Origin of the sequence: Vibrio sp. 03-59-1 (assembly GCF_013114135.1) — a bacterium.
Lineage (GTDB): Bacteria > Pseudomonadota > Gammaproteobacteria > Enterobacterales > Vibrionaceae > Vibrio > Vibrio cortegadensis.
Genome location: NZ_VTYA01000006.1, coordinates 173014 through 271786 on the forward strand (window position 1 = coordinate 173014; position 98773 = coordinate 271786).

Below are 98773 nucleotides of genomic sequence, written 5' to 3' on the forward strand. Positions count from 1 at the left end.
ACTTATGAGTCGATAATCACCCTGCAATATAAAATCCAGAAACATAAAACCAAGCCAATATTCTCAATAGTTTTATCATTGTAGAGAGCTATTCTTACTTGTAACCATACACAAGGTTTCGAGGTTAGCTTTCACTTTCTTGGGGCGGCAATATTTGTGAGTTGGTAAACGCTTCAATCCGTTTATTTACGACAAGTCATTCAGAGTCACTACTTGATTGAGTTTATATTGGGTAAATGATGAGGGCTTGGTAAATGAGCAGAAAAAATCCGATAAACAGAGTCTATCGGATTTTTACACATTGATGGGAGCGTTCAATTTCTCTACCGATTAATATCTAAACTGCTCGGCACTAGAGCTCAATGCCCCCTTATTATGCGATTAATCTAACTTAGACTCCGGCTAACGGAATGAAGTAAACTAATGCTGACCAAATCGATACCCATCCGATAATGACGGCAGTATCTAACCAATCTTTATACCACATATTGTCCCCTTGCCTCTTCTGCGATCCACACATACAAAACGCAAATAAAACTGATATGGATAAAGCAAGGTTTGTGCCATAAGAAATGTCGTGAATATCACCTATTGAGGTGATTCACCCCTGCCGATTGCAATTGATTTGAACTACTTCTGGCAAGAGACCCCTTTTTCATTGAGTTTATCTGGGTAATCCGTCAGCATTTGTTGAAAACAGTCTGCCATTGATAGGTTGGTAATCATACCTTCTTCTTTCATGTCCAGAACCGCCTCATAACCTTCTTTCCCTTTCATGGTATAAGCGGAAGACGTTCCTCGATATAACTTCTTGGAATCAACGGGTTGCCAGCCATATTTAGCGCTGTATATTTTCAGGCTTTCAATACGCTGACCTACCCTCTTATCCGCACAGTAATTAAATGCAAGGTTGTGAGTATAAGGGTAACTGCCTGACCCGGTTCCTTCTACTCCGTTGTTCGTGGCATTATTAATCGCCCCTTCTAACATCAGTTCAATGGTCTTCCCGGATACATCATAAACACCAATTGGTACGGCAAAAGGCAGCAATTTTCCGGCAATGTCGGCAATCGATACATCACCTGCATTAAGAGAGTTTCTAACCCCCCCTGCATTATGTATCGCAAATTCAGCATTCATTCCCCTCTTATTCATGGCATGAACAAAAGATTCAGCAACTAACGGGGCCAGCTCACTTGCCCCCTGCTCATCGGGAATTCGTACATGTCGCAATTTCCTTGGGGTGTAGCTGATGATCTGCTGCTGAAGTTGTCGTACTTTTGGGATGTACTTATCACGCAGAATACTCTGTAACTGCTCGTCTTTTTTACATACCACAACATTAGGGTGATTCCCTAAATAGTCACAAGCAGCAACATGAGCTTCATCAGTTCCCATTTCATTGAGACTTGGATCTAGAAATAGCCGCCTTCCTAATAAAATATCATTCTGGCCGACAAAACGAGTCACATGACCATTCGCATCAAAATCAATCTCACAATGCCCTAAACTTAGCGCATGAAAGCCTGCCTGAACGATGTAAGTATTATCAACTTTAACGCCATATTCATCATCTTTTGCGAGACCGATCCCAGAGAAGTCTCCTTGCAATCTATGGCTATGTCCACCAACAATAATGCTAATGCCTTGAACCTGAGAAGCAAGTTCAAGATCGGCCTCATAACCTAAATGGCTCAGTAAAATAATTTTATTGATACCTTGAGAGTGGATCTGCTCTACGGTATTTCGCGCGGTTAGAATCGCATTAGCAAAGGGGGTATCAGAATCCGGATTCGCAATGTCGGCCATTTTATCTAAAGACAATCCAAAAATAGCGACGACTTCATCATCAAAGGTTTTAGTGATGTATTGGGCAGATTGCGTAGCAGGAATATACGAACAAACTCGTTGATTTTGGGCTAATGTAAAGGCTTTATCTTGGTTTTCATTGGATAGATCCCAGTTCCCTGCAAGCAAGGGAAAATTAATACACTGGGCGAATTGAGCAACAGGTTCATTGCCCATATCCAATTCATGATTACCTAACGTCATGGCATCAATCTGAAGTCCATTCAATAAATCAGCGTTTGCTTCCCCTTTAAATAGGGAGAAATACAACGTTCCTTGAAAACAATCACCTGCATGCAAAAAGAGGAAACCTTTTTTCTGCCTATGAGCTTCACTTTTGAGTTGCTGAGCTCTTGTGGAGATTCGAGCAAAACCACCAGCACTCACATACGGCTCTAATACACTACCAGCAATAGGAAGGGTTAACTGTAATGACGTAGGTTCAAAATAAGAATGGGTGTCATTGATATGCGCCAGCGTTATTTTTACTGGTTTGTTCTCTTTTATCATCATCTGTTCTTTCTCAATTATTCCACCCAATACTAAGGGCTGAATCATGACAGAATCGTGAATTTTATGAAACTGGTATGCAAAGAAATTTATCTTCCATATTTGTGGTCTATTTAGAGAAGCGTTCTCATTCGGTTCAAAAGTAGAGAAACAAAGGCTTGGTTTGATGTAATCAAATACGAAATGTGACACAAAAGCCTACATGCTCTGAATTTATCGATTATGCTAATCATGTGCGATTTATATTCTAAACCTGTTTACATTCATATAATTACCGGGAATAGATTATGGCTTTTCCCGGTATTGATTAGGTTTAATATCAATAAATATTGAAACCGTCTGCAGGTTCTCGCGTTTTTAAGGAGTGATTCTATGCAATTAGACAGAATCGAAATTTCTGGATTCCGTGGTATTAAGCGCTTGTCGTTAAAATTCGATGAACTCACGACCCTCATTGGGGAAAATACGTGGGGTAAATCTTCTCTCCTCGATGCTCTTTCCGTTGCACTACCAGCAAATGGCGTACTTTATCAATTTGAAATGCAAGACTTTCATGTTGACTATTCGATCTCCCACCCACAAACCCAACATTTACAGATCGTGTTAAGTTTAAAGGCGAATGATAAAAGCGAACTTAAAGCAGGTCGCTATAGAAAACTAAAACCAATCTGGATTGAAGATGAAGATGGTGACTACCGCATCTTCTATCGTATTAGTGCGACTCTCGATCAATACGCCATTGAGACACACTATATGTTTTTGGATATCGAAGGTAAGCCGCTTAAGCTTCATCACTCCGAGAAGTTAGCTCAAGAGTTAATGACTCTGCACCCTGTGATTCGTCTACGTGATTCACGTCATTTTGAGCGTCCATTCAATCACACCAATGGCAAGAACGGACGCGTCGAAAAACGTATCGACAACACGTGTCGTCGTTTAATGGCGATCCCAGGGCATGTCAATAAAGGAGAAATGCGCAGCAGCTTAAACTCAATGGAAACCCTGGTTGATCACTACTTTTCTTTTAAAAATCAATCGCGGAAAAATCCAAGAAAACCTCGTGACGGCCTGTTTTTCACAAGCAATACCAATGAGCAGAATGTCACTCAATTCGTTGAAGAGACCAAAAACAAGCAGACTCGCTTGTTGTTTATGGGCTTACTAAATGCCTATTTACAAGCTAAAGGGCCTAACGAACTTCGCCGATGCGCCCGCCCACTATTAATTATCGAAGATCCAGAAGGTCGATTGCACCCCACCCATCTCTCTAGAGCTTGGGGATTATTGCAACTACTCCCAATGCAAAAAATTCTTACGACTAACAGTGGCGACTTGCTCGGTTCTGTCCCTCTGCAATCAATTCGCCGTTTAGTCCGGCAGTCCGATAAAACCATCGCGACCAGTTTAATGACCAATAAACTTAGCAAGGATGAGCTGCGTAGAATTGGCTTTCACATTCGCTTCCATCGTACTGGCGCTCTGTTTGCTCGGTGCTGGTTATTGGTTGAAGGTGAAACAGAGGTTTGGTTATTTAACGAACTGGCGAATCAATGTGGCTATAACCTTGCGGCTGAAGGAGTACAAATCATTGAGTTCGCACAGTCTGGTTTAAAATCGTTGATCAAAGTGGCAAAAGCATTTGGTATCGATTGGCATGTGGTGACGGACGGTGATGCTGCAGGTAAAAAATATGCCGCAACGGTACATTCACAATTAGGGAACGATCAAGAGAGGCATAGGCTTACCGAATTGCCGGAAAAAGACATTGAACACTATCTTTACAATAATGGCTTCGAGCTGTTTTTCAAAGATATGATAAAAATCCCACACGATCACCCGATACCTGCCAAAAAGGTAGTGGCCCGGGTGCTTAAAAAACATGCCAAGCCGGATCTCGCTCTGGCAATCGTTTCTCATTGTGAAGACAAAGGAGTTGAATGTATCCCACTATTACTACGTTGGACACTTAAACGCGTTATCACCATGGCAAACGGTAATACGTAAACAGCTTTGTTACCTCTAATTGATATTGTGAATATCGAAAATAAAACCAGTATTAATTGCTGCTATCCAACTATAAAAAATGGCACACCACTACGGTGTGCCATGTATCAAATCATTTGATATACAGATACAAATTAATCGGGGGATTATCAAACTCTATCTACTTAGTTAAACACCCATTGAAATCATGACTGAGTTTCAACAGTTTGTTTGGTAAGAGAAGTCGATTGACTTGATTTTTGATGAAGCCAAAGGCCAGATGCTTTCATTAGGTAACCAAATACGCCACCTAAGATTAAAGATGGGATCACCAGTTGCCAATCTCCACCTGCTGCAAATGTTGCACATGAGCCAATGAATGTCCCTGGAATATATGCCAGCCAAGCTTGTTTCGCTTGAATGCACATAAAGAAAGCAACAATTGCTGTAACGACATAACCTAAGATTTCTAGACCAGCAAAGGTTGAACCATGGATAATCACCATCGCCCAAAACACACCACTCATATTCGTTAATAAGCTTTCTATTAAACCTTTTACACCACCCGTTGGGGAAGCGAAATAGCTCGTACAGCCAAGGAAACCCGCCCAAGATAGAAGCCCTAGTGAAATCGCAATCCAACCCCAAAGGCCAGATAGAATTCCGGTAGTTAACGATATAGCAAATAGTGTACTCATATAGCCCTCATTCAAATCATGCGTTACAAAGCTTGTAACCGTCTGGATTTGGCATCAGTAAAATCAGAGTAAATAATATCTGATGCCAACCCCAAGACGAGTGATCAAAGTCACAAATGACATGTTGAGACATACATGTTTTTCATTAAAAGTTTGACGCAACCGATAAAACAACAGAATTACGACATAATAAAATCAAACCGTATTCATAGAATGTATGGTTTTCCTTTCATCATTCTCAATCCTTCACGTTTAATGCATTCCACTAATGGGTTCTCTGCCATGTCTACACGCCAAATAAATGAGAGTGTTCTGTCCATTTTCAATTCAGGTACATTTAATGCGACAAGCTCACCATTATCAATGAAGCGTTCTACATCAAGATAAGGTAAACAAGTTAAGTATTGACCATTGGCAACTAAGCTACGCAGAACTGGCACATGCTCATACTCTCGCCATACATCAAGATCACCAATTAGATGATGAATAGAGCTATCAAAAATATTGCGAGTACCCGATCCATGTTCTCTCAATACCCATTTTGCTTGCTCTAACTGAGCTAAGCTTACTGTTTCACGTTTAGCAAATGGATGATGTGCCGCGGCGACTACGATTAAGTGATCTCGGCACCAGATCTCTTGATGGATTCGATTGTCATCACAACGCCCTTCAATGATTCCCAAGTCATATTTATAATCCAGAACATCTTCGATAACACCCTTGGTACTTTGGACCCCTAGCGTGATCCGCATCTCAGGAAAGTCGTTATCAATAATACTGATAAGGTCTGGCACCAAGTGCTCTGCAGGTGTTTGGCTTGCGCCTAGATTAATTTCGCCACTCAATAAGTGCTGTTCGAAAAAACCCATTTCGATTTGTTGTGCATCCTGAAGAAGACGCTTCGCTTTGGGCCTTAACCATATTCCCCAATGTGTAAGCGCCATTTGCTTCCCTTGCCTTTCAAACAAAGGTCTCCCAAGCATTTTCTCCAATTGAGCGAGTGACATACTGGTTGCAGACTGAGTTAATGCAAGCTTATCGGCGGCCTGGCTAACACTGCCAGAGTCAGATACTGCGTCAAATACCGCGAGTTGCTTTAATGAATAGCGCAAAGTTAGGTCCTTTTACATCTAAACGAGTGGAAATATGCGTTTTTATTACTTCAAACACCCTATCGATAAAACCGATGTCTGAGCAACTAATTGCATTTTACGCATACTTTTATCTATATCAATAAATTTGATACGAATTGTCAGAATTATCAATTTTACCTGTTGACCACTTCCTCATAATCTAAGTGGGAAGCGCAGCAATGGCTACGCTGATTTTAGATTCATCTCTTCAAATATGCAGAAACACTTATTAAGGAGCATTCAATGTTCAACTGTTCAAGGAGCCAATATGTCTACTGCTAGTTCTGAAAACCATCAGCTATTTTCGCCTTATGAAATGATGGCAGAAGCAGAAAAATTTGCGCTTAGTAAAGCCAAGAAAACCAGTGGTATGACTTTGAGCCTGGCTGTCATGGCAGGTGCATTTATCGGACTTGCTTTTCTTTTCTATATCACGGTTACAACGGGCAGTGCAGACGCAGGATGGGGCTTAAGCCGATTCGCTGGCGGGCTTGCTTTTAGTATGGGCTTAATTTTGATTGTTATCTGTGGTGGTGAGCTTTTTACCAGTTCAGTACTTTCCAGTATTTCTTGGGCAAATAAACAGATCAGTTTTGGCAAGATGCTATCGATATGGGGAAAGGTTTATGTCGGTAACTTCATCGGCGCAATGTTTCTTCTTTTATTAGTCACCGCCGCAGGTCTGTACCAAATGGATCATGGGCAATGGGGATTAAACGCTTTAAACATTGCACAACACAAACTTCACCATAGCGTAGTGCAAGCTTTTGCTCTGGGTATTTTATGTAACTTATTAGTTTGTTTAGCTATCTGGTTAACGTTTAGCTCTGCAAACGCAATGACAAAAGCCGCCATGACGATTCTACCCGTTGCGATGTTTGTCAGCAGTGGCTTTGAGCACTGTGTCGCGAATATGTTCATGGTACCGCTTGGTATTGTTATTCAAAACTTCGCTCCTGAATCATTTTGGTCACAAGTTGGTGTTAGTGCGAGTCAATATGCTGATTTAAACATTACTCAATTTGTCACTGCGAATCTTATTCCTGTAACCCTTGGCAATATTGTCGGTGGAGCCGTTCTTGTCGGCCTCGCAAACTGGAGTATCTACCGTCGCCCACAACTAAAAGCTGCAAACCTAGCAACAATAACTCAACCAACAACAATTACGTCAGTTAAGGATATTACTATGAACAACAACCTACTTGTAAAAGACATCATGGCAAGCAACTCAATTTCTCTAAGTGCTGAAATGCCAACATCTGTCGCAATTGATACACTGCTTGATCACAACTTAAATGGCGCACCAGTTTGCGACGTTGAAGGTCGTCTAGTCGGATTCTTCTCTGTTCATGATGTAATGGTTGACCTTTGGTGCCAAGATTACATTCCAGCTAAAGATCAAAAAGTTGTCGATTTAATGAACCGTGATGTAGTGGCGATGGACTCATCTGATCGCTTGGTTGATGTTGCTGAATTCCTTTGCATTGATAAAGACCAGCTTTTCCCAACATCAGGCATGGGCATTGCGACTCAACTAACGTCACTCTCTTTAGAAGAACGCGCAAAGAGCATGCAAGTTAGCAAACCTCATGCACTTCCTGTTCTAGAGAATGGCCAGATGGTTGGTGTGATTTCAAGAATGGATGTATTGAAAGCATTACGCCCAGTATACGGTGAAAGACTGAACATTGTTGAGCGTGAACTAGAAACCGCTTAATAGGTACAACTTCGTATCCATTAACAATAAACATGGTTTTTGAATCGCAGACATATTGAGTTCATAAGAACATACAAGGAAATAAGTCGCTTTGAGTTCATGTAATATTCACTATTAGCATTCCAAACCATCAAGCCCTCGGCAGTTCATCACTACCGAGGGCTTTTCTATTTAGAGTGCATTTCTATTTAAAATGCATTTATATTTAGCGCACTTTCACGTTGAAAGGCATCACGTCAATCTATCTCTCAAATGGACTCGAATGTGAAGACGCTATTTTTTAACACCTTCTACATGTAACTCCATATCAACGTAACTTGAGCTTCCCATAACCGCAATGCCAAAATCAGCTAATTCAAGACGAGTGGTACCATTAAATCCAGCACGCTCTCCACCCCATGGGTCGCTGCCTGCACCAATAAATTCTGCATTAATCGTTATAGGCTGAGTTTTCCCGTGCAATGTAAGATTCCCCATAACATCAAGCTTACCATTACCTTTATCGACAACTTTTGAACTACTAAAGGTCGCTTCACCAAATTTACTTGCATCAATAAAATCAGCACTTCGGATATGCTTATCGCGCTCTGCATGGTTTGAGTCTAAACTTGCGGTGTTAACCGTCACGTTCACTTTCGATGCTTCGATGTTATTACCATCATAAGAAAACTCACCACCAAAATCATTAAAGCGACCTTTGATGAAGCTATACCCTAGATGGCTAATTTTAAAATTTATCGATGCGTGTGCACCCTTAGTATCAATCATGTAATCGGCTGCGCTTGCACTAAAAGGTGCCGCCATAACAAGTGCTAATCCAGTAGCAAGTAGTGTTTTTTTCATTTTGAAGCTCCTATCATTTTGCGTAGCGTATTGTCTTTATCAATTATGTGATGTTTTAAAGCAGCAAGTGCATGAACAGATGCAAGTCCAACTAAAATACAAGCGGTGTAATAATGTATGTTGCCAGCAATATCTGATTGATTAGCAAAGAGTTCACCGAGGCTTGGTACGGTAAACCAAGTGAAAACATCAATACCTCTTCCGTCGGAAGTTGAAATCAGATAACCAGATACAAAAAGAACGAATAATAAAACGTACATAAGTAGATGCACTATTTTTGCAGTAATCACTTCGTATGCTTTACCTTCTACCTTTGGTGACGCCGTAACATGCTTCCAAAGCATCCTACCTAACGTAACAATGGCAAGAATAATTCCGACTGAACGGTGCCAGTCTGGAGCCGTTTTATACCACTCACTGTAGTAAGTGAGATCAACCATCCACAGACCTATGCCAAACATGCCAAAAATCGTAATCGCCGAAACCCAATGAAGGAGACGAGATACCACATTGTAATTTTTCACTGTATTATTCATATTACTGCCCAAGAATTGTACTCACTGCATGTTGCTAAAATTCGACACCAAACCAAAAAGTAACATCAAGGTAACATTCCGCATTTGGATGACACACATTATTTACCAATCTTTACACAATCAAGAGAGCTTGAAATTAAACAACTTGTTCGAAAAATTCGAATGAACTTTTCTGATTTAAGCTCTCGCTAGACTTCTACTATTTTTTCGATTTCATATAGCTCATCACTAATGTCCATTATCTTTCTTTCCATCACCTTTTGAGCATCAGCGATACCTTGGTTATAATAAACGGGTCCTAATTTTTTGCTCAGAAAGTCTAATAGAAATTCTCCATCAAATTGCCCAAGCTCACTATCTAGCTCTTCTTCAAAGTAGCGTTGTAAGGCGGCTACCATGCTCTGTTTTGTTTTAGGTTCAAGTACAATTTCAGTCATTATTTCTCCTTAAAGAGATATTACTTATCTCTAAAATAGCTTATGCCATCAGGCTATTACTATTATTTATAGGATGGCTCACGAACTCAGAGCATAATTATAGTTCTCATAGAAAACAATGTGATAGTCTTTATCAGTTTCCAGATCTTGCCCCGCATAGGACTTCCATTTGTTATTAGACTTAGTAATACGAAGTATCAACGAATTTCAAGTTGACTGTTTAAAGCTGTGCGAGCGACACTACCCTACGGTTCATAACCAAGGAATGAGTGAGCATCACTTAAGCCTTGCTTACACACGCAGAATGCAGAACACGTTGAATAATTTCGGTCATGAGTCTGTCGTACAAGCTTTAGAGACGATTGGAAGCCCAGATCCTGCCCACCACTACCGAATATCTTCACCTGAAGGAACGGTTTGGGTATTAACGCATCATATGATCAGTGCCGGAAAAACTTGCAGAGAAAATCTCCTAGCAGATATAACAGAGTGGCAAGCTGAATATGGTTACGCCATTCAACCTAATGATCTGCTGCTTCTGATTAGTGATCACTGGATAAGTCGAAGTAAAAAGAGTCGTGAATTGTTGCATTGGTGGATGGGAGAGCTGCCAGATCAGATAGATGAATACAGCGAGCAAGGGATAACGTTGTATGAAAGTGATTCACAGCTCACTCAATGCCTTGATCACCGCTTTAATATAAGCCCGTGTTATATTAAGTTTGGTCACCCACTCCAAAGAAGCCAGAATAAACAATTAGTTCGAAAGTACATTCAACTATACGCCGTATTACAGTGGTAATAACTGCACTTAAAGCTATATCAATGCTATTTGCCACATAATTTTGATGATTTCGATTCATCTCGATTACATGGCTTTTATATCAAAAGCCGATAAATTCAATAGCCGATAAAACATCCTAAGTGCTAAGTCGTTTCAATCCACATTTTAAAACTATTTCTACCATTCTGCTTTGCTTCATAAAGCGCTTGATCAGCTTTCTGATAAATGTCACTCGGCTTTTCTTTTCCTGTTGGAATTAGCGTAACAATCCCTTGCGAGACAGTTACATAATCAGCAGTTGGTGAATAAGCATGTGGATAGGCAAGCTCAACAATTTTCGACTTGATTCGAAGCGCTTCTTTTTCTGCTTTCTTATCACCGACACCACTTAATAATACCGCAAATTCTTCTCCACCATAACGGCCAACAAATTCACCTGAGCGTGTAAAGAGTTCATTAAGTGTGTTAGATATAGACTGAAGGCATTTGTCACCTTCTATATGACCGTAATTATCATTGAATGGTTTAAAATGGTCAACATCAAGCAGAATCAAACAAAATGGGATTTTATGGCGACCATGCCAACCAATAGCATCTTCTAGTTGCGTATCCATATATCGGCGGTTATATAACTTAGTGAGCCCATCTTCATTCGCTTGTTGTTGCAACATAGCATTGAGCTCTTCAAGTTTTGCAGACGCCGTTTTAAGCTCTCGTCGCATCATAGCTATCCGCTGCATCGCGATTAGCTTCGAGTTTAATACAAGGCGATCAACGGGTTTAATAAGGTAATCATCCCCCCCAGCCTCAATCGCTCGTGCAATCATTTCTGGCTCTTCATGGCTACTCAAAAAGATAATGGGAACCCAATCAGGAAACTGACTACGAATTTTTTGAGAGACTTCAAAACCATCCATGTCGGGCATTGATATATCGAGTAAAACTAAATCCGGGTCAAAGCTTGAATAGACAGCCAAGGCCTCTTTTCCGCTTCCTGCCGCTTCCACTTGATGTCCTAACTGCTTGAGCCTAATAGCAAGCTGCATACGGTCTAACTTCACGTCATCGACGAGTAGAATTCGCATTGAAGAACCCGCAACACTCATAAATAGCCTTATTAATTATTAGCTAACATACAAGTAGATATACCATATGAAACAGGCTCATTCACGATTTTTTGCTATATTTCGTTGACTTTTGGCTGAAACTTTTTAGCATTGCTTTCTTTTATACGAGAATTTGTCATGTCAGACGCAACTAACACAGAGCAACCTAAAGTTGATCTAGAAACTATTTCACCAGAACTACGCAAAGTCATGGAGTTTGATCAAGTCCCTGAAGCGATGTATTTCATGGTTACGTCGATTCATGAAGTATCTGAAGATGCAGTACGTGATGCTTGGGATACACTTCCAGCAAGTGCACAAAATGTGCTAGACAGTTTTGAACAATTCCACGCATTAATTTCTGTAAGTCAGGGTTTTGCTGGTATTAACGTAATGGAAGAGTTCCCTACGTTGAAATTACCAGAAGATATGACTGACGAAGCGAAAGAAGAATATCGTGCAGAGCTTCTTGACCAAGTCCTTCACAACTGTGTGAAAGATATGGTTAAGCAAATAAAGAAAGCACGTCGCGACCCAATTTTGAAGCGTGATTTCAAAGAAGTGTTCGTAAAATAATATAACTCTTTATCGGTTACATTATTAAAACGCACAAAAAAAGCATGGCATCGGCGAGTATTAACTCGTGGGTGGCATGCTTTTTTGTTCCAGCAGGTTCTATCTAGTCACTGAGTAAAATGGCTCATTAAATCCAATACGGATTAGCGCATGAAGACTATTCATGTGTAAATGCGATATCGCGTTGAGTGACACTCACACCTTTGATTTGAACATAGACATCCATCCCTATATTGAGATCCAACTCATCTAATGCCCAAGGGGTTATTGTCGCCCAAAGTTGCCTATTTGTTCCCAAATCAAGTTGAACACCAACACTCTGCTTATCATTCGCAATGTTCTTCGACTCTATGAGGCTTACACGGGCTTTTAAGATGTTCCTGATGGATGTTCGCTCCGGTTTATCTAAAGCAATTGAAACATCGTTAGCTCGTACCTGAAGCCTAATGGATGAACCTAGCTTCCCATCAATCCCTTGAACCCATAGAAAAACATTCTCTGCTAATTGAACTTTGGTCAGTGCATATTGGCGATGATGTTCAGCGATGGTGGCTTCAAACAAACTACTTTGCTCAGAGAAAGACTGCCACGGGCGCATGGAGTTTGAACCCCAAACTTCTTCAATTGAACCTGAAATTTCTACCTTACCATCATTCACAATCACCAGATGACTTGCTAATCGCAAAATTTCATTCAAGCTGTGTGTCACATACAGGATTGGCGTTTTTACCTCGTCAGCTAACTTCTCTAGAAATGGCATGACTTCACGCTTACGGGGCAAATCCAACGATGCTAAAGGTTCATCCATGAGCAATATGTCTGGTTTACTCAATAATGCTCGGCCAATCGCCACACGCTGCTTCTCTCCTCCAGAAAGATCCGCAGGATAGCGATCGAGCATATTAGTCAGAGACAACAGTGTAACGACCTTAGAAAAATAAGTGTCATCCGCTTGCTTCACACCATAGGTTAAATTGCCTTTGACACTATAATGAGGAAAAAGGCGTGCGTCTTGGAATACGTAGCCAACGTTTCTTTTCTCTACGGCGACATCGATTGAATGGTTATCATCGAACAAAATACGGTCATTAACTTTTATCAAGCCAGAATCGGGCTTGATTAGCCCACTGATAACATTAATTAATGATGTTTTTCCTGCACCAGAACGCCCAAAAATAGCGGTAATCCCTGTCGCCGGAATATTAAGATCAACATCAAATTGCGTTTCACCAAGCTGCTTTTGAAATTGCAGTGAAATTAAACTCATGACTGACTTCCCAAGCGTTTATTGGCTTTTTTGGACAACCAATCAGAAAAAAGTAAAGATGCCAGTGCGATCGCAATTGAAATCCCACACAGTCTCGCCGCTTCGAATTCCATCCCAGGGGTTTCGATAAAATTGAACATCGCCAATGGAATGGTCTGGGTCTCTCCTGGAATGTTAGAAACAAAGCTGATGGTTGCACCAAACTCCCCTAGACTTCGGGCAAAAGAGAGCATAGTACCGGTAATAATCCCCGGAATGATCATAGGCAGTGTAATCGTGATAAATACTTTAAAAGGAGAAGCTCCCAATGTTTTTGCCGCTTGTTCTAATTTAGGGTCAACACTCTCTAAACTCAGCCGAATTGCACGAACCATTAGAGGTAAAGCCACAACGACGCACGCTAATACGGCCCCTTTCCAACTGAAACTGAAAACAACGTTGAAATTATCCGCTAACCATCGGCCGATAATACCTTGCTTTCCCATGACTACGAGCAATAGATACCCAATGACAACAGGAGGAAGAACAAGGGGAAGATGTAAAATACTATCTACGATCCCTTTTCCAATAAACTGTTTTCTTGCTAACAGCCATGCGAACCCAACCCCAATAGGAATTAGCCATAAAATGCTGATCGATGCGACTTTCAAACTTAAATAAAGTGCATCGCGTTCAAAGTCTGACAACATGTCGATTCTCTTATTGAGCTAAAGAGTTGAACCCAAATTGAATCAAGATCTCTTGAGCCTTTTCAGATTGTAAAAATGCCGCTAACTCTAACGATTCCGGCGAAGTATTAACGATAGCAAGAGGGTAACGAATAGGATCATGACTTGTACTAGCAAACTCAGTGATCAATTGGACATTCTTACTTTGTAATGCATCCGTTTTATAGACAATACCGAGTGGAGCTTCACCCCTTTCAACCAACGCTAAGGTCATGCGTACATTACTCGTTGGCGCAGTTAATGACTTCACAGCATTCCAAACATTTAACGATTGAAGGGTTTGTCTTGCATAAATACCAGCAGGCACGGCTTGTGGATTTCCGATTGCCAGTCGCCCTTTACCAATATTAGTTTGCCAGTCGCGAATATCCTCAATGGCAAACGGTTCAAGTGTCGATGTTTTAGGGGCTATAAGAACCAATTGGTTTTGAGTAAACGGGAACACATTCTCTTGCAAAACAGAACCACGTTTCACTAAATGCTGCATCCAACTTTCGTTAGCAGAGATAAACAGGTCCGCAGGTGCCCCACGTTCAATTTGCCTTGCTAATGAGGAAGAACCCCCATAGATTGGTAATACATCAGTATCACTAGTCGTTTTAAACTCTGCCAATAAGGCATTCATAACATTGGTTAATGATGATGCAGAATATATTTTCACGTTAGCTTGCGCATTCAGTGAAATACAGAGCATGCTTATAACACTTGTTGTAATAACTTTTTTAAGCATTTGAATTGTCTCTGCCCCAGTGGTTTTTCAGTTCTGGCCATAATTGTTCTAAATTCATATACTCTTCAATCGCATCAGCTATCGTATTGATCGCATTATCTTTAATAGATTCAAAATCAACACTTTCAACCGTGGATTGGTTTGCCCATTCGCAAATCAAGCTCGTCACTTGTGGTGATTCAAACAAACCATGGAGATACGTTCCCATGATTTGATTACAGTTGCTCACTGCCCCGTCTGCTTGCCCGTTACTCAACAAAACAGGCTGAGATTCATTTACCTGACTCACACCAGCATGAATTTCATACCCTGAGACTGGAACAGATTTGTTATTCAAAGTGAGCGTTCCAGTTACGTTGGTAAGATTCTTTTCAGATTTAAGTTCGGTTTGAATATCGAATAACTCTAAACCCGCGCTACTTCCGGCTGGCCCTTCAATACCTTGAGGGTCTTCAATCAATTGCCCAAGCATTTGATAACCACCACAAATACCAATCACCTTTCCGCCTAAACGAATATGACGTTTGATATCCGCATCCCACCCCTGAGATCGAGCGTAATCAAGATCCGCTCTTACCGATTTCGTACCGGGGAGAATGATCAAATCAGCTCTATCTAATTTTTCACCTTTACCCACATAACGGAAATCTATATCAGGGTTCAGCCGTAAACTATCAAAATCGGTGTGATTACTGATTCTTGTAAACACAGGAACCACAATTTTTATTTTCGCATCATCATTTGAGACCTGTTCCGATATGATGGCATCTTCTGCTTCTAAATTTAGCCCGTGGATAAAAGGTAGAACACCAAGCACGGGCTTGTTTGTTTTCTCTTCTAACCAGTCTAAACCGGATTGCAATAACGCGATATCGCCTCGGAATCGGTTGATAACAAAACCAATAACACGATCTTGCTCTGATTGAGAGAGTAGCTCTAGCGTGCCATAGAGATGAGCGAACACCCCACCACGATCAATATCGGCAACGATAATAACCGGAACGTCTGCTTTCTCCGCAAACCCCATATTCGCAATATCATTCGCTCTTAAATTAATTTCAGCAGGGCTGCCCGCGCCTTCGATCATGACGCTCTCAAACTCTGCATGAAGCTTTTCAAACGAGTCCATGACGGTTGCCATCGCCACTTTCTTATAATCATGGTAACTCGTCGCCTCCATATTACTAATAGCACGCCCCTGAAGAATGACTTGCGCGCCAGTATCAGAGTTAGGCTTTAATAATACAGGGTTCATATGCACTGTTGGTTCAACATTGCAGGCTTGAGCTTGCACCGCTTGTGCTCTTCCTATTTCGCCACCATCTTTCGTAACGGCACTATTGAGTGCCATATTTTGTGGTTTAAATGGGGCAACTTTAACGCCCTTTCTCGCTAATACACGGCATAAACCTGCCACAAGAACACTTTTCCCGGCATCGGATGTCGTGCCTTGGACCATTAACGATTTTATCGGTGCATGCATAGTGGTACGTCTTCTTAAGTCATTAGATTCGTTATTGATAAAACTATTTTACCCTCATTCCCAAGATAGTGCTCCGATAAATGAACCGAAAATGAATGTAACACTCAGTATTAATTCAAAAAAGGAGTGCTTTAATAGTGACAACTTAAACGAACAACGAAAGAGACATTCTTATGAAAAAAACAATTATCGCTTTAGTATCCACTTTAATCCTTGCACCTTCACTAGCGCTAGCGGGCAACGACCACGATAACAATCGCCAAGCTTCTATCCAGTATAATGGCCCTGTCGATACAACCTCCGTTTCAGAGTTACTTCAAGATACCAGTATGTTTACAGAAAAAGATGTAGTTATCGATGGCACTATCATTCGTCAATTAAAAAATGACAAGTTTGTTTTTTCAGATGGCAACGCTGAAATTCAAATAGAATTGGATGATGTCCATTTAGCAACACCACTAGATGCAAATACTAAAGTCCGTATTTTTGGTGAGTATGAAGGAGGCAACACGCCAGAGATTGAAGTAGACCACATCCAAATCATGTAATAAATCAAAGTTCTAGCACTAATGGCCTGCATATTGCAGGCTTTTTTTGTATTATATCGAAATTCAGTCTACCTATGACTTCGGAGCATTCATGCTAGGACAAGCACGACGTATCGCAGCTTTGGGATTATTAAGCCTTATTCCAATTTCAGCACAGGCTAATAATTTCAATTACAACATGATGGAATTCAGGATGGGTACTAGCCCTGCCACATTTGGAACTGAACTGACTACCTATTTCACTGAAAACTCACACTTTATTGGTCGTTTCGATAGTGAATTTAGCAATGACTGGGATCTTGCTGGTGGCATAGGGTTTAATGGGCCAATAAATCAGTTTGGCGATGTATATGGACAAATACTACTTCATAGTGTGAAAGACAGCTCAGATACAACGTTCAAAACCGAAGTGAATCTCGGCACCCGCTTTTGGGTATTAGAAGGTGTCGAAGCCCATGTCAAATTCGGTAAAATCATCGATAACGACGATACAAAATCGACCTTTGCTTTTGGTGCTCGCTTTTACTCTACAGAACAACTCGCACTTGGGGCGGAAGTAAAAAATAGCGGTGTTTACGGTCATCAGATGGTGATGTCTGTCCGTTTTCATTATTAGAAAGGCAAGCGTGTTATAAAATTAGCACGCCTGTATAGAAAAAACATAACGGTAACATTAATTAACAATGATATAACCCGCCCATTAACCATCCAAAAACCAATCATTAATCATCTGTATTCATTACTTTTTTTGACGTGTATTATTTAGTTGAACTTCATCACAATATAAAAACTAAGATTTTTTTTCACACTCAATATGTTATTATTTTGTATGTATTTAATCTAAAAGATGCACATTTTTAATAAGCAAGTTAGTGCACGACAATAATAATAGTAAACAATGAAGAGATGGCTATGAAAAAAAAGTTATTAATTGGCCTAATTGCAACGTTATCTTGGAGTGTATCTAGTGCCGAAACTGTTTTAAACGTTGGTTTAATCGATCAGGATCGAGCGCCTTACTTCTATCGTTCAGGGGATGATGGTCAAATCCGAGGAGCCTACATCGATATCCTCAATATTATTGGTGAGAAACTCGATGTAACGTTCACATACAAGCAGCTACCCCAAGCAAGAATTCGTTTATACATGAAAAATGGCCAACTGGATCTGGAGCCTGGTATTGCGCAAGACTGGAGACTTGAACCTGGAGAAATTAAAGCTACTGTTTATACCGATACATTCTACCGCTCCGAAGAGGTTATTGTTTATAACCCTAAACAATTTAAACAAACTAAAGTCGATATCAGCGATTTTGACCAGCTTATCCCTTGCTCAATTCTCGGCTTTAATGATTTTAAATTAATTAACGTCAACACTAAGAATGAAATCGCAACAGAAAAACAATCCATTCATCTATTGAAGTTGAATCGTTGCGATTATGCCCTTTTCCCAATTGATGTCATTAAGCCTGAGATTGAACAAGGTTACTTGGAACGAACTAAACCTGTTGCCATTTATAACCTTAGATTTAGGCTGGCAAAAAAGTATCAGTATTTACTTCCTGAATTTAATCGCCAAATCAAGTTAATGACAGAAAGCGGTGAAATAACACGCATCATGAATGAGCATACGGAATAATTTATGCATTTTAAGGCTAAAATACTCTCCATATTACTGCTCGCTGCCAGCTTATTTATTCTTGTGCATCAAGCGATCAAGGTTGAAATGACGCCTTCAGCCAATACAAGTACTGCCATTTCTGTGGCAACAAGTGAAATTGCAGACCTAAGCGCGCCTTTTGTTTATAATATAAACAAAGATCAATTGCGCCATTCCCTCAGTTCACAGCTCAATAATAATAAAATCATCCGTGGTGTTAAAATTACTGACGCCTTTTCTGATGAGGTCTTCTTTAGTTATTATACTTTGCATGAAAAAACGTACTTCAATGTGCCTCTTCCCAAAAAAATTACGAACCTTGCAAAACAAGAAGCCAATATTGCATTTAGCAATCAATATATAGGTCTATTAGAAGTCTATTACGATCTTGAAATGCAACCGATACGTAATAGCGAAGAAGGCTCAAGGTTTGAAAATAAAACGATTACCTTAGCAGGGTTTTTCATTGCTCTTATATCTAGCCTATTTTTAGTTTTTTCTATTCTCTCTCAGCGAAGCCTTGCAGACGATAACTCTTACTCATTTGGTACAACCAAGTTTTCAATCATACTCGTGGTTTTGATGAGTATTTTTATTACACTGAGTATGGCTGGTGGTTGGTACATTTTAGATGTAAATAAGCAATCAATTGAAGATAAATATAAGAATACAGCCCGTCAAACCTTGCACGAGATCTCTGTTAACATCAACAAACTTAGTGAAATTAGAGCAAATATTCACCACTACATCACCCAAAAACCTACTTTCCAAACTGCATTAGCAAAGCTGGTACTTGCTAGTGAAAAAGAGAACTTTCAAGAGGCTGCATTTCATGAAGCAGAACTCATCGCCTTCTTTAATAAATATGATGCTTTCATTAGCGGAGAATCTAAGACCATCATTTCAAGTGAAGGTAAGATTTTATTAAATTACGGCTCACCACTAAACCTGTCTCAAATTGACATGTCTTCCAATAGTGCTTTTATTCGAGCGGTCAGTGGCAAAATGACGCTATCACCGTCGATAACCTCTGTCAGTTTTGATGGGAAAATTAAAACATCACTCTACTTAGTCATTCCTATTTTCGACTTAGATCAACAAGTCGTAGCGGTATCATTTAATGAAATCGGCCAAAACAATGGCTTAAGCTCTGACTTTGATAATTATAATGTTGGAGAGAGCGGTGAGTTCTTATACACCGATCGTAGCGGTAACATTATTTCACCGTTACGCTTTGATATTGATAGCAAAGCTAACGTAAAATTTTCTAAATCCATCGCCCAGATCACCGCTCTGAGTGTCGATGAGAATGAACAAGCACAACTTGCATCGATTGTTGATTACCGTGGAAAGGAAGTATTTGTAAGCGCTCAGTGGAATGAACACTTAAATATGGCCTACTTCATTAAGAAAGATAAATCTGAAGTATTAAGTAGCTTTTATTCATTGCGCGACGGGGCATATATAATCTTCGGTCTCATTACTTTATTTAGTGTCCCATTTACGCTATTTACCCTTTACACAGGTAAACGTGCAAACGATAAAGTGAAAGCCTCTCGGTATGAAATATTAACTAGGCTTGGTAGCGCTGCTGAATTTAAAGATAATGACACAGCCCACCACATTACGAGAATGAGTTACTACTCCGTTATCCTAGCGAAAAAAATGTCGATGAATAAAGAGTGGCGCGAGTTACTTCTTCATGCTTCTCCAATGCACGATATAGGGAAGATTGGGGTACCAGACCATATATTAAACAAACCGGGTAAACTTGATCCTGAAGAGTGGGAGATAATGAAGCGTCACCCTGAATATGGGGCTGCCATTATTGCTGACTCAAACTCAGCCCTATTAAACATGGCTAAAGATATTGCGTTATATCACCATGAAAAGTGGAATGGTAAGGGATATCCGTACGGTTTGATTGGTGAAGCCATTCCCCTATCAGCGCGTATTGTTGCTGTTGCCGACGTTTTTGATGCTCTAACCAGTGAGCGAGTGTACAAGAAGGCTTGGTCTATTGACGATTCGGTAGAACTGATAAAAAGTGAGTCAGGACAGCACTTCGATCCTGAGGTCGTTGATGCCTTTACACAATCTATTGATGATTTCGTTGAAGTTAAACGCAAGTTTTCTGATTCAATTGACGACTGAAAAACTAAACCCGCGAGTAATTAATGCTTAAATACTCGCTCTATCTCAATCAAGAGATATAAATAAAAAGCCTAAATCGGAATACGGTTTAGGCTTTTCTATTTTAATTCGATCAATGTTATGAAAACGGTGAACAGTAGAATTTATTTCTTTCTTTTTGGCTGTACGAATTTTTTACTCACATCGACAACTGCCATATCTCTAAATAAACTACGCCCAATGAGTACCGGATAAGAAAGGTGACTACGATCGGCTAACGTGAACTCGGTTCTATCTTTCAAGTTTCCTATCTCAATCCAAGCAACAACAATCGCCCTTTTATCACCCTCTTCACTGCTAGACTGGCGAATCTTAACCCAACGTTCAACAGGAAGATTAATCTCTGAACTTTTAAGATCCCCATGTGAGATTTTAAATTTTACCCAATCTCTACCGTCCCGCTCAAACTGCACAATATCTGTCGCACTGATAGAGGAAGTTGTTGCTCCAGTATCAATACGAGCTTTAAAACTCTCTTTCAGACCGGGAAAGTATACCCACTCTTCCTCACCTAAGATCAGCTTCCCATCAGCCGTCTTTTTCTCATTGACTACGGGAAGCTTAGGTTCTTCAACAGAACTTACTGCTTTTTTTTCCTGTTTAATTTCAGCTTCAGCCTCTAGTGCAGGGTCAGTTTCTATCTTTGGCTCAATTGCTATCTTTGGCTCAGTAGCTATCTTTGGTTCAATTTCTGCATTTGGCTGAGATGCCATCTCGCTTTGTTCTGATGACAATGGTCTTGTAGAATTGCACGCCATCAAACTACTGCAAAGCATGAGGGGAATTATGTTTTTCCACTTATTCATTCGTTCACCTAATCCAACTTATAATGCTTACAGCTTGGAAGAGTTAACCAACCAAGCGATACAAAACATTGCTCATTACGCCACTTGTACAATCGATCGGGCGACAAAAGGAATGTGCTGCTCTGATAACCCAGCGATATTTATTCTGCCATCTCCAACCGCATAAATGCCAAATTGTTCGCGTAATTGCAGCATCTGTTCCGAATTAAATCCTAGCACAGTAAACATCCCCTTGTGACTTTCGATAAAGTCAAATTGATCTGTGTTGTGTACTGTTCGAAATTCATTACACAATGAGTGACGAAGGCTCACTAATCGCTGCTGCATTTCATAAAGTTCTGTTTTCCAAATACTGGTTAATTGTTGATCTTGAAGAATGGTTTTGACCAACGCAGCGCCATGATCAGGTGGCATCGTATAAGTAGAACGAGCAAGCGTGAGTAGTTTCCCTTTCGCATTCGCCACATCATGATTACTTTTACCAACTACAATTGCAGCCCCTGTTCTCTCACGATATAGACCAAAGTTTTTTGAGCATGATGTGGTGATTAACATCTCTTCCACATTATCAGCCATGTAACGCAAGCCTTTGGCGTCCTCTTCTAAACCATCTCCAAACCCTTGGTATGCAATATCTACAAATGGGGTAAAGCCATTTTTTTGAGACAGCTCAGTGATGGCTTGCCATGCTGAAAAATCAATATCAGCTCCTGTTGGGTTATGACAACAACCGTGCAAAAGTACAACATCGTTTACTCCCGCATTCGAGAGATCATCAAGCATACGACTGGTATCAACTTGCTTAGTTTGCGGGCTAAAATAGTGGTAAAAGCGAACGTTCAGTCCCGCGGCTTCCATGACTGGCTTATGGTTCACATAGCTTGGATTCGATATCCAAACCGTCGTATCAGGCTGGGCGATTTTCATTAAATCACCAAGCATCCGCAAGGCTCCACTGGCTCCTGGTGTTTGAATTGCTGCAACTCTCCCGATAGCGGAAGTATCAGTCAGTAACAGATCAATCATACTTTGATTGAATTCTTCACAGCCTGCCAAGCCGACATAAGCCTTCGTTTTTTGAGTTTCAACGACGATATCTTGAGCCATTTTTACGGCTTGCATGATAGGCGTTTCACCTTGGCTATTACGATAAACACCTATGCCTAAATCTACTTTATCAGCACGAGCATCGTTACGGTATGCAACCGAAAGAGAGAGTATTGGATCGAGCGTTGGTTCTGGTAAGTGTGTAAACATGAAAGTCACAACCCTTTGAAATTCAAGTAATGACTTCACGTTAACACTAGTAAGATTAAAAATCGAAAGGAATTTTATAACTTTGTTATTGAACTGTAGCTTAGTTAATCATCAAAGGAAGTAAAACAGTGGATGATTTGATTTGAACTTCCTCGCCACTCCAGTGCGGGATCAGCCAATTCTTGCTCAAACTTTCCATCAATCAGAGTATCAACAAATTTGACGATTTCTTGTTGCTCAGATGTTAATTCATCTAATCTGTACCCTGTCCACATCCAAATGTCTTTTCCTTCGCATTCAGTTCGAACACGTTTCACTAACGTTAAGATCGCAGATAGATTGGCTGGATGTAACGGGTCTCCACCAGATAAAGATAGCCCTCTTCGCTTTATTCTTGTGTCATTCAGCTCATTAATGATGTGATCTTCTAACTCTTGCGTGAACAGATGACCAGAATCGAGTTTTTGGGTGATTTGATTGTAGCAACCTTTACATTGGTGGATACAACCAGACACAAACAGCGTACAGCGGGTTCCGGGACCATTGATAACATCAACAGATTGATATTGATTGTAATTCATCAATCATTACCCCTTGTGGCAGTGGAGAATTAAGACGGACTTAGTGAGGGCGAAGTGGGACATTAAATTGAGACAATTATCAGGCATAAACATGAATGCTTTGCCTGATAATTGAATTTCAGAATATCAGCAACGAGTCTCTTGTTTTAGGTTGAACCTAAACGTTGCTAATATGATGACTACAAGTGTTTAACGCGTCGCTGAACTTCTTCTTGTTTACCGAAGTTAAATGGACGCGCGTCTGGGCTGCCTAAGTAGCCACATACACGGCGAGTAACCGACACTTTTGTTGAGTCATGGTTACCGCATTTCGGACAAGTAAAGCCCTTACTGGTACATTCAAACTCACCGTTATAGCCACACTCGTAACACTCATCAATCGGTGTATTCGTACCATAGTATGGAACGCGGCTGTAACTGTAATCCCATACATTTTCTAACGCTTCAACGTTCTGCTGCATGTTAGGGAACTCACCGTAACAGATAAAACCACCATTTGAGATATCAGGGTATGGCATTTCAAAATCGATCTTATCGTATGGGTTCACTTTCTTTTGTACATCAAGGTGGAAACTGTTGGTGTAGTAACCCTTGTCTGTTACACCTTCGATTAAGCCAAATTCTTTGGTGTCAATACGACAGAAGCGACTGCATAGGTTTTCACTCGGAGTACCATACAAGCTAAATGCATAACCCGTCTCTTTTGTCCAAGTTTCCACTGTTTTCTTTAAGTAACGAACAATATCAAGCGCTTTTTCACGTAATTCAGCTTCATCATAGATGTGGCCTTCACCACTTGATAACGCCGTCATTGTTTCATGGATACCAATGTAGCCCAGTGAAATTGATGCTCGACCATTCTTAAAGATCTCTGCAATAGAATCTTCAGCATTCAAACGTACGCCACACGCGCCTTCCATGTATAGGATAGGAGCAACGCGAGCTTTTACATTCTCTAAACGGCTAATACGAGTTTCTAGTGCTCGACGTGCCAGTTTAAGTTTGTCATCTAACAGAGTGTAGAATTGGTCAATATTACCACCCGCAGAAAGTGCAATACGAGGTAAGTTCAGGCTAACCACACCAAGGTTATTACGCCCTTCGTGTACTAATTCGCCATTCTCTTCGTATGTATTTAGGAAGCTGCGGCAGCCCATTGGGGTTTTAAATGAACCCGTCACTTCGACAACTTTGTCGTAGTTAAGAATATCTGGATACATACGCTTTGTTGCACATTCCAATGCTAACTGCTTGATATCGTAGTTCGGATCTGTTGCCTGATGGTTTAAACCGTCTTTAATTGCAAACACAAGTTTTGGGAATACCGCTGTTTTACGGTTTTTACCCAAACCAGCAATACGATTTTTCAAAATTGACTCTTGGATCAGTTTTGAAGCCCAGCTAGTCCCTAGACCAAAACCAAAGGTAACAAAAGGAGTTTGTCCGTTTGCCGTGTGGAGTGTGTTTACTTCATACTCAAGCGATTGGAATGCGTCATAACACTCTTTCTCTGTACGAGACATTGCAAATTTTTCTGGATTTTGGATATCCCACTCTTTTGCAACGGCTAAGTGCTTTTCGTAGCTTGTTAGTACATAGGGTTCTAACACTTCATCAATACGGTTGATGGTTGTGCCACCATAAATATGACTCGCCACTTGCGCAATGATTTGAGCTGTCACTGCGGTTGCTGTTGAAATCGATTTTGGTGTATCGATTTCTGCGTTGCCCATTTTAAACCCACGAGTCAGCATGCCTTTAAGATCAATCAGCATACAGTTAAACATTGGGAAAAATGGTGCGTAATCTAGGTCATGATAATGGATATCACCATCTTCGTGAGCTTGTACTATATCACGCGGCAAAATATGAGTTTTTGCATAATGTTTTGCTACGATGCCCGCTAATAAATCACGCTGGGTAGGGATCACTTTGCCATCTTTATTGGCGTTTTCATTTAGTAGATCTGCGTTACTTTCTTCGATTAAGCCTTCGATTTCTTTTGTTAACGCACTCGATTTTTCACGAGAAATATCGCGGTCATGGCGATATTCAATATATGAGCGAGCAAGTCCTTTATACGGACCTTGCATCAGTTCATTTTCCACTAAAGTCTGGATTTCTGAAATGTGTACTTCATCGTAATCTTTTAGCTTCACTTCAACAGCTAAAGCTACGTTGAGTGCGTATATCGCCATTTCATTATCAATGTGTTCAGCTGCACTTTCTACTGCTGATTGAATACGATCTCTATTGAATGGCGCTCTTGAGCCGTCGCGCTTAATTACGATTGGTTTCACTATTTCCCCTTACCCTTAGAATACTCACAGACTTATCCACAAACACACTATATAGGGCTATTTATTATTTAACTGACACCATATGTTGTGGCGTATTAGACGAAAAGCACCTATTTATAGCATTGATCTAGATCAAGGAATTGCGTCTACTGTGCAAGATCAACTCGATCTAACGCACGCGATCCCACTTCTAAAAGAAACAATGAAATTATTGAAAAATGTGCTTTGGGGACTTGAAATTTACTCAGCCCTTTTGGCTAAAGGCTCTAAAGATTAGTGTTCGACGTCGACTGTCATCGGCTCACAAAACGTGGCGTTTTTCTATCATTTTTATTGTTTTTTATGCACCTTTAAATTTGATGTTTTCATGAAACAAAAATGTACATTTCAGACACCAAATATCTAAAATGTACTAAAACTAATCCACAATTTTCGATCAACATCAGCATCACTTCAATCTCTAACGCATAGACTCAATAACAATGCGTTAATCAGAGGTAGTTAAACAAGATCAGTGAAACAAGATCAGTGAAACAAAAGCAGCAACCTTAAACTCAATTCAAGTTACTGCTACTGTCGATGGTCATTAGTTCATGGCTTTTTTCATGACTTTATTATCACGATACTGCAATGCCCTATTCGTACCACCAAGTCCAAGCATCATCATTGAAAAGAAGACTAATACGTCGACATTCCCTAAAGCCAAACTAGATACGGCAGGCCCAGGGCAAATTCCTGCTAATCCCCAACCTAAACCAAACACAGCTGCTCCAACCACTAACTGCATATCAATGCTAGTCTTTGATGCTATACAAAACGCATCCGCCACCACAGGAGCTTGGCGCGGTTTAATCACAAAATGGTAGAACGGCATGAATACTGCCAATGCTCCGCCCATCACAAATATCAAGCTAGGATTCCACTCACCGAATACATCAAGAAACCCAATAACAACGGCTGGGTCAGTCATGCCCGAGAGCACCATACCCACGCCAAATAAAATGCCCGAAACTAAGGCTGAAAGACTAAATATAAGATGCTTCATGTTTATTCCACTCTCTTAAATTAAATGTAAACGAACAAAAACAGTGAATGCGGCAACACCCATAAAAATAGAGGTTGCTACAATTGAGCGACGAGAAACCCTGCCTAAACCACAGATCCCGTGTCCACTTGTGCACCCATTACCTAATCGAGTTCCAACACCAACCAGTAAACCCGCTACGGCCAAAACCAAAAATGACGAATCAAACTGCGCGGGTACACTTACACCGAATAAGTTTACACAGAGAAAACCACCGCTAATCATGCCAATCACAAATAGTAACCGCCATATGAAGTCGCCTTTCTTAATTTTCATTAACCCGCTTAATACACCACTTATCCCGGCAATTTTTCCACTAAGCAACAAAAGCAAAGATGCTGATATGCCTAGCAGAACGCCTCCAAATAATGCATCCCATGGAATCACGTTACTCATCATTACCTCACTTTTATGTACATTTTCTTATGTATTTTGCTTTGGCTTTATTTACAAAAGACGCCATGCAAGCTCTGAATAAGACTCTCAACTCTTGGGTCTGAAAGGGAGTAGAAAACTTGTTGTGCTTCTTTTCTCGTCTTTACCATGCCAAATTTTCTTAGCACCATTAAATGTTGAGAGAAGGCTGACTGACTCAACGCTGAATTTTGCTGTAGCTCTCCGACACCGACCTCTCCTTGCGTCAACTGACACAAAACAATAAGTCGCTCAGGATGCGCCATATGCTTGAGCAACTCAGAAACTTCAATCGCCCTATCTTTCATTTCATGGATATCCATTTGCACTGCATCCATCTCACTCTCCCCTTTCTAAATCTTTAATTAGAGCATACTAATAAAAGTAAATTAGTCAAATCTAATTTAGGAAAATTGCAATTAGCAACATTAACATTAGACAAGGCTAATTTAAGGTGTCATAGTAAATTCAACAGCGATAAAGTGCTAAAATTCTAATGATTCGGAGTAAGTGATGACTAAAATAGTAATTATAGGTGGCGTTGCAGGTGGCGCATCGGCTGCGGCAAGAGCAAGACGTTTAAGTGAAGATGCCGAAATTATCATGTTTGAGCGGGGTCCATTCGTCTCCTTTGCAAATTGCGGCTTGCCTTACCACATCGGTGGCGATATTGAAGATCGCAGTAAATTGCTATTACAAACGCCTGAAAGCTTTCTCGCGCGATTTAACGTCGATGTACGAGTAATGAACGAAGTGATGAGTATCAATCGTTCAGAAAAAACAGTCACTATCCGTAATTTACTCGATCAGTCAGAATACACCGAGAGCTATGATTTTCTTCTCTTAAGCCCAGGAGCAGGCCCTATTGTTCCTCCAATTCCAGGGCTGAAAAACCCTCTCACGCACACGCTGCGTAATATTCCAGATATGGATAAGATTCTTCAAAGCATCGCGATAAATAAACCCGATCATGCAACCGTCGTCGGTGGTGGGTTTATCGGTTTGGAAATGATGGAAGCTTTCCATCAACTTGGAATAAAAACCACACTCGTTGAAATGGCCGATCAAGTCATGACACCAGTTGACAAAGAGATGGCGGGCTTTGCGCATGCTGAGATCAAGGAAAAAGGGGTAGACTTACGTTTAGGCGTTGCTTTGGAATCAGTGGAATTTGTCCCAAATACAAGTATAGCAAGCACAGAAGCAGGCCAATCAACTGAGCACCAACATTTAACTGGTGAGCTGAATTTATCTCTAAATAATGGCGATATATTAACGACTGATATTTTAATTATGGCAATTGGTGTGAAACCCGAAAGCAAGCTCGCGGTAGACGCTGGATTGGAGATTGGAGCACTTGGCGGGATTCATACCAACGAATTTATGCAAACCAGCGATCCTGTAATTTACGCTGTAGGTGATGCTGTAGAGGAAGCCGATTTTGTTACAGGCAATCAGGTACTCGTGCCACTTGCTGGCCCTGCAAACCGCCAAGGTCGCATGGCTGCCGATAATATGCTTGGCCGCGAAGAGACCTATCAAGGAACTCAAGGAACGGCAATTTGTAAGATCTTCGATATTGCCATTGCTTCAACAGGTAAAAATGAGAAAGCGTTAAAACGTGATGGAATTCATTACGAGAAAGTTTACGTTCATACTGCAAGTCATGCGAGTTACTACCCTGGGGCGGAAATTGTCTCCTTGAAGCTCCTTTTCGATCCTGAAAATGGCACCATACTTGGAGCTCAAGCAGCAGGTAAAGAAGGAGTAGATAAACGAATAGATATCATTGCAGTCGCACAACGTGCAGGAATGACCGTTGAGCAACTGCAACACATTGAACTGACTTATGCTCCCCCATTTGGCAGCGCAAAAGACGTGATAAACCAAGCGGCATTTGTCGCAAGTAATATAATGAATGGTGATGCTAACCCTATTCATTTTGATGAAATCGATAATTTACAAGCAGACCAACTCTTACTTGATGTTCGTAACCCAAGTGAGCGTGAAGATGGTAACTACATAAAAGGCGATATTAACATCCCTGTAGATCAACTTCGTCAGCGAATAGATGAACTTCCTGAGAATAAAGAAATTGTAATTTATTGTCAGGTAGGCTTACGTGGCAATGTTGCTTACCGTCAGCTGGTCAACAATGGTTTAAAAGCGAGAAACTTAATCGGGGGATTCCGCACCTACAAGTTCGCTAAAGCATAACAATAAGACGAAAAGAGCCTTTATTTATCGTAAAGGCTCTTGTAATCGTCTCATTATAAGCAACTCATGTTGTCAAAATTCAATGGCGCTTTGCTTCTCGGGTATAAAGTAAGAGCGCCATTTTTGTAAGAACATGCACATAATCCTTTGTTTTATTCATAATTCTTTCATCGCAAACAATGTTTCACGACATTTATTGTGACTGACTCGTCATTTTTTGAACAAATACTTATTATTTTAGATTTTTCACACTGAGATAATATTCACTAAAGGCGAATCGTTGGTGATAAAAACTGCTTAATCCCTGCCTTTGCACTGTTCTTGTGAATATTTAATCGAATTATTTTAACTACAAGTGAATAGTGTGAATATCTAGTGAAATGATATTTTGATTGCTATCACATTTAGACCTATTACTTTGCCATACTATAGCTTCATATTAATTACTCCCCTACAGAATAATTAAATCAAATAACTAAGCTCCTTGTTTATTAATAAAAATCAAAGAAGCAATTAGTTAATCCCTACGAAAAATATATAAATCATTATTAAATGATAGGAGATCATTATCATGCGCATCGTATTAGCTTTAGGTGGCAACGCTCTTTTAGCCCGTGGACAAGCATTAACGGCTGAAAATCAACGTGAAAACATTATCAAGTCGGCTGCAAGCATTGCAGCAATTGCACGTGAGCATGAAATCGTCATCGTCCATGGCAATGGCCCACAAGTGGGATTACTGATGGAACAGAATGCGGCATACCATGAATGTTCCCCGGAGACGACGCCTTATCCTATGGATGTTTTAGGTTCTCAAACTTGTGGCATGGTTGGCTATATGCTTCAACAAGAGCTAAGAAATATCGACTCTGAATTAGAAGTAGCAACGTTAGTTACACAAACAGAAGTAAGTAAAGATGACCCTGCTTTTGCTAATCCAACAAAATTTGTTGGCCCTGTCTACACAGAGCAACGAGCAAAAGAGATCATGTCTCAAACAACAATGAAATTTAAAGCAGATGGCGAATATTACCGCCGCGTTGTACCTTCACCAATGCCAAAAGATATTGTTGAAATTCAACAAATAGAAACACTTCTAGATACAGAAAACCTTGTTATTGCTTGCGGTGGCGGCGGTGTGCCAGTATGTATTGAAGAAGGCAAAAGCACAGGTGTTGAGTGCGTGATTGATAAAGATCTAACCGCTGAATTATTAGCAGAGAAAATCAATGCTGATTTATTTATTATCTTAACAGATGGCTCTATCTACCGTAATTACGGCAAAGAAGATCAAGCAGAAATGAAACAAGCAACACCTTCAGGTTTGGCTGAATTTAATTTCCCAGCGGGTTCTATGGGTCCTAAAATTGATGCTGTTTGTAAGTTTGTTGAAGCAGGATTAGGTAATGCAGCCATTGGTTCTCTGTTTGATTTAGATAAAATCATTACTAATGAAGCAGGTACACTTATTACTAAAGGCGACGGTGTCGTTTACTATTAATGGTTTGCTAGTGCTTGTTCATTCTTAATAATAATTTTTAAATACATTCCTATTATAAGCCTCAATATCATTGAGGCTTATTTTTATTACTATATACTAAAAATATCCGACAACTCACTTCATAATCACGCTTTAAATAAATCACCACCCTGTATGCACTTAATTAAAAAACAATAATTACATTACTCCGATATTTTTGCTTATTAAAATACAGTCAGACTATCAAAACCTCTTCATTTTCTTTCTTCAAATTAACATTGTGCCCGTTAAAACCTACCACTTGATGTTGAATCTAGAATTCCCCTTAAAAAGGGTAATGAGTAAAGATCGCAGTTTGGAGCGTCATTAATCTGCATTCGCTCTTTGTTGTGGTTAGATCGGTAAGTTTTTGGAGAATACCTCTACTTAACGGTCAGCACTTCTGTTCATCAACAGCTACACCGAGAGACCATATTTCATAGTAAGATTCCCGCCTACTAAATAAAGTGTTAAGATCATCACATCAAAATGGCTATGAACAGATTAATCCTGTTTTTGGGTTAGTTCTCCCTCTTTAATGGTTTGAGAACGTTATGTACCCCAAAAGCCCATAGCAGCACACAAATTATCAATATAAGGCTTTCAAATGGTTAACAACAGTATTCAATGGTTTCCGGGCCATATGCATAAGGCTCGTAAAGAGATTGAAGAAGTTATCCCGCAAGTTGATGTAATTATTGAAGTACTTGATGCGCGAATTCCGTTTAGCAGCGAAAACCCTATGATCTCGGAACTACGTGGCGATAAACCATGTGTCAAAGTACTAAACAAGCGTGATTTGTCAGACCCAGACTTAACACAATTGTGGATCGATCACTTTGAGAAAGAGCAAGGCGTAAAGGCAATGGCAATTACGACATCTAATCTCAATGAAGTTCAAAAAATCATGGAGTTGGTTCGTAAGCTTGCTCCTCACCGTGAAGAAATTGGTAAAAACATTCGTACCATGATCATGGGGATCCCCAACGTAGGTAAATCAACAATTATCAACTGTCTTGCTGGTCGTATGATTGCGGTAACAGGTAACCAACCTGCTGTGACTCGTCGTCAACAACGTATTAATCTTCAGAATGGCATTGTACTTTCTGACACTCCAGGGATTTTATGGCCAAAAGTAGAAAACCCTCACAGTGGTTTCCGTTTAGCGGCAACAGGTGCGGTTAAAGATACGGCGATGGAATACGATGAAGTAGCGTTTTACACTGTTGAGTACTTAGCAAAGCACTATCCTGATCTTCTCAAAAATCGTTATCAAATCGAAGAATTGCCAGAAACTGACATTGAATTAATGGAAGAAATTGGCCGTCGTCGTGGGGCATTACGCTCGGGTGGTCGTGTGGATTTACACAAAGCATCCGAAATACTCCTCCATGAACTTCGTAGCGGAACATTGGGACAGATCACTCTAGAACGACCAGAGATGATCACTCAAGAACTCATCGATGTTGAAATCGAGATAGAGCGTAAGAAAGAAGCACAAATTAAGAAAAAAGAAGAGCGAAGAAAACGTTACTTGCGTAATAAGCGATAGTTCCAATCTCCAGTTCGAAAAATAGAGAGGCGTGGATTAAATTCAACGCCTCTCTTTACATCAAATATTACTTAATACCACCAATTTTCAAAAGCAGCCCTTCAAGCTGATCCCAAGGCATGAGTTGCGAATCAATGACTTCAATACGAGATTCAAAGCCTTCTAAACTGATTTCATTCACCGAAACGACTCGATTCGCCACATTGAACGCATAACAGCCTTTATCGGTATTGATCACGGCTTTTACTCTTTCCGCCGTTAAGTCACTCAGCAGCGAAAATAGCTCATCAAAATCAAATTTATACTCTGCGCCAATCAACCAACCGCAACTAAAATACCCTTGCCCGCGATTCTCTTTTCGCACATAAGATTGGCCTGGAGGCAATTCAAATTGAGGTTCCAAATCCGCATGATCATGGTGATGCGACTCTAATTGAGTAGAAGCACTGCCATCACGACGTTCAATATCTAGAACTTCTATCGGCAATTCGCCTTTCTGAACTAATTTGCTAAATATTTTAGATGGTGTCTGATCCGTCACCCAATCGTTGAAGGCATCAATATCGTCAGCAAAGCACTGATCGATTTTATTACCAATCACCACATCAGCACTATCAAGTTGATCGTTGAAGTTCTGATTTTCGATATATTTTGAGTTGCTTAAATTTCGTGGGTCCACCAGCGCGATGGTGGCCTTCAAATCGACATATGGCAAATATTGCGCAGACGTTAATGTTGCAACCACCTGTTTCGGATGACCAAGTCCAGTAGGTTCAATCAGCAAGCGATCTGGCTTTTGGCGCAACAATGCATTAATTCCGACACTCATAGGAACGCCAGCTGTACAGCACATGCATCCTCCAGGTACCTCTTTAATCATCGCACCTTGATCAGTCATCAAAGCGCCATCAATGCCGATTTCACCGAATTCATTAACCAATACGGCCCATTTCTCACCCTCTGGCTTTGTTTTAAGCAGGTTTAGTATTGCCGTCGTTTTACCTACGCCAAGAAAACCAGTGATAATATTTGTAGGGACTTTGTTTGACATGTAATTACTCCTCTCTTAATTGGAGTATACAAGAGATATTTCAGATAAACATAAGGTTATGGTGATCGGAATGGGATTAAAGAGTACTACGAACAAAAACGTCTATCCCGTAGAGATATTGACTAATCAAACAAATATAACTTTAGGAAACATAGCTTCAGGAAATATTCGCCGCCAAACGTCAAAAGGCGCACTAACGAATTGTCTAGTACGCCTTAAACCTCGTTACTCAATCGTGAGTTCGCGAATCAGGGAGTCTATTGACGCGACCTGAACATATTACGAGGACTTAAAAATGGTTTTCGAATCCATCCAAATTGTAAGTAAAACCAAACATTCCTCCTTGGTGTAGGTTGATGTCGCTTTACAATTTAACTATGGCCCATATTTTCAATAATTCAAGATCCTACATGATGAATGTATGTTTATGTGACCATGGTTCCACTCTAGAGCCCATTAATCCGTAGCCTTGTTTCATTTATGGAATTCAACATTGCAATCTTATTGCTACTGGATAAACAGTGAGAGCGTATAATTCCGGCTCCCCTGACGACCAATCCTATTTAACCTACCTAGTGGAGCCCTATTTTTATGTCCAGAAGAGAGAGAATCAAGCAATCTTTACTCGCAAAAGTGCCTAGAGATGCGATCAATCAATTTCTCTCAAGAGACAAAACGCCTGTCTCTGTTCTGGTTTTATCATGCATTGTTGGTTTATTCGCTGGGTTAGTGGGAAGTTACTTCGAAGTTGCGGTTCACTTCGTTTCTGAAACGCGAACAGACTGGTTGAAGCTTGAAATAGCGCACTTCGTTCCTCTATGGCTAGCCGCATTTATTATCAGTGCTGGGCTCGCATTTATTGGCTATTTTCTCGTGCATCGTTTCGCACCAGAAGCCGCCGGTTCAGGCATACCTGAGATTGAAGGAGCAATGGACAATATTCGCCCTGTTCGTTGGTGGCGAGTATTGCCTGTGAAGTTTTTTGGTGGACTAGGCGCACTAGGTTCGGGCATGGTTTTAGGGCGCGAAGGGCCAACCGTGCAAATGGGGGGCAATATTGGACGAATGGTCACGGATATTTTCCGAGTCAAAGATGATGACAGCCGCCACTCATTATTAGCATCAGGAGCGGCTGGAGGACTCGCGGCGGCATTTAATGCTCCATTAGCTGGGATCATGTTTGTTGTTGAAGAGATGCGCCCTCAATTTCGTTATTCTCTAATTTCTATTAAAGCAGTCATCATTTCTGCTATTTCAGCCAACATCGTTTTTCGTTACATCAATGGTCAAGCTGCGGTCATCACCATGCCGCAATATCAGCCACCAGAATTGAACACATTGTGGTTATTTCTTTTGCTCGGCGTTCTATTCGGGTTGTTTGGTGTGGTTTTCAATAAACTCGTGACACTAGCTCAAGATATGTTCGTTGCGATTCATAAAAATGACCGTAAGCGCTACTTACTTGTCGGCACTTTACTGGGTGGCTGTTTTGGCTTGCTGCTTCTCTATTTGCCTGAATTAACAGGCGGTGGCATTGGCATTATTCCAGATATTACAAATGGCAATTTCTCGACCAATGTTCTACTGATGATTTTTGTTGGGCGAGTACTTACAACTCTGCTCTGTTTCGGCTCTGGTGCACCTGGTGGTATTTTTGCACCGATGCTCGCTTTAGGTACCCTTTTTGGCTATACATTTGGTGTCACTGCTGACGCATTTCTACCTCAATTAGATATAGAACCTGGTATGTTCGCGATTGCCGGCATGGGAGCACTTTTTGCCGCAACGGTTCGAGCGCCAATTACTGGGATTCTGCTCGTGATTGAGATGACAAATAACTACTACTTGATCTTACCTTTGATCATTACCTGCTTAGGTGCAGTAATTATTGCTCAAATGTTAGGTGGACAGCCCATCTATAGCCAACTTCTTCGTCGTACACTGAAAAACGACAAACTTAGACAAAGAGACTTACCAACACAAGAAGAGACAAGTTAATAGCGGCTCAATCTATTTAAAGGATTACCTCTCGGTTTATCACTTAAATAGCGCACGCAAACGTTAAACTTGATATTATCCGCTCAATTACCTGGCACTCTATTTTTGTTGCATATAGGTACATTGAGCGTTGCTTTATCTCGCAAGTAGCGAAATAAATAATATTGAGTTTAATTGGAGCAAATCGTTGAATTGGAAAAGACTCACCCATGTAAAAAATGTGCCTCCTTCACAGGCATCATTAGCGCTAGGTGTCATTGGTTTGGGTCACGCTTGGGCACTCTATGTCCCTAGCATTGGAGAAACAATACGTCCATATTTGGCTTTACTTGGTGCAGTGTTATTACTTCCAGTGTTATTGCGCTACATTACTAGCTTTAAGACCTTCTTCAATGATATTCGTCATCCATTAAGTGGCAGCCTGATGGCCCCAATGAGTATGGCATTACTCATTTTATCTGATTACTTGGCGGTTGTTTTACCTGTGGTCGCTTATCCGCTTTGGTTCTGCGCGCTCATATTACATTTCACCATGATGGTGCTTTTTTTTAGTTTCCAGATCATGAACTTCAAGATGTCCCACATTGTTCCTAGCTGGTTTCTCTACCCTGTCGGACTTATCAGTAGTTCGCTCGCAGGTTCGCAATTAGGTCATGCCGTTTTTTCTGAAACCTTAGCCACCATTTGCATTGCAATCTACTTTTTCATGCTGCCGTTGGTTCTATATCGGCTCGTATTTGAAGGGATGCTACCGCGAAAGGCAAGACCGACTTTGGCCATTATGGCTGCCCCGGTTAATTTAACTCTAGCGGCTTATATTGTTAATTTTGAGCACCCAGATCCCATTCTAACGGGCGCTTTAGCAGGCATAGCCATCACGATGACATTGCTCATTTATCTCTGTTATATCCGCTTAATGCGTTTGAAGTTTCAACCTTCTATTGCAGCCGTCACCTTTCCTTCTGTTATTAGCGCCATTGCAATGCATCGTTTAACTTCATTTTTTGCCGAATCACACCCAAACTGGTACTGGTTACATAACTTTGGCTTCTTTGAATTGAGCATCGCAACAGGCTTAGTGATTTGGGTTTCTGGCGGTTACATAAAAATGTATTGGCCTGAGTTATTTATTAAAAATCAGCCTCGAACCGATACTCAATCTTAATCAGAGAGAGCTAGCATCTTCCATTCGATTAGAGGACTCGATTATCCCCACAGCTGTACGCGATGATCTGACTAATTTCACTCAAGCTTCTACCCGACTCTTGCTGCCATTGGTTAAAAGCTTTGTTCGCCGCAAGTTGAGCTCGTTTGGTGGTACGTCCGCTGTCGATAATTCCCGTTTGGCGCAAATAGGATTCAACATCTGATGATAAGATAAACGTATCCTTCCCCATTTGACGCAGTGCGTAAGCACCCGTGTTTCCACCCAACCGCTTACCATGTTTCTTTAAGTAGTCCCACAACTCTGTGATGCTTTCTGATGGCCACTCTGCAACCATCTCTGAAAAAGAGTCATGCTGCTGACGGGCAGATCGAATCATCATCGCATTCGCAGGAATCGTCATCACCTTAGTTAGGTGGCGAATAATTCGTGGATCTTGTGCTTTCTTTTCCCACATTTCATCTGACAACATCATTAATGAGTCGATTTTAAAACCAAAGAAAACTTCTTCAAAATTGGGCCACTTCTTTCTGACTACATTCCATGAAATTCCGCATTGAAACACCTTTTCGGTAAACCCAGCAAGCCAGCGATCATCAGTAATGCAACGTAAATCATCGTTATTTAAAGGTTGATAAATCAAGTTCTCCAATTGAGTTTCGCCACCTTTTCTCTCTTCTGCCCGCTGGTATATATGTTCAAATTTCTCTTGTGTCACGCTTATTACCTATATTTTTATTTTATCTGTAGAGTCTACAAAAACTAGATGCTGATATATCGGCTATCCACCCAAGTTAACTATTGCCCCATAAAAATAATGCCGCAAGCTGCGGCAATATTTATTGATTTCGAAGACGATATTTTATTTTCGCTATTCAGGTTTATTTTGACAGTGCTGAATGGCATTCTCTAATAGCTCTAATGCTGTCTCTTTACACTCAGGTAAACGTGCATCAGGCTCAGCAATAGGCGTCACACGATCGCCCCATTTAATATGACCTGCTCCCCAAGTTAAACCCGCACCAAATGCTGCCACTAATATCTCAGCGCCTGGTTTTACACGACCTTGTTCTAGAGCTTCACACATCGCAATTGGAACCGTTGCTGCCGATGTGTTGCCGTACTGCTGAATGTTTACAAATGCTTTATCTTGGCTAATACCAGACATATCACATAGTGTTTGAATGATTCGGATATTAGCTTGATGAGGAATAACCACATCAATATCATCAGTAGAAATACCCGTACGAGAAAGAACGGTATGAGCCGCCGCCCCCATTCCTTTCACCGCACGTTTGAAGATCTCTTTACCGACAAAATTGAAGTCAAAATAGCCATTATCAGCAGCAAAACGATCCATCGCAGTACCAAATTTAGGTACGGCTAAAATATCTCGACCAGCAGAATCACAACCGATTTGCGCTTGCTGTAAACCTACCTTTTGTTCTGTACGGCTAAGAGTCACTGCACCAGCGCCATCACCAAATAGAACGGCGGTATCACGCTTGGTCCAATCAATATAGAAAGACAAACGTTCTGCACCCACTACGATTGCATTGCGATAATTACCCGCTTGCATCAGTCGCGTAGCCGTTTCTAATCCGTAGACAAAACCCGTACATGCAGCATTTAAATCAAACGCAGCCGCACCTTTAATACCAAGGTTCTGTTGCACTTTTGACGCAATATTTGGTAACAGCGAATCCGCAGAGCATGACGCGACAATGATAAGGTCAATATCTTCAGCCGTTAATCCAGAACATGCCATCGCATTTTTTGCTGCTGCGGTTGCAAGCTCAGAAGTATTCACATGACTGATTCGACGGTTTTCGATACCAGTTCGAGAACGAATCCATTCATCTGATGTTTCTAAGAATGTACTAAGATCTTGATTCGATAAAATAGCTGGTGGTAGGCACTTTCCCCAACCTGTGATTTCAGCGTAAAAATTTGTCATTCGGGACCTATTTATTGTATTCCAATTGCGTATTTTAAGCCTCAACCAATAAAACTCGCTTACATTCCTAAATTGTTCATTAGAGGACTAAGTTGAATTGTAATAATTTGGCTTTACTGTATTTCACAGATTATACGCTGAATTGTTAAAACTGTAAGCAGTGGTTACACAATCATAATTCTCAAGTAGACGATCTGTTTGATATTATTTATATCAATATCAACCTTGTACATCACATTTTCTGTAATTTTTTGCGTTACACATTGTTAATCCACGAAAAATGTTTATTTCAAAACTCAGCCCCCAAGATCATCACAAATATATTTAGCCCAACTTCAACCTAGATCTTCATCACGAAAAATAATAATGGTTTCAGTATATTGCAACGAAAACTAAAATCATGTCATAAAAACAAGGATCCCCCTCATGAAGTTTTCCAAATCTCTACTCGTACTTTCTGTAAGTATTGCAATGGCTGGTTGTGGCTCAGACAGCGACAGCACAGACGTTACTTGCGAAACTGCGGATTCATGCACTAAATTTACAGTTCTCCATACCAATGACAACCATGGTCGCTTCTGGGAAAACAAATATGGTGAGTATGGCATGGCTGCTCGCAAAACTCTGATCGAACAAATTCGAGCTGAAGTGACTGCAAATGGTGGTGAATCTATTTTGCTATCTGGTGGCGATATCAATACAGGCGTTCCTGAATCTGACATGCTGAATGCCGTGCCTGATTTTGTCGGCATGAATTTACTAGGCTACGATGCTATGGCTCTCGGTAACCACGAATTTGATAACGAGCGTAGTGTTCTGGATATGCAAAAACAGCTAGCGGATTTCCCGATGCTAGCGGCAAACATATACTTAAAAGATTCAGATGGAAACGTAACAGAAGAACGTTTATTTGACCCATACAAAGTTTTTACTATTAATGGATTAAAAGTTGCTGTCATTGGTTTAACAACAAAAGACACTGAGAAACTAGTCAACCCTACCAATGTTGCTGATTTAGAATTTGCCGATCCTCAAATTGAGATTAAAAAAGCAATTGCGGAAATTGAAGCAAATGAAAATGTTGATTTAATATTTGCAACTACACATATGGGTCATTATGCAAATGGACAGCACGGTAGTGAAGCTCCTGGTGATGTTAAATTAGCTCGATCTTTAGAAGAGGGAGAATTAGACGCGATTATCGGTGGTCACTCTCAAAACCCAGTATGTATGGAAGGCGAAGAATACGCAGACTTTAAACCTGGAGATGCTTGTAAACCAGATCAACAAAATGGCACTTACATCATGCAAGCTCATGAATGGGGCAAGTATGTTGGCCGTGCAGATTTTGAGTTCTACGAGGGTAAACTTCATTTAGCTGATTACAGCTTAGTTCCGGTAAACCTGAAAGCAAAAGATGAGAATGGTGTTCGTCAATTCATTCAAGATGAAATTAAGCCAGACGCAACAGTAAAATCGATCCTTCTTCCATACCAACAAGAAGGTCAAGAACTGCTGGATGTTGTTATTTCAAATACAGATGATGTACTTGTTGGTGAACGAAGTGTCGTCCGTTCAGAACAAACAAACTTAGGCCACCTTCTAGGACACGCTTACCGTACCTATAACCTTGTAAATGCCGATTTTGGAGTTATGAATTCTGGTGGTGTTCGAGCTTCAATTCAACCTGGAAACATAGCTTATCGTGATGTACTAACGGTGCAGCCATTTGGTAACTTTGTCACTAAAGCGACAATGACAGGTCAAGAAGTTAAAGATTACCTTGATGTTGTAGCGACAAAAACAGCTGGCTCTGGTGCGTATGCTCAACTGGATAACATTAACCTAACGGTAGATTGTGATTTAAGTGATGTAACGATCAACGACATCAATGGCAAAGGTTTTAACCTAACGGATACATACTCTTTCTCTGTAATTAGCTTTAGTGCTGCAGGTGGTGATAACTACCCTGTTATTGATGTGGAGTCTACTCAAATAACTGACGCTGCTGTACTTAGAGAATTCTTTGTCAATAACCCACAAGTTAATGCTGCTGATTATGCTCCTGTTGATGGTAATCTCACTTACATGAGTGGCGGCCAAGAAGTTAAAGGGTGCCCTTCTGCTCAATAAATAACAACACTCTATTAATGAATAGACGATCAGTGCTATTCAAAAAGGCCTTAATTATTTAAGGCCTTTGTCTTTTCTGGCGACTAAATAAAAGAATATATACAACACATCTTAATCAATTTATCTGATAACAATTTTCTATCGTCTAGATAAAATTCTTTCGTTTTACAGTCAGTCTTTTTCCCTCCATATTCGCGCAATACATCACTATTAATCCGCGAATTGGAGACCCCGACATTGGAAAACACCCTAACCTTAGCGCCTAAAAAAAGCATTGCTGTACCTGTGATCGCGCTAACTCTCTATGCTGTGTCATCAGGCTACTTAATGAGCCTGATCCCACTGATGCTGTCGCATTACGGTTTAGAGAATCAACTTGCCAGTTGGTTAGCGAGTGCCTTCTATGCAGGTCTTTTGATTGGTGCTGTCTTCATTGAGCCTCTTGTCAAACAAATTGGTCATCGCAATGCTTTCGTTTTGTGTTTAGCCTGTTTCATGGTCACGATCCTTGCGATGCCAACATTTACATATTCTTCTGTCTGGCTTGCGGCTCGTTTAGTTGCGGGTATTGCTGTTGCTGGTGTATTTGTGGTGGTTGAGTCATGGCTGATGAGTGGTGATGAAGCAAGCCGAGCAAAGCGATTAGGTATTTACATGGCTGCGCTGTACGGTGGCGCTTCAATTGGTCAATTAGGGATCGGTACCATTGGTGTTGAAGGAGCCGTACCATTTATTGCGATTCTAACGTTGCTGCTGATGGCAGTCTTAGTCTTAATGTTTGGCAATGCGCAACAGCCAGAGAGTCACAACACCAGTGCTCTGTCGTTTAAACAGATCGCAAAACTGAACCATGCTGCAATCATTGGCTGTATCATTTCGGGGCTTACCCTGGGTGCGATTTACGGACTAATGCCAGTAGAGCTTACTCAGCGTGGTATTGAGACGTCTGATGTTGGAAGCTTAATGGCATTGGTTATCTTAGGGGGAATGGCGATTCAACCCGTCGTGCCTTGGTTATCCAAATTCCTAGGACGTACTCTGTTAATGGCAATGTTCTGCTTTCTGGGTGTTTTCTCGATAGGGTTAACCGCTCAATCAGACAGCCAAATAATACTAGCCGTTTGTTTGTTCATGCTTGGAATGGCAACGTTCGCTTTATATCCAATTGCGATTAATTTAGGCTGTGAAGGGTTAGACGAGTCGTTCATTGTATCAGCAACCCAAGTCATGCTGTTTAGCTACAGTGTTGGCTCTGTGGCTGGCCCTTTAATTGCGAACAGTTACATGGGTTCGAAAAACGGCCTACTGAGCTACCTATTTATCTCATTAATGGCGACGTGTATTTACATGCTACTGGTAAGCGTAAAAGGCAAAAAGCAAGCGATGGTGGGTTAAGAGAAAAAGGTTTTATGCTTATTTCCAAGTGCTTTTCCACAAGAGCTTTTTCACAAGAACCAATTTTCAAGAGCTTATTTACAAGTACTTATTTATAAAGCTTTTTCTCGAATATTGTTTTAAGCGGATACCAAAGGAGAGCTCATCACTCTCCTTTTTTATTGGCATCTAAATAGACGCTAACTGCTGAATAATATTCTTACGATACCGACTAGGAGAACAGCCAAAATATTTACGAAATCGATGAGTAAAATTATACGGATCTTTATAGCCAAGCCGCTGCGCAATCATCGAAATCGTCCACTCTTGGTATTGAAGTAAATCCGCGGCTTTTTCCATCCTCAAATGAATCAATCGGCTTCTTGGTGACATCCCATAGAGATTTTTTGAGATACGGTTCAACTGCTCTTCACTAATGAAACACTTCGCAGCCATCTCTTTTACTGTCCATGGTAGATGCAACTGGCTTTCTACTTCATTAAACAAGGTATGAACCCGAGACACGGAACTGGTCGATTTTGATTCAACGCCAGTCAAAATTAAATTAAGTTCACTGACCAAAAGCCGACGAAACGCCGTTCTTCCCTCTATTTCACAATGAATTAAATTCAGTAATGACCACATCTGTTCACATTGGTGATACGGCAAAATGGTTAACCCTAACGCTTCAAATTGCTGCCATTTGGCTATTGCTTGTGGCAACAACCAGATCATCTTCCAGTAGTTATCGACACTATTGAGCTCAAAGCGAAATGGTTCGCCAGCAGGGATCACCAACAGCGAGTAAGGTTCGATCAATTCAACTCGATCCGATGTCGTTAAAATGCCACCGCCCTCTAGCGTGAAGATAAGTGTGTGTACCGCAACCCCACAGCGCTCGACATAATAACCATCCGTTAACTCCGCCATTCCTGCCATGAAAATCCCTTCTTGACTAAGTTCTGGAATGTCTGACGTAGTTAAAAATCGCTCTTTACAAGCATCTGCCAGATAGACCTCTTCATGCCATTCGGTTTTAGGTGACATTTTACTCATGACGGATTTGCACAGGTTTTCTCTATTTTCACACATTCTACTTATAACCCTTTCACTCTATAGTTGCGTTCCAAAATGAGGAATGACAATGACTTTTAAAAACTACCCGAAAACACTCAACAAAGCCACACCTGACGGTATGTTATCTAAGGTGATAAAACTGGGATTCCCTGTTGCTATTCAAAGTGCGCTAGTGGCAATTCTTGCGCTTGCAGACGTCTTAATGGTCAGCGACTTTGGTAAAGAAGCAACTGCATCTGTGGGAATCGCCTCAAAATGGCATTTTGTCGCAATCATGATCATGGCTGGTATGGCATCTGCAAATGGTGTTTTGGTGGCTCAATACTGGGGGCGAAATGACCGCATAACAGCGAAAACGATCACTATGCTGGCAATGCGTTGTGGAGCAAAAATCTTATTGCCTGTGACTTTAATCATTACTCTAGGTTCTAGCTATATCATGATGCTACAAACCAGCGATGCTAGAGTCATTGAATTAGGGGCGACTTACCTTTGGTACAGTTTTCCCGTTCTCATTTTAACTCACTTGATTGTGGTCGCTGAATCCGCCATGCGATCATCAGGTGACACTGTCACTCCTCTATTTTTAGGTGCAGTGACTATTGTTGTCAATATTGGCTTAAACTTTTGGTTAATCAAAGGTGGGTTAGGAATTCCGGCAATGGGTGTGGCTGGGGCGGCATTAGCGACGACTATTTCAAGGCTGCTGCAAGTGGTATTGATGTTTGGTTTCTTAAACTGGCGTAAACATTGGCTAATCACGTCACAGACGCTGACTGAATCCACTCAATTATGGGCTTCTTATAAGCGTCTTGCGATTCCAACAACGGCCAGTGCGGTGATGTGGGCGACAGGTACCTTGATGTATCAAATGATCTTCGGTCATATGGGCACAACTGAATTAGCCGTATTCAGCATGATTGGTCCTTTTGAATCACTCTGCTATTCACTATTTTTTGGCATTTCAGTGGCGTGTTCCATTTTACTTGGCCAATCTTTGGGAAGAGATGAATTTGCAGATGCATTTAAAATGTCGAAGTTCTTCATCAAAACAGTATTAGGATTCGGCCTGACTGTTGGAGGCGTATTGCTGTTCGGAAAAGATATGATTCTATCGTGGCTAAATTTGACCAGTGCAGAGCTCTACCCTCTGGCCTCTCCTGCACTGAGTGTACTATGTTGTGCGATCTGGTTACGTATGCTCAACATGATCATCATCAACGGAATTTTAAGAGCAGGTGGTGATAATCAGTTTTGCTTGCGTATGGATTTCATCTCGATGTGGATGGTTGGAGTACCACTGACTGCATTGGCGGCTTTTGGTTTAGGATGGGATTTTAAATACGTTTACATGTTGATGTTGGTGGAAGAAGTGGTGAAATTTTCACTCTGCTTCCACCGTTATTTAAAACGTCACTGGATGAATAACCTAACGTTGCCAGCATCAGCATAAAATCAGTTAGAACAGCGTAATTAAGAGAATGGATTAGTCGGTGAACAGGTAAATAGGTGAGACAAGTTAAGCGCGCCCTTAACCTTGTTTCGCCTACTTTTTTAAGCGTATATGTCGATTAGAAGCATTTGGTTTAGGTTTATCTGGTACTGTCCGCTTTTCATGTATTAAGTGTCGAATCGCCAAAATAGGATGTGGAAGTAGCATGCGAGGCCCAGCATAGCGCATCACTACTCGCATCTGCTCTTTAGGCTCGGGTTTATAGCAATGGATAGGGCATTTATTACACGTTGGCTTCGCTTGTCCGTATGGGCAGCGATCAAGCCTTACTTCAGCGTAACGCAATAAATCAGCACACTCAGAGCAGAGTAATTCTTCACCATGATGCTTACGGCAGTATATTTCAACCATCGCTTTCACCGTTTTAAATTCGGTATGTAACCCACCTAATAAAATATCACTGACTTTATTCATAACTCTATCTACTACGGACTAATAAGGGTGGTTCATTCTCTTGTGATTTGGATCAAAATTCTTTATTCTCCCCCACAACAAAAATCGCGAAATTCACGCATAAATGCCAAACGCGATAAGGCCACAGGGTAAACACCATGAACCGTAAAAAAAAGATTAATGATATTCTAAAAAAGAAAATGAAGAAGCAAAACGCGAAGCTTCATTCAAGCAATAAACCTCGTTACATTTCGAAAGCTGAACGTGCAAAAATGGAAGCAGAAGAAGCCGCGAAAAATGAAAACACGGCTACAGAAACAGCTACCGATAACAGTGCTGAAGCAGTAACGGCACCTGAATCAGAGTAACAGATCGTTATCGATCGGGTGAAAACGACTGGCAGAATCAATAAGATTTTGAGCTGTCAGTCCAGGCACACCATACACTTCAACTGGCTTGTTAAAACGCTGCTTAATACGCTCTACAAGTACTTCAAAATCACCGTCACCTGATACTAAAACGATCACATCGGCTTCTTCAGCCAGTTCGATAGCATCTAATGCGATACCAACGTCCCAGTCACCTTTAGCACTACCATCACGCCTTTGGATGAATGGCTTTAATTTAACTTCAAAGCCTACCCCACGTAAGATATGGTGAAATTGACGTTGACGTGGATCTTGACTGGCGATCGCATATGCATTCGCTTTAATCACTTCACGTCCAGTGGTAGCAACATACCAAAACTGGTTGTAATCGAAGTTAGAGCGGTATTTTTCTTTAGTGGTGTAGTAAACATTTTGAACGTCTACTAAAATTGCGACTTTTTCCATACGACATAAGCTCTGTTAAATTTTCATCACCCTAGACGATTCCACTGGAAAAAGCGAACACAATTGTCAGGTCTTAAACCTACTTACCAAACCAATCCAATTTTTCATGAAGCGAAGTGACACTGCCAACCACGATAAGTGCTGGGCTGATTGCTTGTTTTGCAAGTTCAGGAAGTTCAGCTAACCGACCGTGGAATACTCTTTGTTCTGGTCGCGTACCATTTTCGATAATGGCACAAGAAATATCCGGTGACAGGCCGTGATCAAGTAGATTTTCGGTTATGGTTGGGCTCTGTTTTAGTCCCATATAGAAAACTAAAGTATTGTTGGACTGAGCTAATGATGCCCACTCAATTTCCTGCCCATCTTTCTGTAAGTGCCCTGTAATGAATTGCACACTCTGCGCGTGATCTCTATGAGTTAACGGTATACCAGCATAAGATGTTGCTCCCGCTGCCGCAGTGATCCCTGGGATCACTTCAAATTTCACACCCTGTTCAGCCAATGTCTCTAACTCTTCACCGCCTCGGCCAAAAATAAACGAATCACCGCCCTTCAAACGCGCGACATGTTTCCCCTCTTGCGCCTTATCGACAAGTACCTGATTGATTTTATCTTGTGGCACAAAATGAAAATCTAACTTTTTACCCACGTAAATCATCTCTGCATTTTCATTCGCCAGTGCCAAAATTTCTTTTGAAACCAATCGATCGTAAACAACGACGTCAGCCTGCTGAATAACACGTGCGCCTTTTACCGTCAGTAAATCAGGATCGCCCGGCCCCGCACCTACTAATGATACAAATCCTTTTTTTTCTGTCTGAGTATTTAATTGTGAAGCTTCTGACATGTAGTACTCCGAATGCGATTCGATCCCTTTCGAATCTGATGATATCTAGGATAAACGTAAATGTGCGCTCAATCCTTTAAATTTCTAGTTTCTAGACTATCAGTTGTGACAAGCAAACATCAGTCTTACTTCCAATTAAGAAAGAAGTATTTATAACTAAATGATCTATTGTTCTTCACCCTATCTCAATGCCACTGAGAATAGAAAAAGCCTCAAGCTTATAAACTTGAGGCTTTACGGTCAGAACCACGACAAATTACTGATGATTATTTAGCATTAACCATTGGGGCTGTTTTTGCGTGCGTTAGGTATAGAGGAACACACGTAAACAGTAGGCCACCAACAATATTACCTAGAATGGTAGGAATTAGGTTGAAGTTCAACCATGTCGCGACACCAAAATCAGCACCTAAAATCATACCTAATGGGAATAGGAACATGTTTACGACTGTGTGTTCGAATACTAGCGCGAAGAAGATGAAGATTGGGAACCACATCATTGCTACACGGCCAGACACAGTGCGTGCTGTCATGTTGCCGATAACACCTAAACAAACCATTAGGTTACAGAAGATACCGCGAACGAAACACGTGATCCACCCGTCCATCCCCATGTTTTCAAAACCTAGGCTACGAGCCGTAGAAACAGCGATGAACTTTTGCGCAACTGCGTTTGGATCTAACGAGAAATTTCCCGTTAAAGAGATTGCAACTAATACCGCAACGATAAGAGAACCGATGAGGTTACCAAGGCCAACAATACCCCAACAACGTAAAACACTACCCCAAGTCACACCGGCACGGTTATCAAATTTAGCAAGAGGAGCAAGACCAAATACACCAGTCACCAAGTCGTAACCCATAACACTTAAAATAACAAAACCCACTGGGAACACAAGTGCGCCTACAATACCGATACCTGTTTGTACGATCGTTGTGATAGCAACAACAACCGCAAGAGAAAGAATGATACCAGCCATAGTGCTTCGGATCAGAAGATCACGAGTACTTGTTTTTGTTTTTGCTTCACCCACATCGATCATCGTTTGAACGAATTCAGCTGGTTTAAAATCAGTAGACATAAATTGTCCTTATTAAAAAGTTAAAAATAAAAGTTAAAATCAGATAGGAAAAGGCTCTAGTTGCCGAATTAAGGCAATGTCAGGAACTAGAGCCCTTGAACTATCAAATCTTTAAGCTAGGTATCCAAGACTTAAGATGCGATCTCTACTGCACCGTCAGTAACACGAGCTTTATACGCTTTCACATTAAATTGCTCATCTTCCATGCATACGCCAGTAGTCAGATTAAAGCGTTGCTTTTTCAGTGGACTTGCCACCCAAAGCTCGCTTTGGTGCTCTACGATCAAGCCACGCGATAGCACGTTCGATTGAAAATAAGGATCCGTGTTACTAATTGCGAATACCTCTTCACCTGCTGCTGGGCGAAACACTGCAACTTGCTCACCGTCAACAAGTGCACATACACCAGTACCAGGAACGATATCTTCTAGCTGACAGATTTTAATAAATTTAGAAGCCATAATAATTTCTCTCGCTCTTATTCTGTTGCTGCTACGTGAAGGATATCGCCCTTCGCTTCAGGGTGTTTTTCTGTGAACGTTGCTGGGCGATGTTGTGCACGGCCATCTTTCACAAATACCACATTCTCATCACGGTCATCAGCATTGATAAAGTGAGAGAAACGCTTCAGTTGAGCTTCATCATTAATGGTGTCAGTCCATTCACAACGGAACTCTTCCACCAATTTCGCCACATCAGCTTCTAACTGGTCGTTGATACCAAGTTTGTTGTCTACAATGACTTCGCGTAGGTAATCGACACCGCCTTCAAGGTTATCCATCCATACTGATGTACGTTGAAGTGGCGCTGCTGTGCGAATGTAGAACATCATGTATCGGTCGATATACTTGATTAGTGTCTCTTGATCTAGGTCGCTTGCAAGTAAGTCTGCGTGACGAGGTTTCATACCGCCGTTACCACACACATACATATTCCAGCCTGCATCAGTCGCGATAATACCTAAGTCTTTACCTTGAGCTTCAGCACATTCACGAGTACAGCCTGACACACCAAATTTCATCTTATGAGGAGTACGGATGCCCTTGTAACGGTTTTCAAGCATCACACCTAAACCAACAGAATCTTGAACACCGTAACGACACCACGTTGACCCAACACAGGTTTTCGCCATGCGTAGTGCTTTTGCATATGCCTGACCCGTTTCGTAACCGGCAGCGATTAACTTCTTCCAAATCGCAGGAAGGTCATCTTTCTGAGCGCCAAATAAACCAATACGTTGTGCACCTGTAATTTTGGTGTACAGGTTATATTCAGCCGCAACGTCAGCAAGAACACTCAATGCTTGAGGTGTCACTTCACCACCAGCCATACGAGGAATCACTGAGTAAGTGCCGTCTTTTTGCATGTTGCCTAGGAAGTTGTCATTCGTATCATGCAGCTTAACTAGTTCTGGCTTAAGAATGTGTTCACCCCAGCAAGACGCTAGGATTGAACCAGCAAGCGGCTTACAGACTTCACAACCGTACCCTTTACCGTATTTCTCTAGAAGCTCATCGAATGTTTTGATCTCTTCGATGCGAATAAGGTGGAACAGCTCTTGACGAGAGTATGCGAAGTGCTCACATACGTCGTTTTTCACTTCAACGCCCGCTTTAGCAAGTTCTGCATTAAGAACTGAAGTCACAAGAGGAATACAACCACCACAGCCCGTACCTGCACCAGTCACCGCTTTAATATCACCAAGTGTGTGATGTCCATCAGCTACTGCTTGTGCAATCTTGCCTTTCGTTACATCGAAACAAGAACAGATAACAGCAGATTCAGGCAGTGAATCTGCACCCAATGTTGGTTTTTCTGTACCAGCATGCGCAGGAAGAATTAACGCATCAGGATGTTCAGGCAGATCAATTTCGTTCAGCATTAATTGAAGAAGATCACCATAATCAGATGTGTCACCAACCATTACTGCGCCCAGAAGTTTCTTGTTGTCTTCAGAAACAATAAGGCGTTTGTATACTTCTTGCTCTTCGTTTTGGTAAACGTAGCTCTTACAGCCAGGTGTACGGCCATTTGCATCACCAATCGAACCTACTTTTACGCCTAGAAGCTTAAGCTTCGCAGACATATCCGCACCTTCAAATTGGCTATCGTTTCCAATTAGGTGATCAACCGCAACGGTTGCCATTTTGTAGCCTGGAGCGACAAGACCATAGAAAGTACGGTTCCAAGAAGCACACTCACCAATCGCGTAGATGTTTTCATCCGTTGTTTGGCAGTGGTTGTTGATTTCAACACCGCCACGAGGAGCAATGCCTAAACCCATCTGACGAGCAAGTTTATCTTGAGGACGAATACCCGCTGAGAATACGATAAAATCTGCTTCTAGCTCAGAACCGTCAGCAAAACGCATTACGTTACGAGCTTCTGTACCTTCAGGAGCAATTTCTAATGTATTTTTACTGGTATGAACATTAACGCCCATACGTTCGATCTTCTGGCGAAGTTGATTACCACCAGCAAGATCTAGCTGTTCTGCCATTAATTTTGGCGCGAACTCTACAACATGAGTGGTTACGCCAAGCGCTTTAAGTGCACCAGCAGCTTCAAGACCGAGTAAACCACCACCAACAACAACGCCGCTTTTACTGTTTCTTGCCGTCGCTTCGATAGACTTAAGATCTTCGATGGTGCGGTACACGAAACAGTCTTTTCCATCGTTGCCTTTAATTGGCGGTACGAATGGGAATGAACCCGTCGCAAGAACCAGTTTATCGTATTGAATTTCACGACCAGTGCTTGAATACACAGTCTGCTTTTCACGGTTGATATTAATCGCACGCTCACCAAGCAAAACGTTAATGTTATGTTTTTGGTAGAAACCTTCTTTTACAAGAGAAAGTTCATCAGCGGTATGGTGTGAAAAATAAGAAGAAAGGTGCACGCGGTCGTAAGCGACACGAGGCTCCTCACAGAACACTGTGATGTCCATTTCACTTACGTCTGTTTTCTCTACTAAATCTTCGATATAGCGATGACCAACCATGCCGTTACCGATGATGACTAGCTTCATCTTGCTCATAAGAATTCCTGAAGGTTATGTTTCTTAACTGCGCGAATAATGAATTATGAAAGAAAATTAATAAATGATGTAAATCAATTACGGAAATAAACTACCCTAAAGGGGTAGTACTAAAGAGGTGCCAGCGCTCGAAAACCAACCAAACAGAGCATTAAAGCATCAGGCAATGTGAATAAATGGAAACACATGAATGAAACATCAAAGGAAATACGTTGTAAAATTTCACAAACTGAAACTTCTGAATCACATTACCCACATTGCTTTACATTCATCTATTCATACCGCAAGAATCGGAAATAAGAGCTGCAGTCATGAGTTATGAGATAGAGATAGAGATAGAGATAGAGATAGATGATGACAAAGACGGTGAGAAGTAAAATAAAAATGAGAACGAAGCCGTTCCCATTTTATTAATACTATTAGGAATAAGGTAAGTATTACGCTGCTTGATGAGGTTGAAATTTCCCTAATAGAGCATTATAAAATTCGCTGTCATTCAGCAAGCCAATTAGTTGTCCGTCTTCGACCAAAAGAATCGGATAGTCACTCAACTTTTTCAATTGGATAGCATCGCGCATACTTATATTCGGGCTAGCAGTCACTAATGTCGAGTCATGAATCTCACTCCAATCCGAGTCCTTCTCACCCCACTCGACCAGCGAATCCTCTGCAGAGTTCACAACTGCGATTCCCTCTTCTTTCTGTTCGATCCACAGCTCTTTTTGCTCACAGATCAGTAGACGATTGTTCTCTAAATTAAGTGATTCTAAAGGCTGCATCAAAGAGCGACCTTTTAGAACATTGAGAGGGTTGGTATGTGCGACAAAATCTTTCACATACTGTGTTTCTGGGTTTAATACGATATCTTCAGGTTTTCCATGCTGAATAAGCTTACCTGACTCCATAATCGCAATATTATTACCAATTTTGAGCGCTTCATCTAAATCATGGCTAACGAACAGAATCGTTTTATTCAGTTTGCTTTGCAGAGTCAGTAGCTCATCTTGCAGTTGCGCTCTAATTAAAGGATCCAATGCCGAAAATGGTTCGTCCATTAATAAAATATCGGTATCCATTGCAAAAGCACGAGCCAAACCAACACGCTGCTGCATTCCACCAGAGAGCTCATGTGGGTATTTCGTTTCCCACTCCGCTAAGCCAACCATTTTAAGCTGTTCACGCGCTTTTGCTCTGCGTTCTGCTTTTGGCATACCCTGCATTTCAAGCCCGAAAGCAACGTTATCTAACACGCTCAGCCAAGGCATTAATGCAAACTTTTGAAATACCATAGAGACGCGATTACCACGTAAATTACGCAGCGTAGCTTCATCACACTCAGCCAAATCAACGTGTGCATCTCCATCTTTCACTTCTAATGAACCACGGCTGATTTCATTTAAACCATTAACGGCTCGAAGTAAGCTGGATTTACCGGAACCAGATAACCCCATCAATACGCAAATTTCGCCCTCTTTAACGCTCAGGCTAACGTTATCAACACCAACAACCTGACCCGTTTGATCAATAATTTCCTGACGAGTTTTCCCTTCATCCAAAAGATTCAAAGCCTGTTGAGCTTGTTTGCCAAATACAACATCTAAATTTTTGATCGTAATCGCATCCATAATTACGCTTCCTTCTGGTTAGGGGTTTTACATAGACGATCCAAAATGATCGCCACGAGTACAATAGCAAGCCCCGCTTCAAAACCTTGCGAGATATTTACGGTATTTAAAGCTCTCACGACTGGTTTTCCTAGCCCATCCGCACCGACTAAAGCTGCAATCACCACCATTGAAAGAGACAACATAATGCATTGCGTTACCCCTGCCATAATACTTGGAAGTGCCGCAGGTAATTCAACCTTAAGTAATAACTTCATTCGACTGGCACCAAACGCTTTACCCGCTTCAATCAACTCTTCTGGTACTTTAGTGACGCCTAAATAGGTAAGACGAATTGGAGCCGCGATTGCAAATATAATGGTTGAAATCAGTCCTGGTACGATACCAAGCCCAAACAGTACTAACGTTGGAATTAAATACACAAACGTTGGAACGGTCTGCATGAGATCTAAAATCGGCCTCAATATGGTATAAAGCCAAGGTCGATGTGCCGCCATGATCCCTACCGGAACGCCAATTAATACGGAAATCGTTGTCGCTGCAAAGACGAGGACAAAGGTTTCCAGCATTTCTTGCCAGTAGCCAAGATTAAGGATCAACAGCAGTGCCGCGACAACAAATACCACCAAAGATATTTTGCGATGTAGATACCACGCTAGAGCAGCGGTGATAACAATAGGCACCGCTGCGGGCATCCATTTAAATACATCGACCAGAAAAAGAATCACAGTTTCGAGAAAGAATGAGATGGCATCAAAAAGACCAGCGGCGTTGATGGTTAACCAATCCACGCCCGCTTCCATCCATTGACCAAGTGGGATTTTGTTATCCGTAATAAAATTCACAATACTACCTTTATTTGTCGGGCAAACAGAACTGACCCGTGAACTTCACGATAAACACAAATTCCTCTGTGGTTACCGTGAAGAATGTAATTAACTCAACACAAACGCTACGACTAAGCGCCTTGTATTGAGGCTTCAACCGTTACGCTTTCACTTGTTTAAGATACTGAGTCACTGCTTTTTGTGCTGATTCGCCTGTTTGTGACTTCACGTTCTTCAACCACAGTTCAACTTGTTGTGGATTTTCAGCAATCCATTTTTGAGCGGCTTTTTCTGGTTTAACACTTTGATTCAAAATCGCTTCCATCAACTCATTTTCCATCTCAAGCGTGAAGTTTAAGTTTTGTAAAAGCTGACCAACATTTTTGCATTCAGACAAGTAGTCATGCCTAACGTTGGTGTAGACATTTGCTCCACCATAATTAGGACCAAAGAAGTCATCACCGCCTGAAAGGTATTCCATTTCTACATTGCTGTTCATTGGGTGTGGTGCCCAACCAAGGTATGCGATCCACTGATTACGACGCACAGCACGAGAAACTTGAGACACCATGCCCGCTTCACTTGATTCAACCAAGCTAAAGTCTTTGAGCCCAAACGCATCCGAATCGATCATCGACTGAATCAAGCGGTTACCATCATTACCCGGTTCAATACCATAAATGCGCCCTTTAAACTTCTCTGAGTACTTCGCGAGATCTGCAAAACTCTTTACGCCAGCATCGTAAACATACTTAGGAACAGCCAGTGTATATTTAGCCCCTTCTAAGTTTGCTCGAACCGTTTCAACGGTACCTGCTTCACGATATTTCGCGATGTCACCTTCCATCGTTGGCATCCAGTTACCCAAAAACACATCAATATCACCATTCGCCATTGATGAATACGTCACGGGTACTGACAATAGGTCAATCTTAGTTTTATAGCCCATGCCTTTAAGTAATTCGGTCGTTACCGCTGTAGTGGCCGTAATATCCGTCCAGCCTACATCTGAAAATCTTACCGTCTCACACTGATTTGCTGCTGCGTTAAAAGCGATTGAACTGATGCCTAATGCAAGTAAGGTCTTTGTTGTCGTTGACATAAATATTCCTTGTAATGATTACTGACTTTCTATTTTGAAGAGATCGTGTCCAATTCTCTTTCTGGTTTATTTACTCTTTGTCTCTTCTCCCAATCTGGTGCGATCCAAACCGGGACATTTTTCGCTTCAAGCAACACGTTGCCCAAAATCAAATCAGCTGCCCGCTCTGCAACCATGATCGTTGGCGCGTTTAAGTTGCCATTTGGAATGGTCGGGAAAATAGACGAGTCCACCACACGGAGTTGAGCAATCCCTCGAACTCGGCAAGCCTCATCTAAGACTGCTGTTGGATCATCATGAGAACCCATCTTACAACTGCATGATGGGTGATAAGCGCTTTCTACATTTTGCTTAACCCATTCATCTATGTCCTCATCAGAGGTGATATGCATTCCCGGTTGAATCTCTTCTCCGCGATACTCATCAAGTGCAGGCTGTGCAAGAAGTTCGCGTGTTAAGCGAATACAATCACGCCAGTCTTGGCGGTCTTGGGGTGTTGAAATGTAATTAAAACTGATCTTTGGTTTCGCATGCGGATCGGTAGACGTTATCTCCACAGAACCTCGACTCTCAGGCTTATTTGGCCCAACATGAACTTGGAATCCATGACCATCAAATGCCGCATTGCCGTCATAACGCATTGCTGCTGGGAGGAAGTGATATTGGATATTTGGCCATTTAAGCCCTTTGCGAGAACGTATAAAGCCGCAAGACTCAAAGTGATTGGTCGCACCTAAACCTTTTCGAGTCAAAATCCATTCCGCACCAATTAACCCTTTGCTGACAAGGCCTAATTTACTGTTTAGAGTGATCGGTTGAGAGCAATGATATTGAAAATAGACTTCCAAGTGATCTTGTAGATTCTGGCCAACACCAGGTAGATCATGTTTTAGTTCGACACCGGCTTGGCTCAGCACTTCTTTAGGTCCAATGCCTGAAAGCTGCAACAGTTGAACCGAACCAATGGAACCCGCACTCGAAATCACTTCTTTTGTTGCGCGAGCTTGTAGTGTTTTACCCGATTTTTCGAATTCAACGCCAACGGCCGTTTTTCCTTCCAAAATCACTTTTCGCGCGACAATTCCCGTCATCAAGGTTAAATTTTTACGCTTCATTGCACGGCGTAAATAAGCATTGGACGTCGACGCTCGTATGCCTTTTTTAACGGTCATGTGCATTGGGCCAAAACCCTCTTGCTGATAACCGTTATAATCTTTTGTTTCGGGATATCCGGCTTCTTTCCCTGCATCAATAAAAGCTTGGTAAAGCGGATTTAAAGTCATATCGTTACCGTTACAGGTACCCAACGGTCCAGTTCCACCTCGGTATTCATCCTCGCCTTGAATCCACGTTTCAGCACGACGAAAGTACGGAAGACAAGCTTGATAATTCCAGCCATTCGCACCTTTCTCTTCCCACTCATCAAAATCACATGCATGACCGCGAACATAGACCATGCCGTTGATTGATGAACTGCCACCAAGTACTTTTCCTCGTGGGCAGTGCAACTTCCGGCCATCAATGTCCTGCTCGGCTTGAGTTTCAAACTGCCACGCGTATCTTTCTGAATTCATAGGGTATGAAAGTGCGGTTGGCATCTGGATGAAGATGCTTCTATCCGTACCGCCCGCTTCTAAAAGTAGAACGTTAAATTTGCCACTTTCCGTTAACCGATCCGCTAACACACAGCCAGCCGAACCCGCGCCAACGATAATATAATCGTAGCTTTGTTGCATTGGTCGTCTCCTTGACGTTAGAAAATCGAATTAAGCGTAAGGGCTAGCATAATCACCAAGCTCAATCAGTACACTTTTCGTTTGGGTGTAATGCAGAAGGGTTTCTGGTCCATTCTCACGGCCAATTCCAGACATTTTATATCCGCCTACCGGCATCTCAGCAGGAGAATCCCCCCAAGTATTGACCCAACAGATCCCAGCTTGCATCTGATGAATGACTCGATGTGCTCTGGATAAGTTTTGAGTGAAGATCCCAGCCGCTAAGCCATAATGGGTGTCATTAGCTCGCTGAATAACCTCGGCTTCATGGCTAAACTTTAAAACGGACATAACAGGGCCGAAGATTTCACTTTGGACATGCGGCATATCATCTGTGCAATCAACAAAAACCGTTGGCGCGACAAAGTTGCCTTTATCTAAACCATTTTCTGTCACTTGATAACCGCCCGTCAGTAGCGTTGCACCACTGGCTTTTGCCGTCTCAATAGCATCTAACACTTTTCCTAAATGCTCCTTTGAGATCAGAGCGCCAATTTGAGTCTCCAAATCCATTGGATCGCCAACGGTCAGCTTTTCCGTTCTCTCTTTTAGCTGCAAAACAAAATCGTCATAAATAGACTCATGAACAAACACGCGCGTGCCATTGGTACAAACTTCACCTTGTGTATAGAAGTTGGCAACCATGGCTGCAGATACCGCATCATTCAATTTTGCATCATCAAAAATCACAAGTGGTGACTTTCCACCAAGCTCCATGGTGACCGATTTAAGTGTTTTCGCACTGTCGGCCATCACCGCTTTACCTGTTCCCGTTTCTCCAGTGAAGGAGACTTTAGCTACATCAGGGTGCGCGGTAAGCATTTGGCCTACACGGTAATCCCCTTGCACCACGTTAAATACACCGTCTGGCAGCCCCGCTTCTGTGTATATTTCGGCTAATTTCAATGCGGTAAGTGGTGTCTCTTCGGAAGGTTTGAAAACCATCGCATTACCCGCGGCTAATGCGGGTGCGGATTTCCACATTGCAATTTGAACAGGATAATTCCAAGCGCCGATGCCCGCGCAAACTCCCAAGGGTTCACGTCGAGTGTAGAAAAACTGATTGTCACTCAGTGGTTGCTGATCACCCTGCATTGCGGGAACGAGGCCTGCGAAATATTCGATCACATCGGCACCAGAAACGATATCCACTTCTAGCGCTTCTTGTAATGGTTTTCCGGTATCGGCGACTTCTAATGCTGCAAGTTCATCATTTCGCTGTCTCAGTATTTCGACGGCTTTAAGCAAAATTCGGCTGCGTTCTATAGGTGACATTCCGGACCATATAGCAAAGCCACGTTTAGCGGATTCCATTGCGAGATCAAGATCTTGTTGAGACGCTTGTCCTATCTTTGCAATCGCTTCTCCATTTGCAGGGTTATAACTGGTAAAGGTTTCAGCAGATGTTGCACATACCGCTTTACCATCGATGTATAGTGATTTCATTTCCATTTGAAGAATCTAACTTATTTTAATTTTGTGAATGAGTGATGTATTAGAAGTAACTGACTCGATACGTTCTTAAATCATCAAGAATTCATCGATTGTTGGGAATAAAAGGTGAGTTGTTTATCTAAGTAATCGTTGATGATTTCAGTGGCTTTCTCTCCATCAATACCATCAGGGTTGAGTGTGCCCCGCAGCCATATACCATCAATTAATGAAGCCACCCCGTGAGCCACGAGATCTGCTTGTTCAATTGGCAATAATGCTTTCAACTCAATTTTAAGATGTGACAATAGACGTTTTTCATTGACCCGTTGTAAGCGTTTAAGCTGAACGTCATGCATTGAATAAGACCAGAATGCTAACCACGTTTTCGCTACTTCATTTTTAACTTGATAGCCTTCGAAATTACCTTTAATGATCGCGTTGATCCGCTGATGGTGAGCATCCACAGGCAGTAATTTCAATTGGGAAGTGATACTGGTGGACAGCTGACGAAGGATCTCTCGCATCGTCTCTTCAAGCAGGCCGTGTTTGCCGCCAAAATAGTGATTAATGATCCCAGTCGACACACCAGCTTCTTTGCTGATCAACGAAATACTCGCGCCATGAAGCCCTACTCGATCTATCACTGCCATCGTCGCTTTAACAAGTTGCGGTTTGCGAATATCTGGCATTCCAACCTTGGGCATTTCTGAACCTTTTATTTTTTATTGAACGGTCAATTAAGTATAAAATGCCAGAAAAATAGTTAGAGTACAAATTATTATTTCACCAAAACATTACATCTCACAACATACAAGCGCCACAAAATCACATAAAGGCAACATTTAATACTTATATTCAGAACGTAAGCAGAGCCATTAATTTCTTTAATTACAACAATATAGAAATGATACTGAATATTTACAATGTAAACCCAGAAAGAACAACAGGATGAAAAATCATTAGACTACGAATTAATTACTTTGTAACAAAAACGGTTCCACTAACTTCATATAAGACACGTATTAAAGAAACATTCATCTGTTCAAATGGTGTTTTACTGGCACAAAAAAGCCCCAGTATCTAACTGAGGCATATAAGTTACAGGCATTAAAATCTGCCGTTCTCACCATTCATTGATTGTATATTGTCTGATCACCCTAAATCAAATTGCACTAAATCAGGTTCCAATCTTGATTCTCAGCAAGAGTCATTTTGAGGATGCTAAAAACTAATGATACTGACAAATACAGAGATGAGGATCCCGCCGACCATTGGAATCGTTGTTCTTTTTGCAAGTTCAAATGGTGAGACATCTGCAACGCCCGCAATGGCAACCATGTTAGGTGCGATTGGTGAGATATTACGACTCATCCCGGCAACAAACTGCATCGGTAACAGCATCATCACTGGTGCAATGCCCATCTTACCTGCGATTTCAGGAACTAAATTGGCAAACGAGAAAAATGCCGCATTACCTGACCCCATTAAAATAGCTGAAACCATAATGATTGCGACCATCACAATCGTCATAAGTACTGGGCTAAATCCAGCAGATTCGGCTGCATTTACAATCACATCGATGGCACCAATGGTTTTCAAACCTTGCGCAAAAACTTGGCCTGCAACAATGAATGTCACAACGTTAGCAAACTGACGCCCCATCCCATCGAAGAATATTTGAATAGAATCAACGACCGCTTTAGCATTGTCACGACGGACAAATTCAAATCCTAGAGTGATGACAATAGAAACGAGCATTGCAGTAGTCACGTCCATTTTAATGCTACTTATCATTAATTTACTGAATGTAAAAATAAGCACTAAAGGAATAACCGGTAAAATAGCGTAGATGGTAGGCGCAATCGCTGAGCTTTCTTCGCTTACAGCCACAGTTTCTGATTGCTCATTCAAATGGCGATGTTCACTTGCGATATGGCCACTTTTTACATCAAAATACTTTTGTACCAGTACATGAAGAACAGCAATAACAGTTAATGCAGCAAGCGCAACCGTCAATTGATATTGCACAACGTAATCAACAACATCTATGCCAATGATCTCTGCTGCAAAGTTCACGTTACCTTGACCCGGTCCCATCTCTACCGCAACCGCAGTCGCAATAGGCGCACATGCAGACAAACGACTTAAACCAACACTTCGCATTAATGGATATAGCGTCACCATTAGTAGTACACCTAAACCAGATGCACTTGTAATGAAAATAGAAAGAAACTCACCAATAATGAAACACATCGCCATAAACAGGTAAGGCATATGCTTAATGTGAGTTAGCGGACGAGTGAGAACACGCACCAATGCCTCTGATGCACCAATCTCATGCATATAAAAAGCAAAGCCGGCAATCGCCATGATTTTCAGACCTAAACCGGCGCTCTGACTTGAAAAAGTGAGCTTAATAAAATGGAAAATATCAAGCCATTGAGACCCCGTAGAAGCACTTTCTGGTAGTGGCAAATCCTGCCCAATTAGCATTGCTGAAACCATCAAAACAATACCACCAGCAATTAAGATGGCTTGAGCCTTGTATCCCTTGAGTACAAAAGTCGCAACAAGCCCTGTCACGATCAGAGATATAATAATAGATAACATATAAATTCCCGAATAAAGCCCTAAAAAAAATCGATTCGCGCGGAGTTTATATTAAGAATTTTGACAATAATGTGATATTTGCTCGGAATATAAATTTATATGACATTAAATGCTTACATTCCAAATATCGAATATTACATTGCATATATATGCATAAAATATAATAGATAACGTGTTCTCTAGCACTTTAAATATTACTCAATTGTTGTAGCGCTACAATTAAAATCAGACCAACGATGTACTTTGCCCTATTATTTATTACTAACTAATTTATAAACCAACTGTATTTACCTAATTAATGCGCGCAACTTTATAAATAGAAAATGTACAATCATAAAGCGAATGGTTTTTTGCTACAAAAAAGCCCCTAAACGTCAGTCTAGGGGCTTTTTGAATTCTTTGGCTTTTTAGATATTTTTTAAGGGGGGATAGTGGATCAGCTTTGCTAATTCGCAACGATCAGCATCAATTCAACTCTACGATTACACGCTTTGCCCACTTTAGATTGGTTTGAGCACGCTGGTACATATTCACCATAGCCACGGGTGTAAATTGAATTCATGGCGACTTTTTGCTTCATCAAAGACAACTTCACCTGCTTAGCTCGCGATTCTGAAAGCCCATCGTTTAATCTATTGCTCCCAGTATTGTCAGCATGTCCATCAATAACAATATCAATTCCTGGTTGGCGCGCTAAGTAGCTTCCCAACTCATTTAGCCACTGCTCTGAGTAACTTGAAACCGTTGCAGAACCCGATTCAAACTGAATACGGTTTTTTAGTCGAACCATCACGTAGTTACCAGGAAGGACTTCGTAATCAATACCACGAGTCGCTAAGAAGCTTTCTAATGAACTGTAGGCCGATGGACGCTGTTGACCTTGTGGGCCACCTACTGTGTGTTTCTTTTTCGTAGGCGAAACCACTCCCCGATCAGGGTATAGCAACTCTCCATCGTGTTGAGGCGCAGCATCCAGTAATCCGCCATACATGGTTGGCATGCTACTGCATCCTGATAAGAGAATACCTAAAAAGACAGCTATGTATTTCATAATGCACCACATTCCAATTCAGCTCTATGAATGACTTACTTATATATCGACCACAGCGGTAAAACTTTAAGCATTTTTTTGCTACTTAGTTCGTTTTTATCACGTTTCTAAACCGATCGAATCAAACGTTCTTAGATGACAAAATAGGCCGTCATTTGCAACAAGTTACAAAAAAACCAGTATCGATCTAATGACTTAGTAGGTAAAATCCAAGCATCATATTTTTTAAAAAGAATCCTATGTTTAAATTAATCTCAAGATTGTCAGCACTTGTTCTTGCTAGCTTCTTATTACTTGGCTGCTCAGAAAACAGTGTTCCTCAAGAAGGTTCTCAATTTCAAAGACTTCCAAATGATGTTAGCAGCTATGATGTCGCCCCTTTAACTGAAGTCTTCTCCCTTTCCTGCGGACACTGCCGTAAAATGGAAAACTTTATACCTCAGATAGAATCTTTGACTTCTCAAAAAGTTGATAAGCTACATGTTACTTTTAATGAGAATGCTCAAATTGCAGCAATGATCTACTACACCGCCGTAATGCAATTAGACGCTACACCTGATCACGCATTTATGGATGAACTCTTTGCAGCCGTACAAATGGGTGAAGGTTCGACAAATACAGAGCGTCAAGCCGCTATTGAGAAAGCATTTCAAACTCGTGATCTTGTGAGCCCTTATCAACTGAATAAAGAGCAACAGACCACGCTATTTACTTACTTAGAAAAAGCTCAACACGTATCGGTTGCTGGCGAAATCAATTCTGTACCAACTTTTATTGTTAAAGGAAAGTACCAAGTATTGACCGCTGGACATGACAACATTGAAGCTATCGCCCACACTATCTCTTACCTTCTGACTCAACCATAATAGTTAAGGACATCATTATGACTAAGTTTGTATTCCCAATTATCATTTTCCTACTTGCTGGATTCTTTATTTATCGCACATGGAATAATCACAAAGCTGCTGATATCAACTTTCAAATTGGCCAAGATTTCTTGGTAGAAAATGGAAAGAAAGAAGGGGTAATCACAACGGAAAGTGGCCTGCAATACCAAGTGTTACAAGAAGGTACTGGAACTGAGCACCCAACAGCTAAAAGCCGCGTGAAAGTGCATTATCATGGCACCCTAATGGATGGTACTGTCTTTGATAGCTCTGTAGAACGAAATGAGCCAATCGCATTTGGTCTTAATCAAGTCATTAAAGGCTGGACAGAGGGTGTGCAGTATATGGTTGAAGGTGAAAAGATTCGCCTGTTTGTACCAAGCACCTTAGGCTACGGAAAAAATGGTTCTGGCCCAATTCCGCCAGCAACGGTACTTATCTTCGATATTGAACTGCTTGAGATTCAATAATCAGCACGAGCTTAGTTCAATAGCAAAATACAAATGGCCCTAATTCAGGGCCATTTGTATATTTAATAAGCTCTATTGTGCCTGACGTTGATCGAATCAAAACCCCCAATCTGATGACGAAATATCACCAGATGCCAAATCGATAATTAATTCACGTAGCCATTTGTGGCTAGGATCATTATCAAAATGTCGATGCCATAACAGCGAATAACCGCCCGGTTCTAATTTAATCGGTAGAGGTTTTGCCACTAGATTATTATTTTTAACGAGCATCTTCACGGCAGACGCCGGATAGCACATCAAAAGATCACTCTGTTCACACAAAGCGATGGCGCTTTGAAGATCAGACACATTCACCGCACTATCCAGCTTCTTGCGTTCAAGATCGAGCACCTCTTTAAGCAGCCATCCACTGACACCACCGATAGTCACTTCTAAATGCCTATATTTCAAAAACGTTTCTATATTCCACTCTTCATTTAGTGCAGGATGCCCCTTTCGCATCAAACAAACAGAATAGTCACGAGCAAGTTCAACATAGCGAAGTTCATCTGGAATCGTCATGTAGTGAGATTTTGCGCGCTCATCCCACTCGTAAATTCCAATGGCAAAATCAATTTCGCACCTCAATAAGCGATGTAAACTCTCGTCACTCCAAGTTCGGCTATTAATGCTGATCCCTGGGGCTTGCTTAAGGAGACTCGGCATAAAACGGGAATAGGTTGCGGCATAAGCACTTTCAACTAAATCAAAATTGAAAGTTCGCTGGCTTTTTTCAGGTTCAAACTCAGTTGGAATAGCAAGCTGATCAATTCGACGTAAAATTTCATGAATACTGGGTTGCAGTGCTAATGCTTTCGGTGTGGGATGCAAACCTTTAGCAACCCGCTCAAACAGGGGATCATTAAAGGTTTCTCTTAGCTTTGCTAACTGCTTACTAACCGCAGACTGACTAAGGTACAGTCGTGCAGCGGCAGCGGTTACACTTCGCTCTTCTAGTAGTACCGCTAATACTCGTAATAAATTCACATCAAAGTTCTTCACTAGAAAGCACATCCTATTCGTAATTTCATTGTTGATTGTATAAAGAAATTTCTATTTTTCAATCTCTTATATCCATATAGAACAATTTTACATTCAACACTCGAACAAATTATTGAGCGTAATGATCGAACTCGTTAACCATTCCATTTCACCGCATGCTTTTTTTGAGCGGCCTATGCTTCTTCATGCTAGAATGCCGCCAATTTCGGCGATAACTGTAGACAAGCAGTGCTTATTGTTAAACGATAATTTAACAATAAGCACTCACCGCAGTTAAACGTCTATTTATTGAATCACCATTTATTGAGACTCACAATGCCATTCTCCAAACTTGGATTAAGCGATCCGATTTTAAAAGCAGTAGCTGAACTAGGCTATGAAACCCCAACGCCAATTCAAGAAAAAGCGATACCAACGGTACTAACAGGAAAAAACCTGATTGCAGCAGCCCAAACGGGTACGGGTAAGACGGCGAGCTTTGTATTGCCATTACTTGAAATGCTAAGTAACCGTGGACCTGTAAGAGCAAAACGCATTCGAGCGCTTATTCTTACCCCAACTCGCGAATTAGCGATTCAGATTAGCAAAAATATCGAAGAGTACGGTAAATACTTAGATATTAAATCGATGGCGATGTATGGCGGAGTGGACTACGCACCTCAGAAACAGTGTCTTATCGAAGGTGTCGATATTCTGGTTTCAACACCAGGCCGTTTGATCGACCTTTATGGTCAGCGCGCGGTTCATTTTGATGAAGTGGAAACTCTGGTTCTTGATGAAGCAGATCGCATGTTGGATATGGGTTTTATTGAAGATATCAATAAAATCATCGCTCGTTTACCACAAGATATCCAAAATTTACTGTTCTCAGCTACCTTATCGAATCCTGTAAGAGATCTTGCTAAATCGGCTATTAATGATGCTGAAGAGATTTCTATTGCTAAGCATAGCGCTTCAAAATCCAACATCAGTCAATGGCTAGTCGCGGTAGACAAAGATAAGAAATCAGCACTTCTCAGCCATTTAATTACCGATGGTGAATGGGACCAAGCTCTTATCTTTATCGAGACTAAGCATGGAGCAGCCAAACTTGTCAGCCAACTTGAAAAGCGTGGGATTAAAGCAGAAGCGATTCATAGTGGCCGAAGCCAACAAGTGCGAGCGCAAGTTTTAGAGCAATTCAAAGCGGGCAAAGTGAAGTTCCTTGTTGCGACCGGCGTGGCTGCTCGTGGTATCGACATTGATAACCTCAGCCGAGTGGTAAACTATGATCTTCCTTATCCGGCTGATGACTACATCCACCGTATTGGCCGAACGGGTCGTGCAAGTGCTGTAGGTGAAGCGATCTCTTTAGTTTCCAGAGATAACTTCAAGAATCTTTGTATGATTGAAAGTCGTTTAGGGCATTTAATCACTCGTAAAGAAATTGAAGGGTTTGTCCCAAGCAAAGAGCTACCAATTTCAATATTAAATTATGTTCCCAAGCATAAGCGTAATACAGAGAATAATGATTCGGCACCTAGACCAAATAAGCGTCGACGTTAAACCTAGTTGGGCAGATAATACGTCTGCCCTTCTCTTTTTTGAAGCACATGAATTACCATCAATATCCTCCTAAAACTTCTAGCAACACGCCTCTCATTCTTAATAATGCCTAGTTTTTTATAAATTATTTATTCCTTATAAAACAGTGACTTATGTTTAAGCTAAATAAACTAACATAATAAAAAATATAACTAAAAGTATAACGGATTGTTTTATCTACTTAATTTATTAAACACCTAAATACACTTTCATTTTATTTCCAACTACTAATTTGACGAAACGACTTCGCAGTTCTAAATTTAGTAAATTACCAACCAAGGAGTAGAGTAAAATGAAAAGGATGAATCCATCTTATCGATTACAAATCATCAAAGAGGTTGCACTCAGAAACCAAGCAGCTTGTCCAAACGATCCGATGGCGAAACACATTTCACACATTCTCGAGTCTCGGCCCAATTCAAACCATATGGTTGAACATCGGCAAGAGTTTAGCGGCAATCACTATGACGAACATGTTGGCGGCTGGGTAAGCAATGTATGGGGGCAAAAATAATAGTAGGGACATGACCATAGTGTAGCAACGCGCTATAAGTCACGATGTTGATGCAAACTTTTACTCACCGTATCGGAATCAAACCAATTGAATATTGGCTTAAAGCAATAAAAGAGTGCATCAACTAATCTGTCTATCTCATCAATGTTTTCGGCTCATCAATGTTTTAGGTATTTGCTACTGATCATTGTGTCAGTGATTTTATCAATACCGACGTATCCATCCGACCAAGCCCCATCTTCTGCAACGCTTCATATTGTGCATCTACCGTTTTTGTCAGTGGTAAATCTAGCTCGTGACGCTTCGCCTCATCTAAGCAAATAGAAAGATCTTTTCTCATCCAGTCTATCGCAAAACCAAAGTCAAAACTGTCTTGCGCCATTGTCACTGCACGATTTTCCATCTGCCAAGAGCCAGCCGCACCATGTTTTAATACATCTGTAACTTGTTCAATATCTAAGTTAGCTTCCTTTGCCAACAGGATCGCTTCACTTAACCCTTGCAGCACACCAGCGATACAGATTTGGTTTACCATTTTACAACGCTGCCCTTGGCCGTTTTCGCCAAGTAATACTGACTGTTTTGCGTAAGCATCCATTACTGGTGAAACAGACTCATAGATAGTTGGCTCACCACCACACATAATTGTAAGTGCGCCATTTTCTGCACCAGCCTGTCCACCAGAGACCGGAGCGTCAACAAAACGAAGCCCTTGTTCTGCACATGCTTTTGCTAGCTCAATAGCAAGATCAGCCGAAGTAGTCGTGTGATCTACGATAACTGCACCAGGTTTCAAGCCTGCAATCACGCCATGTTCACCATACATAACACTTCTTACATCATCATCGTTGCCGACACAAACAAACGCAATATCGCAACCTTCCGCTGCCAATTTCGGTGAACTCTGATAATCACCAGAATATTGCTCCACCCATGATTGTGCTTTTTCTGTTGAACGATTAAAGATGGTAACGTCATGCCCTGCGAGTTTCAAATGCCCCGCCATTGGATAGCCCATAACCCCTAAGCCAATAAAAGCGACCTTTTTGGTTCCCATGCACTTTCTCCTATCATTTTATTATTCTTACATAAGGTCTATCAGGTTAATGGCTTTGGCTGAACATATCAACGGGCTCTAAGACAAACATTACTTACATCTCTACTATGTTTAATTTATTAATGAAATTTACTAATTATATTTATCACACATAAATGAAATAACACTGGTATAAAAACATTGCTCTAAAAAAAGAAATAACATCCAAGATATTGTAAGAAACCCTGCATAAATGAATAATTTAGACCCCAAGGAGTACAAACCGAACATCAGAACTTAAATACACAATATTTAATTTTGCAATTAGTTTAATAAAATTAATTAATAAGGCGTGATATGTAACAATCATTGTTGCAATCTATATTGGTCAGCTGGCACTGCATTTAATTCAATAAAACATAGAGTATAGATTATGCAAAAGCCTAATAGTGTTAAGCCACTACCAACAAAAATAGAAAACAAATTAGACCGTTATTTGTCTGACAATATTAAACCACGGGTCAATGGAAAACATCTCGTTCTGGGTAATATACCTGATATCGACTCCATTTTTCTTCAAAGTAATGACTACTTATCTTTATCTGGTAATCAAAAGCTCAAAGATAAGCACATTACTGCAATACAAGAGCATAACGAAAGTGTTGTTATGTCTGGTGTATTTCTTCAAAATGAAAGTGATATTCCTTCATTCCAATCTAACCTTGCAAAATATGTTGGGTTCGCAGATTGTAATATCTGCCAGTCTGGCTGGGATGCCAATATCGGCCTGCTGCAAACCATCTGTGAACAGGATACAAAGGTTTATATCGACTTTTTTGCTCATATGTCACTCTGGGAAGGGGCAAGAATTGCTGGCGCTGATATCTATCCATTTATTCATAACAGTGTCCGCCACTTAAAGAAGTTGGTGAAACGCCACGGCCCAGGGATCATCCTCGTAGATTCAATTTACAGCATTCGTGGAAGCGTAACGCCACTGCAAGAAATAGTAGAGATAGCGGAAGAGTTTGAGTGCGCGATTGTGGCCGATGAATCTCATTCACTTGGTGTTATCGGCCAAAGCGGTAGAGGTTTAGTCCATTCGCTTAACCTAAGCCATAAAGTTGATTTTATCACTGTCAGTTTAGCGAAAACTTTCGCTTATCGTGCTGGTGCGGTTCTATCTCATGGCAAACTGGCACAATGTCTGCCTTTTATTTCTAACCCTGCAATTTTCAGCTCTGCGCTTTTACCTCATGAACTTGATAGGTTAGACGCTACATTGGACATCATTATCGAAAGTGATGTTCAAAGAGCTAACTTGTTTTCAATGTCGGAGAAATTAAGAAACGCTCTCAGATCATTAGGATTTAATATTGGTAGTGAAACACAAATTATTAGCTTAGAAACAGGAGATGAAGTGAATACAGAAAAAGTTCGTGATTTTTTCTATAATAATGGTGTCATAGGGTCCGTATTTTGCTCACCTGCCACATTAAAAAGTAAAAATAACTTCCGATTTTCTTTACACTCAGAACTTAATGAACACGATATAAATAAAATCATACATGTCTGTGATATGGCTATAAATAATGATGAGCTGTATTTCTTAGATTAAGCCACACCAATTAAATAGGTCTTACATTTGAATTTAAGACCTATATTTAAATCCAATCAATGAGTTTATTAATCAATATATCTTTTTTTACTGGCTTGCTCACATAGTCATTCATACCTGCATCGAGCATATTTCCAATCATTGTTGTACTCGCATCTGCACTGAAACCAATAATTGGTAAATCAGTATGGCCTAACAACCGCACTCTTTCTGTCGCTTCTATGCCATCCATCACAGGCATTTCCGCATCCATTAAGATTAATTGGATCTGGTTTTTACTCAATAGATCTAACGCTTGTTTTCCATTCTCAGCCTGAATTACACTAAAACCTTGTTGCTCAAGTATTAAGGTGGTGAGTGAACGCACAGAAGCGTTATCATCAACTAACATGATTTGAGCATCAATTTTCCTTTTCTCTTTAGCAACATCTGGTTGCCCTATCATTTTCTGTTCAAATAACAATTCAGACAAAACTTTTGTAGGATACTTTTGAAATTCAATCTGATTAACACATTCAATCCACAAGTTTTTATCACATTGCAGCCGCTTTGATACTCCAGGTGAAGCAAACATGGCCAGTTTAGCTTCTGTAAAGTGTAAGCGCGATTCAAGCGTAGACCAAGCGACAGATGAGTGCTCCACCATTCGCCCATCGATTAAGATCAAGTCATACTCAAACTGATACTCCTCTTTAACCAAAGCCTGTTCTGCATTCAACATTTCTAAACTGAAACCATAATATAATGAACAATCATTAAGAACACTCATGACTTCACGTGACGGATGGAGTTCAACTCCCGTGATAAATAGAATTTTCTTCGTTGCCAGAACTTGGTTCCTAAAGCTAATACTTTGGCTAGACGAATAAGACGGAATCGTTAATCTAAATTCAGTCCAATGGCCAAGCTTTGATTTGCATTTGATGCTGCCAGAGAAGGCTTTCAGTACTTTTTTACAAAATGGCAAACCCAGCCCGTAATTCCCTTTCTTACCCGAGGTGTAAAAGTCATCAAAAATGAGCTTCAACTGCTCATCAGAAATCCCAATCCCATTATCTCGAACTTTAATGATTGTCGTGTTATTTGACTGTATGATCTTAATTACAATGGCTGCATCCGTTTGGCGACGATGTGAAAAAGCATTTTTTAGCAGATTGTAAATGACATACTTAAACAGCACATCACTACCAAAGAAATCACAGTGTTTATCCCCTTCAATCTGTACAGATTCTCTATCCGGCTTCGCTTTATAGCTAAACTGACTAACCGCTTCTTCAGCAACGTCATACACATTGTATTTCTGGAAGGTATTAGTAGAGATTTGATTCTCATCAATTGAAGTCAGGAGCAAATCGATTGTTTCATTCCCCGCGACGACGATCTGCTGAGCATCATCTAGCATTTCATTCAGATGGCGTAACTGCTGAGGAGATATAGTGCGATCATCTTTTGAGCCTAAAGGTGATGCTGGCAAATGCCCACGAATTAACTCTATAGATGAAAGCATCGCACTGATTGGGTTGCGCATTTCATGTGCAATACCAGCGCCAAACGATTTTGCGAGCGACACTTTGCTTTCATGTTCATTCTGGTTTCGGAAGTAACACAAATTACCAAATACATAGGTAAACAATATGATAGGGGTATATGCCCAGTTCACCCATACTTCTAATGTGTATCCACTATTGAACCACGCTAGCGCATAGGCGAAGGCAACACTAAGAATCGATTGTCCGATGATGACTTTAGTATCAAACACAAGAAGAATGTGTAAGAAGCTCGCCGCCATGAAAGACATCGCCCAGATCGTTGACCAGCCATTCATTAATAGCATATAGAAAAAGAAAAATGGTAAACCAAACCCCACGGAGAATAAGAAAAAGTAGGGTAATAAATGGCGAAACCTTTGCGGAAATGCGTGGCGAACTAATAGAATAGAATAAAAAACACTACACATAAACCGCATAGGCAAACTTTCATAATCTTGAGGGAAAAGAAATTTCCATACAAAATAGTATGCTGGATATCCAATTGCGCCCATCCAACCAACGATCATCAAATTTGGTTCTGCGTACTGATATATTTTTTCTGCTCGATCCCTAAAGTTTTGCTTCACATGACGTCCGTTATCAACAAAATACCATTCAAAGGTTACGCAATAAAATATCATATTTATTATAGTTAATAATATCTCTGCTGTATCAGATTCTGAAACTTATGTGATATGAATTTTAGTTTAACCATTATCCTTATGGGAATAGTGGGCATAGATTATAAGGCTAAATATTTCCATATGGATCGCATAGATTCGAATTATTGATAATATTAAAAATACAAACCTAGGAAAGCATTAAACTTAGCAGTCCGCCTTAAGCGAATAACACGTATTGATCACATGTTCTTAAATGTATTAAGCAAAAACGAACGTATAACGAATGAATGTTGTTAGTGCATTTACTCATCAAGCACATTTAGGTATAAAAAAGCCGCTCAATTTAAGCGGCTTTCATCGTTTTCTTTATTAAAGTGACCGTTCTGGTTATCAACAGATCAAACTAGAAGAAGTAGTTTGCATCCACTAGTGGGCCTGCAACCGCTTCTTTCACTTCTTCACGAGCTTCTAGCCATGCGATAACTTGCGCTTGCTCTTCTTCAGTTACTGATTTGTAACGCTCAGTTGAGCATAGGAAGCCTTCGAACAACTCCAAACCGCCGCCACCAAAGCAAAGGTTGATGCCATCAATGTAATCAATGAACTCATCTACAAATTTGTCATAGCTATCAAAATCAGTAATTGATGTCTTACAGCTGACGTCAAAACCAAGAATAGCAAATTCACCTAGGTAAAGTTTCTTTCTAATACGTCTGTTTTTGTTATCCAGCTTATCTAATTTCATCATTTCATCTTCACTATTAGTTGTTGTCTTTTCCCTTTATACACGGTTATGAAATCCATGAAAAGTAGAAGCTGAATGCATGCCCTTTTACGGTTAATTTAACGGCAGTTTCTCTATATTAGTCGTTATATGTCACAAGGAACATTAGCAACATAATCAATAGATCAATGACCTAAGTTTTATCTCTCATACTTATACCTCTTTCACTTCAAAACGCATAAATATCCGCCCTACTCCTCATTAAATCCACATCGTTAACCACATACAACATTCAACCGTTAGAGCCCAACAATTACGAAACCTTAATGATTAATTTTTCTAATCCGAAGCATAGAATTATATAGTGCGCCATGTCACATTTTTTGATTGCCTATATCTCTAACTAGCCTTAATATCTCGCGCCTTCGCAGAGCAACCAATTCATGAAGTGTTAGATTATTTAAGTCAAACTCATTCATTTGCTCTACTTTCTTTTCATTATTTTGTTGGAGATTAACTTATGTCTGCGTCTTTCCCTTTAGTGCGACTTACATTTCTTATCGCGATTCTTACGGCAGTAGGACAAATGACGCAAACCATGTATGTACCGTCGATTGGTCACATGGCAAAAGATTTCTTAGTTACTCCGGCATCATTGCAAGCGGTAATGGCTTGCTACCTGATCCCTTATGGATTATCGCAGTTCATTTACGGCCCTCTTTCTGATCGTCTAGGGCGTAAACCGATTATCGTTTCAGGTTTAGCGATCTACATTATTGGCACGCTTATTACATTGTTTGCTCAAGACTACTCGCTATTTTTATTTGGTAGCTTTGTTCAAGGAGCAGGCATTGGCAGTGGCGGCGCAATGTCTCGCGTACTGACTCGTGATTGCTTTGAAGGTAAAGAACTACATAAAGCTAACAGCCTGATCAGCATGTGTGTGATGTTTTCTCCTCTGATGGCACCATTGCTTGGAGGCTTCTTAACTGAAATGTTTGGATGGAGAACGAGCTACTTATTCTTGGCTTTATTTGGCTTCGCAGTAGTGATCACCATGATGACGAGTATGAAAGAGACACTGCCAAAAACAAAACGCCACGCTGAGCCAGTAACAGAAAGCTATAAATTTGTGTTATCAGATCGTCGTTTCCAAGGTTTTCTACTGTGCCTAGTGGCTACATTTGCAGGTGTCGCTGTATTTGAAGCGGCAGCAGGTGTGTTATTAGCAGGTACTTTGGGCTTACCAGCAACGATTGTGAGTTTATTGTTCATCATGCCAATTCCGGGTTACCTTGCGGGTGCTGGTTTATCGAGCATGCTAACAATGAAGTGGTCGGAAAAAACAGCGTTAGTTGTCGGACTGTATGCCATTGTTATTGGCGCATTGATTGTTCTTATTCCTGGCCTATTTGGGTATACCAACGCGGTATCTCTTGTGGGTGGTGCGACGGTTTACTTTCTTGGTGCTGGCATTCTATTTCCAGCTGCGACGACAGGGGCGGTTTCTCCTTTCCCTCGTCACGCAGGCACAGCAGGTGCAACATTAGGTGGAATGCAGAATCTAGGCGCAGGTCTTGCAACAATGGTGGCTTCTATGTTGCCAACCACAGATCAACTTCCAGTAGGCGGAATAATGTTAGCGATGTCGCTGCTTGTTGTTGTTGGACTTAAACGTGTTTACCGCAACTCGCCACCAGCAGACAACCTTCCAATGGCGGTATAGTTTTAAACAGCCTTTGTCATAGAGCAAAGGCTATTAGTGAATAGTTAGCAGTAAAAAGCCTTCTTAAGCTCTTTCTTGTAAGCACGACTTAAGAGTGGGAAGGCTTTTTATATCCTCTACCAATATGTTAGTTCAGCTTGCAATAAGTTAGTTCAGCTTGAATTTCGCCATCTCACTATTCAGTTCGATCACTCTCTCTTTCACCCTCTCACTTGTCGCATTTGAATCCAAGCTGATTTGTGAAACACCATCTACCGATTCTGTTACCCCTTGCACTAAATTAGTGATCGCTTGAGTAACGCTAGACTGCTGTTCTGCGGCAGCCGCCAGATCCATCATCTGAGCATTTAAATCTTCAATCTGATTCGTGGTGCTTTCTAAGCGTGAAACCGCATCCGATGTATGCTCTGCTCCTTCTCTTGCCAACCCTTGACTCTGTTCAATTTCTCGAACAACTGAGGTTGTCGACGATTGAATTGCATGCACTATGCTATTAATTTCGGTTGTCGATTCTGTGGTGCGAGTTGCAAGTAAACGAACTTCATCGGCCACCACCGCGAAACCTCGACCTTGCTCTCCCGCTCGCGCCGCCTCTATCGCTGCATTTAGCGCCAATAAATTGGTCTGTTCCGCAAGCCCTTCAATCACTTCGGTCACTCGACCAATAGCTTCACTCTCTTTACTTAGTTCATGCACCAAGCCACTCGCGTTATCTATAGTATGATGCAACTGATTCATAGTATTTCGGTTCTGCTCAAGAGCGGAAGCGCCTTGTGACAACTCTTGTTTAGATGCGGTTAAAGAACTCACTGACTGCTGGGCAAGATGTGCGGTATTGTTTGCTGAAACAGACACTTCTTGAATTTCATGCCCCATCTGATCGATATTGGCTTTCTGCTGAGCCACTTGATGTAATGTTTTCTCATTGCAGTCCGAAAGATCAGCCATACTGCCTTCTACTTGCTCAGCTTTTTCCGTGACACCTTGGACGATATCCCTCAATGAATCATTCATTTGGTTAATGGAGACCGTTAAGCTTGCCAACTCATCTTGACCTAAAACCACCAATGCTGGTTGCGAAACGTCGCCTTCAGCAATTAATTGAGCGCGATGTGACACTTCTGCCACGCGTAATCCAATGCTTTTCCCTAAATAACGAGCAATGACGACAGCAACAATCGAAACAAATATCGCCGCAGCAATCAGTAATGTAATCACCTGCTGAACATTATTTTGAATGCCTCGACCACTGTGATCAGCTTGTTGCTGTTGAGCTCGAACCACTTGCTCTAAACTTTGATTCAGTTGGGATGCGTAAGGAATAACTTTATTCGCCATTAACGCATTGGCTTTATTCCAATCAGAGCCTTTACGCAGCGTAATGACTTGATCCGCCAGTGGGAAATACAACTGCTGCATTTCGTTAAACAGCGACCACAAGCTCAGATCACTATCGGATAATAAGAACGCTTTGGATTCAATTTCGGCAACGGATTTGTTATGCGCTTTAATGAAATCGAAGTACTTGTCTAAATAGTCTTGATGGCCGTACAAAAGAAAATCTCTCATCGACGCCAAAGCATTCGCCAGCGATGTATAACTATCAGCATACAGTTTGAATAATCGCTTACGGTCGCCACCCTCTTTATTCGACGATTCGTCATTAATTAAACCTTGCAGTTGATCAAGCGCCACTTCCGCTATCGGTGCCGCTTCATAGATAAACAGGCTGTGGGCAGGGAGGTTCTCTTCACTATGACTGAGTTCGGTGATGTCGGTCATCGCCAGTTTTAGATCTTGCCACTGTTGTAAAATCTTTGAGTATTGATCGGAAGCGAGCAGTAACTCTAGCGTAGGAAGCGCTTCGTCCGTTTGAAGTATGATGTTATCAAGCTGATTTAATTGATCTAATCCCGTCGCTTCATCGCTGCCTAATAGCATGTAAGCACGTACCGTTGATAAAGAGGCTTGTATCGATTGACCAATGGCGCGGCTGGTATCGACTGTCGGCAAATCAGATAGTAACAACGACTGTGTATTCTTTTCGACTACAGATACACTTCGATATGTAAAACTAGCGGATGCGATAAAAAGTACGACAAGTAGCAAAAAACTGAGTTGCAACTTACTGGATATCGAAAGCTTCATCCTTGAGCTCCTATTTTCAAATTTGAGACAATATAACATTAAACAACAATTTTTTAACTATCGATTGACAAGTTTAATTATCTTGCTATTGATTTCTTCAAGACTGCTAGGTTAGCTCACACATTTTTTGTTTTAATGAGCCCTTTTTGCTGCAATTTTAAAACTAACGTGGAAAAACACGCCATAAAGCATAAAATACCCGCCCTCCTTTATTTAAAATTTGAGATAAAAATGGTCCGAGATTACGCGCTTCAATGTTTAATGACGATGCCACGCCACGAGTTAGAAGAATTTGGCGTGCGTATGATTAGTCGAATGGTTCCAGAAGACGTCATGACAGAGTTGTTCACATTTGAGCAAGAAGAAGTGAGCAGTGAAGAGCGAATGATGTCTGCTCAACTTGATGCAAGGCTAAGAATGACGGCAATTGCACTCAGTGAAATCCAACAGGCATTCGATGATTCGGACAATGCGAAGCAAAATAGCCAACGTATGACTCGCTTAGTGCTGTGGCATTTTTATGCCATCTCTTTTCACTTGGAAGAAGCGATATCGCTTGAGACACACTGTTCTAAAGTCGAAAGTATTCTAAAAACAGCACCAAGTGATGCTTTGGGCTGGGTTAAAGAGTTAACTGAACTGTTGCATTACTACGCAGAGCTTAATGAACCCCGTCCTTGCGATGACACCGATATTTAAGGTAAAGACCATATGTCAGATTACAAATTAGAAATTTATCGTAAACCGTTAGAAGCAATTGTTGCGGGAAGCAAAAAAGTCGAAATTCGTACGAATAACAGCTATGAATCGATTCAATACGATAAGTTAAAGGCGGGCGACCGTATTCAATTTCAAATTATTTCTGGCCCTCCATTTATAGGACTAGACGTTATTGAGCCGGATGCTCTTTCTGTCACAGTGAAAGCCGTTCGCTGTTACCCTGATGCAGGCGCATTGTTAGATGGTGAAGGCATGGAAGTGCTATCCACTCTATGTGATACCAAGGAAGAAGGTATCGTGTTACTCAATAGTTTCCATGAATACAAAGAGATGATCCCTATCCACGGTATTTTTGCTATTGAGATTGAGCCAAGCTGCTAAATCGCTAAACTACTAAACTGCTAAGCCAGTTCGAGTGAGTTCAGATAGCCTTACCAACGATGCCAATGTTAATTCCTCTCAAATTGACATTGGCGATCAATCAAGTCCAGCCAACCCACCAAGCCTTTAGTTTAAAAACAACGGCTTAATGCGTCTACTCAACTAAGTGGCTATATTCCACTATCACCTGACTGCCTTCAACATAAACATTTTGAATAGTGCCATCTACCGATATCGTATTACGCAAGTAAACAATTTGTTTTTCACCTAACCCACCTTTTATCAAGCTAGGTAAAATCTGTGTTGGCTCCACCCGCATTAAACGGCAAAATTGAGTCACGAAACCCATAGTTAACTGAGATCCACCACGAATTAACTGTGAAAACTCAATTTGAGAGAGTCCTAATTTTTTTGCCATCGCCATCTGCGTGATATGCATTTTAGCTTTTTGAGACATCCAAGTGTCATACAGTGCGACTCGATCTTCTTCTATGAATTCCATAATGATTTCCTACATGCGAGATGCAGAAATTCTCCCCAAGTGAGAGGTGTGTTATGTCAGATATAGGTAATTTTAATGTCGGTGTCTGTTAAATGATAAACGGGATCTATGGATCCCGTTTATTTAATCGCTTTATTTTTTCATCATCTTTGCTAAGTCAGCAAATGGATTGTGCGTTGCATTCTGATGATCATCCAATTTCGCCGTTGCTTCCGCTCCATAACGATCATGGTCGGTATATTTACTGTGCTCATGATCATGACAATACAGACACAAGAGCTCCCAGTTGCTGCCATCTTCTGGGTTGTTAGTATGATCGTGATCCTTATGATGCACAGTCAACTCTCGAAGATTTGAATAGACAAATTCACGCGCGCAATTACCACAAACCCAAGGATACAATTTTAGTGCTTTATCTCGATATGCACTCTCTTTACGTGCATAGGCCGCACTTGAGCCATTATGATCTGACGACATCTGATACCTTAATAATTAAGTTTTTAAGCTCACATCCATAATATTACCATAAGCTTAATCCGCGTTCAGAGCCTCTCAGATCACAAAAGGGCATCATCTCGACATTTATTCTATATTTCATCTTTCTAGCTGGGTAAAACGACAACACCAAGAGGCTCTAGCAACTGTTCTTGTTGCCAATCGCAGATTTTAACACCACTTAAATCGACCCTTCTTATGTTCAACCCATAGAGTTCTGTGTGGGTCAAATCGCAATTTTGCATTGAAAATTGCCCCCAGCACTCTTCGGAAAACTCACTTCGGCTTAAATCTGATCCTTTAAAAGAGGCCCCTTGTAGATTTGCCCCTGTCCAACGATTCTCAAATAGGTCACATTTTTCAAGACACTGCTGTTCAAAATTAACATACGATAAATTACAACCCGTAATATAAGCAGAACAAAAATAGACTTGATGGCTCACTCGATTCGCAAAACTGGCTTTTAAGAAGTTTGCCCCTTTCAGATCGCACCCTCTTAGTTCAATTCCGAAGCAGTTTGCCCCAACAAAGTAGCCCATCGCTAACTGACACTGTTTAAAACTGGCATCACGCAGATCGGCATAATCAAAACGACAACCATCCACGGCACCTTGCTCGATAAACCTGCAATCAATAAATTGTGCGTCTCTTAAATCTGAACGGGAAAAATTACAGTCATAAAAATTACACGCTTCAAATTGAGCATCTCGTAAATCCTGATGTGAAAAGTCGTGTTTAACAAATGTTTTATTGGTTTCTAGCATTTCAGGTTCCCTTTAACGAATGCACAAAGACTACCATCCGGAAGCAGCAAAAAACCACCAATTAAATCAGTGTAGAAACAACAAGTTAAAAAGCTCTAAATCTGGATTTTAAGGGGCCAAAACAGCGTTTTAAACCATGTATTTACAAGTAAGCGCACCCTCAACTCCAAAATTATTTTTTGTTTAGCTCTAAAAGCTTAATTTTTAGCGACATTTGAGTTCTATTTACGCTCAACCTTTCTCATGACAGGCTAAAATTTAACCGCAGATATAAAAAGAGCACTTCTCACCAAAGGGTAAGAAATGCTCTCAATTTATTATTTTAGATGAATGTTATGAGTACTTAATCTCAATTTCATCGGCTTTATTATAGGCAGGATGACTGGCAAGAAGATCTGCATACTTAGCAATGTTTGGATAAAGACCTAATGCATTGCGCCCTTGAAGCGCTTCCACAATAAATGACATCATCATATCCGCGCCTGTCAGTGAATCACCGACTAAGTATGTTTTACCCTCAAGACGTTGCTCGAAATAACCGATCACTTTCGCAATCTCTACATCAGCGTAACCAGCAAGGAAGTTTGTTTCACAACCATCTTTCTCTACAAACAACTTAAGTAGCAGAGGAAGTATCGCTGAACTTTCTGCAAAATGGAGCCACTGTGAGTAATCGATATACGCTTGAGTACCACGTTGTGGAGCAAATTTACCTTCGCCATAAGTCTCGATGAGATATTCAGTGATTGCACCTGACTCAGTGATCACCATACCGTTATCTTCAATGACAGGTGATTTTCCTAGTGGATGAACAACCTTCAACTCAGGTGGCGCAAGAAAAGTGACAGCATCACGTTGATAAGGAACAACTTGATAGTCAACACCTAGCTCTTCTAATAGCCAAAGGATACGTTTCGAGCGTGACTTGTTCAGGTGGTGTAATTTAATCATCTATCAATCCTTTTTATTAAAATGCTTCGTTTGTTTTTACAACAAGTTTGCCAAAGTTCTTACCTTCAAGTAGGCCCATAAAAGCTTCTGGCGCGTTTTCTAAACCTTCAACTAAATGTTCACGGTACTGGATTTTTCCATCCATCAACCATTTCATCATATCCTGTGCGAATTCATCATAGCGATGTGCGTAATCATCAAAAATAATGAAACCTTGCATTCTGATACGCTTAACCAACAATGTTCCCATAAGCATAGACATACGATCTGGCCCCTCAGGCAATGAGGTTGCGTTGTATTGTGAAATCAGGCCACAAACCGGAACTCGCGCGCCAGTGTTAAGCAATGGAAGAACCGCATCGAAAACTTTACCACCCACATTTTCAAAGTAGACATCAATGCCTTTATCACAAGCGGCAGCCAATTGCTCTGCAAAGTCGTCCGCTTTATGGTCGATACATTCATCAAAACCTAGCACTTCTTTTGCGTAGCTGCATTTCTCTTCACCACCTGCAACACCAACAACTTTACACCCTTTTAGCTTACCAATTTGACCAACCGTTGCTCCCACCGCACCAGTCGCAGCGGCAACCACAAGAGTGTCACCCTGTTTTGGTTGACCAATATCCAACAGCCCCATGTAAGCCGTGAATCCCGGCATCCCCATAATACCCAATGCATAAGACGGATTGGTCGGATTCAGACCTAACTTAATCAGACCTTCACCATTTGATACGCCATAATCTTGCCAGCCAGTGTATGCCAAAACCCACTCGCCCACTTGAAAATTAGCGTTGTTTGACTCTTCTACCTGACAAACCGTCGCGCCAACCATGACGTCATCCAATTCAACAGGATCAGCATAAGATTTTGCTGCACTCATTCTTCCACGCATGTATGGGTCGAGTGACAAGTAAACACTTCGCAGCAGCATTTCACCCTCTTGTGGGATTGGTTTAACCACAGTTTCAAGGCGGAAATCGTTTTGTGTTGGAGCGCCTACAGGTCGAGAAGCTAAAACAATACGTGTGTTGTCTTTATTTGGCGTAGTCATAAGGGTAACGTCCTATTTTTATTTTTTGTTAGGTTCTTTGCCAAATTTGGCTTCCTGAACCTAAGTCCACTTAGAATTGATATCGACCGCTCAATTAGACCAGTCGTCTAGTTGTTATTCAAAAAAATCCCCGTCATCAAATCGACGGGGGTTCTATCATGTTACGCAGTTTGTATGTCTATTTCGGTTCAAACTATATCTACAGCTTTATTTTTCCAGTGAGCACATTTTGCGTCATCGTCATCACTTGCTCAAATCCTGTCAGGGAATGAGAGAGTTTGCTCATCAGGCTAGTTCCGATCCACAAATTATACAGTAACTCTGCACTCTTCTGGCTATCCTCAACGTTCATTGAGCCATCGGCATTACCTTGTTCAATGCAGTCTGCGATACGCTGAATGATACGATTAGCACCCGTCAACAATGCCACGCGCATGGAATCAGAAAGATCGGAGACTTCTGCACTTAGCTTAACAACTAAGCATTTCTGAGCACCACACTTCCCTTCACTGATATCAATCCAGCGTTGCCAGTAACTGATCAACCGATCATACGCTTGCCCTTCATTGCTTTCAAAAAGCTCATCAAGTCGTGCTGCATAGAGTGAAAAATAGTCGGCGATCAACGCTTCACCAAATTGTTCTTTTGATTTGAAATAATGGTAAAACGAACCTTTTGGTACCTCAGCATGTTTCAAAAGCTGAGACAGCCCCACATTTGAAAAACCTTTCGCTACGATTAACTCGTAACCGGTATCAATAATGTGCTGACGTGTATCTTTAGTTTGTATGTTCATGGGGTTATCTTATTTCAAAATAGACCAGTCGTCTAGTGGTTTGTTTTAATACGTTCAAACGCATGATTTACTTTGGCCAACAAAAAAGCCGCCCCATCAATTTATCAATAAATAGAACGACTTAATTTTATTCACTAACAAAAAACTTCTTAATCCAGTATTGAACGTTTAGGCTTCTATTTGTGCTTCGGTTTTTTGTTTCACTTGAAGATGATTACGGTTATCACGACTTTTACGGATTAACTCATCCCCTTTCTCTATGTTGACCGACTTTGCTAGGCGATCATAAAGAAGAACATTGACGGTTGCCGCGAGGTTCATGCAACCGACCGTTGGGACATAAACAACGTGATCTGCGCGATCCGCTACATCTTGCGTGATTGAACCATCTTCTGGGCCAAATATGTAGATAGCTTTCTCTGGATGCTGGAACTCAGGCAGAGAAACCGCACCTTCTGCCAGCTCTACGCACACCACTTTGACATCTTCAGCAAGATCATCAAGCAACGATTCCACACCGGTGAGTGGTATTTTACGCGCGACACTTTTGGTATCCGTTTGGAATTTTGCCGCTTTGGCATAGCGTTGGCCTGTATACAGCACATTATCAACTTGATAGCACCCAGCGGCACGCATTACTGCCCCAACATTGGATGGGCTTTTAGGGTTGCTCAACCCAATTGTAACTTGAGTCTCTTTCATTGAAGTTCTCATTCAGAATAATACGTTCGTCTTGGGCATTAACACGCCATGACAGTATGAAACGCGGCATTTTACCAAAGCAAAGATAGGAGAGAAAGGAAAACAAATGGGCTAACCACCAACAAAAATGGTAATAATATTTTTGTAAATAGAAATTAATCGTTTGCGTAATCGCTAACTATCTCCTAACCCAAAATTGGGGCTTTCATCACACATTTACCCTTGTTATAGTTCGCCATAGTTAAATATAACCAGTCCAATCGAGGCACGGAGCTTCCTCACTTATCTCAAGAAGAGAAGAATTGGTACCGACACAACATCGGCAAACATTAAGAGAGAAAAACAATGGAATTTAATATGGTTGAAATCCTAGGTTACGCAGCATCGATCATGGTTGCTATTTCACTAACAATGAAAGACATCGTTCGTCTACGCGTACTTAACTTCGTTGGTTGTGGTCTATTCACAGCATACGGCCTAATGATTGACTCATTCCCTGTTGTACTAACAAATGGCTTCATCGCTTGCGTTAACGTATATTTCTTAATGAAAATGCAGCAAGAAAAAAAAACACTAGCAACTGATAACGCTTAAGTTTTTAAAGACCTAGTTTTTAAAGATCAAGCTTTTAAAGACCTAGTTTTTAGACCCGAATTTTTAAAAAGCCCTAATAATCATATTGTTAGGGCTTTTTTGTATTAAAAAAACGCGACATTAATTCAAAGTGGCTATCTATGATTTTTCATTTCAAACTGCTTTAGTTATCAAAGACTTTTAATAACTAAATTGCTAATGTGACTTTTTTCCTCAAGATCGACGTGTATGAAACTTTCTCAACTCAACGCTTTTCAAGCCATTGTCGAATGCAAAACGATCACAGCGGCAGCTGAACGCCTCAACTTAAGTCAACCTGCGGTAAGTCGCCTACTCTCTTCTCTTGAATCTCGTCTTGGGTTTGTCCTATTTAGTCGGAAACGTAACAGCCTTACGCTCAGCGATGAAGGCGCCGCTTTCTACTTAGAAGTATCCAAAGTATTTGAAGCCATGAATGGTTTAGATAATGCAGCACAATCCATCCGCAATCGACATTTTGGTTCGTTAAACATCGCAGCGATGCCTTTGCTTTCCAATGCTTTTCTTCCTCGGATTTTAGCCACATTTCTAAAACAGAACCAACAGGTTAAAGTAGGATTCAAAACTTATCGTTCTGAAGACGTTTTGCGCCATGTTCAGAGCCAAACCACAGATATTGGTTTCGCTTTCATTGATAAACCATTAGCTGGTATCACTGCGCAGCGTGTCTCTTGTGAATGCGTCTGCTTGCTTCCTGCAGAGTCACCACTGGCAGAGAAGAGCTATATCGAAATTCGAGATATTGCTGATCAAGTGCTCATCCGTTACGAAAAAGATCACATTCAAAGACAAATAGACACGCTATTACGCCGTAATGACCTCACGATTATTGAGCAAGTCGAAGTCTCTTTAGCTTCTACCGCGGCAGCTTTAGTTCGAGAAGGTGTTGGCATAACCATCACCGATCCGCTCACCGCTCATATGGCAAGCGAGCATCCCGATGTCGTCATGCGCCCTCTCACATTTAGCCTACCCTTCGAATTCGACATCCTTTATCCCGCTTTAAAGCCGATTCATCGCCATGCGGAACGCTTCATCGAAGAATTCTTACTGCTTGCGGACTCAATGAATATCTATCTAAAAATAGGTCCCACCCGTGACTTAATGGATGGCTAACTGGATAAGTCACATAATGGCACTCAAAGAATAATGTCTAAACCTCTATTATTTGAAATATAAATCAACAACTTAAATCCAACCCTTCGGTCAGTATACTTTTTTTGCATACTGACCTCAGCCTTCGGCAATGTTCATTCCAGTCGTTCCTTTTTATGGTGTTTATCAACTTAATCACATAAAGGAATGAACATGACTTCTCATGTATCCATCATCGGTTCCGGTAACGCTGGCCTCACTGCTGCTTATCATTTTTCTCTTCATGGCGCCAAAGTGTGTCTATATGGCGCTCAAGGTTTTGATCAACCTTTAACCGATATTGAGCAGCGTGGCGGCATCGAAGCCCTCGCCGAATTTAATGCTGTGCCTCTCGATTTTTCAGGTTTCCAAACGATCGATCAGGTCACAAGAGAGCTGAAAGATGCCATCGACTATTCTGATTTGTTGATTCTACCGGTTCCATCGTTTGCTCAAGAGCCGCTGTTCATCGCGATGCTGCCTCATCTACGTGACGGACAAACCATTATGCTGATGCCTGGTAACTATGGCTCCCTGGTGCTTAATCAAATTAAAGAATCTCATGGTTATAAAGACCTCGATATTACCTTTGTCGATGCCATCTCTATCCCTTGGGCAACCCGTATTGTAGGCCCGGCTCAATTGGCTATCTTAGGCATGAAAGAGTTTCTTCCGGTGGCGGCATTTCCGGCAAATAAAACCGAGGCTGCCATTGAGCGAATGCAGAAAGTGATGCCGCTTCCCCTGACTCCACTTTCGAATGTGATTAGCGCAGGATTAGAAAACATCAACTTCGGCGGGCATCCACTGCTTACCACCCTCAATATGGGTCTGCTCGAAAACTTTGATGGCCAATTTAATTATTACAAAGATTGTTGCTCTGTCTCTACGGCAAAAGCGGCAGCAGTAATGGAAAAAGAGCGCCAAGCGGTAGGTAAAGCACTGAATCTCAATCTTAAACCTGAGCTTGATGCAATGAACGAATTGTATGCGATGCAATGTGAAACGGTTTACGAAATTAATCGCACTTCCGAAACCCACGGCAAACTTAACAGTGCGCCAAATTCTGCGAGTAATCGCTACATCACCGAAGATGCCGCTTACTTACTCGTCCCCTGTTTCGAATTAGGAAAGTTAACGGGCATCCCAACCCCACTGGTGAATGCTTGCCTACACATCGATAACGCGTATAACGACACCAACTATTTTCAGGATGGACGAACTCTGGAAAAGATGGGGCTTGCTGGCATGTCTGTCACCGAGATCATGAACTTTGTCGCGTAATAATAAAAATACGAAGAGGATTTTCAAATGAAGACAATGAAGTTTCCATCGGCCTATACCATCTTGATGCTACTCACCGTCGTCATGGCCGCCCTTACTTGGTTGATCCCTGCGGGTCAATACCAAATGGAGACCAATGAAGCGCTAGGTAGAATGGTGCCCCTTGTGGGCTCCTACCATACTGTAGAAGCGAACCCACAAGGGATCGTCGACATACTCATGGCGCCCATTCAAGGGTTCTACGATCCGAATGATTACGTCGCTCGCGCTGTAGATGTGGCTCTATTTGTTCTGGTGATTGGCGGGTACTTAGCGGTTGTGACCAATACGGGGGCCATTGATGCTGGTATAGCAGGAACAATGAGCAAATTAGGTGGCAAAGAGAAGTGGATGATCCCAATTTTAATGGGTCTATTCGCTCTTGGTGGCACCGTTTATGGTATGGCAGAAGAGACAATTCCGTTCTACGCCCTGCTTATCCCCGTTATGATCGCCGCGGGTTATGACAGTATTGTTGGTGTCGCCATTATCATGGTCGGTGCAGGCATAGGTTGTTTAGGCTCAACCATCAACCCTTTCGCAACAGTGATCGCGTCTAACGCTGCTGAAGTCAACTTTATGGATGGTATTGGGCTAAGACTAGCGATTCTAGTGTTAGGCTGGCTTGTTTGCGTCATTTACGTGATGCGTTATGCCGAGAAAGTCAAACGCGACCCTTCACTCTCTATTGTAGCAAGCCAAAAAGAAGCGAATGAAAAGCACTTCTTGCACGGTAAAACTCAAGCTGTGCCTGAGCTGAACGCCACTAGAAAGATTGTTTTAGCCATTTTTGCATTAACCTTCGCCGTAATGATGTGGGGCGTATCTATTGCAGGTTGGTGGATGGCAGAATTATCCGCTCTATTCATTGGTTCTAGTATTGTTGTCGGTTTAATTGCTCGAATGCCAGAAGCCGATATCACCAATAGCTTTGTGGATGGTGCCCGTGATTTGCTCGGTGTCGCATTAATTATCGCTATCGCTCGCGGGTTAGTGGTCGTCATGGATAACGGTAATATCACTCACACCATTCTTAATTATGCAGAAGGGTTATTAGCAGGCTTACCGCAGATCACTTTCATCAACGCCATCTACTGGGTTGAAGCGGTGTTATGTTTAGTCGTACCTTCTTCATCAGGCTTAGCCGTACTCTCTATGCCTGTACTGGCACCATTAGCCGATTTTGCTGGCGTTGGTCGTGAGCTTGTTGTTACGGCATTCCAATCAGCTTCAGGTTTACCAAATCTTGTTACGCCGACATCAGGTGTGGTAATGGGTGGTTTAGCCATTGGTCGAATTGGCTACTCTTCATGGCTTAAGTTCATTGGCCCACTGATTGGCGTGCTAACTATCATGATCATGGTCCTACTTAGCTTGGGTGTCGTGATAGGGGCATAATCGGATTATTGTCCAAACAGCCCAAGTATTAATAACGTCAAGATCACAAGGCTAGACATGCACCGTCATTTCTAGCCTTTTCTCTTTAGAACGAATATTAAGGCATTCTTTACTTTCGGGTTTCAGCGTTCAAATTCTCAAACAAAAAAACCGCATCATCTATCGGATCATAGACAATACGGTTTTAGCTTAGAGTGAGTTGCTTTGCACTTAAATTAGCGCATCAACCTTTAATCTTCGTCGTGCATTTCAGCCCATGTTTGAGCACAACGCACCGCTCGTTTCCAACCTTTATAGCGACGAGCACGCTTCTCTTCGTCTTCATGAGGCGTAAAGCTGCGATCAAGAATGGCCTTATCGCTCAGTTCATCCACACTATCCCAGAAACCTACCGCTAAGCCAGCAAGGTAAGCCGCACCAAGCGCTGTCACTTCGGTGACTTCAGGGCGATGAACTTCAGTATCCAGCACATCAGATTGGAACTGCATTAAGAAGTTATTTGCCACGGCACCGCCATCAACGCGAAGCGCTGAAAGTTTAATGCCGGAATCAGCTTGCATTGCATCCAAAACATCGCGAGTTTGGTAAGCAATCCCTTCCAATGTTGCACGAATAATATGGTTAGAGTTCGCACCACGAGTTAAACCAACGATAGTGCCACGTGCATAAGCATCCCAATACGGTGCGCCTAGACCAGTAAATGCAGGCACCACATAAACACCATTTGATGAGTCTACTTTTGTTGCAAAATATTCAGAATCTTTTGCGTCCGCTAGTAACTTCATTTCATCTCGTAGCCACTGAATTGAAGCGCCACCCATGAACACGGCACCTTCAAGTGCGTATGCAGGCTCACCTTTAGGGCCACAAGCTAAAGTGGTAAGCAGACCATTTTTAGACGTTACTTTTTCTTGCCCGGTATTCATCAACAAGAAACAACCTGTGCCATAAGTGTTTTTCGCTTGTCCTGCTTCAACACACATTTGACCGTACAATGCCGCTTGTTGGTCACCCGCGATACCCGCAATTGGGATACGAGTCCCGCCTTTACCACCAATGTTCGTTTTGCCATACACTTCAGAAGAACGCTTCACTTCAGGCATCATAGAAAGAGGGATATTCATCTCTTTCAGAAGTTTTTCATCCCAGCAAAGGTCATTGATGTTGAACAGCATAGTACGAGAAGCATTGGTGTAATCAGTTACATGCACGCGTCCTTGTGTCATTTTCCAAACTAACCAAGTATCGACCGTACCAAATAACAACTTGCCCGCTTCTGCATCTTCACGCGCACCTTCAACATTATCTAGAATCCATTTTACTTTTGTACCAGAGAAATACGGGTCTAAAACTAACCCCGTGTTTTCGCGGACATACTCTTCTAACCCGCGAGATTTCAACTCTTCACAAATAGACGCAGTACGACGACATTGCCAAACAATCGCGTTATAAACTGGCTTGCCTGTTTCTTTGTTCCAAACAATGGTGGTTTCACGTTGGTTCGTAATACCAATCGCGGCCACTTCATCACTGCGAATACCGGACTTGCCTAACACTTCAACTAGGGTCGAACTTTGCGTAGCATAGATTTCTAGAGGATCATGTTCTACCCAACCCGCTTGAGGATAAATTTGGGTGAATTCACGCTGAGAGACACTCACAATATTGGCATCGTGATCCAGAATAACAGCGCGAGAGCTAGTAGTGCCTTGGTCTAGGGCTACAATATACTTTTGCTCAGTCATGGTAATTTCCTTTTTGTTTCTTCTATTCATTATTATATGTAGGGAGACGATTTGTTTCACGAAAGACAAGTTTATGGACACTCACTTTACGTAAATCACAAAACAATCTTAAATTAAACTCGTGCTTCTTCTGCTTGTTCTTCCGTATCGCACTGATTTGGAATGGTACAACCTTGGCCAGTTACTGGTAGATACGCGCCAATCGCTTTTGGATATAGCCAACCACCAAAACATGCACCCGCAATCGGAGCAAGAATTGGAACAATAAAGTAAGGAATATCTTTCGCACCCGTTAGCGCATGATCCCATCCAGCAAAGAAAGCGAATAGTTTTGGACCAAAGTCACGAGCAGGGTTCATTGCAAAACCAGTCAGTGGACCTAAAGAGCCACCAATCACAGCAATCAACACACCAATTAATAGAGGATTCATTGCACCACGCGGTGCGCCATTATTTTCGTCACCTAGAGCCAAAATTGCGAACATTAATACGGCGGTAATTACGAATTCAACTGCAAAAGCGCCAAAGAAAGAGAGGGAGGCATTTGGATAAGTAGAGAATATTCCGGCTGTTGCTAACGCTTCTTCGCTACTACGAGCAAAGTTGTGCGCAATTTCGTAATCAACAAATAAGTTGCTGTATAAGCTATAGACCAACGCAGCAGAACAAAATGCGCCTGCCATTTGTGCCATGATATATGGAACCACTTTAGATTTGTCGAAACCATGGAAGGCCGCCAATGCAATAGTCACTGCCGGATTGATATGTGCACCTGATACACCTGCGGTACAGTAGATAGCAATTGCAACACCAAAACCCCAAACGATGCTGACTTCCCATTGACCAAATTCAGCCCCTGTCAGTACTAGCGCTGCCACGCAACCCACACCAAAAAAGATTAACAATCCGGTGCCGATAAACTCGGCTATGCACTCTCCTAAGAGAGTGTGTTGTTTGTTTTGTGTCATGATAAATGTCCTTGTCCGTTTTATAGTAAATGTGCGCCCAGTGCACGGAGAACATTGTGCACATAAAAACGAACACGAACATAAGCAACCAACAAAAATGAGCATTCGAGCACAAAATTTTAACAAATATGACTTATTTTTGTTAAATGACGCATTCTTTATATTAGAGTTTTAACTCCATAAAGAGCATTTTTCAAATTATAATTTATGCACTCAGTTTTCCATATTGAAATTTATAGAAACCAACAAAGCTAATGTTTTCATGGCCTGTAGACCTATTTACAGTTGTGTAAACAAAATGAATTAACAAGTAACCACATACAAAACAAGTGTTTATAGATCGAATTAAAACGCATCAGATCAAATTCACGATCAAAATTACCTGATTCATTCAATTATTTTACATTTACGCCACGTTCAACCACGCCACAAAATGCTCAAACGAACATTTGTGAGCCAACTCTCGAACATTAACTTCCAAAAATGACACACTATTCGTAAGTTAATTATTTGATGCAGGGCTTTATATGACCACTACGACACGCTTTGAAACTGATGTCGTCATTATTGGCGGGGGTGCAACAGGAACCGGCATAATGCGAGATTGTGCTTTACGCGGTATTCCATGCATCCTCTTGGAAAAAGATGACATCGCCTCAGGAACCACAGGTCGAAATCACGGCCTGCTTCATTCAGGTGCGCGTTATGCGGTTACTGATCCTGAATCAGCTAGAGAGTGTATCCAAGAAAATCAGAACCTTAAGCGAATTGCGAAACATTGCGTCGAAGACACAAGTGGTCTTTTTATTACACTCCCAGAAGATGAATTATCCTTTCAATCACAGTTCATCTCTTCTTGTAACCACGCAGGGATTGAGACCGAACAACTGACACGCAAACAGGCTCTCGCCCTTGAACCTAACGTTAACCCTGATCTAATCGGCGCAGTCAAAGTACCTGATGGAACGCTCGATCCTTTTCGTTTATGTGCGTCAAATGTTCTAGATGCCAAAGAACATGGTGCTCGATTGTTCACTCATACAACGGTTACTTCGCTGATTCGTGAGGGCGATACGGTACTAGGAGTGCGCTGCCTCAACCTGCGCAATAATCATCAATTTGAGATCATCGCATGTGAGGTGATCAATGCTGCTGGGATCTGGGGACAAAATATCTGCGAGTATGCGGAACTCAATATCAAAATGTTCCCTGCAAAAGGGTCACTCTTGATCTTGGATTACCGAATCAACAATCTTGTCATCAACCGCTGCCGTAAACCTTCTGATGCCGACATTTTAGTGCCTGGCGATACCATCTCACTTATCGGCACCACATCTGAACATATCGACTATGACCAAATCGACGATCTCCATGTCACCAATAAAGAGGTCGATATTCTATTAGAAGAAGGCGCAAAACTGGCTCCAATCATGGCAAACACTCGCGTGCTAAGAGCCTATGCTGGTGTTCGTCCACTTGTGGCCGTTGATGATGATGGAAGTGGTCGCAATATTAGTCGAGGTATCGTTCTCCTAGACCATGCCGAGCGCGATGGGTTGAATGGCCTAACAACAATCACCGGCGGTAAGTTGATGACTTATCGACTCATGGCAGAACACGCTACTGATCTGATTGCTCATAAACTGGATAACTCTGCGCCTTGTACTACTCACCTGCGCCCTCTTCCAGGCTCAAATGAAACGCCAAAACAGAAGAAACACACGGCAAGTCTGGCTAAACCTGTATATGAATCGGCAATTTATCGTCACGGAGAGCGCGCAGAAGCTTTCTTGTCGGATGATAAAAAAAGCCAAGCCGTCATTTGTGAATGCGAAATGGTCACCGCTGGCGAAATTGAATACGCGATTAAAAACCTTGATGTTCACAATCTTGTAGATCTAAGGCGCAGAACCCGTCTAGGGATGGGCCCATGCCAAGGTGAACTATGTACCTATCGTGCCGCAAGCCTATTTGAAGAATACGGCAATGCATCGGGTACTGAATCTAGCCAACTGCTTAAACACTTTTTAGAAGAGAGATGGAAAGGGATCAAACCGATTTTTTGGGGCGATGCCCTTAGAGAAGCGGAATTCAGCTACTGGATTTATGAAGGCTTGTTTGGCACTGGCGATATTCCACCAGCGGTTCAACCACAAACAGAAGAAAATAAGAACACCGAGGTTAATCAAGACGAGATCAGCCTAAATAAATTAGGAGAAATGTATGATTCAATTTGATGTGGCGATTATTGGCGGTGGCGTTGCAGGCTATACGGCTGGATTACGTTGTTTAGAAGCTGGCCTGAAAACAGTACTGGTTAGCCAAGGTCAAAGTGCCATGCATTTTTCATCAGGCTCCATTGATCTGCTTGGTCAAACCCCCGATCACCAAGCCGTTCAATTCCCATTAAATGCAATTAGGCAATTTCCACAGAACTTTCCGCTTCATCCTTACGCGAAGTTAGGTGCAGCGAAGGTTGAGAATGCACTCAATTGGTACCAACACAAGTTAACGCAACTTGGTTTACCTTTGCATCAACAAGCCAATGGTGAAAATCACTTTCGCATTACCCCTATGGGAACATTGAAAGCAACGTGGATGTCGCAACCTTTTGTACACCAAGTGACGACACAAGCGTCGAGCCTTGCATTCAAAAAGATAATGATGGTCTCCATTGAAGGCTTCCGCGATTTTCAACCACAGATTGCCGTCGACAATTTAGCAAAAGATCCGATGTTCAAAGGGATCGAAGTCTCTAGCTTGAATGTCTCTATCAACGCATTCAAAACCATGGAGCGTAACCCGCATGAACTTCGCTCTATCGACCTGTCTAGAGTGTTGAAAGATGAAAGTGAATTCAATGCGTTTGCCGATCAACTGATGACTCACGCAAGTCAAGATGACTTAGTTGTATTACCTGCCATTTTGGGTAACGGTGACGGTTTGGCCTTGATGACGAAACTCAAAGCCAGAACAGGACTCAATTTCCATGAAGTTCCCACCATGCCGCCATCACTACTAGGGATTCGCGTCGAAGAGACCATGAGCCAAGCTTTCATCCGTTTAGGCGGCACTCTTTTAAAAGGTGATTATGCGATTGGTGGAGAAATAAATGAGACCGAGAATGGCACTGAGTTGTCCATTTTAAACACTAAAAACCTGTCTGATTTACCTCTTAAAGCGGAACACTACATTCTTGCTTCTGGTAGTTTCTTCAGCAAAGGTTTAATCGCCGGGCATCAGGAGATAAGCGAGCCCGTATTTAACCTAGATGTTTGCCACGCAGGGCTTCGTGAAACTTGGCGTGAACACGATTTCTTCACCGATAAACGCCACTTATTCATGAGCTTTGGTGTTGAGACCGATCAACATTTCCGCCCTTCTATTGCAGGCAAAACGCTGAATAACGTTTACTGCGCAGGGGCCATTTTGGCTCACTACAATCCTGTCGTAGAAGGAAGTGGCAGTGGCGTTGCGATCAGTACCGCCCACTCCATCAGTGAAGCGATCATTCAGTCATACGACCATAGTTCTATAACAGATAACAGCTCTGTAACAGATAATAGATCTAAAACAGATAACAGCTTTAAAACTGATGAGCCTGCACAGTACAAATCAGAACAGCCATCACCACAAAACGAACAAACAACAGATGAGGTGTGTTTATGAGCCAAGCCTTCATAGAAAACGCGTCTAAAGACACCAGCTTCGATCAATGCATTAAATGTACAGTATGTACGGTTTACTGCCCTGTTGCGAAAGCAAACCCTGATTTCCCGGGCCCAAAACAGTGCGGTCCAGATGGCGAACGCCTACGAATTAAGAGTGCCGACTATTACGATGACGTACTCAAGTATTGCACCAACTGCAAACGCTGTGAGACTGCCTGCCCGTCTGGCGTTAAAATTGGCGATATTATCGCGGTTGCGAGAGGAAAATACGAAAAAAGAAAACTTAACCCAAAAACGGTTAGAGATTTTGTGCTCAGCCATACCGATCTTTTTGGCTCCATAGCGACCCCTGTCGCGCCTATTGTTAATGCGGCAACGTCGATCAATATCGTCAAGAAAGTCATGCACAAAACCATTGGCGTACACGATCACAAATCGCTCCCGAAATATTCTCATGGTACGTTCCGTCGTTGGTTTAAGCAGAACTGCACGAGCCAACCGCTTTACCCAAGACAAGTCAGTTACTTTCATGGCTGTTTCGTCAATTATAACCATCCTCAGCTTGGAAAAGATTTCATTAAAGTCATGAACGCGATGAGCATTGGTGTACGACTGCTTGATAAAGAGAAATGTTGCGGCGTACCTCTGATTGCCAACGGTTTTCATGATAAAGCGCGAAAAAATGCGCTACTCAATGTTGAGAATATGGAAAAAGTGGTTGAGACCTACCAAACTGAAATCCTCTCTACGTCTTCAACTTGCTCTTTTACACTCCAAACCGAGTACCCGCATGTGCTTGGTGTAGACAACAGTAAGGTTGCACAAAAAATCCAGTACGTCACACGCTTCCTTCTGAAAGAGTTCATGAGTGGTAACGCGCCAAAAATGAAGCCCATAAATAAACGTATTGTCTATCATACTCCATGTCACTTAGAGCGCAGCGGTGGCGTGATTTTTACCACTGAACTGCTCAAAATGATTCCAGGATTAGAAGTTATTATTCTTGATAGCGAATGTTGTGGGCTAGCCGGAACTTATGGATTCAAAGAGGAAAACTACGACACTTCAATGAAGATTGGCTCTCATTTGTTTGAGAAGATCAAATCATCAGAAGCGGACTATGCGATCACTGACTGCGAAACCTGTAAATGGCAGATAGAAGAGAATACTCAACTCGAAACAATTCACCCAATTAGTTTATTAGCCATGGCGTTAGCCGAGTAACCAAATAACTGAATTAGCAACATCTCAAAATACCGAAGCAAGAAGCATCCTTAGCGCGGCCATGGTTCATCAGTCATCCACGGCCGCCCTCTCTTATCTCTTATCTCTTATCTCTTACCATAATTAGGCTTAATTCTTCTCCTCTTCTACTGACTTATCTCACTATTTTCATAGAGCTTTTAGTCTATTTTAGAGTCCATATCGCAACTATTCTTATTTCTATCAATAAGACGGTTTAATACGACAAATATGCAAAATTAACCCTAGACAGAGTGCGGATTATGAGGGTAATGTCACACGCATTTCACCCTCATTTTATTATGGTTAATAGGGAATAGCTCCTATGTAGGTCTACTACGAGCTAATAGCATTGAACGCAACATGCCAGAATAAATATAAAGCTTTGAAAGTAATCGAGAATTACTCATTCGAGGCACATCCGCATTCAATAAGCGAGGAACGTATGGTTCAAATAGTTATCGATGGTAAACATAGAATTGCCGAACAAGGGCAAACTTTACTCGAAGCAGCCAAAGTCTGTGGTGTCGACATTCCATCTTTATGCGGACTCAATAAAACAGCGGATAAAGTGCCCTGCGATCTTTGTGTCGTAGAAGTGGAAAGTGGCGGAACAAAACGTTCATGTGAGATTGAAGTCTATAATGGGCTCAATGTAATTACTCAATCTAAGGCTCTGAGCGCTCACCGAAAGAAAGCGCTAAACCGTATCATGACGGATCACTATGCAGATTGCGAAGCACCCTGTAAAACCGCCTGCCCTGCGGGTGTCGATATTCAATCATACCTATTCCATATCGCACAAAACGATCACCAAAAAGCAATCGAGGTCATCAAACGCACTCTTCCTATGCCTCTCTCAATTGGCCGCGTTTGTCCTGCTTTTTGTGAAACCGAATGTCGTCGAGGTTTGGTGGATGATTCCATCGCAATTCGACAACTTAAGCGACATGCCGCAGATGCCGATTTAGCCGCCCAAGAGAGCTATACACCACCGAAGAAAGCCGACAAAAATAAACGTGTGGCTATTGTGGGTAGTGGCCCTGGCGGATTAACCACGGGCTATTTTCTATCAAATGAAGGTTATTCAGTCACTGTATTTGAATCCATGCCTCAAGCGGGTGGTTGGCTGCGTTATGGCATTCCAGAATACCGCTTACCTAAAAGCATTCTCGACAAAGAGATAGAATTAATGTGCCGCAATGGAATGGTGATTGAGTGCAACAAAAAACTTGGTGTTGATTTTACCTTATCAAGTTTGAGTGAAGATTATGATGCCGTTTGTCTCGCGGTTGGTGCATCTCAAGCGGTAGAGATGAATTACACCGGAAGCGAACTTGATGGTTGTTATCTTGGTGTTGACTACCTAAAAGATTATGTAACTGAACAAACTTATACTACGGGTAAAAAAGTCGCCATTATTGGAGGTGGTAATACTGCAATTGACTGCGCAAGAACGGCAGTACGTGATGGCGCAGACACTACACTAATCTACCGTCGAACTCGCGATGAAATGCCTGCTGAAGATTACGAAATTGAAGAAGCAGAACATGAAGGGGTGAAATTTCACTTTTTAACCAACCCCGTCGAAAACATGAGCGACGACAATGGCCGTGTCAAAGAAGTTCGATTAGAGCGCATGAAGCTTGGTCCAGCAGACGCATCTGGCAGACGCAGTCCAAAACCGACAGGTGAATTTTTCACAGAAGCTTTTGATACGGTGGTTGCGGCAGTATCACAAAAGCCAGACCTGAGCTTTATGGATAACGAATCACTCGAAATTCCATTAACTCGCTGGAATACGGCGGACGCGAATCCGGAAACTATGCATAGCGGAACGGGCAACATATTCAGTATTGGTGATTTTCGTCGCGGCCCAGCCACCGCAGTCGAAGCCGTTGGTGATGGACGTATCGCAGCCGAAGCCATGGATCGCTTCTTCAATGGCGACATGGAAAATATCCCTGTTACTCCATTTAATTCACGTAAAGAGAAGAAGCTTAAGCAAATAGATCCGATGCAATTTGAGAATCTACAAAAAGTCGCGCGTAAAATCATGCCGGAGCTCACCGCAGAACAGCGCGCACAGAGTTTTGATGAAGTAGAAACTGGCTTTGATAATGCTGATGCGATCGCTGAAGCAGCACGATGCTTGGAGTGTGGTTGCCAAGCCAATACTGATTGTGACCTTCGTGATTACTCGACCGAATATGGCGCAGTACAAACTTTCGACCATGCTATCGACATTCAATCGAACGACTACTGGCAAGAGAATCGCTGCAAAGAATCGCGTCAAAAATTCGAAGTCGATAGCAGTTCAGAATTTGTGATTTTCGATGCAAACCGCTGCATCAGTTGTGGTCAATGTGTACAAGCATGTCGAGATCAATCGGTGCACGGCATTCTAAGCTTTATGACCAATAAAGACGGAACGCCCGCTTCTCGTCCTGAATGTCGTCCAAACTTTGGGGCAAATAAAACCTTAATGGGCGATTCTAACTGTGTTCAGTGTGGCGCTTGCATTCAAGCTTGCCCAACAGGCGCAATGACCGATGCTCGCGATCGTTCTCAAGGCCGAACCGAAACATTGAAAGCGGTTGACACGATCTGCACTTATTGTGGTGTTGGCTGTAAGCTCACCATGTATGTGGACGAGCAACGCAATAAAATTCAGTATGTTGAAGGAGCAAACTCTCCAGTAAACGAAGGCATGTTGTGTGTTAAAGGACGCTTTGGCTTCGACTTTATCGCCGATAACAACCGCTTAACCACACCGCTCATCAGAAAAGATGGCTGGTTACAGCCTGCGAGTTGGGATGAAGCAATTACACTCGTCGCAGAGAAATTCAGTGCCATCAAAAATGGATTTGGTGGTAATGCCCTAGCGGGCTTCTCATCTGCCAAAACAACCAACGAAGATAACTATGCCTTCCAAAAGTTCATTCGTCGTGAGCTTGGAACGAACAATGTGGACCACTGTGCTCGGTTGTGTCACGCCTCAACCGTAACTGGCCTCGAAGCCTCGCTAGGAAGTGGCGCAATGACCAATGATATTCCAAGTATTAAACACTCGGATGTCATTTTCATCATTGGTTCAGATACCACTGCCGCTCACCCTATCATCGGGTCGCACATTAAACAGGCAGTGCGTCACCATGGAGCGCGATTGATCGTTGCAGATCCAAAACGTATTGATATTTCAGACCACGCGGAATTGTATCTAGCACACCGCCCCGGTACTGATGTGATGCTGATTAACGGGGTCATGCAGCAAATTATCAAACACGGTTGGTACGACCAAGAGTACATTGAAGATCGCGTCGATGGTTTTGATACCTTGCTGCAAGAGGTCATGTCACCTAGCTACGCTCTGGATAAAGTAGAGCTAGTAACAGGCGTTAAGGCAGACGATATTTTCGCAATGGCTCGTTTAATTGGTACTGCGGAACGCACCGCAGTTTACTACTCAATGGGGATCACTCAACATACAACAGGACACGATAACGTTCGTTCTATCGCTAACTTACAACTTCTTTGCGGTAATATCGGAATTGAAGGCGGTGGTATTAACCCATTACGCGGTCAGTCGAATGTTCAAGGTGCTTGTGACATGGGGGCTTTACCGAATAACTATCCGGGCTATCAGAAAGTATATAACCCATTAGTTCGCCAAAAATTTGCAATGGAATGGAACGCTCCAAACCTTCCTATCGAGTCTGGCTTAACCTTAACTGAAATTATTGACGCCGCATGTAAGCGTGAAGTGCGCGGCATGTACGTGATGGGTGAAAACCCTGTGTTGAGTGACCCTAACCAAGCACACGTTATTGAGGGATTAGAAGCGTTAGATTTCTTGGTGGTACAAGATATTTTCTTAACTGAAACCGCTCAGTATGCGGATGTGGTTCTACCTTCTTGCTCTTTTGCAGAAAAAGGCGGTCACTTTACCAATACCGAACGTCGAGTTCAGCGTATTAATCCTGCCGTAAAACCACCTGGCGAAGCAAAAGAGGACTGGGTGATCATCCAATCTATTGCTAATGCTATGGGCGGCGAATGGAATTACCAACACGTTTCAGATATTACAGACGAGATTGCCCGCGTAACACCACAATATGGCGGATTACGCTGGGAGAACATCACCATTGATGGGATCCAATGGCCGAGTAACAAAAACAACCCTGAAGGCACTCGTATTATGCACCAAACTCAGTTTACTCGTGGGCGGGGTCAAATGGAGGCAATTCCGTTCAGGTATGCCGCTGAATTACCTGATGATGAGTACCCTCTTGTGCTTACAACAGGTCGCGTACTGGAACAGTTCCATACCGGCACGATGACTCGTAAAACAAAAGGCTTGAACAACCTAGCAGGTCCACGAGCGATGATCAGTGTTGCTGATGCAGAAGCGCTTGGAATCAAGAACGGCCAACCACTTAGAGTATCGACTCGACGAGGTTCTATCGAAATAGATGCTTTTGTGACAAAACGAATGCAAAAAGGGGTGGTGTTTATTCCATTCCACTTTGTTGAGTCTCCTGTAAATAGACTTACAACCACTGCAACGGATCCTCACGCTAAGATCCCTGAGTTTAAAGTTGCAGCAGTGAAAGTCGAAGTGTTGGAGATGCAGCCACACTAAATTTTCCGAATTCATTACATAAGCGACACCTCAAAGCCCAGCATCTGTTGGGCTTTTTCTTTTATGTCTTTTTATTAGACAAACTTTGCTTGTAAAATAGTCGCAAGATCGGTTTTTAACCAATTGAATCAAAACAATAAAATTTATTATTGACTCTTATCCAGAATACGTTAAAGTACGCCTCGTCTTCAGGGAGTTGTCCCAGACAAAAGAATTTACGAAAATTGGAAACGTCTTTCGAGACAATGGTGCCGATTATCGCAATCAAGAATTGCGTGCCCTGGTGGTGGAATTGGTAGACACAAGGGATTTAAAATCCCTCGGCGTTCGCGCTGTGCCGGTTCAAGTCC

At 41.6% G+C, this 98773-nt stretch carries 84 protein-coding genes; 34 read left to right on the top strand and 50 right to left on the bottom strand.

All coding sequences use genetic code 11. The features are described 5' to 3' along the window. Positions 1–630: 630 nt before the first annotated feature. On the bottom strand, positions 631–2358 hold the full coding sequence (locus tag F0249_RS08140; protein ID WP_171756401.1) for a bifunctional UDP-sugar hydrolase/5'-nucleotidase: 1728 nt from the start codon (positions 2356–2358) through the stop codon (positions 631–633). A gap of 372 nt (positions 2359–2730) precedes the next feature. Between F0249_RS08140 and F0249_RS08145 the strand changes: the two genes are divergently transcribed. Further along, positions 2731–4362 carry an ATP-dependent endonuclease gene (locus tag F0249_RS08145; protein WP_171756348.1) on the top strand — a complete coding sequence of 544 codons (1632 nt, stop codon included), beginning with the start codon at positions 2731–2733 and terminating at the stop codon, positions 4360–4362. A gap of 185 nt (positions 4363–4547) precedes the next feature. Here the strand turns inward: F0249_RS08145 and F0249_RS08150 are convergent, their stop codons facing one another. Then, complete coding sequence (locus F0249_RS08150; protein ID WP_136995335.1) at positions 4548–5039, bottom strand: DUF1097 domain-containing protein; 492 nt, start codon at positions 5037–5039, stop codon at positions 4548–4550. 206 nt (positions 5040–5245) lie between these two features. After that, a complete protein-coding gene (locus F0249_RS08155) occupies positions 5246–6151 on the bottom strand; it encodes a LysR substrate-binding domain-containing protein (RefSeq protein ID WP_136995334.1) in 906 nt (301 codons plus the stop codon). Positions 6152–6440: 289 nt separating this feature from the next. Between F0249_RS08155 and focA the strand changes: the two genes are divergently transcribed. Next, entirely contained in the window at positions 6441–7889 is a 1449-nt protein-coding gene (gene focA, locus F0249_RS08160) for a formate transporter FocA (RefSeq protein WP_017051206.1), read from the top strand. A 273-nt stretch (positions 7890–8162) separates the two neighbouring features. Here the strand turns inward: focA and F0249_RS08165 are convergent, their stop codons facing one another. The 3 genes from F0249_RS08165 to F0249_RS08175 all read right to left on the bottom strand — a co-directional run bounded on the left by F0249_RS08165 (position 8163) and on the right by F0249_RS08175 (position 9705). Beyond that, positions 8163–8732, bottom strand: coding sequence for a YceI family protein (locus F0249_RS08165; RefSeq protein WP_017051205.1), 570 nt, complete (start codon positions 8730–8732; stop codon positions 8163–8165). Beyond that, complete coding sequence (locus tag F0249_RS08170; RefSeq protein ID WP_171756349.1) at positions 8729–9268, bottom strand: cytochrome b; 540 nt, start codon at positions 9266–9268, stop codon at positions 8729–8731. Before F0249_RS08170 ends, F0249_RS08165 begins: the two co-directional genes overlap by 4 nt. Before the next feature lie 188 nt (positions 9269–9456). Next, a complete protein-coding gene (locus F0249_RS08175) occupies positions 9457–9705 on the bottom strand; it encodes a DUF2164 domain-containing protein (protein WP_017051203.1) in 249 nt (82 codons plus the stop codon). Positions 9706–9874: 169 nt separating this feature from the next. Between F0249_RS08175 and F0249_RS08180 the strand changes: the two genes are divergently transcribed. Beyond that, entirely contained in the window at positions 9875–10507 is a 633-nt protein-coding gene (locus F0249_RS08180; RefSeq protein ID WP_113797996.1) for a hypothetical protein, read from the top strand. Positions 10508–10632: 125 nt separating this feature from the next. On the opposite strand, the gene F0249_RS08185 is transcribed toward F0249_RS08180, so the two are convergent. After that, positions 10633–11595: a diguanylate cyclase gene (locus F0249_RS08185; protein ID WP_171756350.1), complete on the bottom strand. Its 963-nt coding sequence runs from the start codon at positions 11593–11595 to the stop codon at positions 10633–10635. A 138-nt stretch (positions 11596–11733) separates the two neighbouring features. On the opposite strand from F0249_RS08185, the gene F0249_RS08190 reads away from it, so the two are divergent. Further along, a complete protein-coding gene (locus tag F0249_RS08190) occupies positions 11734–12171 on the top strand; it encodes a DUF3069 domain-containing protein (protein WP_017051200.1) in 438 nt (145 codons plus the stop codon). A 157-nt stretch (positions 12172–12328) separates the two neighbouring features. Here F0249_RS08190 and modC read toward each other — a convergent pair whose 3' ends face one another. Genes modC through F0249_RS08210 form a run of 4 tightly spaced genes read right to left on the bottom strand, consistent with a single transcriptional unit; the run spans position 12329 to position 16379 of the window. Beyond that, positions 12329–13438, bottom strand: coding sequence for a molybdenum ABC transporter ATP-binding protein ModC (gene modC / locus F0249_RS08195; protein WP_171756351.1), 1110 nt, complete (start codon positions 13436–13438; stop codon positions 12329–12331). Next, positions 13435–14133: a molybdate ABC transporter permease subunit gene (modB, locus tag F0249_RS08200; protein WP_113797990.1), complete on the bottom strand. Its 699-nt coding sequence runs from the start codon at positions 14131–14133 to the stop codon at positions 13435–13437. Before modB ends, modC begins: the two co-directional genes overlap by 4 nt. Before the next feature lie 4 nt (positions 14134–14137). After that, on the bottom strand, positions 14138–14896 hold the full coding sequence (modA, locus tag F0249_RS08205; RefSeq protein ID WP_171756352.1) for a molybdate ABC transporter substrate-binding protein: 759 nt from the start codon (positions 14894–14896) through the stop codon (positions 14138–14140). Further along, a complete protein-coding gene (locus tag F0249_RS08210) occupies positions 14889–16379 on the bottom strand; it encodes a cobyric acid synthase (protein WP_171756353.1) in 1491 nt (496 codons plus the stop codon). The genes modA and F0249_RS08210 overlap by 8 nt, the downstream gene beginning before the upstream one ends. A gap of 173 nt (positions 16380–16552) precedes the next feature. On the opposite strand from F0249_RS08210, the gene F0249_RS08215 reads away from it, so the two are divergent. The 4 genes from F0249_RS08215 to F0249_RS20215 all read left to right on the top strand — a co-directional run bounded on the left by F0249_RS08215 (position 16553) and on the right by F0249_RS20215 (position 20740). Then, complete coding sequence (locus F0249_RS08215) at positions 16553–16927, top strand: YgiW/YdeI family stress tolerance OB fold protein (protein ID WP_171756354.1); 375 nt, start codon at positions 16553–16555, stop codon at positions 16925–16927. Between the two features lie 91 nt (positions 16928–17018). Next, entirely contained in the window at positions 17019–17543 is a 525-nt protein-coding gene (locus F0249_RS08220) for a hypothetical protein (RefSeq protein WP_171756355.1), read from the top strand. 296 nt (positions 17544–17839) lie between these two features. After that, positions 17840–18565, top strand: a complete 726-nt coding sequence (locus F0249_RS08225; RefSeq protein ID WP_171756356.1) for an ABC transporter substrate-binding protein — start codon at positions 17840–17842, stop codon at positions 18563–18565. A gap of 3 nt (positions 18566–18568) precedes the next feature. Then, positions 18569–20740 (top strand): HD domain-containing phosphohydrolase, encoded by a 2172-nt coding sequence (locus F0249_RS20215; RefSeq protein ID WP_253825291.1) that lies wholly within the window; start codon positions 18569–18571, stop codon positions 20738–20740. Between the two features lie 143 nt (positions 20741–20883). Here F0249_RS20215 and F0249_RS08235 read toward each other — a convergent pair whose 3' ends face one another. The 4 genes from F0249_RS08235 to nrdD form a co-directional block, all read right to left on the bottom strand. After that, positions 20884–21585: an ATP-dependent zinc protease gene (locus tag F0249_RS08235; protein ID WP_171756357.1), complete on the bottom strand. Its 702-nt coding sequence runs from the start codon at positions 21583–21585 to the stop codon at positions 20884–20886. Between the two features lie 75 nt (positions 21586–21660). Further along, the gene (locus tag F0249_RS08240) at positions 21661–22842 is read right to left on the bottom strand and encodes an amino acid aminotransferase (RefSeq protein WP_171756358.1); all 1182 of its coding nucleotides are present in this window, start codon (positions 22840–22842) and stop codon (positions 21661–21663) included. Positions 22843–22946: 104 nt separating this feature from the next. Then, positions 22947–23423 carry an anaerobic ribonucleoside-triphosphate reductase-activating protein gene (gene nrdG / locus F0249_RS08245; RefSeq protein WP_113797975.1) on the bottom strand — a complete coding sequence of 159 codons (477 nt, stop codon included), beginning with the start codon at positions 23421–23423 and terminating at the stop codon, positions 22947–22949. 179 nt (positions 23424–23602) lie between these two features. Continuing rightward, entirely contained in the window at positions 23603–25723 is a 2121-nt protein-coding gene (nrdD, locus tag F0249_RS08250) for an anaerobic ribonucleoside-triphosphate reductase (RefSeq protein WP_171756359.1), read from the bottom strand. Between the two features lie 82 nt (positions 25724–25805). Here nrdD and F0249_RS08255 point away from each other — a divergent pair, with 82 nt between their 5' ends. Continuing rightward, positions 25806–26000: a hypothetical protein gene (locus tag F0249_RS08255; RefSeq protein WP_113797971.1), complete on the top strand. Its 195-nt coding sequence runs from the start codon at positions 25806–25808 to the stop codon at positions 25998–26000. Positions 26001–26309: 309 nt separating this feature from the next. On the opposite strand, the gene F0249_RS08260 is transcribed toward F0249_RS08255, so the two are convergent. The 3 genes from F0249_RS08260 to F0249_RS08270 are packed head-to-tail and all read right to left on the bottom strand — an operon-like array spanning position 26310 to position 27559. Further along, a complete protein-coding gene (locus F0249_RS08260; protein WP_171756360.1) occupies positions 26310–26768 on the bottom strand; it encodes a YeeE/YedE family protein in 459 nt (152 codons plus the stop codon). 15 nt (positions 26769–26783) lie between these two features. Then, a complete protein-coding gene (locus F0249_RS08265) occupies positions 26784–27203 on the bottom strand; it encodes a YeeE/YedE family protein (RefSeq protein WP_171756402.1) in 420 nt (139 codons plus the stop codon). A gap of 47 nt (positions 27204–27250) precedes the next feature. Beyond that, entirely contained in the window at positions 27251–27559 is a 309-nt protein-coding gene (locus F0249_RS08270; protein ID WP_171756361.1) for a helix-turn-helix transcriptional regulator, read from the bottom strand. A 175-nt stretch (positions 27560–27734) separates the two neighbouring features. On the opposite strand from F0249_RS08270, the gene F0249_RS08275 reads away from it, so the two are divergent. The 3 genes from F0249_RS08275 to ylqF all read left to right on the top strand — a co-directional run bounded on the left by F0249_RS08275 (position 27735) and on the right by ylqF (position 32509). After that, positions 27735–29438 (top strand): FAD-dependent oxidoreductase, encoded by a 1704-nt coding sequence (locus tag F0249_RS08275; RefSeq protein ID WP_171756362.1) that lies wholly within the window; start codon positions 27735–27737, stop codon positions 29436–29438. Positions 29439–30009: 571 nt separating this feature from the next. Beyond that, a complete protein-coding gene (locus F0249_RS08280; protein ID WP_171756363.1) occupies positions 30010–30939 on the top strand; it encodes a carbamate kinase in 930 nt (309 codons plus the stop codon). Positions 30940–31564: 625 nt separating this feature from the next. Further along, a complete protein-coding gene (gene ylqF / locus F0249_RS08285) occupies positions 31565–32509 on the top strand; it encodes a ribosome biogenesis GTPase YlqF (RefSeq protein ID WP_017052798.1) in 945 nt (314 codons plus the stop codon). A 67-nt stretch (positions 32510–32576) separates the two neighbouring features. Here ylqF and F0249_RS08290 read toward each other — a convergent pair whose 3' ends face one another. Next, on the bottom strand, positions 32577–33560 hold the full coding sequence (locus F0249_RS08290) for a GTP-binding protein (protein WP_171756364.1): 984 nt from the start codon (positions 33558–33560) through the stop codon (positions 32577–32579). Positions 33561–34151: 591 nt separating this feature from the next. Between F0249_RS08290 and clcA the strand changes: the two genes are divergently transcribed. Together clcA and F0249_RS08300 are read left to right on the top strand one after the other, a co-directional pair. Further along, positions 34152–35558, top strand: a complete 1407-nt coding sequence (clcA, locus tag F0249_RS08295) for a H(+)/Cl(-) exchange transporter ClcA (protein ID WP_017052800.1) — start codon at positions 34152–34154, stop codon at positions 35556–35558. 187 nt (positions 35559–35745) lie between these two features. Continuing rightward, the gene (locus tag F0249_RS08300; RefSeq protein WP_017052801.1) at positions 35746–36723 is read left to right on the top strand and encodes a TDT family transporter; all 978 of its coding nucleotides are present in this window, start codon (positions 35746–35748) and stop codon (positions 36721–36723) included. Positions 36724–36751: 28 nt separating this feature from the next. Here the strand turns inward: F0249_RS08300 and F0249_RS08305 are convergent, their stop codons facing one another. Together F0249_RS08305 and F0249_RS08310 are read right to left on the bottom strand one after the other, a co-directional pair. After that, on the bottom strand, positions 36752–37441 hold the full coding sequence (locus tag F0249_RS08305) for a DNA-3-methyladenine glycosylase I (protein WP_171756365.1): 690 nt from the start codon (positions 37439–37441) through the stop codon (positions 36752–36754). Between the two features lie 153 nt (positions 37442–37594). Then, positions 37595–38680, bottom strand: a complete 1086-nt coding sequence (locus tag F0249_RS08310; protein ID WP_171756366.1) for a ketoacyl-ACP synthase III — start codon at positions 38678–38680, stop codon at positions 37595–37597. A gap of 426 nt (positions 38681–39106) precedes the next feature. Between F0249_RS08310 and ushA the strand changes: the two genes are divergently transcribed. Both ushA and F0249_RS08320 read left to right on the top strand, forming a co-directional pair. Further along, entirely contained in the window at positions 39107–40813 is a 1707-nt protein-coding gene (gene ushA, locus F0249_RS08315) for a bifunctional UDP-sugar hydrolase/5'-nucleotidase UshA (protein WP_171756367.1), read from the top strand. Positions 40814–41050: 237 nt separating this feature from the next. Further along, the gene (locus F0249_RS08320) at positions 41051–42208 is read left to right on the top strand and encodes an MFS transporter (RefSeq protein ID WP_171756368.1); all 1158 of its coding nucleotides are present in this window, start codon (positions 41051–41053) and stop codon (positions 42206–42208) included. 168 nt (positions 42209–42376) lie between these two features. Here F0249_RS08320 and F0249_RS08325 read toward each other — a convergent pair whose 3' ends face one another. Further along, the gene (locus F0249_RS08325) at positions 42377–43279 is read right to left on the bottom strand and encodes an AraC family transcriptional regulator (RefSeq protein ID WP_136995319.1); all 903 of its coding nucleotides are present in this window, start codon (positions 43277–43279) and stop codon (positions 42377–42379) included. A 52-nt stretch (positions 43280–43331) separates the two neighbouring features. Between F0249_RS08325 and F0249_RS08330 the strand changes: the two genes are divergently transcribed. Further along, a complete protein-coding gene (locus F0249_RS08330; RefSeq protein ID WP_171756369.1) occupies positions 43332–44717 on the top strand; it encodes an MATE family efflux transporter in 1386 nt (461 codons plus the stop codon). 93 nt (positions 44718–44810) lie between these two features. Here F0249_RS08330 and F0249_RS08335 read toward each other — a convergent pair whose 3' ends face one another. Further along, positions 44811–45191, bottom strand: a complete 381-nt coding sequence (locus tag F0249_RS08335; RefSeq protein WP_171756370.1) for a nitrous oxide-stimulated promoter family protein — start codon at positions 45189–45191, stop codon at positions 44811–44813. A 137-nt stretch (positions 45192–45328) separates the two neighbouring features. Here F0249_RS08335 and F0249_RS08340 point away from each other — a divergent pair, with 137 nt between their 5' ends. Next, positions 45329–45538 (top strand): DUF2986 domain-containing protein, encoded by a 210-nt coding sequence (locus F0249_RS08340; protein WP_017052809.1) that lies wholly within the window; start codon positions 45329–45331, stop codon positions 45536–45538. Here F0249_RS08340 and F0249_RS08345 read toward each other — a convergent pair. The 13 genes from F0249_RS08345 to F0249_RS08405 all read right to left on the bottom strand — a co-directional run bounded on the left by F0249_RS08345 (position 45530) and on the right by F0249_RS08405 (position 61399). Further along, a complete protein-coding gene (locus F0249_RS08345) occupies positions 45530–46003 on the bottom strand; it encodes an NYN domain-containing protein (RefSeq protein ID WP_017052810.1) in 474 nt (157 codons plus the stop codon). The genes F0249_RS08340 and F0249_RS08345 overlap by 9 nt on opposite strands. Positions 46004–46082: 79 nt before the next feature. Continuing rightward, entirely contained in the window at positions 46083–46853 is a 771-nt protein-coding gene (cobA, locus tag F0249_RS08350; protein ID WP_171756371.1) for a uroporphyrinogen-III C-methyltransferase, read from the bottom strand. 266 nt (positions 46854–47119) lie between these two features. After that, positions 47120–47935: a formate/nitrite transporter family protein gene (locus F0249_RS08355; protein WP_171756372.1), complete on the bottom strand. Its 816-nt coding sequence runs from the start codon at positions 47933–47935 to the stop codon at positions 47120–47122. 131 nt (positions 47936–48066) lie between these two features. Further along, entirely contained in the window at positions 48067–48396 is a 330-nt protein-coding gene (gene nirD, locus F0249_RS08360; protein WP_171756373.1) for a nitrite reductase small subunit NirD, read from the bottom strand. A gap of 17 nt (positions 48397–48413) precedes the next feature. Beyond that, positions 48414–50975, bottom strand: coding sequence for a nitrite reductase large subunit NirB (gene nirB, locus F0249_RS08365; RefSeq protein ID WP_171756374.1), 2562 nt, complete (start codon positions 50973–50975; stop codon positions 48414–48416). Positions 50976–51412: 437 nt separating this feature from the next. Then, positions 51413–52600, bottom strand: a complete 1188-nt coding sequence (gene choV / locus F0249_RS08370; RefSeq protein WP_171756375.1) for a choline ABC transporter ATP-binding protein — start codon at positions 52598–52600, stop codon at positions 51413–51415. 2 nt (positions 52601–52602) lie between these two features. Next, entirely contained in the window at positions 52603–53445 is an 843-nt protein-coding gene (gene choW / locus F0249_RS08375; RefSeq protein WP_017052816.1) for a choline ABC transporter permease subunit, read from the bottom strand. 142 nt (positions 53446–53587) lie between these two features. Then, complete coding sequence (locus tag F0249_RS08380) at positions 53588–54529, bottom strand: choline ABC transporter substrate-binding protein (RefSeq protein WP_171756376.1); 942 nt, start codon at positions 54527–54529, stop codon at positions 53588–53590. A gap of 29 nt (positions 54530–54558) precedes the next feature. Beyond that, the gene (betA, locus tag F0249_RS08385) at positions 54559–56265 is read right to left on the bottom strand and encodes a choline dehydrogenase (protein ID WP_171756377.1); all 1707 of its coding nucleotides are present in this window, start codon (positions 56263–56265) and stop codon (positions 54559–54561) included. 30 nt (positions 56266–56295) lie between these two features. Continuing rightward, positions 56296–57756: a betaine-aldehyde dehydrogenase gene (gene betB, locus F0249_RS08390; protein ID WP_171756378.1), complete on the bottom strand. Its 1461-nt coding sequence runs from the start codon at positions 57754–57756 to the stop codon at positions 56296–56298. 77 nt (positions 57757–57833) lie between these two features. Next, the gene (gene betI / locus F0249_RS08395) at positions 57834–58442 is read right to left on the bottom strand and encodes a transcriptional regulator BetI (RefSeq protein WP_017052820.1); all 609 of its coding nucleotides are present in this window, start codon (positions 58440–58442) and stop codon (positions 57834–57836) included. Between the two features lie 517 nt (positions 58443–58959). Then, on the bottom strand, positions 58960–60348 hold the full coding sequence (gene dcuC / locus F0249_RS08400; RefSeq protein WP_171756379.1) for a C4-dicarboxylate transporter DcuC: 1389 nt from the start codon (positions 60346–60348) through the stop codon (positions 58960–58962). 445 nt (positions 60349–60793) lie between these two features. Then, on the bottom strand, positions 60794–61399 hold the full coding sequence (locus F0249_RS08405; protein ID WP_029203285.1) for an OmpA family protein: 606 nt from the start codon (positions 61397–61399) through the stop codon (positions 60794–60796). A 239-nt stretch (positions 61400–61638) separates the two neighbouring features. Here F0249_RS08405 and F0249_RS08410 point away from each other — a divergent pair, with 239 nt between their 5' ends. Both F0249_RS08410 and F0249_RS08415 read left to right on the top strand, forming a co-directional pair. Then, on the top strand, positions 61639–62265 hold the full coding sequence (locus F0249_RS08410) for a thioredoxin domain-containing protein (RefSeq protein WP_171756380.1): 627 nt from the start codon (positions 61639–61641) through the stop codon (positions 62263–62265). 17 nt (positions 62266–62282) lie between these two features. Continuing rightward, positions 62283–62756 carry an FKBP-type peptidyl-prolyl cis-trans isomerase gene (locus F0249_RS08415; protein WP_171756381.1) on the top strand — a complete coding sequence of 158 codons (474 nt, stop codon included), beginning with the start codon at positions 62283–62285 and terminating at the stop codon, positions 62754–62756. Between the two features lie 96 nt (positions 62757–62852). On the opposite strand, the gene F0249_RS08420 is transcribed toward F0249_RS08415, so the two are convergent. Then, entirely contained in the window at positions 62853–63812 is a 960-nt protein-coding gene (locus F0249_RS08420) for a LysR family transcriptional regulator (RefSeq protein WP_050988729.1), read from the bottom strand. A gap of 303 nt (positions 63813–64115) precedes the next feature. Here F0249_RS08420 and F0249_RS08425 point away from each other — a divergent pair, with 303 nt between their 5' ends. Both F0249_RS08425 and F0249_RS08430 read left to right on the top strand, forming a co-directional pair. Next, on the top strand, positions 64116–65345 hold the full coding sequence (locus F0249_RS08425; RefSeq protein ID WP_171756382.1) for a DEAD/DEAH box helicase: 1230 nt from the start codon (positions 64116–64118) through the stop codon (positions 65343–65345). A gap of 331 nt (positions 65346–65676) precedes the next feature. Next, positions 65677–65898: a hypothetical protein gene (locus F0249_RS08430; protein ID WP_017051865.1), complete on the top strand. Its 222-nt coding sequence runs from the start codon at positions 65677–65679 to the stop codon at positions 65896–65898. 184 nt (positions 65899–66082) lie between these two features. On the opposite strand, the gene F0249_RS08435 is transcribed toward F0249_RS08430, so the two are convergent. Further along, on the bottom strand, positions 66083–66955 hold the full coding sequence (locus tag F0249_RS08435; protein ID WP_171756383.1) for an NAD(P)-dependent oxidoreductase: 873 nt from the start codon (positions 66953–66955) through the stop codon (positions 66083–66085). Between the two features lie 412 nt (positions 66956–67367). Between F0249_RS08435 and cqsA the strand changes: the two genes are divergently transcribed. Next, a complete protein-coding gene (gene cqsA / locus F0249_RS08440) occupies positions 67368–68552 on the top strand; it encodes an alpha-hydroxyketone-type quorum-sensing autoinducer synthase (protein WP_171756384.1) in 1185 nt (394 codons plus the stop codon). A 46-nt stretch (positions 68553–68598) separates the two neighbouring features. Here cqsA and F0249_RS08445 read toward each other — a convergent pair whose 3' ends face one another. Together F0249_RS08445 and F0249_RS08450 are read right to left on the bottom strand one after the other, a co-directional pair. After that, a complete protein-coding gene (locus F0249_RS08445; protein ID WP_171756385.1) occupies positions 68599–70668 on the bottom strand; it encodes a hybrid sensor histidine kinase/response regulator in 2070 nt (689 codons plus the stop codon). A 439-nt stretch (positions 70669–71107) separates the two neighbouring features. Continuing rightward, complete coding sequence (locus tag F0249_RS08450; protein WP_029203286.1) at positions 71108–71449, bottom strand: YggL family protein; 342 nt, start codon at positions 71447–71449, stop codon at positions 71108–71110. A 499-nt stretch (positions 71450–71948) separates the two neighbouring features. On the opposite strand from F0249_RS08450, the gene emrD reads away from it, so the two are divergent. Further along, a complete protein-coding gene (emrD, locus tag F0249_RS08455; RefSeq protein WP_171756386.1) occupies positions 71949–73154 on the top strand; it encodes a multidrug efflux MFS transporter EmrD in 1206 nt (401 codons plus the stop codon). Positions 73155–73301: 147 nt separating this feature from the next. On the opposite strand, the gene F0249_RS08460 is transcribed toward emrD, so the two are convergent. Beyond that, positions 73302–75302 (bottom strand): methyl-accepting chemotaxis protein, encoded by a 2001-nt coding sequence (locus tag F0249_RS08460; RefSeq protein WP_171756387.1) that lies wholly within the window; start codon positions 75300–75302, stop codon positions 73302–73304. A 231-nt stretch (positions 75303–75533) separates the two neighbouring features. Between F0249_RS08460 and F0249_RS08465 the strand changes: the two genes are divergently transcribed. After that, on the top strand, positions 75534–76001 hold the full coding sequence (locus F0249_RS08465) for a hypothetical protein (protein ID WP_017051872.1): 468 nt from the start codon (positions 75534–75536) through the stop codon (positions 75999–76001). Positions 76002–76013: 12 nt separating this feature from the next. Further along, complete coding sequence (locus F0249_RS08470; RefSeq protein ID WP_017051873.1) at positions 76014–76403, top strand: hypothetical protein; 390 nt, start codon at positions 76014–76016, stop codon at positions 76401–76403. A 154-nt stretch (positions 76404–76557) separates the two neighbouring features. Here F0249_RS08470 and F0249_RS08475 read toward each other — a convergent pair whose 3' ends face one another. From F0249_RS08475 to F0249_RS08505, 7 genes are all read right to left on the bottom strand, one after another. After that, entirely contained in the window at positions 76558–76905 is a 348-nt protein-coding gene (locus tag F0249_RS08475; RefSeq protein ID WP_171756388.1) for a helix-turn-helix transcriptional regulator, read from the bottom strand. A 132-nt stretch (positions 76906–77037) separates the two neighbouring features. After that, on the bottom strand, positions 77038–77382 hold the full coding sequence (locus tag F0249_RS08480; protein WP_017051875.1) for a YajD family HNH nuclease: 345 nt from the start codon (positions 77380–77382) through the stop codon (positions 77038–77040). A gap of 125 nt (positions 77383–77507) precedes the next feature. Next, positions 77508–78164, bottom strand: a complete 657-nt coding sequence (locus tag F0249_RS08485) for a Qnr family pentapeptide repeat protein (protein ID WP_171756389.1) — start codon at positions 78162–78164, stop codon at positions 77508–77510. Positions 78165–78497: 333 nt separating this feature from the next. After that, on the bottom strand, positions 78498–79115 hold the full coding sequence (locus F0249_RS08490) for a glutathione S-transferase family protein (protein WP_113797910.1): 618 nt from the start codon (positions 79113–79115) through the stop codon (positions 78498–78500). 16 nt (positions 79116–79131) lie between these two features. Beyond that, positions 79132–80169 (bottom strand): NADP-dependent oxidoreductase, encoded by a 1038-nt coding sequence (locus F0249_RS08495; protein WP_136995714.1) that lies wholly within the window; start codon positions 80167–80169, stop codon positions 79132–79134. A gap of 199 nt (positions 80170–80368) precedes the next feature. Next, complete coding sequence (locus tag F0249_RS08500; RefSeq protein ID WP_017051879.1) at positions 80369–80965, bottom strand: TetR/AcrR family transcriptional regulator; 597 nt, start codon at positions 80963–80965, stop codon at positions 80369–80371. 168 nt (positions 80966–81133) lie between these two features. Further along, on the bottom strand, positions 81134–81667 hold the full coding sequence (locus tag F0249_RS08505) for an RNA methyltransferase (RefSeq protein ID WP_017051880.1): 534 nt from the start codon (positions 81665–81667) through the stop codon (positions 81134–81136). A gap of 345 nt (positions 81668–82012) precedes the next feature. On the opposite strand from F0249_RS08505, the gene F0249_RS08510 reads away from it, so the two are divergent. From F0249_RS08510 to F0249_RS08525, 4 genes are all read left to right on the top strand, one after another. Then, entirely contained in the window at positions 82013–82261 is a 249-nt protein-coding gene (locus tag F0249_RS08510; protein WP_029203287.1) for a YgjV family protein, read from the top strand. A 228-nt stretch (positions 82262–82489) separates the two neighbouring features. Beyond that, positions 82490–83416 carry a LysR family transcriptional regulator gene (locus F0249_RS08515; RefSeq protein WP_171756390.1) on the top strand — a complete coding sequence of 309 codons (927 nt, stop codon included), beginning with the start codon at positions 82490–82492 and terminating at the stop codon, positions 83414–83416. A gap of 192 nt (positions 83417–83608) precedes the next feature. Then, positions 83609–84718, top strand: a complete 1110-nt coding sequence (locus F0249_RS08520; protein WP_171756391.1) for an NAD/NADP-dependent octopine/nopaline dehydrogenase family protein — start codon at positions 83609–83611, stop codon at positions 84716–84718. A gap of 27 nt (positions 84719–84745) precedes the next feature. Continuing rightward, positions 84746–86155: a YfcC family protein gene (locus F0249_RS08525; RefSeq protein WP_171756392.1), complete on the top strand. Its 1410-nt coding sequence runs from the start codon at positions 84746–84748 to the stop codon at positions 86153–86155. A 230-nt stretch (positions 86156–86385) separates the two neighbouring features. On the opposite strand, the gene glpK is transcribed toward F0249_RS08525, so the two are convergent. Together glpK and F0249_RS08535 are read right to left on the bottom strand one after the other, a co-directional pair. Continuing rightward, positions 86386–87900 (bottom strand): glycerol kinase GlpK, encoded by a 1515-nt coding sequence (glpK, locus tag F0249_RS08530; RefSeq protein WP_171756393.1) that lies wholly within the window; start codon positions 87898–87900, stop codon positions 86386–86388. A 113-nt stretch (positions 87901–88013) separates the two neighbouring features. After that, positions 88014–88868, bottom strand: a complete 855-nt coding sequence (locus tag F0249_RS08535) for an MIP/aquaporin family protein (protein WP_017051886.1) — start codon at positions 88866–88868, stop codon at positions 88014–88016. Between the two features lie 527 nt (positions 88869–89395). On the opposite strand from F0249_RS08535, the gene glpA reads away from it, so the two are divergent. The 4 genes from glpA to fdhF all read left to right on the top strand — a co-directional run bounded on the left by glpA (position 89396) and on the right by fdhF (position 98423). Then, positions 89396–91105 (top strand): anaerobic glycerol-3-phosphate dehydrogenase subunit A, encoded by a 1710-nt coding sequence (glpA, locus tag F0249_RS08540; RefSeq protein ID WP_171756394.1) that lies wholly within the window; start codon positions 89396–89398, stop codon positions 91103–91105. Beyond that, complete coding sequence (glpB, locus tag F0249_RS08545; RefSeq protein WP_171756395.1) at positions 91092–92537, top strand: glycerol-3-phosphate dehydrogenase subunit GlpB; 1446 nt, start codon at positions 91092–91094, stop codon at positions 92535–92537. The genes glpA and glpB overlap by 14 nt, the downstream gene beginning before the upstream one ends. After that, entirely contained in the window at positions 92534–93763 is a 1230-nt protein-coding gene (glpC, locus tag F0249_RS08550) for an anaerobic glycerol-3-phosphate dehydrogenase subunit GlpC (RefSeq protein WP_113797894.1), read from the top strand. Before glpB ends, glpC begins: the two co-directional genes overlap by 4 nt. Positions 93764–94226: 463 nt before the next feature. Next, positions 94227–98423: a formate dehydrogenase subunit alpha gene (gene fdhF / locus F0249_RS08555; RefSeq protein WP_171756396.1), complete on the top strand. Its 4197-nt coding sequence runs from the start codon at positions 94227–94229 to the stop codon at positions 98421–98423. The last annotated feature ends 350 nt before the right edge of the window (positions 98424–98773 follow it).

What these genes read in the sequence shown, in the direction of transcription:
- F0249_RS08140 (WP_171756401.1), bottom strand. Translation starts at nt 2,358, where the DNA reads ATGATAAAAGAGAACAAACCAGTAAAAATAACGCTGGCGCATATCAAT.
- F0249_RS08145 (WP_171756348.1), top strand. Translation starts at nt 2,731, where the DNA reads ATGCAATTAGACAGAATCGAAATTTCTGGATTCCGTGGTATTAAGCGC.
- F0249_RS08150 (WP_136995335.1), bottom strand. Translation starts at nt 5,039, where the DNA reads ATGAGTACACTATTTGCTATATCGTTAACTACCGGAATTCTATCTGGC.
- focA (WP_017051206.1), top strand. Translation starts at nt 6,441, where the DNA reads ATGTCTACTGCTAGTTCTGAAAACCATCAGCTATTTTCGCCTTATGAA.
- F0249_RS08165 (WP_017051205.1), bottom strand. Translation starts at nt 8,732, where the DNA reads ATGAAAAAAACACTACTTGCTACTGGATTAGCACTTGTTATGGCGGCA.
- F0249_RS08170 (WP_171756349.1), bottom strand. Translation starts at nt 9,268, where the DNA reads ATGAATAATACAGTGAAAAATTACAATGTGGTATCTCGTCTCCTTCAT.
- F0249_RS08175 (WP_017051203.1), bottom strand. Translation starts at nt 9,705, where the DNA reads ATGACTGAAATTGTACTTGAACCTAAAACAAAACAGAGCATGGTAGCC.
- F0249_RS08185 (WP_171756350.1), bottom strand. Translation starts at nt 11,595, where the DNA reads ATGAGTGTTGCGGGTTCTTCAATGCGAATTCTACTCGTCGATGACGTG.
- F0249_RS08190 (WP_017051200.1), top strand. Translation starts at nt 11,734, where the DNA reads ATGTCAGACGCAACTAACACAGAGCAACCTAAAGTTGATCTAGAAACT.
- modC (WP_171756351.1), bottom strand. Translation starts at nt 13,438, where the DNA reads ATGAGTTTAATTTCACTGCAATTTCAAAAGCAGCTTGGTGAAACGCAA.
- modA (WP_171756352.1), bottom strand. Translation starts at nt 14,896, where the DNA reads ATGCTTAAAAAAGTTATTACAACAAGTGTTATAAGCATGCTCTGTATT.
- F0249_RS08210 (WP_171756353.1), bottom strand. Translation starts at nt 16,379, where the DNA reads ATGCATGCACCGATAAAATCGTTAATGGTCCAAGGCACGACATCCGAT.
- F0249_RS08215 (WP_171756354.1), top strand. Translation starts at nt 16,553, where the DNA reads ATGAAAAAAACAATTATCGCTTTAGTATCCACTTTAATCCTTGCACCT.
- F0249_RS08220 (WP_171756355.1), top strand. Translation starts at nt 17,019, where the DNA reads ATGCTAGGACAAGCACGACGTATCGCAGCTTTGGGATTATTAAGCCTT.
- F0249_RS08225 (WP_171756356.1), top strand. Translation starts at nt 17,840, where the DNA reads ATGAAAAAAAAGTTATTAATTGGCCTAATTGCAACGTTATCTTGGAGT.
- F0249_RS20215 (WP_253825291.1), top strand. Translation starts at nt 18,569, where the DNA reads ATGCATTTTAAGGCTAAAATACTCTCCATATTACTGCTCGCTGCCAGC.
- F0249_RS08235 (WP_171756357.1), bottom strand. Translation starts at nt 21,585, where the DNA reads ATGAATAAGTGGAAAAACATAATTCCCCTCATGCTTTGCAGTAGTTTG.
- F0249_RS08240 (WP_171756358.1), bottom strand. Translation starts at nt 22,842, where the DNA reads ATGTTTACACACTTACCAGAACCAACGCTCGATCCAATACTCTCTCTT.
- nrdG (WP_113797975.1), bottom strand. Translation starts at nt 23,423, where the DNA reads ATGAATTACAATCAATATCAATCTGTTGATGTTATCAATGGTCCCGGA.
- F0249_RS08255 (WP_113797971.1), top strand. Translation starts at nt 25,806, where the DNA reads ATGTTGTGGCGTATTAGACGAAAAGCACCTATTTATAGCATTGATCTA.
- F0249_RS08260 (WP_171756360.1), bottom strand. Translation starts at nt 26,768, where the DNA reads ATGAAGCATCTTATATTTAGTCTTTCAGCCTTAGTTTCGGGCATTTTA.
- F0249_RS08265 (WP_171756402.1), bottom strand. Translation starts at nt 27,203, where the DNA reads ATGAGTAACGTGATTCCATGGGATGCATTATTTGGAGGCGTTCTGCTA.
- F0249_RS08270 (WP_171756361.1), bottom strand. Translation starts at nt 27,559, where the DNA reads ATGGATGCAGTGCAAATGGATATCCATGAAATGAAAGATAGGGCGATT.
- F0249_RS08275 (WP_171756362.1), top strand. Translation starts at nt 27,735, where the DNA reads ATGACTAAAATAGTAATTATAGGTGGCGTTGCAGGTGGCGCATCGGCT.
- F0249_RS08280 (WP_171756363.1), top strand. Translation starts at nt 30,010, where the DNA reads ATGCGCATCGTATTAGCTTTAGGTGGCAACGCTCTTTTAGCCCGTGGA.
- ylqF (WP_017052798.1), top strand. Translation starts at nt 31,565, where the DNA reads ATGGTTAACAACAGTATTCAATGGTTTCCGGGCCATATGCATAAGGCT.
- F0249_RS08290 (WP_171756364.1), bottom strand. Translation starts at nt 33,560, where the DNA reads ATGTCAAACAAAGTCCCTACAAATATTATCACTGGTTTTCTTGGCGTA.
- clcA (WP_017052800.1), top strand. Translation starts at nt 34,152, where the DNA reads ATGTCCAGAAGAGAGAGAATCAAGCAATCTTTACTCGCAAAAGTGCCT.
- F0249_RS08310 (WP_171756366.1), bottom strand. Translation starts at nt 38,680, where the DNA reads ATGACAAATTTTTACGCTGAAATCACAGGTTGGGGAAAGTGCCTACCA.
- ushA (WP_171756367.1), top strand. Translation starts at nt 39,107, where the DNA reads ATGAAGTTTTCCAAATCTCTACTCGTACTTTCTGTAAGTATTGCAATG.
- F0249_RS08325 (WP_136995319.1), bottom strand. Translation starts at nt 43,279, where the DNA reads ATGTGTGAAAATAGAGAAAACCTGTGCAAATCCGTCATGAGTAAAATG.
- F0249_RS08330 (WP_171756369.1), top strand. Translation starts at nt 43,332, where the DNA reads ATGACTTTTAAAAACTACCCGAAAACACTCAACAAAGCCACACCTGAC.
- F0249_RS08335 (WP_171756370.1), bottom strand. Translation starts at nt 45,191, where the DNA reads ATGAATAAAGTCAGTGATATTTTATTAGGTGGGTTACATACCGAATTT.
- F0249_RS08340 (WP_017052809.1), top strand. Translation starts at nt 45,329, where the DNA reads ATGAACCGTAAAAAAAAGATTAATGATATTCTAAAAAAGAAAATGAAG.
- F0249_RS08345 (WP_017052810.1), bottom strand. Translation starts at nt 46,003, where the DNA reads ATGGAAAAAGTCGCAATTTTAGTAGACGTTCAAAATGTTTACTACACC.
- cobA (WP_171756371.1), bottom strand. Translation starts at nt 46,853, where the DNA reads ATGTCAGAAGCTTCACAATTAAATACTCAGACAGAAAAAAAAGGATTT.
- F0249_RS08355 (WP_171756372.1), bottom strand. Translation starts at nt 47,935, where the DNA reads ATGTCTACTGATTTTAAACCAGCTGAATTCGTTCAAACGATGATCGAT.
- nirD (WP_171756373.1), bottom strand. Translation starts at nt 48,396, where the DNA reads ATGGCTTCTAAATTTATTAAAATCTGTCAGCTAGAAGATATCGTTCCT.
- nirB (WP_171756374.1), bottom strand. Translation starts at nt 50,975, where the DNA reads ATGAGCAAGATGAAGCTAGTCATCATCGGTAACGGCATGGTTGGTCAT.
- choV (WP_171756375.1), bottom strand. Translation starts at nt 52,600, where the DNA reads ATGGATGCGATTACGATCAAAAATTTAGATGTTGTATTTGGCAAACAA.
- F0249_RS08380 (WP_171756376.1), bottom strand. Translation starts at nt 54,529, where the DNA reads ATGTCAACGACAACAAAGACCTTACTTGCATTAGGCATCAGTTCAATC.
- betA (WP_171756377.1), bottom strand. Translation starts at nt 56,265, where the DNA reads ATGCAACAAAGCTACGATTATATTATCGTTGGCGCGGGTTCGGCTGGC.
- betB (WP_171756378.1), bottom strand. Translation starts at nt 57,756, where the DNA reads ATGGAAATGAAATCACTATACATCGATGGTAAAGCGGTATGTGCAACA.
- betI (WP_017052820.1), bottom strand. Translation starts at nt 58,442, where the DNA reads ATGCCCAAGGTTGGAATGCCAGATATTCGCAAACCGCAACTTGTTAAA.
- dcuC (WP_171756379.1), bottom strand. Translation starts at nt 60,348, where the DNA reads ATGTTATCTATTATTATATCTCTGATCGTGACAGGGCTTGTTGCGACT.
- F0249_RS08405 (WP_029203285.1), bottom strand. Translation starts at nt 61,399, where the DNA reads ATGAAATACATAGCTGTCTTTTTAGGTATTCTCTTATCAGGATGCAGT.
- F0249_RS08410 (WP_171756380.1), top strand. Translation starts at nt 61,639, where the DNA reads ATGTTTAAATTAATCTCAAGATTGTCAGCACTTGTTCTTGCTAGCTTC.
- F0249_RS08415 (WP_171756381.1), top strand. Translation starts at nt 62,283, where the DNA reads ATGACTAAGTTTGTATTCCCAATTATCATTTTCCTACTTGCTGGATTC.
- F0249_RS08420 (WP_050988729.1), bottom strand. Translation starts at nt 63,812, where the DNA reads ATGTGCTTTCTAGTGAAGAACTTTGATGTGAATTTATTACGAGTATTA.
- F0249_RS08425 (WP_171756382.1), top strand. Translation starts at nt 64,116, where the DNA reads ATGCCATTCTCCAAACTTGGATTAAGCGATCCGATTTTAAAAGCAGTA.
- F0249_RS08430 (WP_017051865.1), top strand. Translation starts at nt 65,677, where the DNA reads ATGAAAAGGATGAATCCATCTTATCGATTACAAATCATCAAAGAGGTT.
- F0249_RS08435 (WP_171756383.1), bottom strand. Translation starts at nt 66,955, where the DNA reads ATGGGAACCAAAAAGGTCGCTTTTATTGGCTTAGGGGTTATGGGCTAT.
- cqsA (WP_171756384.1), top strand. Translation starts at nt 67,368, where the DNA reads ATGCAAAAGCCTAATAGTGTTAAGCCACTACCAACAAAAATAGAAAAC.
- F0249_RS08450 (WP_029203286.1), bottom strand. Translation starts at nt 71,449, where the DNA reads ATGAAATTAGATAAGCTGGATAACAAAAACAGACGTATTAGAAAGAAA.
- emrD (WP_171756386.1), top strand. Translation starts at nt 71,949, where the DNA reads ATGTCTGCGTCTTTCCCTTTAGTGCGACTTACATTTCTTATCGCGATT.
- F0249_RS08460 (WP_171756387.1), bottom strand. Translation starts at nt 75,302, where the DNA reads ATGAAGCTTTCGATATCCAGTAAGTTGCAACTCAGTTTTTTGCTACTT.
- F0249_RS08465 (WP_017051872.1), top strand. Translation starts at nt 75,534, where the DNA reads ATGGTCCGAGATTACGCGCTTCAATGTTTAATGACGATGCCACGCCAC.
- F0249_RS08470 (WP_017051873.1), top strand. Translation starts at nt 76,014, where the DNA reads ATGTCAGATTACAAATTAGAAATTTATCGTAAACCGTTAGAAGCAATT.
- F0249_RS08475 (WP_171756388.1), bottom strand. Translation starts at nt 76,905, where the DNA reads ATGGAATTCATAGAAGAAGATCGAGTCGCACTGTATGACACTTGGATG.
- F0249_RS08480 (WP_017051875.1), bottom strand. Translation starts at nt 77,382, where the DNA reads ATGTCGTCAGATCATAATGGCTCAAGTGCGGCCTATGCACGTAAAGAG.
- F0249_RS08485 (WP_171756389.1), bottom strand. Translation starts at nt 78,164, where the DNA reads ATGCTAGAAACCAATAAAACATTTGTTAAACACGACTTTTCACATCAG.
- F0249_RS08490 (WP_113797910.1), bottom strand. Translation starts at nt 79,115, where the DNA reads ATGATTAAATTACACCACCTGAACAAGTCACGCTCGAAACGTATCCTT.
- F0249_RS08495 (WP_136995714.1), bottom strand. Translation starts at nt 80,169, where the DNA reads ATGACTACGCCAAATAAAGACAACACACGTATTGTTTTAGCTTCTCGA.
- F0249_RS08500 (WP_017051879.1), bottom strand. Translation starts at nt 80,965, where the DNA reads ATGAACATACAAACTAAAGATACACGTCAGCACATTATTGATACCGGT.
- F0249_RS08505 (WP_017051880.1), bottom strand. Translation starts at nt 81,667, where the DNA reads ATGAAAGAGACTCAAGTTACAATTGGGTTGAGCAACCCTAAAAGCCCA.
- F0249_RS08510 (WP_029203287.1), top strand. Translation starts at nt 82,013, where the DNA reads ATGGAATTTAATATGGTTGAAATCCTAGGTTACGCAGCATCGATCATG.
- F0249_RS08515 (WP_171756390.1), top strand. Translation starts at nt 82,490, where the DNA reads ATGAAACTTTCTCAACTCAACGCTTTTCAAGCCATTGTCGAATGCAAA.
- F0249_RS08520 (WP_171756391.1), top strand. Translation starts at nt 83,609, where the DNA reads ATGACTTCTCATGTATCCATCATCGGTTCCGGTAACGCTGGCCTCACT.
- F0249_RS08525 (WP_171756392.1), top strand. Translation starts at nt 84,746, where the DNA reads ATGAAGACAATGAAGTTTCCATCGGCCTATACCATCTTGATGCTACTC.
- glpK (WP_171756393.1), bottom strand. Translation starts at nt 87,900, where the DNA reads ATGACTGAGCAAAAGTATATTGTAGCCCTAGACCAAGGCACTACTAGC.
- F0249_RS08535 (WP_017051886.1), bottom strand. Translation starts at nt 88,868, where the DNA reads ATGACACAAAACAAACAACACACTCTCTTAGGAGAGTGCATAGCCGAG.
- glpA (WP_171756394.1), top strand. Translation starts at nt 89,396, where the DNA reads ATGACCACTACGACACGCTTTGAAACTGATGTCGTCATTATTGGCGGG.
- glpB (WP_171756395.1), top strand. Translation starts at nt 91,092, where the DNA reads ATGATTCAATTTGATGTGGCGATTATTGGCGGTGGCGTTGCAGGCTAT.
- glpC (WP_113797894.1), top strand. Translation starts at nt 92,534, where the DNA reads ATGAGCCAAGCCTTCATAGAAAACGCGTCTAAAGACACCAGCTTCGAT.
- fdhF (WP_171756396.1), top strand. Translation starts at nt 94,227, where the DNA reads ATGGTTCAAATAGTTATCGATGGTAAACATAGAATTGCCGAACAAGGG.